The organism is Kribbella endophytica (genome assembly GCF_054781295.1).
The window spans coordinates 980,104-1,092,758 of sequence record NZ_BAAGUR010000002.1; the positions used below are offsets into that span (position 1 = coordinate 980,104).

Consider the following 112,655-nt stretch of genomic DNA (forward strand, 5'->3'; position numbering starts at 1 on the left):
GCTGCAGCGGGTCGAGGACTACCAGGCGCCTCGGTGGCCGGATCCTTCGTATCCGTCGCAGCTGCACCTCGATGTGTTCTCCGACGATCGGGTGGAGCGGGAGCAGTTGGCCTTGCGGTTGGGCGCTTCCAAGGTGCCGCCGCAGGGCGGTGGCTGTCCGGTGTACGCCGATCCGGCGGGGCATCCGTTCTGCCTGTGCATGACGGGGGAGTAGTTCTGTCGGTGGTGGGTTCTAGGGTCGGGGGATGGGAGCTGGTGAGCTACTGATCGGGCAGCTGGAGTTCTACTGGGACGTGCACCTGCGGCCTCGGCTCGAGGGTTTGAGCGACGAGGAGTACCTGTGGGAGCCGGCGCAGCCGAGCTGGTCTGTACGGCGTTCTGCTGATGGGCAGGTGGTCTTCGACATCGCAGACCCAGCTCCGGAGCCGCCGCCGGTGACGACGATCGCCTGGCGCTTGGTGCACGTCGCGGTCGGGTGCTTCGCGATCCGGGCGAACACGTTCTTCAACGACGGGACCACTCCGGCGGATGCGGACATGTTCGATCGTCGGCAGATGCCGGGTGAGTTGCCGTTGACTGCTGGTGAGGGGTTGGCGTTTCTCGATCACTGGTATGCGCGGTGGCACGACGGGATCCGCTCGTTGGACGAGGAAGGGCTTGCTCGGCCGCTCGGCGTCAAGGGCGGGCCGTACGCCGGGGACTCGATGCTCGGGCTGATCACGCACATCAACCGCGAGACGATCCACCACGGTGCTGAGATCTCGTTGCTCAGAGATCTTTATCGCGCTCGTTGAGTTCTTCGAAGATCGCGCGTTGTACGGCGTCCGAGGGGTCGTGTCCGCCGATGTACTCGTGTCCTTCTGCGCCGGGGATGTTGGTCAGCAGCCAGTTCGTGTGGTCGATGGAGCTGTTGTCGTCGTGCGATCCGTACCAGACCGACACCGGGGCTTGGATTGCGCGGACGTCGAAGCCCCAGGGGCGGATGAAGGCGAGGTAGTCGTCGATCCAGCCGTCGAGGCCGTCGACGAGGCTTGCGTGGAGGCGGATGCTTCGGCCGCCGTCGTCTGCTCCGGCGCCGGGGTCGCCCAGGGAGGCGAGGAGTTCGGTGCCTCGGTGGGTGAGGTGTTGGCGGAGGTGGTCCTCGCCTTGGCGGGCGTCTTCGGTCCAGTCCAGGTCGAGTCCGTCGAGTACGTCGAGTGGGCCGATGCCGGCGACGGTGCTGCATCGCGTCACCCGGTCGGGGAGCAACGCGGCGCAGGCCAGCGCGTGGGGAGCGCCGCCCGAGAAGCCGGTGACGGCGAACTTGGTCCAACCCTCGGCGTCGGCCAGTGCTCGTACGTCGTACGCGAGGTCGGCGACCGACCGCCCGGGCCGGCGCGTCGAGCCGTAGCCGGGGCGGCCGGGCAGGAGGACGCGCAGGCCCGCGGCGTTGATCGCGGCAACTACATCCGGTCGCTCCCAGCGGGTGCCTGGGGTGCCGTGCAGGGAGACGACCGGGGTGCCGTCGGGGTCGCCGTACAGGCAGTACTGGATGGTTCGGTTGTCGACGGTGAGTTCGTGGGTCTCCGGCGGGGTCCAGGTCACGGGTCCATTGTCAGGGCGGGGAGGTTCGTGGGGATCAGTTCGGGGCCACGGTCAGCACGATCTTGCCGGTGGCCTGGTTGGTCTCGCCTCGGCGATGGGCTTCAGCAGCCTCGGCGAGTGGGAAGACCGAGTCGAGCTCGACGCGGAGCTTGCCTTGGGCAACGAGATCGGTGATCGCCGTCAGTGCGAGCCGGTCGGGCTCGACCAGCGTGAACTCGGCACGGATCCCACGCCGCCGGCCCTCCTGCGCGGTCGCCTCGTCGACGGGCAGGATCGAGACGTACGATCCACCATCCTTCAGTACGTCGAGCGAACGCCGCCCGGTGTCACCCGCGATCGGATCGAACACCAGATCGACCGCGCCCGCCCGCGACGGCTCGCCTGCGCCGGCCCGCCCCGTCGCCCGCGACGGCTCGGTTGTGCCGGTCCGCCCTGTCGCCCGCGACAGCTCGCTTGCGCCGGTCCGCCCCGTCGCCCGCGACGGCTCGGTTGTGCCGGTCCGCCCCGTCGCGTCCAAGTAGTTGCCACCTGACTCGTTCGCCTGTCCGCGCAGTACTTCCACGAAATCCTCGGTGCGGTAGTCGATCACGTCGTCGGCCCCGAGTGACCGGACGAACTCGTGCTTGGCCGCACTCGCCGTACCGATGACGTACGCACCGAAGCTCTTCGCGATCTGCACCGCCAGATGCCCCACCCCGCCCGCCGCCGCATGGATCAGCACCCGCTGCCCCGACTGCAGACCCCCGGTCTCCACCAACCCCTGCCAAGCGGTCAGCGCCGCGAGCGGCAGACCCGCGGCCTGCTCGAAGCTCAGCGCCTCGGGCTTGCGAACGAACTGCCGCGACGGGGCAACGACGTACTCGGCGTACGCCCCCGGCAGCACCGGGAACTTCGGCATCCCCAGCACCTCGTCGCCGACCCGCAACCAGGTCACACCGAAGCCGACCTCCTCGACCACGCCGGCGACGTCGTACCCCAGAATCACCGGCGCGTCCCCGTGCCCACCCTCGGCGCGGCCCTTCCAGTCCGTCGGGTTGATCCCAGCCGCGTGCACCCGGACCAGGATCTCGGTCAGCCCTGGGGTCGGCCGCCGGACGTCCTCCAGTTGCAGCACCTCAGGTCCACCGGCGCTCTTCGCGACCACAGCCCGCATCGTCTTCTCGTTCGTCATGTGCCGAGTCTTTCCCGGCGTCGCTCGCGTGCCCACTGGCCTGATGGACATCATGTGAAACTATCGGGCCATGTCTGTCCGACACCGCGTCGCCGTTCTCGCACTGCCCGGCATCGTCCCGTTCGAGCTCGCCATCCCGGCGCGCATCTTCGGCGGCGCCTTCGTGGGGGAGGAGCCTCTTTACGAGGTGCTCACCTGCACGGTCGACGGAGCTCCGGTCGAGACGTCGGACGGCTACGCGATCACCGTCCAGTACGACGCTTCGGTGCTCGCCACCGCCGACTCCGTCGTGATCCCGCCCTCGCACCAGCTCCAGGAGATCCTCGACTCCGCCGGCCAGCTCGACGACGCCGTACGACGTGCGCTCGGGCAGATCCGGCCCGGGACCCGATTGCTGGCGATCTGCACGGGAGCGTTCGTCCTCGCCGCCGCGGGCCTCCTCGACGGGCGACCCGCTGCGACTCACTGGGCGGAGGCCGAGCAGCTGCAGCAACTGTTCCCCGCGGTCGCGGTTGATCCTTTGGTGCTCTACATCGACGACGGCGACGTCCTGACCTCCGCCGGCGCGGCTGCCGGGATCGACCTGTGCCTCCATGTCGTCCGCCGCGACCACGGCAGCGCCGTCGCGAGCGCGGTCGCCCGGGCGTGCGTCGTACCGCCTCGTCGTGATGGTGGCCAGGCGCAGTACGTTCGCCGCCCGATCCCACCCGCCCGAGACGGCGGTACGGCGAACACCCGCGCGTGGGCGGTCGAGCAGCTCGGTCGGCCGCTCAGCCTGGTCGAGCTTGCCGCGCACGCGCGGATGAGTGTGCGCACGTTCACCCGTCGGTTTCGCGCTGAGACCGGGGTGAGCCCTGGCAACTGGCTGGCCATGCAGCGGCTCGACTATGCCCGCCAGTTGTTGGAGGACACCGAGCTGACCGTCGACCAGATCGCTCACCGCGCCGGGCTGGGCACGGGGACCAACCTGCGCCAGCAGCTTCGCGAGACCGCTGGTGTCTCGCCGACGACGTACCGGCGGATGTTCCGCAGCGAAGCCGATCGCGGGCTGGCGGGAGCGAGCGGCTCGACGTACAGCCCCGTTGTTTCTACGTGAGTGGGATTCCCGTGTGCGTCTGGATGTGCTCGGGGATCGGCTCGTGGCGGTCGCCGGTGGTCGGAATGCCTGCCGGCTCGATCACCACGATTGACGCGCCGCCGTCCGAGAACGGGCGGTGCTCGACGCCCCGCGGGACGACGAAGACCGAGCCGGGCGAGAGCGTTACGGACCGCTCGTCGGGATCGCGGATCGCGATCCCGAGCTCGCCGTCGAGGACCAGGAACAGCTCGTCGGTGGTCTCGTGCAGGTGCCAGATGTAGGAGCCGGCCACCTTCGTCACCCGAACGTCGTAGTCGTTCAGCCGGGCCGCGATCCGCGGGCTCCAGAGTTCGTCGAAGGTCTTCAGGACGGCGTGCAGATCGACAGGTTCGTTCATGTCTTCAGCTTCATCGGTGCGATGGCTGCCCGGTGAGTGCTAGAAATGGCATGTGCCGAAAGAATCCTCGCAAGGCCACCGGGTCGTGGTGATCGTCGACGCGGGATCCAATCCGTTCGAGCTTGGAGTGGCGACCGAGTTGTTCGGGCTGCGACGGCCTGAGCTCGACGTTCCGTGGTACGAACTGGCGCTCTGCACGCCGGCGCCTGAGGTGCCGATGCATCTGGGGTTCTTCACGTTGAGCGGTGTTGGCGATCTGAGCGAGGTCGACACCGCCGACACAGTGATCGTCCCGAACCGTCCGGACCCCGAGGAACCTGTCTCGCCTGCAGTGATCGACGCCGTACGACGTGCTGCCGCGCGCGGCGCTCGGCTGGTCAGCTTCTGCACCGGGGCGTTCACGCTGGCGGCGGCGGGCGTACTGGACGGTCGGCGGGCGACGACGCACTGGCGGTGGGCGGCGTCGTTCGAGCGGATGTTTCCTGCCGTCGATCTCCAGCCCGACGTGCTCTTCGTTGCCGACAGCAACGTCTACACGGCGGCCGGTAGCGCGGCGGCGCTCGACCTCGGGCTGCACCTGATCCGCACCGATCACGGCGCCGAGATCGCGAACGCCGTCAGTCGGCGCCTCGTCTTCACCGCCCACCGCGACGGCGGCCAGCGCCAGTTCATCGACCAGCCCGTCCCCGCGGTCGCCGACACGTCCTTGGCGCCGCTGCTCGCCTGGGCTCGGTCACACCTCGCGGATCCCCTGACCGTCACCGACCTGGCCGATCAAGCGGCAGTAAGCCCCGCCACCCTCCACCGCCGCTTCCAGTCCGAACTGGGCACCACCCCACTCGCCTGGCTCACCACCGAACGAGTAGCCCTGGCCTGCCGCCTCCTCGAACGCGGCGAACCAGGCCTGGCCCGCATCGCCCGTCACTCGGGCCTGGGCACGGCCACCAACCTCCGCCTTCAGCTCAAACGCACCACAGGCCTGACCCCCACGACGTACAGACGCCGCTTCACTCTCGCTTGATTTCCAGTGGGCGGGCCTGGCTTTGGGGCAGGTCAGTCGTCGGTGCCGGGGGCGGCGTGGAGGCGGATCTGCTTGATGCGGACCGAGGCGTCGCCGTACAGGTCGAGTTCGCGGTGGGCGCCGTCGGGGGCCCAGCCGGACTCGGTGTAGAAGGCGCGGAGGACGTCGTCGGTGGCGTTGACCCAGACGGTGACGCGGGTGAAGCCGTCGGCTTGGGCGGTGTCGACGACCGCGTTGAGCAGGCGGGAGCCGTGGCCGGCGCGGGTGGCTTCGGGGTTCACCGCTAGTTCGGCGATCAGGGCGTCGTGGCGGACGTCGCCGTCGGGGTCGTCGGAGGGCGTGATCGCGGCGAAGCCGACGAGGTCGCGGCCGTCGAGGGCGACCAGCACTCGGTTGCGGGCCTCTCCTGGGGAGAGGAGGGCAGCGCGCCATTGGGCGGCGAACTGGGCTGGGTTGAGGTCCAGCAGTACGTCGGGCGGCAGGAGGCCGTCGTACGCGCGACGCCAGGCTGCTACCTGGACCTCGCCGATCGCGTTGGCCTCGGCGGGGAGGGCGAGTCGCACGCTGGTCTCCGCGATCGGCGAATCTCCGTGCATTGCTGCCAGGCTCTCAGGCTCCGGTACGCCGAACTCGCTGCTCATCTCTCTATCCTCCCAAAGCACTTTTGGAGGAGAAGAGGGGAGGTGCCCCTGGAGGTTGGTGGGAGGGCATGGCGAACGCCCGCCGGCGGAGGGGCCGGCGGGCGTTGGTCGGATGGGAGGCGGTGGATCGTCCGGTTGGTTGAGGGCTAGCGGCCGTAGACCAGGCGGCGGAGGAGGGTTTCGGCGGGGCCTCGGTAGGAGCGTTGCTTCATGAGGTAGGCGGCGATGACCGAGATGGTCCAGACGACGAGTGCGGAGGCGGCGGCGGTGAAGGCGGGGTTGCCGAAGCGTTCGCCGAGGTGCAGGCCGTACGGCGCCAGCAGGATCGTCCAGCAGATCGACTGGAAGAGGTAGCCGCTCATCGAGCGCTGGCCGAGGGCGGAGATCGCGGTGAGCGGGGTGCCGAGCTGGTCGGCGCGGCGGGTCTTCAGGAGCTTGGCGACGATCAGGCCGAACAGGGCGACGTACCCAGGTCCACCGAACTGCCCGCTGATCTGGGCCAGGAACTCGAAGCTGCTCAGGGCGTCGTGGTCGACGTGCAGCCAGCCGGCGCCGACCAGGCCGAGCGGCAGGCCGCCGAGGACCGTGATGCTGAGGCAAACGGCGGCGACGCGGGTCAGCAGGGTCTTGTGGGCTTCCGGGTGCTCCAGGATCTGGCGGCGAGCGGCCCACATGCCCAGCCAGACGACGACGATCAGGCCGGTGACGAAGGCGGTGTGCGCCGGGTACTCGTGCAGCCGGTCGACCAGGGCCGAGCCCCAGCTGTCAGCGGCCAGCGACGGGTTCGGGCTGTTGGTGATCGTCACGGCCGGTCCGGTGGAGTTCAACGCGGCCATCAGAGCCAGTACGCCGACAACCACGGCGTACACCAGCTGCAGCGCCCAGACGCCCAGGATGATCCGGTGGAACTTGTCGCCGCGGTTGAGCAGCAGCAGGGTGCAGGCGATGCCGATGATGCCGTACGCGCCGAGGAAGTCGCCGAAGTACAGCAAGGTCGCATGGACCACACCGAAGACGATCATCCACAGGTGCCGCTTCAGCAGGATCGAACGCACGACGCCCACCGAAGCGCCGGAGTTCCGCTGCCGCCGGGCGAGCTGGACCAGCCCGTACCCGAACATCACGCCGAAGACCGGGTAGGCCCGGGCGTCGACGAGCGTCAGCTTGAGAAGGTTGAGGATCCGCTCGAGACCGTGCGGGGTGCCGTTCACGCCAGGCGCTCCGGCGAAGCCGAAGTTGGCGGCGTTGGCCAGGGCGATCAGCAGCAGCATCGCGCCACGGATCAGGTCGGGGGCGAGAGCGCGTTCCCGCCCGGTGACGGGGCCGCGGTGATCGACGGCCGGGGGAGTCGCTGTGTGTGCCACGGCGGAACGTCCTTCCATAAGTATTCAAGCGGGAAACTGTGCAGGCTTTGAACTGTTACCTGAATCCTGCCGCCGCCGACCGGCCGCTCCCAGCGGCCTGAGCCCCCTGTTGAGGTGGTGCTACCACCACCTCGTCCGCTCTTGTGACACTTTCCGTCCAGAATGGCCATGAAGTGTCACAACTGGGCTATGCTGACGAGCATGGACAGCTTCCAGGCCACCATCGACGCCGACGGCCGGATCGAGCCGCGGGACGCGATGCCGGAGGGGTACCGCAAGACCCTGATCCGGCAGATCGCCCAGCACGCGCACTCCGAGATCATCGGCATGCAGCCGGAGGGCAACTGGATCAGCCGCGCGCCCTCGCTGCGCCGCAAGGCGATCCTGATGGCCAAGGTCCAGGACGAGGCCGGCCACGGGCTCTACCTGTACGCCGCCGCCGAGACTCTCGGCGTTGACCGGGCCGACCTGCTCGACCTGCTGCACAGCGGCAAGCAGAAGTACTCCAGCATCTTCAACTACCCGACGCTGACCTGGGCCGACATCGGCGCGATCGGCTGGCTGGTCGACGGCGCCGCGATCGTCAACCAGGTCCCGCTGTGCCGCTGCTCGTACGGGCCGTACGCGCGGGCGATGGTCCGGGTCTGCAAGGAGGAGTCGTTCCACCAGCGGCAGGGCTTCGAGATCCTGCACACGCTGTGCAACGGCACGCCGGGCCAGAAGGCGATGGCCCAGGACGCGCTGGACCGCTGGTGGTGGCCGAGCCTGATGATGTTCGGCCCGCCGGACGCCAGCTCGACGCACTCGGAGCAGTCGATGGCCTGGGGGATCAAGCGGCACAGCAACGACGAGCTGCGGCAGCGGTTCGTCGACATGACCGTTCCGCAGGCCGACGTACTGGGGCTGCGCGTGCCGGACGACGGGCTGACCCTCGATGAGGAGACCGGCCACTACAGCTTCACCGAGCCGGACTTCGCCGAGCTCTACGAGGTGGTCAAGGGCAACGGTCCCTGCAACAAGGAACGCCAGGCTCACCGGGTCAAGGCGCACGAGGACGGTGCCTGGGTCCGCGAGGCTGCAGCGGCGTACGCGGAAAAGAAAGCACAGAAGGAGAACGCCGCATGATCGAGCCGCTCTGGGAGGTCTTCGTCCGGTCGCGCCGCGGCCTGTCGCACACGCACGTCGGCAGCCTGCACGCGCCCGACGCGACGATGGCCCTGCGCAACGCGCGCGACGTCTACACCCGCCGGCAGGAGGGTGTCTCGATCTGGGTCGTGCCTGCCGCCGACATCACCGCTTCCAGCCCGGACGAGAAGGACGAGTTCTTCGACCCGGCAGGTGACAAGGTCTATCGGCACCCGACGTTCTACACCGTCCCGGAAGGCGTCGATCACCTGTGAGCGACCTCTTCAGCTATGCGCTGAGGCTCGGCGACGACGCGCTGATCGCGGCGCAGCGCACCGCCGAGTGGATCGCGGCCGCGCCGCAGCTCGAGGAAGACGTTGCCCTTGGCAACATCGGGCTCGACCAGCTCGGCCAGGCCCGCTCGCTGCTCCAGTACGCCGGGCAGGTGGAGGGCGCGGGCCGGAGCGAGGACGACCTCGCCTACTTCCGTGACGAGCGCGACTTCCTCAACCTGCAGCTCTGCGAGCTCCCGAACGGCGACTTCGGGCACGCGATGGCGCGGCTGCTGTACTTCGCGACGTACCAGCACCTCCTGTACTCAAAGCTGGTCGAGTCGACCGACGAGACGCTCGCCGGCGTCGCAGGCAAGGCGGTCAAGGAGGTCGCGTACCACGTCGACCACGCGACCCAGTGGGTTCTGCGGCTCGGCGACGGGACCGAGGAGAGCCACCGCCGGATGCAGGCCGGGCTCGACGCACTCTGGCCCTACACGGCCGAGCTGTTCGAGACCGACGACCTCGTACGGCGGCTGCCGGGCGTGGCCGTCGACGCGTCGGCGCTCGAGGAGGAGTGGGTACGCCGGGTCAACGCCGTCATCGACGAGTCGACCTGCGAGCGGCCGACCTCGTCGTACCAGCACTCCGGTGGTCGCGACGGCAAGCACACCGAGCACCTGGGCTACCTGCTCGCCGAGCTGCAGCACGTCGCGCGTTCGCACCCGGGGGCGACATGGTGACCGACACCGCGATCTGGGACGCCGTCGGCGAGGTCGCCGATCCGGAGGTGCCGGTGCTGACGATCGCCGACCTCGGCGTACTGCGTGACGTCCGGCACGACGGCGACGAGGTCGTGGTGACCATCACCCCGACGTACTCGGGCTGTCCGGCGATGGACCTGATCCGGCACGAGGTCGAGCTGACGCTGGACTCGCTGCACCTCAAGGGCCGGGTCGAGACCGTGCTGTCGCCGGCCTGGACGACGGACTGGATGAGCGAGTCGGGCAAGGCGAAGCTGACCGAGTACGGGATCGCGCCGCCGACCGGGACCCGTGCGGTCGGCGGTCCGGTCAGCGTGTCCCTGACGATTCGTTGCCCGTTGTGCGGCTCGCCGGACACGTCCGAGCTGAGCCGCTTCGGGTCCACGTCCTGCAAGTCGCTGTGGCGGTGCAACTCCTGCCGCGAGCCCTTCGATCACTTCAAGGCGATCTAGATGAGCACTGTGCAGCCCCGTCGCCGCGCGACCTTCCACCCGCTGACCGTCAAGGCGATCGACGCGATCACCGACGACTCGGTCGCGATCACCTTCGACGTCCCGGCCGCGCTGGCGAACGAGTACGAGTTCACCGCCGGCCAGCACCTGACGGTACGGCGTACTGGCGAGGACGTCCGGCGCAGCTACTCGATCTGCTCGCCGGCCGGCTCCGGCGTGCTGCGGATCGGCGTCAAGAAGATCCCGGGCGGCGACTTCTCGTCGTACGCCGCGAACGATCTCAAGCCCGGCGACACCATCGACGTGATGACGCCGCTCGGCCGGTTCGGGACGACGCTCGACGCGGTGCACGACAAGCACTACGCGTTCGTCGCCGCGGGCAGCGGGATCACGCCGGTGCTGTCTCTGGTGGCGACGATCCTGCAGGTCGAGCCGCTGAGCCGCGTCACCCTGCTGTACGGCAACCGCACCGCAGGCTCGGTGATGTTCGCCGACGAGCTCGCCGACCTCAAGGACCGGTACGCCGAACGCCTGCATCTCGTGCACGTCCTGTCGCGCGAGTCGACCGAGGTCGAGCTGTTCAGCGGCCGGATCGACAGCGACCGGTTGCGCCGGATGCTCGACACGATTCTCCCGGCGAAGACCGTCGACGAGTGGTTCCTCTGCGGGCCGTACGCGATGGTCGTCGGCGCGCAGGAACTGCTGCTGGAGCAGGGCGTCGCGCGCGAGCAGGTGCACGCCGAGCTGTTCCACGTCGGCGACGAGGCGCCGGTCGCGCGGGTGGAAGAGACCCTGGTCGACGAGGACGCTGCCGAGGTGACGGTCATCCTCGACGGACGACGGTCGACGTTCCCGCTGGGTGAGCACGCGAAGGCGGTGCTCGACGCGACGCTCGCCGTACGGTCGGACGCGCCGTTCGCCTGCAAGGGCGGTGTCTGCGGGACGTGTCGCGCGAAGGTTGTCGACGGCACCGTGCGGATGGACACGAACTGGGCGCTCGAGCCGGACGAGATCCGGGCCGGGTACGTGCTCACCTGTCAGTCGCACCCGACGTCGGCGAAGGTCACACTCGACTTCGACGCCTGAGCGTTGCGATCCGCCGTTCTGTCGGTGGCCGCTGAAAGAATCGGCGGCTCACGACAGATGGGGGTGGGGCGCCGTGATGGGGCGTTCGCATGCGTTGTCCGGCTGGTGCGCGGGGCTGGCCGTCGCGCCGTTGGTGGGACTGACGTCCGTGGCCGAGGTGGTGCCGTTCGCCGCCGCGACCGCGGGGTACGCGCTGCTGCCTGACCTCGACCACCCGGGCGCGAGCGCGTCGCGGTTGCTCGGTCCGTTGACGGGCTTCGTGTCGAGCGTGATCCGGGCCTTCTCGGCGTTGCTGTACTCGCTGACCAAGGGACCGCGCGACGAGGACAGCACCGGTCAGCACCGGCACTTCAGCCACACGGTCGTCGCGGCCGTCCTGCTCGGCTTCGCCACGTCGAGCGCAGGTGCGGCCGGTGGATGGCGCACGGTTCTCGCGATCGCGTTGCTCGGGCTGATCCTCGCAGCCGACGTACTGGGGGACTGGGTCCTGCTGGTCGTGATCGCGGCCGGCGGCTGGACGATCATCGGCGGCTGGCTGCCTGGTACGTCGGCGGTCGAGGCGCTGCGCGGTGGGTTGGACGGGATCGGCAGCTGGATCGGCGTGGCCGTTGCCCTCGGCATGTTCGTGCACTGCCTCGGCGACAGCCTGACGCGCTCGGGTTGTCCTTGGCTGTGGCCGCTGCCGATCCGCGGCGAGACCTGGTACGAGATCCGCCTGCCGAAGTTGCTGCGCTTCCGTACGAACGGCCCGGTCGAGAACCTGCTGATCGCCCCTGCGCTCATCGTCGGCAGCGTGCTGCTCCTGCCCGGTGCTCTCGCGATCGCCGCGGATCTCGCCGCGAGGATCTGGTCCACCACCTCGGTCTGGATCGCCGGCGGATGAACCGCACGATCAACCTCGGCGGTCAGGCGTTGACCGAGGTGCCGCCGCTTCAGGAACACACCGGCCTGCGCGAGCTGTACCTCCACGACAACAAGCTGACCGCGTTGCCGGACTGGCTCGGGTCCTTTGCTGAACTGCGGATCCTCGACCTGAGCCATCAGCCGCTCGCCGCACTGCCGGACTCACTGGGCCGGCTGGGCAGTCTCGAGTTCCTCTACGTCAGCGACCTCGCCGTACAGGAGCTGCCCGAGTCGCTGGGAGAGTTGAGTTCGCTGCGCTACCTCGGGGCGACCGATAACGGCCTGGCTGTGCTGCCAGAGTCTCTCGGGCGGTTGCGAGAGCTGGTGGAGCTGCGCTTGTACGGCAACCAGCTGACCTCACTGCCGGAGTCGCTCGGCGAGCTGACCGCGCTGCGGGAGCTGCACCTTGATGGCAACCCGCTGACGGGAGTGCCAGGGACTTTCGACCAGCTGGTCGAGCTACGGGTGGTGAGTCTGCGCGGTGCAGCGCTGACGGAGTTCCCCGTGGCCTTCAGCCGGCTGCCGCGACTGCGGCACCTGGATCTGCGGGCCAACCGGATCACCTGGCTGCCTGACCTCGGGCCGGACACGTTCCCGGCGCTGGAGAAGCTCGACCTGCGGTGGCTGGACCTTCCGGTGGTGCCGGAGTGGGTGCACGCGTTGGAGCGACGCGGCTGCCTGGTCTACCGGACTGCTGCTTAGGGCCTGTCCTGCGGACGAGGGCTGAGGTCCTGCGGGCGGCCGAGCAGGTACGACGGTACGCCGCGCGCTTCGAGGGACGCCGCGAAACGCTGCTGGTTGCGCTGGCCGGGCAGGACCTCGTACGCGACCAGCGGGATGGCCAGGACCGCGCCGATCAGGACGACCCAGAAGCTGTCGACGATGAACGCCACGGGGATCGACACCAGGAAGACGGCCTCGCAGATCGCGAAGCGGAGGAACGTCGACGAGGTGAACCGGCGCCACGACTCGGCCTGGACGTCTGCCGGTTGCCCGCCGTGCTCGAGCGGCACAGTGCGGAAGCCGATCAGCTCCGCCAGTGAGTAGGCCGCAACCGCGGCGGCGACCAGCACCAGCGGTGCCCAGACCGCGGGGAAGGGTCCCACGCCGTCCGTCACCAACGCGAAGTACAGCGCCAGCGTGATCAGCGGGATCGCCATCAGCATCGTGCGGACGACCATCGTCAGCGAGGCTGCCGCGGGAGGGGGAGTTGCGTTCAGCGGGTTGGACACGGGAGAACGCTAGCGGCTCGACGGGTTCCGGCCGGGGAGAACACGTACCGGCAGATGGCGGCGTAGCCGAGCTGGGCAGCTCGGTGGGGGAGAACACTGGCGGCTCGTGGTGCGTCCTTGGGGTGACGCACCACGAGCCGGTGTGCTCGCGGGTGGCCGTCGCGGGAAAGGGGCCGGCCACCGGCGAGGGTCAGGCCGCGGCGGGCAGCGCCGGGGCGTCGGGCGCGACGAGCGTCGGCAGAGCGAGGTCGAAGCGGGTGATGAAGTTCGCGCTCGGGATGATGCGCCGATGGTTGCGGGCGTCGGTGGCGAGGTCGGCACCCCACTCGCTGGAGTGCAGGCGCTGGTTCGGCGTGCCGTGGTGCCCGGCGGACTCGAAGCCGCAGTCCCCGATGTTGTACGACATCTGGCCGAACTGGCGGATCTCCCTGCGGTTGAGGTTCGCGCCCTTCGCGTGGGCCAGGTAGTACCCGCTGAACGCGTCGGCCTGCAGCTCGACCCGCCGGGTCAGTTCCGCGGTGGTGAGCGTCGAGTAGTCGAGGCCGTTGCCGAACTGGACCTGGTGGCCGTACTCGTGCGCGAGCACCGCCTGCGGCGCCACCTTGCCGAGCTGCAGGAAGTCGAAGCCCTGCAGTACGCCGTCGCCCATCACGATCGTCGGCGGCAGCGCCTTGAGTGCCGGGTCGGTCTCACTGGCGGGGCTGAACGCGAAGGCGTTCGCGCTGATCACCGGCAGGCTCGGGCCGAACCGCGTGACCAGGCTCCGGTACCAGTCGACGTACTGCTGCGACAGCCGGTCCGCCGTGGCCGCGTCGACGCCGTACAGCTGCTGGTACGTCTTCACCAGCGCCGCCTTGTTGCCCATGACCGAGCTGTGCATCGGCACCATCTTGATCTTGCGGGAGTCGATGTCCCAGAAGCCCTGCAGGTCCTTGAAGGTCTTGGTCAGCTTCTGGGTGTACTCGCCGCGCACCCCGTACGTCGGGTGCCGGTCGGGCGCGACCATGCTGGCGTACCCGGCGATGTTGGTGAGGATCGAGGCGAGCAGCGGCAGCAGGTCGTCGAAGGTCCAGCCGGTCAGCTGCGCGCTGAGCCAGTTGCTGAACGGCGTCGGACCGCACTGGTACTCGGCAGGGTTGATCGCCCCCAGGATCGCGGCCTGGACCGGCGACAGTTCGATGCCGAGCTGGTCGGCCCTCGCCTCGGCCGCGTCCATCACCTGCGGCGTCACGTACGCCCGCACCGCCTCGATCGTCAGACCGGCGGCCGGTTGCGGGGCGGCGACCGGCGCGGCCTGGGCCGCGGGCACCGACAGCATCGCGGCGGTCAGGCTGACGGTCGCGACCAGCGCGGGCCAGATCAGGAACTTCTTCATGACACTCCTCGGGAAGTCGCCGGGCGGACCGGCTCCAGGGGGACTGGCCACAGCGTCGCACCGGCCGGGCCGTGCGTCGCCGGATCGGCCCTGGCGGAATCCGGCATGGCAGAAAACTGACGCTGACATGCCTGTGCCGCCGAAAACCCCTGCTCCGTAGACGGAAAGTAGTCATTCCGTGACACCGAGTACCGGCAGAAACTTTTTCTGATTTTTTGCCCGGAAGCTGTAACGACTACTGGGCCGGGCCCGATAGGACGAGTGAGCCTGGTGGCTGCCCGGACCCCCGAGCGGACAGCCACCAGGCCTACTCATTTCCTGAGGCGCTCGGAGCGGTAATCTGACCCCCATGTCCTCAGCAGCAACGTCGCCGCCCTTCGGCCGGCTGACCACCGCGATGATCACTCCGTTCCGGCCGGACGGTTCGCTCGATTTCGACGCTGCGCAGAAGGTCGCCGGGTACCTGGTCGACCAGGGCAACGACGCACTGATCATCAACGGCACCACCGGTGAAGCGCCGACCACCTCCGACGCGGAGAAGGACCAGCTGGTCCGCGCTGTGCTCGAGGCCGTCGGCGACCGCGCCCAGGTCATCGCGGGGGTCGGGACCAACGACACCGCGCACACAATCGAACTGGCCAAGGCCGCCGAAGCGGCCGGTGCGCACGGCCTGCTCGTCGTCACGCCGTACTACAACAAGCCCCCGCAGGAAGGCCTGAAGGCCCACTTCACCGCCGTCGCCGACGCGACCGGCCTGCCGAACCTGCTGTACGACATTCCCGGCCGGGCCGGTGTCGAGGTGAAGACCGAGACGCTGATCGCGCTCGCCGACCACCCGCGGATCGTCGCGGTCAAGGACGCCAAGGGCGACGCCGCCGCGGCCACCAAGGTGCTCGCGAACACCGGCCTCGCCTATTACTGCGGCGCCGACGAGCTCAACCTCGCCTGGCTGGCGATCGGCGCGGTCGGCATCGCCAGTGTCGTCGCGCACGCCGCCAGCCCGCAGTACCGGCAGCTGATCGACGCTGTCGTCGCGCAGGACCTGGTCACCGCTCGCGAGATCGACCGACGGCTCATCCCCGCGGTCGAGGCGATCATGACCCGGACCCAGGGCGCGATCATGGTGAAGGCCGCGCTCAAGCTGCTCGGTGTGATCGAGCACGCCGCCGTACGGCTTCCGCTGATCGAAGCGACTCCCGCGCAGACCGATGCGCTGACCACAGATCTCAAGACGTCAGGACTGGTTGCATGAGCCATCCCCACCCCGACCTGTCCGCCCCGGCACCACTGGCCCCCGGCGCCCTGCGGGTGATCCCGCTCGGCGGCCTCGGCGAGGTCGGTCGCAACATGACCGTCTTCGAGTACGACGGCAAGCTGCTGATCGTGGACTGCGGCGTGCTCTTCCCGGACGAGAACCAGCCCGGTGTCGACCTGATCCTCCCGGACTTCCAGCCGATCCGGGAGCGTTTGGACGACATCGTGGCGGTCGTCCTGACGCACGGCCACGAGGACCACATCGGCGGCCTGCCGTACCTGCTCCGCGAGCGCGGCGACATCCCGGTGCTCGGCTCGCAGCTGACGCTGGCGCTGCTGGACGGCAAGCTCAAGGAGCACCGGCACCGCAACGTGCCGCAGCAGACCGTCGCCGAGGGCGAGACGGTCCGGCTCGGGCCGTTCGAGTGCGAGTTCGTCGCGGTCAACCACTCCATCCCGGACGCGCTCGCGGTGGCGATCCGGACGCCGGCCGGCCTGGTGCTGCACACCGGCGACTTCAAGATGGACCAGCTGCCGCTGGACAACCGGATCACGGACCTGAACGCGTTCGCCCGGCTCGGTGACGAGGGCGTCGACCTGTTCTGCGTCGACTCGACCAACTCCGAGGTGCCCGGGTTCACCACCCACGAGCGCGACATCGCGCCGGTGCTCGACCGGGTCTTCACCAACGCCAAGAACCAGCGCATCATCGTCGCCTGCTTCGCCAGCCACGTGCACCGCGTCCAGCAGGTGATGGACGCGGCGGTCAAGCACCGCCGGAAGGTCGCGTACGTCGGCCGCTCGATGGTCCGCAACATGGCGGTCGCCCGGGACCTGGGCTTCCTGAAGGTGCCCGGCGACACCCTGATCGACATGCGCGAGCTCGACGACTACCCGCCGGAGCAGGTCGTGCTGGTCTCGACCGGTTCGCAGGGTGAGCCGATGTCGGCGCTGTCGCGGATCGCGGCCAACGACCACCACGTCGTGCACATCCAGCCCGGCGACACCGTCGTACTGGCCTCGTCGCTGATCCCCGGCAACGAGAACTCGGTCTACCGGGTGATCAACGGCCTGACCCGGCACGGCGCGAACGTCATCCACAAGGGCAACGCGCTGGTGCACGTGTCCGGTCACGCGTCGGCCGGTGAGCTGCTCTACTGCTACAACATCGTCAAGCCGCGCAACGTGATGCCGGTGCACGGCGAGATCCGGCACCTGCACGCGAACGCGGAGCTGGCGCGGCAGACCGGCGTACCGGCCGAGAACGTCGTGGTCGTCGAGGACGGCGTGGTCGTCGACCTGGTCGAGGGCCGGGCGGTCGTCGCGGGCAAGGTGGAGTGCGGGTACGTGTTCGTCGACGGGTCGACCGTCGGCGACATCACCGAGACCTCGCTGAAGGACCGGCGGATCCTCGGGGACGAGGGTTTCATCTCGGTGATCGCCGTGATGGACTCCGTGACCGGCAAACTGACCGCGGGACCCGAGATCCAGGCGCGTGGGTTCGCCGAGGACGACACCGTCTTCGACGATCTGAAGCCGAAGATCGAGGCGGAGATCGAGAAGGCGATCGGGAGCGGGGTGGACGACATGTACCAGTTGCAGCAGGTCATCCGCCGCGTGGTCGGCAAGTGGGTCAGCGACACGCACCGTCGCCGCCCGATGATCATCCCGGTTGTCGTGGAAAGCTAAGGCTTCTAGGGGAGGGGTGGGCCTGTGAGCATTACTGGCGTCAACGGAGCGGGGCAGCGCCGGCCCACCATGAAGGAGGTCGCGGCTCGAGCCGGGGTCGCGCTGAAGACCGTCTCGCGGGTGGTGAACGAGGAGCCGAACGTCAGCCCCGAGCTGACCGCGAAGGTCCAGGCCGCGATCAAGGACCTGAACTACACGCCGAACGAGTCGGCGCGGATGCTGCGTCGCGGCCGGACCGGCACGATCGCCGTGGTGATCCGCGACATCGGTGACCCGTTCTTCGCCTCGCTCGGCCGCGCGGTCGAGCTGTGGGCCCGGGGCAGCGGCTCGGTCGTGATGATCGGTCTGACCGACGAGGACCCCGAACGTGAGCGGGACGTCTGCCTGGAGTTCGTCGCGAGGCGCCCGGACGCGCTGATCATGGCGCCGATCGGGGAGACCCAGGAGTACCTGGCGCCGCACGTCGACGCCGGGATGGCGGTCGTCACGATCGACCGGCCGGCGCACGGTATAGAGGCGGACGCCGTACTGGCGGACAACGCCGGGGGCATCGACCAGGCGATCGACCACCTGGTTCGCCAGGGCCACCGCCGGATCGCGTACCTCGGCGACGACGAGCGGATCTTCACGGCGCGCGAGCGCGTCGTGGCCTACCGCGCGGCGATGGCCCGGCACCGGATCGAGGTCGACGAGGACCTGGTTCACCTGTCCGAGCCGACCACCGAGGGCATCGGGATCACGCTGTCCGCCGTACTGGATCGTCCGGAGCCGGCGACCGCGTTGCTCTCGGCCAACAACATGACCACCGCGGAGGTCCTCCGCGGCATGGCCGGCCGCCGCGACCGCGTTGCCCTGGTGTCGTTCGACGACCTGGCTTTGGGCGACCTGTTGAGTCCTGGGCTCACCGCTGTCGCTCAGTCCGCCGATGTGATGGCCCGGACCGCGATCCAGCTCATGACGGAGCGTCTCCCCGAGCCGCACCGTCCCGGCCGGACTGTTCGGGTCCCGGTGAAGCTGACGATTCGTGGGTCGGGGGAGATCCCGCCCGCCAGCTGAGCGCGGTCAGCGCGCCGGCCGCGCAGAGGGCCGCTGTCCAGCCCAGGGCGGCCGAGGGACCGAGGCGGTCGGACAACCATCCTGCCGGCCACGGACCGACGGTCTGCCCAGCGGCGAAGAGCACGGTGAGCGCACCGATCACCGCGGTCCAGTGCGGTTGCGGGACAGTACGCCGTACCAGCGCCGCGACCGAAGCGGGAACGTTGAGGAAGGTCAGCCCCAGGACCGCCGCCGAGATCAGCACGGTCGTCCTGCTGTGGTGCAGCAACGGAAGCAGAGCGGCGATCACCTGCAGCGCGAGCAACGTGGCCATCGCCCGCGCGTCACGCCACCTCGCCAGCGGCCGGTTCCACAGGATCGGTGCGACGATCGCCGCGACTCCGATCAGGGTCCAGGTCGCCGCGATCTCGTGGGCGCCGCTGTGTTCGGCCCGCAGGTACGTGGTCAGAAAGGTGATGTAGACGATGTAGCCGGCGCCGAACAGGACGTAGGCGATCCCGACCGGCCAGAGCCGACCGAGTCGCGCTGTGGTGTCCGGCGCCGAGGGGACCGCGCTGACCGCCGACCACGAGATCACTGTCGCCACGAGTGAGCCGCCGGCCAGGAAGAGCCAGGCCAGGGGCCAGCGGCCCGAGTCGCCGTCGAGCAGGAGCGGCAGCACGGAACCGCTGAGCGCTACGCCCAGCCCGGCGCCCCCGAAGTACACGGTGACGGCCGAGCGATCGGTCGCCGCGAGGCGTGCGGCGACCACGGTGCCGGCCACGAAGACGAGCGCGCCGGCCGTCCCTGCTGTTGCCCTCAGCAACAACTGGGCGAGCTGCGAGGACGTGCCCGCGGTCGCGGCCAGTGCGAGGGTCGTGACGACCATGCCGAGCTGGAACGTGCGCGCGCTGCCCAGCCGGCGGACCACCATCGCGACGACGACCGCGCCGACCAGGTAACCGACTCCGTTCGCGGTGGTCTGGAGTCCAGCGTCGGCCAATGACCAGCCAAGCCGATCGCGCATGGCCGGTACGACGAGCCCGTAGGCGAACCGTGCGAAGCCGAGAGCGACCGCTGACCCCAGGGCGAGCCGGTACTTCACAGGTGCCGCCGCACGAAGTCGAGCAGAGTGGTCGCGAGCTCCTCCCGGTGGTCGGAGAGTGAGTGATCGGTCGGGAACAGGTGGTGCTCGGCCTGGGGGTAGGCCTCGACGAGCGGCAGATGATGCTGCTCGTACGGCGCGGCCACGTCGCGGCTCGCGCCGATCAGCAGCACCGGCCGGCCCGCCAGCCGCGGTGCGAGGTCTGCCAGCCGCCATTCGGGGCCGTGGGCCACCAGTTCGTCGACGAGCGCGCGACCGCTGGTGCCGTGCAGGGGGAGGAGTTCCGCGTCGAACGGCTCGACGTACTGGTCGGGATCCGGCGCCGTACCGGCGTCGCCGAGGTCGAAGGCGGTGATCGAAGCGACCACCGGGATGGTGGGGTCGGCCGCGGCGGTGTGCAGTGCGGTGAACCCGCCGAGGCTGTGCCCGACGACGGCGAGTCGGTCCGGATCCAGCTCGGGAGCCGACCTCAGAGCGGCGACCGCCGCACGGGCGTCCTCGAGCACGTTGCTCCACGACCACGAGCCGGCCGCGCCCCAGGATCCGCGGTAGTGGAAGACCAATGTGGCGAACCCTGCTCGACGGAGGACCTGGGCCAGGTCGAAGTTGCGTTCGTTGCCGGGAAAGCCGTGCAGCAGCAGGACCGTCGGATGCGGTCCCGGACCGGCCGGGAGATGCAGTACTCCGGGGAGGTCGACGCCGGCGCTGCGGACGGCGAAGGCGGGCGTGCTCGCGTACATGGGCACCTCGTCATGATCGAACCGATCGGTACCATCGACACGCTAGCAGGACATCGATCCGATCGGTACCATCTGACTGTGCCGGTGGCCAAAGGAAGTTCCCTCGATCCCTCGCGAACCCGCGCGGGCATGCTCGAGGCTGCGAGCCTGGTCTTCTACCAGCGCGGGCTGGACGGCGTCGGGATCGCCGAGCTGTGTGCCTCGGTGGGTGCGTCGAAGGAGACGCTCTACCGGCACTTCGGTTCCAAGGACGGCCTGATCGAGGCGGTCCTGCAGCTGCGCAGCGACCGGATCGAGGCCTGGATGCGGGGCGCGGCGGACGCTGCCGGTGACGACCCGGCCGCCAGGCTCACCGCGGTCTTCCGGGTGCTGGGGGACTGGTACGACGAACCGGACTTCCGCGGTTGCGCGATCGTGAACGCGGCGGCGCAACGGCACGTCGAGCCTGCCCGGACCATCGTCGCCCGGCACCTGGATCGCTACCTGGCCCTGTTCACCGAGATCGCGACGGCGGCGGAGGTCGCCCGCCCCGACCGGGCCGGCCGTCAGTTGCTGATGCTGCTCGAAGGCGCGACCGTGCTCGCCGACCACCACGGCACGGGAAGAGCCGCGGCCGATGACGCACTGGCCGCGGCTCTGCTGTTGCTGAATTCCTAGCGGATCCCGCCTAGCTGGTGGCGGGTGCGCGCATGGCCGCCGACAGCGGGCACTGGAACGGGTCCCGGGCGCGCAGGCCGACGTTGTTCAGGTAGTCGATCACGATGCCGTAGGACTCGAAGAAACCGACCTCGGTGTACTTCACCTTGTGCTTGGCGCAGTACTCGATCACGATCGGCCGGACGTGCCGCAGGGTCGGCCGCGGCATGCTCGGGAACAGGTGGTGCTCGATCTGGTAGTTCAGGCCACCCATCAGGAAGTCGACGACGACCCCGCCGCGGATGTTGCGCGACATCAGCACCTGGCGGCGCAGGAAGTCGAGCTTCATGGTGGCCGGGACCAGCGGCATGCCCTTGTGGTTCGGGGCGAAGGACGCGCCGAGCATGACGCCGAACAGGGCCAGCTGCAGGCCGAGGAACGCCGCGGCCTTGCCGGGCGGCAGGAGCAGGAACAAGACGGTGACGTAGCCGGCCAGGCGGGTCACCACGAGCCCGGCCTCGATCCGCTGGAGCTTGGTCGCGTCACGCCGGATCAGGTGCTGGAGGCCGGCGACGTGCAGGCTCAGACCTTCCAGGGTCAGCAGCGGGAAGAAGAACCAGCCCTGCCGGTCGCCCAGCCACTTGACCAGACCGGTCCGGCTCGCGACGTGGTCGGGGGTGAAGGCGACCACGCCGATGCCGATGTCGGGGTCCTTGCTGATCTGGTTCGGTGCGTTGTGGTGCTTGCTGTGCTTGCCGCGCCACCAGTCGATGCTCATCCCGGCCAGGCCACCGGCCAGGATCCGGGCGGTCCAGTCGTTCCAGGCGGCGGAGTCGAAGATCTGCCGGTGCGCGCTGTCGTGACTGAGGAAGGCGACCTGGGTCAGCACCATGGCCAGCGCGCCGGCCATCAGGAGCTGGAACCAGGAGTCACCGAGCAGGATGAATCCGGTGATGATCCCGCCCAGGGAGAGCAGCACGAGTCCGATCCGGGTCCAGTAGTAGCCGTACCGTCGCTTCAGCAGTCCGAGGTCGCGGACCGTGTGGGACAGGTCGGTGTACAGACTGGTGAACCGCTGCTGCGGCCTCGAATCGTCAGTGACGGTCTGCGACAAAGAAAACGCCTCGTTCCCTTGGAGTGCATCAGTCGATGCGCTACCGGGTCCGGGGCAGCGCCACGAGTAAGTGGCTGTGTGGCTCAACGGAACCACGCCCCGAGGCGACACGCAACTAGCGAGCCAGCAGCGTGGACGTTCTGAGTGATCCTTCCAACACTCCCTGTGCGACCGTCGTCAGACCCTGACCGGTGCCGCGGGCGTAGGAGCGCATCGCGGTGAAGGCGGCGGACAGCGTCACGCCGGCCCGTTCGGCGAGCATTCCCTTGGCCTGCTCGATCTGGACGCGGCTGTCCAGGGCGTGCTGGAGCTGGCTGGTCAGCTCGACGTACCCGCGCATCTCACGCTCGTGCAGCAGGCCGATGGTGGCCATGTCGGCGAGCGCCTGACCGAGCGCCGCGTCCTCCTGGCCGAGCGGCGCGGGGTCGCAGCGGTAGAGATTCATCACACCGATCACCTGGCCGCGCAGGCGCAGCGGCAGGGCATGGGCCGACAGGTAGCCGCCGGAGCTCGCGAGCTCCGGCCAGCGGCTGATGTCGGCGTCGATCACCGCCTGCCCGGTCCTGAAGCACTCCAGGCAGGGCCCTTCCTCGTGCTGCTGCTCGACCAGTTCGAGGATCTCGGCCTGGTCGTCCGACGACGCCATCACGTGCAGTACGCCGTGGTCGTCGGCCAGCATCAGGCCGGCCGCGTCGACCGCGAGCAGCTCGACGCTGACCTCGGCGAGCACGCCCAGGAAGTCGACCAGATCGAACTCGTCGACCAGGGTGTCGGCGAGGAGGACGAAGACCTGCGCGAGGCGGCGTTCCCTGCTCATGCGCTGATCGTCCCTTCTCCGGTCGGTGTCTCCATCATCGGCCCTGCCACAAGGCCCGGACCAGCGTCGCTGAGTTGTCAGTCAGTTCGCCTCCGCGTCACGCGGCAGTCACCCGCGAGGAGCACCTTCGGACCCATGAACCTGAGCCGCCGCCAGCTCTTGGCCGTTTCCTCCGTGGCGGGCGCTTCGCTCGCCGTACCGGGTGTCGCTTCCGCCGCCGTACCGTCCGTCGTACGCCGGGACCGCCCGGCCCTGCCGTCGGGCCTGATGAGCGGGGACGTCACCGCGAACTCCGCCGTCGTGTGGTCGCGCACCGACCGCCGCTCCCGCCTCGTCGTCGACCTGACCGGCAACGGCCGCTTCGACCGGGCGATCCGGCTCCGCGGCCCGGTCACCGGGCCGGACGACGACTTCACCGCCCAGTTGCCGCTGAAGGGCCTGCGGCCGGGCCAGCGCTACGACTACCGGGTGTCCTTCGAGGACGCCTACGGTCGCCGCGGCGAGAGCCTCGAGGGATCGTTCAGTACGCCGGGCCGCAACCGCGGCGTCAGCTTCGTCTGGACCGGCGACACGGTCGGCCAGGGCTGGGGCATCAACGAGGACTTCGGCGGCATGCTCGCCTACCGCGCGATGCACCGCACGCGCCCGGACTTCTTCCTGCACTCCGGCGACAACATCTACGCCGACGGCCCGATCGAGGCGTCGGTGAACGTTGCCGACGGCACGGTGTGGAAGAACGTGGTGACCGAGGAGGTCTCCAAGGTCGCCGAGACGCTGGCCGAGTACCGCGGCCGGTACAAGTACAACCTGCTCGACCACAACCTGCGGGACCTGTACGCCGACGTACCGATCGTCAGCCAGTGGGACGACCACGAGACGCTGAACAACTGGTACCCGGGCGAGATCCTGACCGACGACCGGTACACCGAGAAGCGCGTGAACGTGCTCGCCCAGCGGGCGAAGAAGGCGTTCCTGGAGTACCTGCCGATCGCGCACCAGGGCGGCAAGGAGCGGATCTACCGCAAGGTCAGCTACGGCCCGCTGCTCGACGTGTTCTGCCTGGACATGCGGACCTACCGCGGCGCGAACCCCGCGCCGGGTGTCGCGGGCCCGGTTGCGATGCTGGGCGCCGAGCAGGCCGCCTGGCTGGTCCGCGAGGTCGCGTCGTCGAAGGCGGCGTGGAAGGTGATCGCGAGCGACATGCCGCTCGGCGTACTGGTTCCGGACGGCGATCTGATCGAGGCCGTCGCGAACGGCGTCGCCGGTGCGCCCGGTGGCCGCGAGCACGAGATCGGGTGGGTGCTCAGCCAGTTCAAGCGCCGCAAGGTGAAGAACACGGTCTGGCTGACCGCGGACGTGCACTACTGCGCCGCGCACCGCTACGACCCGGCGAAGGCCACGTTCACCGACTTCGACCCGTTCTGGGAGATCGTCGCCGGGCCGGTCAACGCCGGCACCTTCGGGCCGAACGCGCTCGACCCGACGTTCGGGCCGCAGCTGGAGTTCGTCAAGGCGGCCGACTTCCCGAACCAGCCGCCGAGCGGGGGCAACCAGTTCTTCGGGCACGTCGAGATCGACCCGCGCAGCGAGGTGTTCACGGTGTCGCTGCGGGACCTGTACGGCACGGTGCTCTGGCGCAAGGACCTCCCGCCGGCGGGCCATCGCTAGGGAAAACCGTCGGCTCTGCGGGCCGGTGCCTCGGTAGGTTGGAGCCCATGAGCGCCGAGTACCCGCAGAGCCGCCGCGACGACGTCGTCGACACCTTGCACGGCCGGGAGATCGCCGATCCGTACCGCTGGCTGGAGGATCCGGACTCCGCCGAGACCAAGGAGTGGGTGACGCGGCAGAACGCGTTCACCGAGGCCGAGCTGTCGTCGTACGGCGAACGGCCGTGGTTCCAGCAGACGATGAGCAAGATCCTGGCGCGGCCGCGCGCGGGTGTCCCTGTGCGCAAGGCCGGCTGGTACTTCGTCGGTCGCAACGACGGCACCCAGGCCCAGGACGTCGTGTACGTCGCAGAGTCGCTCGACGAGCTGCTCGCCGGCGGTCGTGTGCTGATCGACCCGAACACGCTGTCCGACGACGGCACCGACTCGCTCGGCACCTTCACGGTCAGCCCGGACGGCAAGTACTTCGCGTACGGCATCAACGAGAGCGGGAGCGACTGGATCACGTTCCGGCTGCTCGACATCGCCACCGGCTCGCCGGTCGACGACGTGGTCGGCGAGGCCAAGTTCAGCGAGGCGACCTGGCTGCCGGACTCCTCGGCGTACCTGTACGTGCACTACCCGTCGGGCGGACGCAGCGAGGGGACCGAGACGCGTGCACTCGGCGCCGGCGAGCTCAAGCTGCACCGGGTCGGCACGCCGCAGAGCGAGGACGAGCTGGTCCTGCGGCTGCCGAACGAGCGGCTCTACTTCGACGTCGACGTGACCGAGGACGACCGGTACGTCGTACTGCACATCTTCGAGGGCACCGACCCGCGGACCCGGCTGTGGCTCTACCCGCTGGTGGACGGCGGTCTCGGTGAGCCGGTGAAAGTGATCGACGAGTTCGCCTACGAGGCGTTGTTCGTGCGGATGTCCGGCGACCGGCTGATCCTGCGGACCGATCGGGACGCGCCGCGTGGGCGGGTGGTCTCGAGCGACTTGTCCGGATCGTTCGAGGACGTGATTCCGGAGAGTGCGGCGACGCTGATCGAGGTGCGGGGGACCGCGGCCGGGCTGGTCACGGTGTCGCTGGTGGACGCGCAGCCGGTGGTCACGCTGTACGACGTCTCAGGCGGCAACGCGCGGGTCGTCGAGGTCGGTGCTGGTGGACTGGTCGGGCTGAATGCTTCGGTGAAGTCTGACGAGGTGTTCGTCGGCTTCTCCACCTCTGTCGAGCCGACTGTTGCCTACGTGGTGGTCGACGGGGCTGTGCGAGCACTGCCCGAGCTGGTGCCGGCGGGTGCGTCGTACACGCCGCCCTCTGTTGTGGTTGAGCGGCGGGTTGAGCCCAGCCGTTCGGTGCCTTACTACGTGATCAGTCGCAGCGACCTGGCTCTGGACGTGCCGCGGCCGACGCTGCAGTGGGGGTACGGCGGCTTCCGCATCCCGGTGTTTCCCGATTACCGGCCGGGCTGGGCGGCCTGGCTGGCTGCTGGGGGAGTGCTGGTCGTCACCAACCTGCGGGGCGGTGGTGAGTTCGGCAGCGAGTGGCACGAGGCAGGGCGGCTGGCGAACAAGCAGAACGTGTTCGACGACTTCATCGCGGTCGCTGAGCACTTGGTGGCTGATGGGGTGACCACACCGGCGCAGCTGGCGATGCACGGCCGCAGCAACGGCGGCCTGCTGGTCGGAGCGGTGATGGCGCAGCGGCCGGACCTCTTCGCCGTCGCACTGCCTGGCGTCGGCGTACTGGACATGCTGCGCTTCCATCTGTTCACAGTGGGAGCGGGCTGGGGGTCGGACTACGGTCTGCCCGACGACCCGGCCCAGTTCGAGGACCTGCTGGCCTACTCACCACTGCACAACCTGCACGACGGTACGGCGTACCCGGCCACGCTCGTGGTCACCGGTGACCACGACGACCGGGTGGTGCCGCTGCACAGCCACAAGTTCATCGCCGCGCTGCAGCACGCGCAGGCGGGGGACGCTCCGGTGCTGAGCAGGATCGAGGTCGACACCGGCCACGGATTCGGGAAACCCGCTGCCATGGTCGCCTCGGAGTGGGCCGACCTGCTGGCGTTCGCCGCTCACCACACAGGTCTTTCACCGGAGTAGAGCTGACTCCCCGAGCGGTGGGGAGGTCGTTTCAGCGCGTCGGTCAGTGGCGGGGGTTCACCAGATCTGGGGAGCCACGAGGTCGCGCGGGTCGTCGGCCGGCTGGCAGCCGTGCGCGGACTCCTCGTAGTCCCGGGTCAGGCCCTTGGTCGCCAGCGTGCGAACCGCGGTGACCAGGCGGTCCACGTGCTCGCGGCTCGTGCCGAGGCCGAGGCTCGCGCGGACCGCCGTGGCGTGCTCGGGGGAGTCCTGCAGCAGGTGGCCGACCAGCGGGTGCGCACAGAACTTGCCGTCGCGGACGCCGATGCCGTACTCGGCCGACAGCGCCGCGGACACCAGCGTCGAGCTGATGCCCTCGATGGTGAAGCAGACGGTGCCGACCCGGTCGGCGTCGGCGCCGAACACGTCGTACGTCGTGACGCCGGCGATCTGGGCCAGGCCGGTGCGGAGCCGGGCGAGCAGGCTGCGCTCGTGCTGCTCGATCGCCTCGCGGTGCTGGCTGATCGCGGCGCACGCGGCGGCCAGGGCGATCGCGCCGATGACGTTCGGCGAGCCGCCCTCGTGGCGGGACGGGCCCTCGTTCCAGACCGTCGCGTCGGCGGTGACGGAGGCGGTCGCGCCGCCGCCGTACAGGTAGGGGTCGGCCGCGTTGAGCCAGTCGGCCCGGCCGATCAGCGCGCCGGCACCGTACGGGGCGTAGAGCTTGTGACCCGACAGGCCGACCCAGTCGACGTCCAGCTCGGCGATGTCGACCTCGCGGTGCGGAGCGAGCTGGGCGGCGTCCAGGCAGATGCGGGCGCCGTGGGCCCGGGCGACAGCGGCCAGCTCGGCGATCGGGAAGATCTCGCCGGTCACGTTGCTCGCACCGGTCACGACGACCAGCCGCGGGCCCTCCGGCGCTTGGCGCAGTGCGTCGGCGACAGCGGTGACGGCACCGGCAGTGGTGGACGGAGCCGCGAGCCGGACGGTCCGCTCGGCCGGCCAGGGCAGGAGGGCCGCGTGGTGCTCGGACTCGAAGACGATCACGGTCGCGTCGGCGGGCAGTGCCTTGGCGAGCAGGTTGAGCGCGTCGGTGGTCTGCCGGGTGAAGATCACCTGGTCGTCCTCGCGGGCACCGACGAACGAGTGCACCTCGGCGCGGGCCCGCTCGTACCACTGGGTGGTGATCCGGGAGGCGTAGCCGTTGCCGCGGTGCACCGACGCGTACGACGGCAGCGCCGCCTCGACCGCACGGCGTACCGACTCCAGACACGGCGCGCTGGCGCCGTGGTCGAAGTTGGCGTAGTCGGTGACCCGGCCGTCGGCCAGCGGGACCAGAAGGTCGGCGCCGACGGTGGCGGGGATGCTGCCGGTGGTGAGCCGGGTGACGGCCTGACGCGTCGCCGTGGCGTTGGCCGGCTCGAGGATGGAGAGGATCGACATGCTGCTGCTCCCGGTGGTCCGCACTTGCCGAACGGGGTGTCCGCACGGCCTGGTCCTCACCCGGGGCACCCCACCGCGGTGGAGGGTTGCCGTCCAGCTAGCCGGGGCTTGTCGCTGGCTCTCATGACCTGCCCAAGACGATAAGCAACGGACCGGTGGATGCGCTAGCAGCTATCTCGCTTTCTGAGATTTCCCGCCACATCGTGAGATGGGCTTATTGGGATGCGGTCCGGGCGGGCGATCGGAGAGGATGCGCGGATGACTTGGACCGCCCCTGCCGTCGAACGGCCGACCGGATCGCTCGTGGCTCCTGAGCGCGAGCTGCTGGCCGGCTACCTGGACTTCTACCGACACACCCTGCTCTACAAGTGCGCGGGCCTGAGTCCTGAGCAGCTCGCCCGGCGCAGCGCTCCGCCGTCGACGCTGTCGCTGCTGGGCCTGATCAGGCATGCGCGGAAGGTCGAGCGGATCTGGTTCCGGATCCACTTCGCCGACGTACCGGCCGAGCCGGTCTTCGATCCGGCGCTCGGCAAGGACGCGGACTTCGAGCAGATCGACGCGGCCGAGGCGCAGGCGTCGTACGAGGCTCTGGTCGAGGAGTGGAAGCTCTCCGACGAGGCGGCCGCGGGGCGGTCGCTGGACGATCGGTTCACGTTCTCGGGCGAGGAATCGTCGCTGCGGATGATCTACATCCATCTGATCGGGGAGTACGCGCGGCACTGCGGGCATGCCGACCTGCTGCGCGAGCATCTGGATGGTGTGACCGGGGCTTGATCGGTCGGCCCCGACGGTTGCTTTGAGCCCCTAAGCGCCTACGCTGCGGCCGTGCCTTTCCCGCTGGCCCACCCGGCCGCCGTCCTCCCGCTGCTGCGGCACCCGTTCGTGCCGGCGGCGCTGGTGGCCGGCGCGCTCGCGCCCGACCTGCTCTACATCGGGCCGCTCTACACGTTCGCGACCCGCTACATCCACGGGAACTTCACGCTGACCCTCACGCACGAGTTCACCTCGGCGTTCTGGCTGGACCCGCTGCTGGCGCTGCTCGCTCTGCTGGTCTACCAGCTGATCCTCCGGCGTCCGCTGATCGCGCTGGCTCCGCCGTCGCTGGCCGGTCGGCTCGCTGCTCCTCAGCGGCTGAGTGTGCTCTGGACTGTCGTCTCGGTGTTCGTCGGCGGCCTGACCCACGTGGTGTGGGACTCCTTCACCCACGGCGACGGCTACTTCGTCCAGCACTGGTCGTTCCTCAGTACGTCGATCACACCGACCTGGGACGTCAACCGAGTCCTCCAGTACGTCAGCAGCATCGGCGGCGTACTAGCTGTCGCCATCTACCTGGTGATCTGGTGGCGCCGCACCACCGCTCGGCCGGTCGGGAACGGCCTCGCGCCTGCTGCCCGGTACGGCGTACTGGCTGCTGCCTGCGTCCTGGCGCTCGCCTTCGCCGTCGTCGCCGTACGCCGTGCTTCTGCTGACTCGGACGACGCTCTGGTCGGCGAGGCCGTCGTACGGTTCACACTCACCGGCCTGGCTTCCGGTGCCGTCGCGGCCCTGGTCCTCTACGTGCTGGTCTGGCAGGCGCTCCGGCTTCGCCGTACCTGATCAGATCCGGGCGCCGAGCAGCTGCACGTTGTTCCGGCCGTAGCGGTCTCTGGGCAGTGCTACCTCGCACTTCCCGGTCCCGATGCTGCACCGGATGATGCCGACCGGAGTGTCCTCCCCGGTATCGACCACCATCAGCAGGTGGTCGTCGTCCTCGGCCACCGCCATCACGAACTGGACGCCCACCCACTGCCGCCGTACGTGGCCAGAGTTCGCGTCCAGCGCCGCGGTGAACTCCTCGGCCCCGCTGCCACGAAAGTCCTCGCTCGCCACAACGGTCCGGTCGTCAGGCGTGAACCCGTCCAGCGAGTAGTCACAGGTCCGGAACCGCCGCTTGCCGGTCTCGAGCTCGGTGACCGCGCTGCAGAAGGTCTGGGCCGCACCGCTGATGAAGTCGGCCGCTGCGGTGCCTGCCGTGTTGAGCCCCTCGAGCCCGTGGACGGTCTTGATCGCCGTCACCTTCCCGGACTTGGAGTCCCACCGGTAGTACGTCTCCGGCGCCGGGTATCCCTTGCCCTCGGCACTGAAGTAGACGAGATCACCGCGTACGGCGAGCACCTGCGTGCGCCCGTACTCCGGCCGCTTCAACGACCGCTGGACCAGCTCGGAGTCCCGCGAGTCGACCCAGTAGATCGCGCTCTGGCCGGCCACGGCGTACGCGGCGAGGTCCTCCTCGGCCGACGCCACCAGGCTGCTCACATTGGCGACCCGACCGGGACTGAACGCCTCGGAGTACGGCTCGACCCGCCGGAGCTCGGTCGTCACGTCGCCGGTCTCGAGGATCGCGAGCAGACCGCCGCCGAAGCGCACGACCTGCTGGATCGGCTCCTTGCCTGGCACAGTCGCGACCGGGCCGGTGCCGCCGCGTACGACGCGGTCGACCAGAAAAGCCATCTGCGGCAGCTGGCCAAGGGGGAGCTTGGCGAGGTCGACCTTCACGTCGGTGGGCGTCGACGCTGAGGCCGACGGCGTCCCGCTGAGCGGACCGGCGGCACTGACACTGTCGTGCGGAACCCTCCGGACCGCCAGCGTGGCACCCGCGGTCACCGCCGCCACCGTCAGTCCGGCCACCAGCATGATCAGCCGAACTCGTACGTTCTTCACCTCGGTACGCCCACCTTCGTCTCGACCCCCGCCAGGTCGGATGCCCGCCACGCCCATTTGGTTCGCCCGCGACCAGCTTTTGCCTGCGAACCGCCCCGCCGAACGACGCTACACGGACGGCCTTCCGCCCTGCCTGACCCTGCTGGGGTGAGCCTTCGGCCTCGGCCCTCTCTCCCTCCGCCTCCGCCTCCGCCTCCGCCTCCGCCCTCCGCCTCCGCCCTCCGCCCCCGCCTCCGGACCGCGGCCCCCGGCCCTCGCCTCCTGGCCCCCGGCTCCGGCTCCAGCCTCCCGGCTCCGGCCCCGCCCCCGGCCTCCACCCTCCTCCCTCCTCCCTCCTCCCTCCTCCCTCTCTTCCTCATTTCTTCCTGCTTCCCTCCTCCCCACCGGTGGGAGAGCTGCGCTGTGACGCGACGGATGGGGCAGCGTGACCGGCGTGTGACACGTGTGACTCGAGTGGTCCTCGGGGTAGCCTGCTAGACATGGCGACCCGCACGTCTTCCCCGGCGCGGGCGCAGAAGTCGGCAGCCAAGCGCCCGAGTACGGCGCGTTCGGCAGCCGGTGGACGCTCCCGTCCGTCAGGCGCCCAGAAGCGTGGGCAGAGCGCGAAGCGCGGTGGTAGCACCGCCGCGCGGACCAGCACGCCCAAATCCGGCGGGGGAGCAGGCCCGTTCGCGGCCGCGATGATCGCCATCGGCCGCGGGCTGGTGAAGCTGTGGCTCGGCTTCGCCCACCTGCTCGGCAGCATCGTGCGCGGCGTCGGCAACGGCGCCCGCGACCTCGATCCCGCGCACCGCCGCGACGGCGCCGGCCTCGGCCTGATCGGGCTGGCCGTGATCGTCGCGGCCGCGATCTGGTGGACCCTGCCCGGCGCGGTCGGCAACGCGATCCGCACGGTCGTCAGCGGCAGCGTCGGCATGCTCGGCTGGGCCGTGCCGCTGATGCTCCTGTTCATCGCGCTGCGCACCCTGCGTCACCCGGACCGCAACGGCCCGGCGGGACGCCAGGTGATCGGCTGGACGGCGATCTCACTCGGCATCCTCGGCCTGGTCCACATCGCCCACGGCATCCCGCGCCCGAGCCAGGACGGCGACATGCCGCTCCAAGAGGCCGGCGGTGCGATCGGATACGTCGTCTCGTCGCTGCTGTCCGACCTGCTGACGTCGTACGTCGCCTCACCGCTGCTGGTGCTGCTGTCGGTCTTCGGCGCGCTGGTCGTCACCGGGACGCCGATCTACGCCATCCCGCTCCGCGTCCGCGCTGCGTTCGACGTACTGCTCGGCAGGACCGAGATCCCCGCCGACGCGCCGTCCGCGCAGCCGAGCACCGACGACACCGTCCGGCTGACCCGCAAGGAGCGCAGGTCGAAGGCCGCGCTCGACGACGGCGACCCGACGATCAAGCCGTACGACTCGCCGGTGCTGGAGGGTCGCGAGCTCTCCAAGCGCGGCCGCAAGGCCAAGCCGCCGGTCGAGGAGGACGACCCGTACGACGTCGACGGCGACGCCGCGGACCCGATCGCCGCCTCGGCCGCCGCGGCTGCCGCCCCGGCGAAGTCGGGCAAGGGCGACTCCGCGCCCGAACCGCCGCCGCACACACCGCTGCCGCAACGCGTCGAGCAGCTCAGCCTGTCCGGCGACATCACCTACACGTTGCCCGACGGCAACATGCTGAAGCCGGGTTCGGTGCACAAGGCCCGGACCAAGGCGTCCGACGCGGTGGTCGACCGGCTGACCGAGGTGTTCGACCAGTTCGGCATCGACGCCCAGGTCACCGGGTACACCCGCGGCCCGACCGTCACCCGGTACGAGGTCGAGCTCGGCTCCGCGGTGAAGGTCGAGAAGGTCACCGCGCTGTCGAAGAACATCGCGTACGCCGTGGCCTCGGCCGACGTACGGATCCTGTCCCCGATCCCCGGCAAGTCCGCGATCGGTATCGAGATCCCGAACACCGACAAGGAGATCGTCAGCCTCGGCGACGTGATCCGCTCGGCGAACGCGCGCAACGACCACCACCCGATGGTGGCCGGCCTGGGCAAGGACGTCGAGGGCGGCTTCGTGGTCGCGAACATGGCGAAGATGCCGCACCTGCTGGTCGCGGGTGCGACCGGTTCGGGCAAGTCGGTGTTCGTGAACTCGCTGATCACCTCGGTCCTGATGCGGTCCACGCCCGACGAGGTACGGATGATCCTGGTCGACCCCAAACGGGTCGAGCTGAACAGCTACGAGGGCATCCCGCACCTGATCACGCCGATCATCACCAACGCCAAGAAGGCGGCCGAGGCGCTGCAGTGGGTCGTCCGCGAGATGGACATGCGGTACGACGACCTCGCGGCCTTCGGCTACCGGCACGTCGACGACTTCAACAAGGCCGTCCGCGCCGGCAAGGTGAAGCCGCCGCCGGGCAGCGAGCGCGTCCTCACGCCGTACCCGTACCTGCTGGTGATCGTCGACGAGCTCGCCGACCTGATGATGGTCGCCCCGCGCGACGTCGAGGACTCGATCGTCCGGATCACCCAGCTGGCCCGTGCGGCCGGTATCCACCTGGTGCTCGCCACCCAGCGGCCGTCGGTGGACGTCGTGACCGGTCTGATCAAGGCCAACGTTCCGTCCCGGCTGGCGTTCGCGACCTCGTCGCTGGCCGACAGCCGGGTCATCCTGGACCAGCCCGGCGCGGAGAAGCTGGTCGGCCAGGGTGACGGTCTGTTCCTGCCGATGGGCGCGAGCAAGCCGATGCGTATCCAGGGCGCCTGGGTCACCGAGCACGAGATCCAGGCCGTCGTCGAGCACTGCAAGGAGCAGCTGCAGCCGACGTACCGCGAGGACGTCACGGCCGTGGCCGGTCCGAGCAAGGACCTCGACGACGAGATCGGCGACGACCTCGACCTGGTCGTCCAGGCCGCCGAGCTCATCGTCTCCACCCAGTTCGGTTCCACGTCGATGCTGCAGCGCAAGCTCCGGGTCGGTTTCGCCAAGGCGGGCCGCCTGATGGACATCCTGGAGAGCCGGGGAGTGGTCGGGCCGAGCGAGGGCTCCAAGGCCCGAGACGTCCTGGTCAAACCCGATGACCTAGAGGACTTCGTCGCCACCCTGCGAGGAGAGTGACCGTGCCGGCCCCAACCACCATCCCCCGTGAGCCGTCCGACCCCACCACCCCCGCCGCCCCCGAACTCCACCCCCACGGCCGCAGCGCCCAGCCCATCCCAGCAGCCCCCAAGCGCAGCACCACCCCGGCGCCCTCGGCCCACACCCCGACAGAAGCGCCGTCATCCCGCCGCGCAGTCCGCGAGGGCCCCTCGAACCGAGGGACCCAGCAGGTATCCGCTGGTCGCGGCACCGACACATCGCCTGCCGGCCGGAATGCCCAGCAGAGTTCCCCGAACCCTCAGGTCATCCCCACCTCGGAGACCGCCCCTCCCGCCGGGCCTGCCGGCGTTGCCGATCCCCAAACTGCCTCTGACCCCGTGTCAGCAGGCGTCTCGGATCCCCAGGTCGCCTTCAACCCCGTACCTGCGGGCGTCCCCGGCTCGCCAACTGCGCTGAGGCCGGTCCCCGTCGAGGCAAACCTTTCACCATCCCGACGCAGCTCACGCCGAGGCTCCCCGGCCCGCGCAGCCCAGGCGCCAGCACCCGTGAACGTCGCTGACTCCCAGGCACCGAGTGGCACCAAGCCGGACTCGCACGCCTCCCGGGCTCGGCCCGATACCCAGGCCTCCCGCACCCGGCCGGACTCCCAGCGCCCCCAGACCCGGCCGAGTGCCCCGATTGCTGAAGCCCCCGTCGGCTTCGCGGTTGGTGAGGCTCCGAGCCTGACCCTGGTTGGCGCGCAGGCGTCGAGTGGGTCGCGAGGAGGCCCAGTGCGAGTCCGCAACGAGACCCCTGTCGAGGCCCGAGAGGCAGCGCCGGTGCACGACGAGCAGTTGGAAGCCCCGGGCGACGTCCCGGCGTACGAGGGTGAGGCATCGGTGCACGACACGCAGTTCGAGGTCGAGGAGTTCGACGTCGAACCCGAGGAACTGCTGCAGGAGTTCACCGTCCGCTCCTCGCAGAAAGTCCACGGCGGTATCGCGATTGGCGCCGCCCTGGTGGCGATCGGCTTCGCGACCTCCGCGTCGACCTCGCCGACCGGCGTCCTGCGCTGGTTCGCCGCGGCTGCGTTCGCCGCGCTCGCCGTGGTCTGTGCCCGCGCTCTGACCGTCGGGGACATGCTCGTCGCCGACCGCGTCGGGATCCGCCTGCGGATCGGCGACGAGTGGATCGGCACCCGCTGGGAAGAGATCGAAGAGGTGACCGTCCTGCGTCGCAGGCACCCCCTCGACGACGGCCGGATCGCCGTCCACCTGCTCGACCCCGGACCGATGCTCGCGGCGATGCCGGCCGCGACGCGCAGGACCACCGATGCCAACCGTCGCCTCACCGGGACCTCTCTCGCGGTACCGTTCGGGTTGACGGCACGGCCGTCGAACGGGGAAGTGGTACAGGCTCTGCACATGCTGGCGGACGCGAGATGTCCGGTCAGGGAACAAATCTGACTCTGCCGTGACCCCGTCGGGCCAAGGCCGTTGACTTGATGTCGGCGGATCGGTAAGCACACGGGCGGTGGAGAGGCGGTGGGAACGTGACCATCGGCAGTGAACTCACGGCGGCCCGCGAACGGGCGGACCTGACCATCGAGCAGCTGAGTGCTGCCACCCGGATCAGAACAGGTCTGCTGGTCGCGATGGAGGCCGACGACTTCGCCCGCTGCGGTGGAAACTTCTACGCCCGCGGCCACATCCGCTCGATCGCCCGCGTGGTCAAGGCCGACCCGGCGCCGCTGCTGGCGGCGTTCGACGAGGCCTACCCACCCAAGGAGCCCGACCGCGCCCGCCGCGACGAACGCATCGAGCCCCGCAAACCCCGCCTGCACCCGGTCCGCCCCCGCTGGGCGGTCGTCGTCGGCGCGATCCTGGTCGGCCTGATGGGTTGGGGAATGGTCCGCCTGTTCACCCTGCCCAGCGACGTCGAGGCCAACGCCTCCCGCAGCGCGAGCCCGACGCCGGCAGTCACCACCCCCGCCCCCAAACCCACCGCGACGAAGCCGCCGCCCGCGAAGCCCACGACCCCGGCGAAGCCCAAGCCCGCCACGAAGGTCGTAGTAGTCCTCAAGTCCACCGGCGAAGGAACCTACGTAACCCTCCGCAACTACTACGGCGAAGTCCTCTTCCAGGGCCTCCTCGGCACCGGCTCGACACAAACCGTCACCTACCCCGGCTCCATCCGAGTCTCGGCAGGCGCTCTCAAGAACCTCACGATCACCATCAACGGCAAAAAAGCCGTCCCCACCACCAAACGCTTCACCATCACCCCCACCGGCACCATCCAAAAACCCGCCTGACCTCCACCCGCAGCGCGAGAACCAGCGGCCGACCGGACCGACAAGCGGCGTCCAGGATCGGGGCCATCCCCGCCCCGCCGCCCGAGGAACACCAGCCGGGCGCCGGGGTTGTCGCGCACCTCCGCGATCACGCGGATCCCGCAGCCGGCGATCGTGCTGCTACCCGCCCGCCGAGTAGCCGCCCCGTGCCACGCCTAAGCCGAACGCTCACCGGCCCGCACGGGCACCACGGTCTCCGTCGGCGTCGCGAACACCGCGTCTGGCCATGCAGGGTCAGTTCCGCCGCGATGGTCGCGCGGCCGCCGGCCGCCGGTCGCGGTCAGCGGGTACTTGCCCTCCGGCTTCCAGCACTGCGCTCCCCGGACCCGCGCGTGCCCTGAGCAGGTTGGCAATATTGCGCAGCTGGTCCAACGCAACAGACTCGACGCCCGTTCCTCCAGCGGCCCGCACCCATGCCAACGCGTGGGAACCCGAGCCCCCGGCGGCGCGCATGACCCGAGCCCACGTCAACGCGAGCGAGAGGGCTCACGTCAACGCGTGCGACCCGGACCCAACGCCAACGCGTGGGAACCCGAGCCCCCGGCGGCGCGCATGACCCGAGCCCACGTCAACGCGAGCGAGAAGGCTCACGTCAACGCATGCGACCCGGACCCAACGCCAACGCATGCAAGCCGAGCACCTCAGCGCGTAGCCCGGCACCACGGCAACGCTGACTGATGTGGCTGTGTTCGCTCCGCGGGAGCACGACCTCTGGATCGCGGCGGAAACTCGACAGCTGGATGACTACCTCGCCGAGTACCGCGCCGAGGACCTGAGCCTCGTCCATCTCGACTATGCGCTCCTCTCGCGTGCTCTCTGGGACCTGGCTGCTCGCGTGCTGGGCGTGGTCGACCGCCCAGGCGTGCAGACCTGGGGCTTCGACCGCCTGGCCCGGCTCGACGATGACCCAGCCCGGTTTCGCGCGTCTGCATCGACGCCTGAACGGCTGACTACCACCTGGTTCGGGTGGTGGGTGAGGTGGTTGGTTATGGGCGTTGGGGTGGCAGCAGTCATACTCGGGGTGATGACTACGAACCCCACGACTGTCGCCCTGGTCACGCTGGGCTGTGCTCGTAATGATGTGGACTCCGAAGAACTGGCCGGACGGTTGGAAGCCGGCGGGTTCCGGCTGGTGGAGGACGCGTCCGAGGCGGACACCGTGGTGGTGAACACCTGCGGATTCGTCGAGGCCGCCAAGAAGGACTCGGTCGACACGTTGCTGGCCGCCTCCGACTACAAGGACTCGGGCCGGACGCAGGCTGTCGTCGCGGTCGGGTGCCTGGCTGAGCGGTACGGCGAGCAGTTGGCCGAGGCGCTGCCGGAGACGGACGCGGTGCTCGGCTTCGACGACTACGCGGACATCTCCGACAAGCTGCGCTCGATCCTGTCCGGGACCAAGCACCAGTCCCACGTCCCGCGGGACCGTCGCAAGCTGCTTCCGCTTGCTCCGGCCGACCGCGCCGGCGCCCACGGTGTCGCAGTCCCTGGCCACGGCGACTCGGCGTCTGACAATGGTGGCGCGGTCTCCGCGCACGTTGCGGCAGGTGCACACGGCTCTCACATCCCTGCCGCGTTGAAGCCCGCGAACGGCGATGTCGACGCGTTGGCGGCCGGCGCGACGGCCGAGCTGAAGGGACGTGCGGTCAAGCCGTCCGAGCCCTCTGAGCTAACCATCGACGCGCCAGACCTCATGAGCGCGCCGGCCAGCGGCCCGCGTGTAATGCGACGGCGGCTGGACGGCGGTCCGATGGCGCCGCTGAAGCTGGCGTCGGGTTGCGACCGGCGTTGTGCCTTCTGTGCGATCCCGGCGTTCCGTGGAGCGTTCGTGTCACGCCGGCCGACCGAGGTCCTCGGCGAAGCCCACTGGCTCGCCGAGAACGGCGTGCGTGAGGTCTTCCTCGTCTCCGAGAACTCGACCTCGTACGGCAAGGACCTGGGCGATCTGCGCCTGCTCGAGACGCTCGTCGGCGAGATCGCAGCTGTGCCGGGGCTGACGCGAGTCCGCGTTTCGTACCTGCAGCCGGCCGAGATGCGCCCGACGCTGATCAGCGCGATGACCTCGACCCCTGGTGTCGTGCCGTACTTCGACCTGTCGTTCCAGCACGCGTCCGGCCCGTTGCTGCGCCGGATGCGCCGGTTCGGTGACTCGGAGCGCTTCCTCGAGCTGATCGAGCAGGTCCGCGCGCAGGCGCCCACTGCGGGCATCCGGAGCAACGTGATTGTCGGGTTCCCGGGGGAGACCGAGGAGGACGTGGACATTCTCTGCGACTTCCTTTCCCGCGCCGGGCTCGACGCGATCGGGGTGTTCGGGTACTCCGACGAGGACGGCACCGAGGCCGAGACCTACGACGGCAAGCTGGACGAGGACACGATCGCGGCCCGCCTCGACCGCGTCACCCGGCTGGCCGAGGACCTGACCTCGGCCCGCGCCGAGGCGCGGGTCGGAGAGACGCTCGAGGTCCTGGTCGAGTCCCTGGACGGCGACACCGCTGAAGGCCGCGCCGCCCACCAGGGCCCCGAGGTCGATGGCTCCACCACGCTGACTGGTCTGCCCGACGGTCTCGCCCTCGGAGATCTCGTCGTCGCCACCGTGGTGGCGAGCGAAGGAGTCGACCTCGTCGCGGAGTACGCCGCGCACGTGCAGCCCCAGGAAGTCGTCCAGGCAGCTAACCTGACCGCGTGACGAACCCGCCGACGAATCCGGTGCCGCACGCGGCCACCGGTCCGATCAGCGCGCCGAGCGCCTGGAACGTGGCGAACGGGCTGACCGTGCTGCGGCTCGTCCTGGTGCCGTTGTTCGTCTGGTTGCTGCTGCGTGACAGTGGGGTCGACGACGGGAACCGGTTGCTGGCGACAGCCGCCTTCGTGGTCGCGATCGTCACCGACCGGTTCGACGGTGACATCGCGCGCCGCTGGAACATGGTCACGAACTTCGGCAAGATCGCCGACCCGATCGCGGACAAGGCGCTCACCGGTGCCGCGTTCATTGGCTTGTCCCTGCTCGGTGATCTGCCGTGGTGGGTCACCATCGTGGTGATGGTCCGCGAGTGGGGGGTGACCGCGCTCCGGTTCTGGGTGATTCGGCACGGCGTGATGCCGGCCAGCCGTGGCGGCAAGCTGAAAACGGTCCTGCAGGCGATCGCACTCGGTCTCTACCTCCTTCCCTGGCACTCGGTGGCGGTCCTGCACTGGACCGCCGTGGCGTTCATGGCCGCGGCCGTGATCGTCACGATCGCGACCGGCCTCGATTACGTGGGTCGCGCGGTCCGCCTCCGCGCCGCCGCCAAACGTCCGCTGCCATGACGGCCGACACGCCCGGCGCAGAAGGTGGCACAAACCCGCCGCCGTCCAGCGCGAGCGACAGCGCGACGTCTCTTGGCAGGCACACCGCTGCCAGTGAGCCCAGCAGTCTGGACACGGCACTCGCCCAGTTCGTGGAGCTCCTCAAGGAGCGCGAAGCCACCGTCGCTACCGCGGAGTCCCTCACCGGCGGGCTGGTCGGCGCCACGCTGACCGACGTACCGGGAATCTCTGCCGTCTACCGCGGCGGCGTGATCGTCTACGCCACCGACCTGAAGGCGACGCTCGCGGGCGTTCCCGAGGACCTGCTGGCCGCTGTCGGGCCCGTGCACGCCGATACGGCCCACGCGCTGGCGGCGGGCGTCCGGGAGCGGCTGGGGGCCACCTACGGCCTCGCCACGACGGGTGTGGCCGGACCGGATCCGCAGGCCGGGATCGAAGCCGGCACGGTGTACGTCGCGGCGGCCGGGCCGCGCAAGGTCGAGGTCCGGAAGCTGTCACTGAGCGGAGATCGGGCCGCTGTTCGCTGGGGGAGTGTCGAGGCGGTCCTGAAGCTCGGCGCCGAGTTGATGACGGAAGATCCTGGCTGATCGGGGTGTTGAGACCAGCATGGGCAGAGGTAGGGCAGACTGGAGCGGCGCACCGAAGCTGGACGTTGCGAACAGTAGTGACCCGGCAACGGGTACCGTTGGTTCCCACGGTCGAGCTACGGTGCGAGTAGATTCGGTCCGACAGGCGGAAGGGAGAAACCTCATGGTGCTGGTTCGTGGCCTGCTGGGCGACGTACTGCGGCGTAAGCGGCTGCGCCAGGGGCGCACTCTGCGCGAGGTGTCCGCCGAGGCCCGGGTGAGCCTGGGCTACCTCTCCGAGGTGGAGCGCGGTCAGAAGGAAGCCTCGAGCGAGTTGCTGGCAGCAATCTGCACGGCCCTCGACGTACCGCTCTCGATGATCTTCGCCGAGGTGAGCGAGGACCTGGCCCGCGAAGAGGCTCTGGTGCTGGCGCACACGACGATCGAGCCCGAGGTCGTCGCGGCCTGATCCGGTCGTCATGACTCGCCACCCGCCTTGGCGGCGTGGCGAGTGTTGTAGTGGCTGTAGCAGATCTCCGTCATCATCTTCTCCTCTCCGAATCGAACACATGTTCGATTGCGTCTCGTCAGAGAAGGTATCCGGTTCCGGTTCGGTCGGCGGGGTTGTCCACAGGTCAGTTCTCCGGCTGGCAGCGCGGGCACCAGTAGCTGACCCGCGCCCGCGGCGGTTCGCCGATCGGAGCCGTCTGAATGAGCGTGCGACATCGTCGGCACGGCTTCCCCGGTCGCTCGAAGACCCAGCTGCGTTGTCCCGGCCGGTCCACGCCGGTGGTGACCTGCGCCGCGTGAACGAGGTTCGCCTTCATCAGCCGCCGGCTCAGGTCAACCGCGGCCCCGAGATCGACCGTCGACACCGGGCGCCAAGGATGCAGCCCGAGGAGGAAGCAGACCTCGGTCCGGTAGAAGTTCCCGATGCCGGCCAGGTTCCGCTGGTCGAGCAACGCCTCACTGATCGTCCGCTCGGGATCGGTCGACAAGTTGGCCAGGGCAACTGCCCGGTCGAAGGACGGCGACAACAGGTCAGGCCCGAGATGCCCGACCACAGTGTCCTCGGCGGAGGTTGCCACCAACTCCAGGACCGGCAGCCGATAGCCCACCGCAGTCCATGACTCGGTCTCCAGCACTGCCCGAACCTGATAGTCGGGCCCGCCCTTCCACCGCTCGCCAGGCCGGTAAAGATGCCAGCTCCCGTCCATCCGGAAATGGCTGTGGATCGTCGTCTCGCCGGAAAGACGCATCAGCAGATGCTTGCCCCGAGGCACAACCTCAACGACGGTCCGGCCGCTCAGGTCGGTCGTCGCCAACGTCGGCACGCGGAAGTCGGTCTTGATCAGCACCTTCCCGGCCAGTGCTTGGTCGAGCCGCTTGGTCGCGCGCCAGACGGTGTCTCCTTCGGGCATGCCAGCAGCCTCAGACGCGCAGCCGCAGCCCGCGCGGCGTCGCGTGGAAGCCTGCCTTCGCCAAGGCGTCTCCGAAGGCCGTGTGCCGCACCTGTTCGCCGTCCGCGGTCTCGACGCTCAGCTTGCCCAGATGCCCGTCCCTGATCGCCAGGGCCAGCGCATCGACAGCCGGCTGCAGCAGCTCCGGATCCTCGGTGAAGCTCAGCACCGTCCGCCCGCCGCGCTCGACGTACACGATCAGCTTCCCGTCGACGAGCATGACCAGCGCACCGGCCTTTCGGCCCGGCCGATGTCCGCCGGCGTTCTCTCGCTCCGGCCACGGCAGCGCAGCGCCGTACGGGTTCGCAGGATCCGAAGCAGCCAGTACGACGGCACGCGCCGCAGAATCCTCCCGCCCGCCACCAGGCGCGCCGTCCGCCAAAGCCCGCAGTCGATCGACCGCGCCAGGAAGCGCGAACTGCGCCGCCCCCAGCCCCGCCACGAAGTACCCGCGCCGGCAACGCCCTGACTCCTCGAAGGCGCTCAGAACCTTGTACACGGCCGCGAATCCACCAGGCGTCCGCTCGGTGATCACCGAGCCGCGCGTGACGATCCCGTAGCGATCGAGGAGCGTCTCCGCCGCAGCATGCGCCCGACGTGTCGGGTCCTCATTCCGCTCCGGCAGCAACGACCACCGCCCGCCGGCCGTCGGCGGACCACTACGGGCAGGCATCGTCGGCCGCCCAGGTCGTGGCGCCCGGCCGGGCCGCGCACGCGGCGTCGCCCGTCGAGTCCGATGACTTCCGCGACCACCGCTCACCAACGACCGCACCGGAGCCAAGGTGTCATTGGTCAGATACCCAGCCCAGACGAGATCCCAAAGGACCCCGACCATCGTCTCGTCGTCGACCACACCGCTGGCTGCGCCGACCGCATCGCTGAGCTGGCGGAAGAAGAACGCACCGCCGCCAGCCAGCGCATCCAGCACCGCCTGATGCGTCTCGCCGACCTCGAGCGTGGCGTCCGGATCCGGCAAGGTCAGATCGCAGTTGTCCGCCAGATGCAGCGAAACCCAGCCATCCGTCCCCGGCAACGAACCGGACCCCGCCCAGATCACCTCACCGGTCGCGGTCAACTCATCCAGCATCGACGGCTGGTACCCAGGCACTCGCGCTGGCAACACGATCGACTCCAGCGCCGACCCAGGCACGGCACATCCCGCCAGCTGCTCGATCGCACCCAGTAGTACGTCGTACCCGCGCCCGCGGCTGCTCGTGATTCCCTGCCAGGCAGGCAGGAACCGCGCCAACGCAGCGGGCTCGACCGGCTCGACCTCTTTACGCAGCGCGGCCAAAGATCGACGCCGCAGCAGCCGGAGGATCTCGCTGTCGCACCACTCCATCGCGATGCCGCCAGGCAGGAACTCGCCCTCGACCACCCGCCCCGCGGCACCGAGCCGCCGCAGCGTATCCGTCACGACCGCGACGCCGGTCCCAAGATGCGTCGCCAGATCCACGGCCCGGAACGGCCCGTGCGTCCGGGCGTACCGCGAGACGAGATCGCCCAGCGGATCCGCGACCGATTCGGCATGCGCCTCGGCCACCCCAGGCGGCACCGGCACGCCGAGCGCATCCCGCAGCCGAGCAACGTCCTCGACCACAGCCCAGCGATGTTCGCCCGCGATCCGAACCCGAACCACTCGCCGAGCCGCCGCCAGATCCGTCAGCCACGCCTCGGCATCAGCGCCGTCGACACAACGCTGCCCAGCCTCGTGAACCGACAGCGGCCCAACCAACCGCAGTACGTCGAACAGCCCCTCCGCATCACGCGCTCGGCGATCCTCCGCCAGCCGCTGCAGCTCGGCCTCGGTCCGCAGCACGACCTCGGCATCGAGCAGCTCGCGCAGCTCGGTCCGGCCGAGCAACTCGGACAGCAGACTCTGATCGAGCGCGAGTGCCGCCGCGCGCTTCTCCGCCAGCGGCGCGTCGCCCTCGTACATGAAGGCGCCTACGTACCCGAACAGCAGCGACTTCGCGAACGGCGACGCCTCCTGGGTCTCCACCTCGACCACGGAGATCCGCCGCTCACCGATCCCGGTCAGCAGATCCTTCAACGCGTCCAGGTCGTAGACGTCCTGCAGCACCTCGCGCAGCGTCTCCAGCACGATCGGGAACGACCCGTACTTGCTGGCCACGCTGAGCAGCTGAGCCGACTTCTGCCTTTGCTGCCACAAGGGCGATCGCTTCCCCGGATTACGCCGCGGCAGCAGAAGAGCCCGCGCAGCGCACTCGCGGAAGCGGGCCGCGAACAGCGCAGACCCACCGACCTCCGCGGTCACCAAGTCCTCGATCTCGGCCGGGTCGAACAGCACCAGCTCCGCACCCGGCGGCGGCTCGTCGGTCTCTGGAAGCCGCAGCACGATCCCGTCGTCACCCGAGACCGACTGGGCGTCCATCCCGTACCGCTCGCGCAGCCGCGCGGCGATCGCCAACGCCCACGGCCCATGCACCTGCCCGCCGTACGGCGAATGAATGCAGACCCGCCAGTCGCCCAGCTCGTCGCGGAACCGCTCGACCAGGATCGTCACGTCGTCCGGCACCCGGCTGGTCGCTTCGCGTTGCTCGCCGAGATACGCGACCAGGTTGTTCGCCGCGTACTCGTCCAGGCCCGCGTCGCGGGCTCGTTTGATCGCCTTGGCCGGCGACAGCGCCGCCATCGTCCGCACGAACGCGCCGGTGGCCGCTCCGAGCTCGGCCGGTCGCCCGACCGCGTCGCCCTTCCAGAAGGGCAGCCGCCCGGGCTGACCCGGCGCCGGCGAGACCAACACCCGGTCGTGCGTGATGTCCTCGATCCGCCAGCTGGACGCGCCGAGCGTGAACACGTCACCCACGCGTGACTCGTAGACCATTTCCTCGTCCAGCTCACCGACCCGGTGGTTGGTCGACTCACCGACCAGGAAGACGCCGAACAGCCCGCGGTCCGGGATCGTGCCGCCGCTGGTCACCGCGAGCCGTTGCGCACCCGGCCGGCCGGAGATCTCCCCGCTGACCCGGTCGAACACAATCCGCGGCCGAAGCTCGGCGAACTCGTCCGACGGGTACCGCCCGGACAGCATGTCCAGCACCCCGTCGTACGCCGAGCGCGGCAAGGTCGCGAACGGCGCGCACCGCCGTACCAGCGTGAAGAGCTCGTCGACGTCGATGGTGTCGAGCGCGACGATGGAGACGATCTGCTGGGCCAGCACGTCGAGCGGGTTCGCAGGGATGTGCAGGCTCTCGATCAGCCCGTCGCGCATCCGCTGCACCACAACGGCCGTGTCGACCAGGTCGCCGCGGAACTTCGGGAACAGCACGCCACGCGACGTCGCGCCGACCTGGTGACCGGCCCGCCCGACCCGCTGCAGGCCACTCGCGACCGACGGCGGCGCCTCGACCTGGATCACCAGATCGACCGCGCCCATGTCGATACCCAGCTCCAGACTGCTCGTCGCGACCACGCAGGGCAGCCGCCCGGACTTGAGATCCTCCTCGATCAGCCCGCGTTGCTCCTTGCTCACCGAGCCGTGGTGCGCCCGCGCGATCAACGGCGGCGCGGCCAGGGACGCCCCGGACTGAGCCATCACCTGCGCGGGCGAACCGGCGTCTGCCAGCTCCAGCTCGGCCCGCTCGGCGGCGATCTCGTTGAGCCGGGCAGTGAGGCGCTCGGCCAGGCGGCGCGAGTTCGAGAAGACGATCGTGGAGCGGTGTGAGGAGATCAGGTCGAAGACGTGCTCCTCGACGTGCGGCCAGATCGACGCGTGCTGGGGCGGACCGGCGGCCGACCCCGACGTCTCGATCTCGGTGCTCGCCAGCTCGGCCATGTCCTCGACCGGTACGACGACGCTCAGGTCCCACTGCTTGGTGAACTTGGGCTGGACCACGGTCACCGGCCGCTCGCCGCCGAGGAACCGGGCGACCTCCTCGACCGGCCGGACCGTCGCCGACAGCCCGATCCGCTGAGCCGGCTTGGGCAGCAGCGCGTCCAGCCGCTCGAGCGTGAGCGCCAGGTGCGCGCCGCGTTTCGTCCCCGCGACCGCGTGCACCTCGTCGACGATCACGGTCTCGATGCCGCGCAACGATTCGCGCGCCTGCGACGTGAGCAGCAGGAACAACGACTCCGGAGTGGTGATCAGGACGTCGGCAGGCTTGGTCGCGAACTTGCGTCGCTCGCTCGCCGGGGTGTCGCCGGAGCGGACCGCGACGTCGACCTCGATCGGCGCCTCACCGAGCCGGCGAGCGGTCTCCCGGATGCCGATCAGCGGTGCGCGCAGATTGCGCTCGACGTCGACGGCGAGCGCCTTCATCGGCGAGACGTAGAGCACTCGGCAGCGCAACTTGGGGTCGTCCGGCGGGGGAGTGGTGGCCAACCGATCCAGGGCCCAGAGGAAGGCGGCCAGCGTCTTGCCCGAACCGGTGGGCGCGACGACCAGCGCGTCCCGGCCCGCGGTGATCGCGTCCCACGCCTCGAGCTGGGCCGGGGTGGCCGCTTCGAAGACGTCGCCGAACCACGCCCGGGTCGCGGGCGAGAATCGGCTCAACGCGGTGGACTTCTGCACGTTCCCCATCTTGCCGGGTCCCTCCGACAGTTTCCGGTCCGGCGCCTCAAGTACCCGCCCGGACACGTTCTGTCCCCCTGGTCTGGAATGATCTGCGTCATGAAGAACCGCTTGCGCATGGCGCTCGTTGCCGGGGCGTGCCTGATCGGCCTGACCGGGTGCGTGAACCTCGATGCCGACCTGAAGGTGAACTCCGACGAGACGGTCTCGGGGACCATGAAGATCGGCGTCGACAAGCAGCTGGTCGAGTCCAGCGGCCAGTCGCTCGACGCGATCCGCAAGCAGGTCGAGGGCGAGATCAAGAAGAGCGAGACCGCGGGCGTCAGCTGCAAGCCGTACGAGGACGACAAGTACGTCGGCTCGGACTGCAGCTTCGACAACGTCCCGTTCAGCGACATGGGCACGTCGACCGCCGGCGGGGTCGGCTTCCGCAAGGACGGCGACAAGTTCGTCGTCAGCGTGAAGGACACCAACCTGGGCAACCAGATCCCGGACAGCGTTCAGCCGGTGATCAAGTTCAAGATCACCATGCCGGGCAAGATCCTCGAGCACGACGACGGCGCGCAGATCAGCGGCCGGACGGCGACGTACGACAGCCTGGACAAGCTCGGCAAGGTCTCGCTGACCTCCGAGGCCGGCAGCTCGTTCCCGGTCTGGGCGATCATCCTGATCGTCGTGCTGGTGCTCCTGGCCGCGGCCGCGGTGGTGTTCTTCATCCTGCGCGGACGCAAGAAGCAGCAGCAGTTCCCAGGCGGCGGCCAGTACGGGCAGTATCCGGGCCAGCCGCAGCAGTGGGGCCCGCAGGGGCAGCAGTACGGCGGTCAGCAGGGTCCTGGTGGTCAGTACGGTCAGCCCGGCCTGCAGTACGGGCCTCCCGGTCAGCAGTACCCGGGCCAGCCGCAGTACCCAGGTCAGCCGCAGCAGGGCCAGCCTGGCCAGTGGGGTGGCGGCCAGCAGCCTCCGCCGCAGCAGGGTGGGCAGGGCTGGGGTCAGCCGCCGAACCAGCAGCAGCCTCCGCAGCAGGGCGGCTGGAACCAGCCCCCGCAGCAGGGCCAGCAGCCGCCCCAACAGGGCCAGCAGCCGCCTCAGCAGGGCGAGCCGCCCCAGCAAGGGCAGCCGCCTCAGCAGGGCCAGCAGCCGCCGCAGCAGGGTGGTTGGGGTCGGCCGCCGCAGGACGACGGGCGGGCATGAGGCTCACAGAGTTCTGGGATCGGATGGACCACGCGCTCGGCGCGTCGTACTCGAGGACCTGGGCCGAGACGCAGGTGATCAGCGGCCTCAACGGGCGCACGGTCGCCGAGGCACTCGCCCAGGGTGAGCACGCCAAGACCGTCTGGCGGGCCGTCTGGGCGCACCTCCAGCTACCACCCAGCGAACGCTGACACCTCTGGCGAGCAGCAGACCTAGCTGCTCGCCAGAGTCGTTTCCGGCTCGGGCACCGACGTCTCCGGCTCGGGATCACGCCGCTGGGCGAGCTTGCTCGGCCACCACAGGTGCCGGCCGATGTCGAGGTTGAGCGCGGTCACCAGCACCGACCGGACCACGATCGTGTCCAGCAGAACGCCGAGCGCCACCGCGATACCGATCTCTGCGAAAGCGACCAGCGGCAGCGTCGCCAGTACGGCGAACGTCCCCGCCAGCACCAGCCCGGCCGACGTGATCACCCCACCGGTCGCGGCAACGCCGATCAGCGCGCCGCGCCGGGTCCCGTGCTGCTTGGCCTCCTCGTGCACCCGGGTCATCAGGAAGATGTTGTAGTCGATGCCCAGCGCCACCAGGAAGACGAACACGAACAGCGGCAGCGACGTGTCCGCCCCCTGGAACCCGAGCACGTTGTGGAAGACCAGCGAGCTGATCCCGAGTGCGGCCCCGAACGACAGCACCACGGTCGCCACGAGCAGTACGGGGGCCAGCAGCGACCGCAGGAGCAGCGCCAGGATCAGCAGCACCACAGCCAGTACGACGGGGATGATCACCTTGTTGTCATGGGCAGCAGCGCGCTGGGTGTCCAGCAGGATCGCCGTACCGCCACCTACGAGCGCATCCGCGTCCGGCACCGCGTGTACGGCGGCTCGCGCGCGGTCGACGGCGTCCTTCGCGGCCTGGCTGTCTGCTGGGTCCTGCAGAGTCCCCTCGATGTAGGCCAGCCCGCCCGCCGACTGCGGCTCGGCCACGGCCGCGACACCAGGCGTCGACTCCAGGGCAGCACTGACCGCAGCAGCCTGATCGGCGTTGCTGACAACGACGAGCGGGTTGCCGGCGCCAGCAGGGAAGTGCGCTGCGACGATGCGCTCGCCGATCACCGAGTCCGGCGTACCGGTGAACGACTCCTCGTTCGAGAGCCCGTCCGGGTTCAGCGACAGGATGCCGAGCGCTGCGGCGGCCAGAAGGACGGTGGTGGTCACCCACGTCAGCCGAGGCCTCACGGCGATCCGGCGACCGATCCGGCCCCAGACGCTGTTCTCGGTGTGGTCGTCGGAGCCGTACGTCGGCCGCAGCGGCCAGAAGACCCAGCGACCGCAGATGACGAGCAGAGCGGGCAGCAGGGTCAGCATGGCGAGCAGTGCGACGACGATGCCGACTGCGGCGACCGGACCGAGTCCGCTGGTCGAGTTCATCGATGCCAGCAGCAAGCAGAGCATGCCGGCGACCACAGTGGAGCCGGAGGCAACGATCGCCGGGCCGGAGCGGTGCAGGGCGTACGCCATCGCCTCGTGACGGTCTTGATGGCGGCGGAGCTCTTCCCTGTATCGCGCCACCAGCAGCAGGGCGTAGTCCGTACCGGCGCCGAACACCAGCACAGTAAGGATTCCTGCGCTCTGTGCGTTCACCGTCAGGTCGGCTCTGGTCGCCAGGAGGTAGACCACGGCCTGTGCGGCGAACAGAGCGGTCCCTGCCGAGAGCACTGGAAGCAGCCAGAGCACCGGGCTGCGGTAGGTCAGCAGGAGGATCACGATGACCACTGCGCCCGCCGAGTAGAGCAGCTTGCCGTCAATCCCCTCGAACGCCTCCTGCGAGTCGGCAGCAGTCCCACCTGGCCCGGTGATGTGGAAGCTCAGCCCATCAGGCCGGTCGGCTGCGATCTGGCGGAGGTCAGCTGCGCGCGCACCGATGACCTCCCAGCCGCCGGAGCCCGCGTTGATCGGCACAATCACCTGCAGCGCTTGGCCGTCCTCGGACGGGATCGGACCGACCACCTCCCGGTCGACGCCCTCAAGTTCGCCGTACGCCGTGACGTCGGCCGCGACGGCCTGCTGATCAGCAGGGGTCAGCCCGGACGAGCGCTCGTAGACCAGCACGGCCGGGATCTCGTCCGGCGAGGAGAACCGGGCAGTTGCCTGCAGCACCTCGGTGGACTCAGCGTTGCCCGGCAGCCAGGAGACGGCGTCGTTGTCCTGAGCGCCCGTCAGCTTGCCGGCCGGGCCGAACGACACCGCGATCGCGGCGATCCACAGCACCAGCACGACCCACTTGGACACCTTGCCGCACGGCAACGCCGCGAGCCGGCCGATTCCGCTCATCCGCGATCACGCCCCCAGGGGGAACCGTCCGCCCGCCGTACGCCGGGTCAACGACGACAGCACCCCCGGAATCAGCGTCCTCGCTGCCGCAGAGGGCGTCAACGAGCCCGGAGTAGTACTGCGATCACGCTACGGCTTCCAGCCGGTCCGGGCCGCCCACTCCTCGGCCGGGAGGTAGATCAGGTCGCAGACGGGATCCTTGAGGTCCGCGTAGTCGCCCACGTTGTCGAACGGGAGCGCCGCGGCTCGCCGCTTGAAGTCGCCGTACGCCGCGGCTGTGTCCGGGTGAGCCCGCAGATAGTCGCGGAAGAGCAGCGCGTACCGCTGGTTGGCGTGGCCCTCGACACGGATGTGCAGGTTGACCCGGCGCCGGTACATCGGCTCGACGACCAGCCGCTTGACCCACTGCAGCTCCTCGGGCGGCAGGCCCGGTACCGGGTGGTCGCGGCGCGGCGGCCTCAGCTCCCAGTCGGCGCCGACCAGGAGCTGGGCGGCGTCGTCCAGGTGCGGCTCACCCGCGACCGTCGCCTGGATGTCGAGCACGTCCTTGGAGGCCAGACCGGGCACAGCCGTCGAGCCGATGTGATCGATGCGGACCACGGTGTCGCCGACGATCCGGCGTACGGCCTCGGCCGTCTTCTCGAACTGCGCGGCCCAGGTGGGATCCGGGCGGACGATGCTGATCGACGAGCTCATGTCCCGATCATTCCAGTGCGGGCGCTGCTCGCACAGGTCAGACCGGCTTGACCCGGAACGAGCTGTCGGTGAGCAGCTCCGCGGCGGCGTACGCGGCTTTCTTGATGCCCTTGCGCTCGTCGAAGAAGCCGCCCACCACACCGACCGCAGGGAGTTTGCCGATCGCCCGTGCCCCGAGGCTGCCGCGCGGACGGTCCTCGAAGACCTCGCCGAGTCCACCGAACAGCTTGGAGATCCGCCACACGAGCCGGACTCCCTGGCGAAGGCCGCCCTCCTCCGACTCGTCGCCGAGACCCAGCTGCTTGGCCACGTCCTGGCCGGCCTCGGTGGGGTCGTCGTACCGGAGTACGTCGTCCGGCGTGATCGGCCGCTTGGTCAGGACGCGGGCGATCACTGCCGTGCGATCCGCGTGTGCCTCCACGCCGTACTCGCGACAGACTGCACCGATCACCATGGCCTGTACGGCGGCGCCGAGGGTGTCCTTGATCGGGAGGGCGTCGGCGGCCGCACCGCTGAGCCGGGGGAGTCCCGCGACGACGGCGGCGAACCCGCCGAGCCGGTCGACCCACCAGTCGCAGCGCGTGGCCAGCGGGAGCGTCGGCCACTCGGCGTGGCCGGGGACCTTCATCTTGAGCAGCCGGTCGACGGCCAGGATGAGCGCCTTCTCGGCCAGGTTGGGTTGCTCCTGGGACGAGTAGTCGGTCAGGATGCTGCGGATGCCGAAGGGGTCCTGGGTGCGCAGCGCGTCGAGCACCGAGTCGATGCCGAACTCGACCCGGCTGAGCGCGAGGACGACGGCGGAGTCGGGGATGTCGGGACGGTCGTTCACGCTCGCCAGGGTAGGCGCCGGCGGGTTCTCGGGAGTTGTCGGCGTGTCAGTTGTGGTTCGAACACCTGTTCGGGTTATTTTGTGCCGTACGGGATTCGCCGGACGAGGCCCGGGTTGTCCACAGATCCAGGACTGCTCCGGAAATTGTCGGTGCGAACCCATACCTTCTCTGACGACAACGAAATTCCTCCGGGCGGCTGCGACAGCGGCCCGAAACGACTAGATGGGTCAGGTGGCAGTCAGATGGCTGGTGCAGCAGCGAGTGCGGAGCGGGCCGCGGCGGATCGCGAGAAGGCGCTGGCGACCGCGCTGACGCAGATCGAGCGGCAGTGCGGCAAGGGTTCCGTGATGCGGCTGGGTGAGCAGGGCAAGGCGCCGATCGAGGTCATCCCGACCGGGTCGATCGCGCTCGACGTAGCGCTCGGGATCGGTGGTCTGCCGCGCGGTCGCGTGGTGGAGATCTACGGTCCGGAGTCGTCGGGTAAGACGACCGTCGCGCTGCACGCCGTCGCCAACGCCCAGAAGGCCGGCGGGATCGCCGCCTTCATCGACGCGGAGCACGCGCTCGACCCCGACTACGCGGCCAAGCTCGGCGTGGACACCGACGCCCTGCTGGTCTCGCAGCCGGACTCCGGTGAGCAGGCCCTGGAGATCGCCGACATGCTGATCCGCTCCGGCGCGATCGACATCGTCGTGATCGACTCGGTGGCCGCGCTGGTGCCGCGGGCCGAGATCGAGGGCGAGATGGGTGACAGCCACGTCGGTCTGCAGGCCCGGCTGATGAGCCAGGCGCTGCGGAAGATGACCGGTGCGGTCAGCGGGACCAACACCACCGCGATCTTCATCAACCAGCTGCGCGAGAAGATCGGCGTGATGTTCGGCTCCCCGGAGACCACGACCGGTGGTAAGGCGCTGAAGTTCTACGCTTCGGTCCGGCTGGACGTCCGGCGGATCGAGTCGCTGAAGGACGGTACCGACTTCGTCGGCAACCGGACCCGGGTCAAGGTCGTGAAGAACAAGGTGGCCCCGCCGTTCAAGCAGGCCGAGTTCGACATCATCTACGGCCAGGGCATCAGCCGCGAGGGCAGCCTGCTGGACCTCGGTGTCGAGCAGGGCTTCGTCCGCAAGGCCGGCGCCTGGTTCACCTACGAGAGCGACCAGCTCGGTCAGGGCCGGGAGAACGCGCGCAACTTCCTGCGCGACAACCCCGATCTGGCGAACGAGCTGGAGAAGAAGATCAAGGAGAAGATGGGCATCGGCCAGGACAAGGTCGCGGCCGACGCGACTCCGCCGGTCGAGGTCGATGTCGACTTCTGATCCCCAGCCCGCCACCGGCCTGACTCAGGCCGAGCGACTGGCGTTGGCCCGCCGGCTCCTCGCCGACGGGCCAACCGGTTCCACCCTCTGGACCCCCGACGGTGCCGACAGCACCGCGGGGGAGTCCAGCTCTCCTGCGCCGGCGTCGACTGATGCCTCTGGGGCAGGGATCTCCGCTCCGGCCGCTGGCGGTGCAGGAGCTGCGGCGCCCGCAGCAACCACGGCGTCGGAACATCCGGCGGTGTCGTCGGAGTCGTCGGACAACCCGGTGGAGTCGTCGAGCGGGGGCAGGGGACGTTCGTCCTCGCGCTCTGCCGCAGGGGCGAACCATCGCTCGTCCGGCAGGTCGGCTGCCGTACGGCGAACGACCGACGAAGACGACCACTCGTGGGCGTCGGACGAGGGCCGCTCCGGCGCCGTGTCCGGTATCCGCGCGAGTGCGCCTGAGCTCCCTGATCCGTGGGACACCCTCGAGGACGAAGCCCGCCGCAAGAAGTCACGCCGCGACGCCGCGCCCGAAGAGGCGGACCCGTGGGACTCACTGAACACCGGTACGACGTCCGGCCGTGAGGCGACGTCCGACGAGCCGGATCCGTGGGATGCGCTGGACACTAGTTCCAGCAAGCCCTCGAAGATCGCCGACGAGGCCGACCCTTGGGACAAGCTCGAAGCCAAGAGCCCTGCCAAGCCCAGCAGCCGCCGACGTACGCCCGCGCGGGACGACGCCGCGGCCGACACGGCTCGCGACGGAAGTCCCGCCGCTGCGGGTGACCACGGGCGATCGAAAGCCGGCCCGCGCAAGAAGCGGCCGGCAGCCGACTCAGGCTCGAGCGTTTCCTCGGACGCGCCGAGGACGCGTGGTTCTGCTGGCGACCCCGGCGTCGATGGTTCCGCCGCAGTATCGACGACGCGGAGTTCCGCGGCCGGGTCGAGGTCGCGTGGTTCTGTTGACGATTCCAGCGCGGATGGTTCCGCGGCCGCGCCGAGCACACGTGGCTACGCTGACGATTCCGGTGCGGATGGTTCCGCCGTCGTATCGAGCACGGGGAGTTCCGCGGCCGGGTCGAGGTCGCGTGGTTCTGCTGGCGATCCCGGTGCGGATGGTTCCGCCGTTGTGTCGAGCGCGCGGAGTTCTGCCGCTGCGCCGAGCACGCGTGGCTCCGCTGACGACCCCGGCGTGGGAGAGCCTGCGGCCAACCCGAGTGCGAGTGCTTGGGCCGCCCGACGTGAGCGGGCTGCTGGCGGACGGTCGGGCGTCGACGCCGGGGGTGACGAAGACAAGGGCCAGTCTGCGGACGAACTGTCGACGGGACGTGGGGCCAGTTCGTCGCGCTCGAGGTCGAACTCGGCGACGACGGCCGCCGGTCGCGATTCCGGCGAGCGTTCGGGCGGGCGTTCGACAGGCGGTGGACGTACTGGGCGGAGGCCGACTCGGGGGTTCGGGGGACGGCCGCGACGTGGTGGGCGTGATGGTGAAGAGCAAGGGGCGCCGGCCGACCCTGCGATGGATCGCAATGCCGATCCGCATCAGGTGGCCCGGACGATCCTGCTCGACAAGCTCTCGGGACAGCCGCGGACGCGGGCCGAGCTGGCCGACGTACTGGCTGATCGGGAGATCGCGGACGAGGTGGCCGATGAGGTGCTCGATCGATTCACCGAGGTCGGGCTGATCAACGATGCTGCGTTCGCCACTGCCTGGGTTGAGTCCAGGCATCGAGGGCGCGGACTCGGCAAGCGAGCGTTGGCTCAGGAGCTCCGTCGTCGAGGTGTTGATGACGAGTTGGCTCGCGACGCCTTGGAAGAGCTCGACTCAACGCAGGAAGAAGAAACCGCGCGAGAGTTGGTGCGCAAGAAGCTCCGCTCGATGCGTTCCCTCGACCGGCAGGTCGCCATGCGCCGCCTCGTCGGCATGCTCGCCCGCAAGGGGTACCCCGGCGGCCTGGCGATGACCGTGGTCAAACAAGAGCTTGCTGCGTCCGACGAAGAACTCCCTCTCCTCAACGACTCAGGCCTCGAAGCCGAGTAGTGCAAGAACCGAGGACGGCCTCATCGGCCGCGCCAATATCCAGCCCAGCAAGCGATCGAGCTGCGCGACCTTGCTCGCGGCCCCCGATTGCCACGCGCAGATCGGCACAGCTGACCTCGTTAGCCAGGTCCGCGTCGTCTGTGCTGGAGTCGGCCGCGCCCGTGTCAGGCCTCGAAGCCGAGTAGTCCAACCAGCCCGGTAGGCGATCGCAGTGCGCTTGCCCTGCTCGCGTACCCCGGTCGCCGGGCGCCGAATGTGGTCGCTGAGTCAGCCGGGTTGGCATCGTGCTGGTGGTGGTGCTCGGTTCGACTTCGTTCGCACGTCGGCGTTGGTTGCTGGTGCCGCCTGTGCTTTCGGCGGCGGACCTATCGACGTCACGTCCCCCGGCGGCCACTGCTCACGGCACAGTCGTGACCAGAGGGCCAGCTGAGTTGCCATGCCAGGCCGTGCGAGGACACCTTCAGTTGTCTGCGGCACGGCCGGCGCCGAGTTTGGATGCGGACTTTCCGGATGTGTGATCTCGGTTGTTCGGCGGTGGCCGGATCGAGGTGGCGGTTGTAGGTAGCGGTCGCCTTGCGCGGGGCAGTGGGGGAGAGCGACCGCAGCGCACTGGCGGAGGTCGTCGCGCGGCTCGGCGTATGTGTAGGTGCGTTTGGTGTCGGCGATCGGGGGCCGGTCTGCTGGTCAGTGACGGCGGTTGATGGTCTGTCGGTCCGTTGGCCAGGTGGTCGGGCGGTCGGTGGTGGGGCGCGTTGCGTGTTGGTGCGGTCGCCTGCGGCAACAGTTGGACGCCGGGAATCGCCGAGGGCCGAGGGGACGCCGAGGCCGACGAGGGAGGCCGGTTGGGTTGGTGGCTTGTGGCAAGGGGTGGGTGTTGTGGGGAGCGCGTTGGTGGGGCCTTTGGCAACGGGGTGAGCGTTCGCGCTGGGTGATGGGGCTGGTGCGCGTCCGATGGCTTGCCCCGGTGTGACTTGGCTGGCGGGAGCTGTGGGACGGCTGGGACGTGTTGGTGGGGTCTGTGGGATGGGACAGCTGAGGCGGGGCCGGGGGTGTGGAGTCAGGTGGAGTGGCTGCGCCGGGGTTCGGTGAGTGAGGCCCTGCAGACTGGGGGGATGGGATATGTGGGGTCTTATACGTGGCGGTTGCGGGAGCGGGTGGGGAGTGAGCTGCTGTTGATGCCGGGGGCTCAGGTGGTGGTGGTTGGGGAGGGGGAGCGGGTTCTGTTTCAGCGGCGGCGGGATTCGGGGTTGTGGGAGATTCCGGCGGGGGCGGCGGAGCCGGGGTCGAGTTTTCGGGGGACTGCGGCGCGGGAGTTGTTCGAGGAGGCGGGGTTGCGGGTGCGGGAGGAGGATTTGGTGCCGTTCGCATCGTTGTCCGAGCCGGAGGTGCATGAGATCACGTATCCGAACGGAGACCGGATGCACTGTTTTGCGTTGTGTTTCGAGGCTCGGGTGTGGGAGGGGGAGCTGCGGGTGGAGCCGGAGGAGGTGATTGAGGCTGGGTTCTGGGCGGTGGATGAGGCGCCGGGGGAGTTGCAGCCGCAGACCGAGGTGGTGCTCGGGCTCTATCGGGCTTATCTGGAGAGTGGGCAGTTTCAGGGGCGGTGAGTGAGCGGTTGCTGAGGTCAACGGTGGATGGGCCGACCATCGGGCTGTCGCCTGGTCTGGAGGGGGCAACTTCGGGTTGGGTGGGGCGGGTTTTTGGCGGATTCGTGCGGAAAATCGGGGGTTGAGGGGTGAGACGGGGGCGGGTTGCAATGCGGGGGGTGGACGGCGAGGGATGTTGACGGGTGTCGGCGACGGGTGTGTCATCCGAAGGAGAGACCGGCTTGGCGCCGGTCGTAGGCTGGGATTTTTCGTTGAGATCCGCCCCTGACACCTCTTTGGAGGGTGCAATGAACGATTTCCAGGAACAGGCGAAGAACTGGCTCCGGAACGTCGTCAAGCAGAACCCGGACAAGATCAAGGCAGGTGTGGAGAAGGCCGGCGACCTGATCGACAAGCAGACCGGCGGGAAGTACGCGGAGAAGGTCGACTCGGTGCAGCAGAAGGTCGGCGGCTACGTCGACTCGCAGGCGGGCGACCAGACAGCTGGTACGCCGCCGACCGGGCCGGACGACGGTGCGCCGGATGCGCCGACTCAGGCGCCGGACGCGCAGGTGCCTGATTCCAGCGCGGGTGGGACGGGCGCCGCGGACCCCAGCGCAGCCGACTCTGCTTCGGGTGATGCCGGTGCGGCTGACTCCAGCGCCGCTGACTCCGCTTCGGGCGACGCGGAGGCTGACTCCAGCGCGAGTGACGCCAACGGCGGAGTTGTCGGTGGGCAGACGCCTGATGTGAGTGAAAACGACGCCAGCTCGGCCGGTTCGCGGACCGAGGGTGCTGAGACCGGTGGGACAGCAACCGGTACGTCGGACGGCGGCCTGCCCGGGCCGAGATAGCCGACGGCCAGCACGCCCGCGGGTGCGTCGTACCCGGCGGGTCAGTGACTCCGCACCCCGGTCCACGGACGGCGTACGCGCCTCCGGGCCGGGGTGCCGGCGTTCGGGGCCCCAAGCCGGGACGGCGATCAGGTCGTGGTGGGAGTGTGTCCGTCTTGACCCTGTGGATAGGCGCGCTTAGCCTCGGAATCAGTAAGGGGACTGTCCACCCGGACGGTTGATGACATAGCAGAGGTCGGCCGGTTGGCCGAGGGCCGGGACGCGCGCAGGCGTGGCCCGGGGACACGAGACCAGAGCTCTGACGAGCTTGCCGGCGATGGGCGCACAGCCTGCCGCCGCATAGGAAGGACCCGGCGCTCACCGGGGAGGAACGCCATCGGTGCACCCGGCCGTCGGCGGAATCCCGGTTGGCGCGTTCCGGCGTACCGTCTTCTGGCTTTCGGGCCGCTGTGTGGTGATCCCTTCGACAAGAGCTGGTCGCGCCCGAGGCGTGACTCGATGAGGGGAGACGCCGATGCCGCAGCTTTCGGCCGGGCCGTACGCCGTGATCTCGTACGCCGCGACGTTGACGGCGACGTCCGTCGGTCTGGTGGTCGTCGGCCTCCTCGTGGTCGGGTTGCTCGCCTGGATCGGGTTGACGCTGACCCGCCGTAAGGGCGCCGAGGTCGCTGCCGCGGAGGCGAACGCGAAGCTCGAGGCCGCGACCGCCGTCGCCGAGGCGAAGTCGGTCGGCGACAGGATCCGGCGCGAGGCCGAGGACGAGGCCGCGGTGATCAAGGCCCGCGCGAAGGAGTCGGAGCAGCGGACCGAGGAAGCACGCCGGCAGGCCGAGGAGCTGCGTCGCCAGTCGGAGGCGCGGGCGAAGGAGATCGAGCAGCGCGCCGACGAGGTGCGTCGCCAGTCCGAGGACCGCGCGTCGGAGATCCGCCGGGAGGCCGAGCAGCGGGCGTCCGTCGTACGGCGTGATGCCGAGACCGAGGCGCAGTCGATTCGCGACGACCTTCGGGAGCAGCGGCTCGAGATGGAACGGCGCGAGCACCGGCTGACCGAGCGGGAAGAGCGGCTCGACGAGCAGCTGCGCGGGATCGAGGAACGGCAGAACGAGCTCACCGGCCAGCTCGCCGAGCTCGACCGGCAGCGCGCCGAGATCCGCGACCTGGAGGACGAGCGCCGGCGGATCCTCGAAGGCGTCGCGAACCTGACCAGCGAGCAGGCCAAGACCGAGCTGGTCGCCGCGCTCGAGGCCGAGGCGAAGCGGCACGCGCACACGATCGTGCGCGACATCGAGCGCCAGGCCCAGGACGAGGGCGAGATCAAGGCCCGCAAGATCATCACCGGCGCGGTCCAGCGGCTCGCGTCGGAGCAGACCAGCGAGTCGGTCGTCTCGGTCGTGCACCTGCCCAGCGACGACATGAAGGGCCGGATCATCGGCCGCGAGGGCCGCAACATCCGGTCGTTCGAGCAGACCACCGGCGTCAACCTGATCATCGACGACACCCCCGAAGCGGTGCTGCTGTCCTGTTTCGACCCGGTACGGCGGGAGACCGCGCGGCTGACGCTGGACTCGCTGGTGCTGGACGGCCGGATCCACCCGAGCCGGATCGAGGAGATCTACGAGCGCAGCAAGGGTGAGGTCGCCGAGCTGTGCATGCGCGCGGCCGAGGACGCGATGGCCGAGGTCGGGATCACCGACCTGCACCCGGAGCTGGTCCGGACGATGGGGCTGCTGCGCTACCGCACGTCGTACGGGCAGAACGTGCTCAAGCACCTGATCGAGTCGGCGCACCTCGCGTCGATGATGGCGTCCGAACTTGGGCTGGATCCGCAGCTGTGCAAGCGCGGCGCGTTCCTGCACGACGTCGGCAAGGCGCTGACGCACGAGTCGGAGGGTAGCCACGCGATCGTCGGTGCCGACCTGGCCCGCAAGTACGGCGAGAACGACGACGTCGTGCACTGCATCGAGGCGCACCACAACGAGGTCGAGGTCCGTACCGTCGAGGCCGTGCTGACCCAGGCGGCGGACGCGGTCAGCGGTGGGCGGCCGGGTGCGCGGCGCGAGTCGCTCGAGGCGTACGTGCAGCGGCTCGAACGGCTGGAGGAGATCGCGATGCACCACGACGGGGTCGAGAAGGTGTTCGCGATGCAGGCCGGCCGCGAGATCCGCGTGATGGTGCTGCCGGACGCGGTCGACGACATCGCCGCCCAGGTGATGGCGCGCGACATCGCCAAGCAGGTCGAGGAGGAGCTCACCTACCCTGGCCAGATCCGGGTGACCGTCGTCCGCGAGTCCCGGGCGACGGAGGTCGCCAAGTAATCGGGCTGCGGCCGCAGGTCGAGTTGGCTACGGTCGTAGCGTGCTCGACATCAGATCCGCAACGCGTCAGGACGTCGACCGGCTGCTCGACATCGCCCGGTCGCCTGCTCGGCGGGCGCATTTGGAGAGTCGGTGGGAGGAGCAGGAGCGCGACGAGGCCGCGTTTCTGCTGGCTCACGACGAGAGCGGGATCATCGGTCAGACCAGCTTGCTGCGGACGTCGAAGTACGCCGAGGTCGCGGCGGCTCATGATCCGGCGGAGATCAACGGGCTGCACGCGTACGTTCAGGGCGCCGGCGTCGGGTCGGCGCTGATCGCGGCGGCCGAGGACCTCGCCGTCAGCTGGCAACGAGGCGCGATCGGTCTTGGGGTCGGGCTCGACAACCCGGACGCGACGCGGCTGTACGCGCGGCTCGGGTATCGGCCTACGCAGCTTCGGGTGATCGACGAGTGGACCGAGGTCGATGCCGACGGCATCGTTCTCACCACTCACCGGGATCCCTGTGACTACTTGCTGAAACCGTTGCCTCGATAACTTCTCTTCCGCCGCGTTCCCGCGCATGCTGAGGCCAACGGGAAGGGGTGGTCGCGATGACCGATCGCAATCGCGAGGTGCTGGAGGGGTTGTGGCCGATGGACGGCGTACTGGTGCTGTCGGCCGAGGACGAGCACGCGCTGCGGGCCGAGGACTACGTGCTGGAGATGCCGCAGTCGGGTGAGCGCCTGGTCGGGCGGGACACGATGCGGGCGTTGCAGTCGGAGTACCCGAACCCGCCGTCGATCGAGATCCAGCGGATCGTCGGCGAGGGCGACCACTTCGTGGTGCTCGGGCGCTCGGACTACGGCGGCGACATCTTCTACGTGGCGAACGTCGTGGAGTTCCGCGACGGGCTGATCGCGCGGGAGACCCGGATCTACGGTTCGCCGTTCGAGCCGCCGGCCTGGCGGGCGCCGTACACGAACTGAGCCGGACGGCGTCGGTACGCCGGGTCGCTGCGGGACCAGCTCAGCGGTGCTCGCTCGGGCGCTCCTTGTGCTCGGTCGGGGTCACGTCGATCTCGTGCTGGAGCGGGTACGCGTGGGGCTCGGTGCTGTACTGCTCCTCGACGCGGGGTTTGATGATCGCCGCGTCGTCGTGCTCGGGGTGGTTGCGGTTCGCGACCCGGTACGACAGCCACATGCCGGCGAGTCCGGCCAGCATGATGACGACGCCGACGACGGTGAAGTCGATCGGGCCCGAGGTGTCGCGGACGGCGAACGCGATGATCGCGCCTGCGGCGACCAGTGAGATTCCGACGCCGATACGCATCCTGTGCCTCCGTCTCCTGGCCGCACGCGGCCAATCGCTTGGGCGGGGGATGGGTGACGTTGCGTTGTTCTTGCTCACTCCCAGTACCCATCTAGTCCAGTTGCCATGCACAACCGGCCGGGAGGCTGCTGTCATCAACCCTAGCGCTCGACGACCGATGTGGTCCGGCGCGGTGAGTCTGTCTCACTCCGCTTCCAACTGACGGGCGATGGCTGCCGGAACGCGCAGACCGGTCGCCTTCGCGTTCGCGACGAACCGCGCTACCAGGACGTCAGCCCTCCCGGTCGTCAACGCGACGACGTCCCGCGACTGCGGCGGATCAAGCCGGTGCACAGTCCCCGCGAACCCGGCCGGGACACTGCTCACCGGTACGACGGCCGCTCCGAGCCCTGCTGCTGCCAGCGCCGGTGCCGAGGTGATCTGCCGGGTGCGGATGACGACCTCGGGGAGTACTTGGTGCTCGGTGAGGAGTCCGTCGAGCCATCCGGCGAGGCCGTGCGGACCGGCGTACTGGATCAGTGGGTAGCCGTGCAGTGCGCTGATCGGGACAGGTCCCGGCCTGCTGCCGAGTGGGTCGCCGGTGGGGAAGACGATGACGAGCTCTTCGCTCGCGAGCAGTTCGACGGCGCCGTCCCAGCGGGTCGGGCGGGGGCTGATCGCCACGTCGATCTCGTCGTCGGTGATCATCGCGGCGAGCGCGTCGGCGCTGTTCTGCTCCTGCAGGACCAGTCGCACGCGCGGATGCCGCCGTCGCCAGGCGCGCAGCAGCGGTGCCAGCAGACTGGCGGTCATCGAGCCCGCGCAGCCGATCCGTAGCTGCCCTTCGTCCAGGGCGCCGACCGCACGGCCGGCCCGTACCACGCGGGCGGCCGCATCCAGCGCGTCCTGCGCGTGCCGCAACGCCTCCCTCCCGGCCGAGGTCGGGCGGATGCCGCGGGGGAGTCGTTCGAGCAGCGGGGAGCCCAGTTCGTGCTCCAGGACTGCGATCTGGTGGGAGAGCGCGGGTTGCGACAGGTGGAGCCGCGCCGCCGCGCTGGTGATCGATCCGGCCTCCACGGTGGCGACGAAGCACTCCAGGGCGCGCAGGGTAGGCATAAAGGAAGTCTATGGGAGAGATCGAGAACTAGTCTTTGTGTGGATGGCTTGAGGTAGCCAGGCTGGGGGCATGACAACAGCAGAGCTCAACGGCAAGCACGTGGTGATCGTGGCGGGCGGTTCCGGAATCGGCCGGCAGTTGGCCCAGGATGCCGTCGACCAGGGCGCACTGGTGACGATCACCGGGCGTAGCGCCGACGCGGTCCAGGCGGTGGCGGACTCGATCGAGGGCTCGGTGGCGACAGCGGTCGTTGATCTGGGCAACGAAGAGTCGATCGCCGAGCTGGCAAGCGAACTCCTGCGGCGCGACGTGGTGGTCGATCACCTGATCTCCCTGGCCAATGCGCCGGCGAAGGGGCCGGTGGAGAAGTTGGAGCGGGAGGCGATCATCCGCGCGTTCGACGCGAAGGTGATCGGTGCGCTGCTGCTGGTCAAGCACCTGCGGCCGGTGGGCTCGGTGACGCTCTTCTCCGGCGTCGTCGGCTGGCGGCCGAAGCCGGGGATGGCGGTGACGACGACAACGAACGGCGCGGTCGCCTTCTTGGCGCAGGCGCTGGCCGTCGAGCTGGCTCCGGTCCGGGTCAACGCCGTCTCCCCGGGCATCGTCGACTCCGGAGCCTGGGACGGGATGGGCGCGGACCGCGAAACGTTCTACGCCGGTGTGGCCGCGAAGAATCCGGCCCGGCGCATCGGCAGTACGCAGGACATCTCGCAGGCCGTCCTGAGTGCGATCACCAACCCGTTCCTGACCGGCACGGTCCTGCACCTCGACGGCGGCGCGCGCCTGGTCTGACACCCGCCGGGCGGCTCCCGGCCCCGCGATCGACGGGGCCGGGCGCCGCGTCCTGACGGCTCAGCGGCCCTGCGACTGACGGCTCCGCGGCGCCGCCTGCCGGCTCAGCGGAAGGCGGACTGCCCGGTCAGCGCCTGGCCGATCACCAGCTGGTGCACCTCGGACGTGCCCTCGTAGGTGAGCACGGACTCGAGGTTGTTGGCGTGCCGGAGCACCGGGTACTCCCCGCTGATCCCGTTCGCGGCCAGGATCGTGCGGCACTCGCGGGCGATCGCGATCGCCTCGCGGACGTTGTTGAGCTTGCCGACGCTGACCTGCTCGGGCCGCAACGTGCCCTTCTCCTTCAGCCGGCCGAGGTGGACCGCGAGCAGGACGCCCTTGTTCAGCTCGACGGCCATGTCGGCCAGCTTGGCCTGCGTCAGCTGGTACGCCGACAGCGGCTTGTCGAACACCTGCCGCTCACCGGCGTACGAGATGGCCGTCTCGAGGCAGTCCCGGGCCGCGCCCATCGCACCGAAGATGATCCCGAACCGCGCCTCGTTCAGGCAGCCGAGCGGACCCGACAGCCCGCGCGCCTCGGGCAGCATCGCGGACGCCGGCAGCCGGACGTCGGTCAGGATCAGCTCGGACGTCACCGACGCCCTCAACGACAGCTTGCGCGTGATCTCCGGTGCCGAGAACCCCGGAGTGTCAGTCGGTACGGCGAAGCCGCGCACGCCGTCGTCGGTGCGCGCCCAGACCACCGCGACGTCGGCCACCGAACCGTTGGTGATCCACATCTTCGACCCGTTCAGGATCCAGTCGTCGCCGTCACGCCGCGCGTTGGTCCGCATCCCGCCGGGGTTGGAGCCGAAGTCCGGCTCGGTCAGCCCGAAGCAGCCGATCGCCTCACCGGCCGCCATCCGCGGCAGCCACTCGGTCTTCTGCTCCTCGCTGCCGTACTTCCAGATCGAGTACATCGCGAGGGAGCCCTGCACCGACACCAGCGAGCGCATGCCCGAGTCGGCCGCCTCGATCTCCAGACAGGCCAGCCCGTACGCGACCGGTCCCAGCCCGGCGCAGCCGTACCCGGTCAGGTGCATGCCGAGCAGCCCGAGCGCGCCGAGCTCCTTGGCCAGGTCACGCGCGGGGATCGTCGCCGACTCGAACCACTCGGGCAGCGACGGGCGCAGGCGCTCGTCGGCGAAGCGGCGAGTGGTCGCCCGGATGGCGAGCTCTTCCTCGGTGAGCAGCGAGTCGACGTCGACGAGGTCCAGGGAAACGGTCATGCCGTCAAACTATCCGGAACCCGAGCCGGTCGTCCCTGGGGAAAACCCCACAGCTGGTTGTGGATTGCCTCACCTCGAGGGTGCGGAAATCCTCACTTGCTGTAGAACGGCCACCACCAACGCCGCTTGCGCGGGTGCCGGACGGTGACCGAGCTCCACTTCGCCGAACCGGTGACGACCAGCCGGACGCCGTCGCGTGTGGCCGGGCCGGTCTTGTTGTTGGCGGAGCTGCCGACGACGTCGATGTCGTCGAGGTTCACCACCCAGCCGGCCGGCACGATGATGGTCATCGAGCTGTGCTTGAGCTCGGTCGCCACATGCACCTCAGGACGCCGTACGACGGCATCGGTGAAGTCGAGCTTCATGCTGGAGTGCTCGGCGAGCGTGACCACCCGCTCGGGGACCTGCCAGGCACCTTCCCGCTTCTGCGCACTGTGCTTCGCCCGGATCGTCAGCTCGGCCGCACCGGCGGGCTCGACCGGGACGAGATCGGCGGTCGCCGCACGCAGTTCGATCTCGGTCTTGGCGGCGTAGATCTGGGTCAGCCGGTCGTCCAGCTCCTGGAAGTCGAGCCGGCCGTCGCCGTGCGCTTCCTGCACCACCGAGGCGGCCTGCTCCCGGTCCCGATCGGACGCACGGCGGGCAGGCGGCGGCTGTTCCAGACTCATAAGGCCAAAGGTATCGCCGTGAGCGGTCCGCCGCGCCGGGAATCAGCCCCGCCGCCGACCCCAGGATCGAGCGTGCCGGACGATGATCCGGCTGTGGATGGCCCGACCGGTCACACGCAGCAGGACCGGCGCTCCCGCCGTACCGGGTGAGCGGGTCCGGTTGCGGACCGTTCCGTGCTTGACCTGGACGTCCTCGATGTCGACCAGCCAGCCCTCCGGGACGATCAGCACCACCGTGCCGTGCCGGGCGGTCGCGTCGACCTGGATCTCGGCGGTCTCCACGAGCGCCGCGGTGAAGTCGAACCTGATCCGGCAGTGCACGGCCTCGGCGATGATCTGCGGAGGGACTCGCCAGGCGCCGTCACGGACCTGTGTGCGGTGCTCGGAGCGGACAGTCAGGACCTGTCGAGCAGGGCCTTGTACGACGGGCAGCGGCACGAGGTCGGACGTGATCGCCTTGAGCTCGAGTTGGGTCTTGGCCGAGTAGACGCGGGTGATCCGTTCGTCCAGTTCCTCGACGTCGAGGCGCCCGTCCCCGTGGGCCTCCTGGACGATCGAGGCCGCTCGGTCCCGGTCCTGGTCGGTGGCGCGCAGACCGGGTTGGGGGTGCTCGAGACTCATGCCCAGCACGGTAGTCGCGAGGTGGGGCCACGGCGCGTGACGAGTTGTCCACAGGACGTCGTACGGCGAATCGCTGGGGAGGGGGCGGACCTGAAACAATGGCGTTGTGAATCCGCGTACCGTCGTCATTCTCGGCTCGACCGGCTCCATCGGCACTCAGGCCCTGGAGCTGATCGGGCGTAACCGCGACCGGTTCCGGGTGAGCGCGCTGTCGGCGGGTGGCGGCAACGTCGACCTGTTGGCTCGGCAGGCGCTGGAGTTCGAGGTCGACGTGGTGGCGGTCGCCAAGGCGACGGTGGCGCAGGACCTGCAGCTCGCGTTCTACGCCGAGGCGCAGCGGCGGGGGTACGCGCAGGGCCAATTCCGGATCCCGAAGATCCTGACCGGGCCGGACGCGTCCAGCGAGCTCGCGGCGTTGCCGTGCGACGTCGTACTGAACGGCATCACCGGCTCGCTCGGGCTGCGGCCGACGCTGTCCGCGCTCGACGCGGGCAACACGTTGGCCCTGGCCAACAAGGAGTCCCTGGTCATCGGTGGGCCGCTGGTCACGCGCCGGGTCAAGCCGGGGCAGATCGTGCCGGTCGACTCCGAGCACAGCGCGATCGCCCAGTGCCTGCGCGGCGGCAGCGGTGACGAGGTACGCCGGTTGGTGCTGACCGCGAGCGGTGGGCCGTTCCTCGGCCGGGCCCGGTCCGAGCTGGCCGAGGTGACGGTCGAGCAGGCGCTGGCGCACCCGAACTTCGCGATGGGCCCGGTCGTCACGATCAACTCGGCCACCCTGGTCAACAAGGGCCTCGAGCTGATCGAGGCGCACCTGCTGTTCGGCGTACCGATCGACCGCGTCGACGTCGTCGTGCACCCGCAGCAGGCGGTGCACTCGATGGTCGAGTTCTACGACGGCGCCACGATCGCGCAGGTCGGCCTGCCGACGATGACGCTGCCGATCGCGCTCGGCCTCGGCTGGCCCGACCGGATACCGGACGCGTCACCGCCTTGGAACTTCGCCGAGGCGAGCCGCTGGGAGTTCCTGCCGCTCGACGGCGAGGCGTTCCCCTCGGTCCAGCTGGCGCGCGAGGCCGGGACCAGGGGCGGCACCGCCCCGGCGGTGTTCAACGCGGCGAACGAGGTCTGCGTGCAGGCGTTCCGGGACGGCCGGCTGCCGTTCCTGGCGATCGTCGACACCGTCGCCCGGGTGGTGACCGAGCACGACGTACCCTCGTACGAGGAACTGTCCATCGACGACGTGCTCGCCGCGGACGCCTGGGCACGCACCCGGGCCCGTGAGCTGACCGGCGCCGGCAACGACAACGGCCAGGAGACCACACAGGCATGACCGCTCTACTGACCCTCATCGGCGTGGTTCTGTTCGTCGTGGGCATTCTCGTCTCGGTCGGCCTGCATGAGGTCGGTCACATGGTCCCGGCCAAGTTGTTCGGGATGAAGGTGACGCAGTTCTTCGTCGGCTTCGGCCGAACGATCTGGTCGGTCAAGCGTGGCGAGACCGAGTACGGGATCAAGGCGATCCCGGCCGGCGGGTTCGTCCGGATCATCGGCATGATGCCGCCGGCCAAGGGCCAGGACCCGACCAAGGTCCGCAAGGCCAACACCGGGCCGATCCAGTCGATGGTCGAGAACGCCCGCAGCGCCGAGTACGAGACGATCGAGGCCAGTGACGACGGCCGGCTGTTCTACCAGAAGGTGTGGTGGAAGAAGCTGATCGTGATGGCGTCCGGGCCGCTGGTCAACGTGGTGATCGCGTTCGTCCTGTTCGGCGGCCTGTTCATGCTGTACGGCGCGAACGTCGCCCAGACCACCGTCGCGACCGTGACCGACTGCGTCGTCCCGGCCTCGCAGGCCTCGGCCGACCGCAAGTGCCAGACCGGTGACCAGGTGTCGCCGGCCAAGCAGGCGGGCTTCCAGGTCGGCGACAAGATCGTCTCCTTCAACGGCACGACGATCGACAGCTGGGACCAGCTGACCCCGCTGATCCGCGCCAACACCGACAAGCCGGCCACGATCGTCGTCGAGCGCAACGGTCAGCCGACCACGCTGCAGACCTCGACCATCGTCAACCAGGTCCGCGACGACGCGAACTCCGACAAGTTCGTCCAGGTCGGCTTCCTCGGCGTCTCGCCGGAGCAGAAGGTCGAGCGGCAGGACTTCGGCTTCGTGGTCGACAAGATGGGTGAGCTGACGGTCGCCACCGTCAAGGCCCTCGGCAACTTCCCCGAGAAGCTGGTCGGGGTGGCCAAGTCGATCGTCGGCGGCGACCGCGACCAGGACAGCCCGATGAGCGTCGTCGGCGCCAGCCGGGTGGCCGGCGAGGTCGCGTCGAACCAGGACCTGACCGGCGGTGCGCGGATCGCGTTCCTGGTCTCGCTGCTCGCCTCGCTGAACCTGTTCCTTGCCCTGTTCAACTTCATCCCGCTGCTGCCGCTGGACGGCGGGCACATGCTCGGCGCGATCTGGGAAGGCATCAAGCGCGGCTTCGCCAAGCTGCTCGGCCGGCCCGACCCGGGCTACGTCGACGTGGCCAAGCTGCTGCCGATCGCGTACGTCGCGGCCAGTGTGATCGTGGTGATGGGCGTGCTGCTCGTCATCGCCGACATCGTCAACCCGATCCGGCTCTTCAACGGATGACCCTCACCCCCTCACGGACAAAGGACCAATGAGCATCTCCCTGGGCATGCCCGCGCTGCCTCCGCCGACCCTCGCCCCGCGCCGCAAGACCCGCCAGATCAAGGTGGGCAAGGTGCTGGTCGGTGGCGACGCACCGGTGTCGGTGCAGTCGATGACGACGACGCTGACCTCCGACGTCAACACCACGCTGCAGCAGATCGCGGAACTGACCGCGGCCGGCTGCGACATCGTCCGGGTCGCCTGCCCGTCGCAGGACGACGCCGAGGCGCTGCCGGAGATCGCCAGGCACTCGCAGATCCCGGTGATCGCCGACATCCACTTCCAGCCCAAGTACGTGTTCGCGGCGATCGAGGCCGGCTGTGCGGCGGTCCGGGTCAACCCGGGCAACATCCGCAAGTTCGACGACCAGGTCAAGGAGATCGCCAAGGCCGCCAAGGATCACGGCACCTCGATCCGGATCGGCGTGAACGCCGGCTCACTCGACCCGCGGTTGCTGGAGAAGTACGGCAAGGCGACTCCTGAGGCGTTGGTCGAGTCCGCGGTCTGGGAGGCGTCGCTGTTCGAGGAGCACGACTTCCACGACTTCAAGATCTCGGTCAAGCACAACGACCCGGTCGTGATGGTCAAGGCGTACGAGATGCTGTCCGAGCGTGGCGACTGGCCGCTGCACCTCGGTGTGACCGAGGCGGGCCCGGCGTTCCAGGGCACGATCAAGTCGTCGGTCGCGTTCGGCGCGCTGCTGTCGAAGGGCATCGGTGACACGATCCGCGTCTCGCTGTCCGCGCCGCCGGTCGAGGAGGTCAAGGTCGGCCTGCAGATCCTGCAGTCGCTGAACCTGCGCGAGCGCAAGCTCGAGATCGTCTCCTGCCCGTCCTGCGGGCGCGCCCAGGTCGACGTGTACACGCTGGCCGAGCAGGTCACCGCCGGGCTCGAGGGCATGGAGGTGCCGCTGCGCGTCGCCGTGATGGGTTGCGTGGTGAACGGTCCGGGTGAGGCGCGCGAGGCCGACCTGGGTGTTGCCTCCGGCAACGGCAAGGGCCAGATCTTCGTCAAGGGCGAGGTGATCAAGACGGTGCCGGAGTCGCAGATCGTCGAGACCCTGATCGAGGAAGCGATGCGGATCGCCGAGGAGATGGGCGAGAGCGTCGACGGCGGCGAGCCGACGGTCACCGTCGGCTAGTCCGTACCCCGGAAAGCTCGGAAACAGTTGTCGTGAAGGTGCCACGGTCTTTGGCCGGGGCACCTTTGCGTTGCTCGGCGCCGGTACGCTTCGGGGCGTGACTCGGTATCTGGTGGTCAGCGCGGTGGCGGGCGAGGCGAAGTACGTTCCCGATGCTGTGCCGGTGGTGCTGACCGGGGTGGGCAAGACCGCGGCGGCCGTGGCTACCGCGAAGGCGTTGGCGGGGATGGATACGTCGGACCTGGTGGTGCTCAACGTCGGGACGACCGGGGCGCTCAGGGATGGGCTGGCTGGGCTGTATCTGCCGAGTCAGGTGCTCAACCACGATGTGAATGCCGATGCCCTGCGCGGGCTCGGGCTGCCGATGGCGGACATTCTGCCGATCGACGGTGGTGACGGGACGGTGCTGGCGTCCGGGGATGTGTTCGTCGCCGATCCGGTGCTGCGTGATCGGCTGGCGGAGCGGGCGGATCTGGTCGACATGGAGGCGTACGGCGTTGCGTACGCGTGCCGGGAGTTCGGCGTACCGGTGCGGTTGGTGAAGTACGTGTCGGACTCCGCTGATGACACCGCGCTGGATTGGCCGGCGCAGGTTGATGCTGCGGGGAAGGTGCTCGCGGAGTGGGTGCGGCAGGAGACTGGGATCAGCTAGTTCGGCTGGCCAGTGGTGATGTCTCGGCCGGTGGTGGTTTGCCAGTAGAGGACCTGGCGGCCGGAGCGGCGGCGGTGGAGCAGGCCTGCGTCGGAGAGGACGCGGAGGTGGTCGGCGACGCTGGCGAGCGAGAGGCCTGTGGTTGCGACCAGGGATGTCGTGCTGACTGGGGTGGCTGCTTCGACGAGGATTCGGGCGCGGTTGCGGCCGAGCAGGCGGACGAGTGGTTCGGCGAGCGGCTGGACGGCGGCGAAGATGCCGCTGACCGGGTAGTTGATCGCGAACTGGTCGGGCAGGCGCCAGGTCACGCTGGAGCGCAGGGCATGGGTCGCGATGAACATCAGGTCGTGCCCGCGGACGTCGGTCGGCGGGAAGTTCGTGCGGTTGACCTGAAGACGGCCGTCGCCGAGCCAACGGATGTCAGGGCCGAGGCCTTCCAGTACGCCGGACCAGCCGCGGGCGCTGAGGCTCGAGGTGCGGGAGACGATGTCGGCTTGCAGGACGCGGTAGCGGCGGGGCCAGTCGGGTTCGATGGTTGTGGTCCAGATCCAGCGCAGCAGTCCGGCCACTTCGGCGGCGAGATGGTCGCCCTCGGCAACCAATCGGGGGAGCAGACTTGGGTCCTGGGACGCGGGAACGTCCCGGGCTGATCGGCTCGGGTCGGTGGAGCCCGAACCTGCCGCCGGGCGCGCGCCGGCATCAGGCGGGGAGTCGCGGGTGGCGCTGGATTCGGCAGGTACGCGCGCGTTCCGGATGGTGCCGGCGAAGGAGGATTCGTCGGGGGAGCGGGTGACGAGCAGGTCGGCGCGGATGTGGTCGTCGGGGAGGGCGGCCAGTGGGGCGATTTCCTCCTCGAAGGTGAGGTCGGGGGCCAGTGGCGGGACCGTGAGGAAGTCGGCGGTCCAGCGGGGGCCGAATGCCGCGTCGAGGACGGCGGCTCCCAGGGGGTGGGCGGCGAGTTCGGCCTGCCAGCCGGGGAGGTGGAGGTCGCGCCAGGCTCGGTACCAGGGTTGGGAAGGTTGTCGGAGCATCTTGAGAGCTGACACCGTCTCGGTCAGCTGGGAGGTGCCGAAGCGTGCGTTGACCAGTACGTCGGCGTCGACCAGGAACTCGGACAAGGGACACCTCCGATGCAGTGACGTTTCGGCTCCAGGCGAAACTGTAGGCGGGCGGCCGGCGTACGGCGAGGGTTTGAGCATGAGCACTTACCGCGAGATCTTCCGCCGCTCCGAGTTCCGTAGCTTGTGGCTCAGTAGTGCGCTGGGCAACGCGTCGTCGACGATGACGAGCCTCACCCTCGCCATCGTGGTGAACAACCAGACGGGCTCGGCGCTGCTGACGGCGTTCGTCATGTTCGGCCCGTCGCTGGCGCAGGTGGTCGGCGCGTCGACGCTGATGTCCGCTGCCGACACCGCCCGCCCGCGGCGGATCCTCGTCCTGCTCGCCGCCCTCTCGACAGGTGCCGTCGCGGCCCAGGCGGCGTTCGAGCTCTCGTCGGCCGCGCGCGTGGTGCTCACCCTGGCCGTGGCCTACGGCCTGAGTATCGGCGCCGGCGTCCGCTGGGGTCTGCTGAACGAGGTGGTCGCGCCGGACCAGTTCGTGCTCGGCCGTTCGGCGATGAACCTCTCCGTCGGCGCCATGCAGATCGCCGGCTTCGGCGCGGCCGGACTGCTGCTCCAGTTCCTCAACCCGAACCAGGTCTTCTGGCTGGCGACCGTCTTCGCCGCACTGGCGATCCCGGTCCTCCGCTACGGCCTGCAGGACCGTGCCCCGCGCAGGATGGCCCGGACGAGTCTCCGCGAGACCTGGCGCGGCAATCGCGCCCTGCTGCAGCGGCCGAGTACCCGCCCGCTCCTGCTCGCCCTGTGCATTCCCAACGGGCTGATCGTCGGCTGCGAGGCCCTCTTCGTCCCGTACGCCGGTGCGGGTGCCGGGCTGCTCCTGGCGGCAGGTGCCGCCGGCATGATGACCGGCGACCTGGTGATCGGCCGATTCCTCGGCCGGACCTCACGCCGGAAGGTCAGCGCGTACCTGCGGTTCCTGCTCGCCGTACCGTTCCTGGGCTTCGCCTTCCACCTGCCGCTCGGCGTACTGGCTGCGCTCGTTGCTGTGGCCTGCACCGGGTACGGCGCCTCGCTGGCTCAGCAGGAGCTGCTCACCGACGCCACTCCGATAGAGCTGCGCGGGCAGGTGCTGGGTCTCGAGTCCGCGTTGCGCATGACGACCTTCGGCGTCACCGCAGTGATCGCCGGTGCGAGCGCCGATCTGGTCGGCCCGACCACAGCGATCACCGGCCTCGCCGTACTGTCCCTGCTCGCCTCGGCCGTGCTCACGCGCCCGCTGGCGAAGGTGGCGCGACAGTCAGCAGATGCTCGAGCACCTTTGTCTCCCGCACCAGCCACCGCATGACGCCGACGCCCCGCTCCTGCACGGCCCGGTTGGCCTGCAGGGCGTCGGCGACGGTGATCCAGCGGGGGACCAGCTCGAGCTCGGCCTCGTAGCCCTCCAGGAACTGCTCGCCGAAACCCTCGGTCAAGGATGAGCAGTAGAAGTAGTGCGACGTCATCTTGAAGACGCGGTACTCCGGTTCAAGTGATCGCAGGTACTCGATCGTGCTGCCGAACGACAGTCCGACCTCGACGCCGGCCAGGCCGCACTCCTCGATGTACTCGCGCTGCAACGCCGCCGACTGATCCTCACCGGCCTCGACCCCACCACCGGGGAACCTGTAGTCACCGTGCCGCGACCCGAGCATCAGCAGCTCGTCCCCACGAAACAGCGCACCCCGTACGGCGGTGCGCTGCAGGGTCCGCCCGGTCAGGTCCAGGTCCGGATCGTGCCGAAAGCTCCCGAGCATCATGCGCACCATTCTGGGGGGAGTGGCAAACGTAGGCTTGACCTTGACCCCAGGGGCAGGGTTTAGCGTCGGTGACGAGGAGGCGGGATGCAGATCGGGGATCTGGCGGCCGAGGCCGGTGTGACGGTCAAGGCGGTGCGGTACTACGAGTCGCAAGGGCTGCTGAAGCCCGAGCGGGAGCCGAACGGCTACCGCCGGTACAGCGCGGAGGACGTCGTGATCGTCCGCGAGGTGAAGGCGTTGCTGAGTCTCGGGCTGACCGCGGAGCAGACCTACCCGTTCATCGAGTGCCTGCGGGCCGGCAACGACCGGGCCGACGTGTGCCCGGCGTCGCTGTCGGCGTACCGGCTGCGGATCGCGGAGGTGGATCGGCGGATCGCCGAGCTGTCCGACCTGCGCGGCAAGCTCACCGGCCTCCTCGCCGATGCCGAGAACTGGAGAAGGAGACCGCATGACCCTGCAGGTTGTTGACCAAGGCAACTTCGACGAGGTCGTCCTCGACGCCGACAGGCCCGTCCTGGTGGACTTCTGGGCGCAGTGGTGCCCGCCGTGCCACCAGATCGTGCCGGTGCTGGAGCAGATCGCCGTCGAGCGCGCCGACCGGCTGAGCGTGGTCAAGCTCAACGCCGACGAGAACCCGGAGATCCCCGCCCGCTACCGGGTGATGGCGCTCCCGACGCTGATGCTGTTCCACCACGGCGAGCTGATCTGGTCTGTCGTCGGCGCGCGCCCGAAGGCCTGGCTCCTGAAGAACCTCGACGACGCACTGCTCACCGCCGCCGTCTGACCCGCCGAGAGCCGTGGTCGTCCACCGGACGGCCACGGCTCTCGCCTCGAGCGATACCTAGATCTGTAGCTTAGTAGCGTGCTAGCATTCTATCCATGCCCGAAGAGACCAAGAAGGCGCAGTTCAACGTCTACCTGCCACCCGAGCTGATTCGCCGGGTGAAGCACAAGGCGATCGACGAGGAAGCGAGCCTGTCGGCGCTGGTCGAGCAGGCGCTGGCGGAGTACCTGGACAAGCACGGGGAGGCCCGAGGATGAACGACATGGTGATCCGGCCGTTGCGGTTCACGGCGGACGTGCAGGCGATGCGGCGGTTCCTGGAGACGCTCGGCCTGGCGCCGCGCGTCGAGGGGGAGCAGGGTAGCTGGGTGGACATGGTGGCCGGCGACGGTTTGGTCGCGCTGCACGACGCGGAGTCGTCGTCGACCGGCGGCAAGCACGGTGACACCCGGCTGTCGTTCGAGACCGACGACATCGATCAGCTCAAGGACCGATTGATTGCCGCAGGCCACGAGGATGCGACGACCTGGGACGAGGCGTACGGCCGGGTCCTGTCGGTCACCGCGCCCGGCGGGCTGGTGATCTGGATCGACGAGCGCTCCGAGGACCTGTACGGGTACAAGCTCCATCAGACGCCGCCGGATCCCCGGCTGACGGTCAGTCCGCATCTCTCCGGCGCGACGCAGGAGTGGGTCCCGTTCCTGGAGTTCCTCGGAGTCCGGCAGCCGGTCACCTTCGACCAGGCCGGCGACTTCGCCGTACGGCTCGACCTCCGTACCACCGAGCCGCTGCCTGATGTGACCAACCGGCTGCAGGCCGCCGGGTACAGCGCAGAACTCAACGACCGAACGATCGAGATCACCGACCCCGACGGCCAGCCGGTCCGGGTGCACGGATGATCGCCGTCCGCCCGGCGACCCTTGACGACGTCGAGGCGGTCCGCGAGATCGGGCTGAGGACCTGGCCGGTCGCGTACGACGGCCTCGCGTCGCCCGAGTTCATCGCCGAGGGCCTGGCCGCGTGGTGGTCCCCGGCCGCGGTCGAGCGCGGGATCACGCGCGGGGTCACACTGGTCGCAGCAGGTCCCGCGGGGGAGATCGTCGGGATGACCGGGCTCGGCCAGGAGGAGGGGTTCTGGGTGATGTGGAAGCTCTACGTGCTGCCCGATCACCAGGGCAGCGGCGTCGGCAAGGCGCTGCTCGACGCCGCGATCGCCGCGCTGCCGTCAGGGACGACCGAGTTGCTGCTGGACGTCGTCGTCGGCAACGAGAAGGCGATCGGCTTCTACCGGCGCAACGGCTTCGGCCCGGCGGCGCGGACGCCGTCCCGGGATCTCGGCGAAGAGTTGATGTGGATGAGTCGTGCCCTCTGACGACACGGTGACGCCCGCGGCCCAGGTGCGGCTGCGGGACGATCCGGACTTCCGGCGGTACTGGCTCGGCCGGGTCCTGTCGACGGCCGGATCGATGGTGACGGCGATCGCGCTGCCGGTGCTCGTCTACCGGTTGAGCGGATCGCCGTTGCTGACCGCCCTGGTCACCGCGCTCGAAGCGGCGCCGTACTTGCTGGCGGGGTTGTTCGCGGGCGCTTTGGCAGATCGCTGGAATCGCCAACGAGTGATGGTCGCGGCGGACCTGGTCAACGCCGGGCTGATCAGTTCCGTGCCGATCGCTTACTGGCTTGGCGGATTGACGGTCGCGCAGGTCCTGGTCGTCGCGTTCCTGGTCCAGGGCGTCGCGACGTTCTTCGACGGCGCCAACTTCGGCGCGCTGCCGGTACTGGTCGGACGCGCTCAAGTCGCGCAGGCGAACGCGGTCGTGTGGTCGGCGTCCAGCCTGGTCGAGCTGCTTGTCCCGGCCTTGGCCGGCCTCGCGCTCGCGGTCATGAACCCCGCGACCCTGCTCGCGCTCGACGCGTTGAGTTTCGCCGCGTCCGCGTTGGCGATCCGCGGCATCATCCGTGCGATGTCGGAGCAGCGGGCCGGTCGGGCACCGCTGCGGCCGCGCGTGGTCTTCGCCGACATCGCCGAAGGCGTGCGCTTCCTGGTCCGCCATCCCGGCGTCCGCACGATGACGATCGTCGGCAGCATCCAGTCCTTCGCCGGCGGCGGCTTCATGGCGTTGATGGTGGTCTGGACCGATCGCGTCCTGCACATCGGTACGTCGGGTCTGCGCTTCGGCCTTGTGTACGGCGCGTGGGGGATCGGCGCGCTCGCGGCCGCATCCGGTCTGCCGCGGCTGCTGCGCCGGATGCAGCCCGCCGGGATTACGTTGTACGCACTGTCGGCGTCGGCCGCGCTCGGGGTGGTGACGCCGCTGATGCCGACCTGGCCGCTGGCCGCGATCGCCTTGCTGGTCTGGGGTTCGGCGTACGTGCTGGTGATCGTCAACTCGATCTCGTACCGCCAGCAGGTCACCCCCGAACACCTGCTCGGCCGGGTCAACACCGCGGGCCGGATGCTGTCGTGGGGAGTCGGCTGGACGCTCGGCTCGGTCACCGGTGGTGTGCTCGGCAGTCACCTCGGTGTGCGCACCGGGATGCTGGTGCTCGGCGTCTTCGCGTTCACCGGTGTACTGGTCGCGTGGACCTCGCCCCTGCGTCGCCTGGCATCCGAAGGCGACCCGGTGCAAGCCTGACTCGACGCGGTGGAAGCCGGAACCGACCCGCTACGCGCCAGAACGGCCACAATCAGCTAGGTTCTCCGCGTGGGCGTACGGGTTCTGGGTCCTCGCGACCTCTCAGCGGCGAGGGCCGTCATCGCTCGCGACCCTGTCGTGAACGTGTTCGTGGACAGCCTCGTGCAGGCGTCCGGGCTGGATCCGCGCCGCGGCGCCGAGGTCTGGGGGTACGTCGAGAAGGGCGTGCTCGAGTCGTTGTGCCATGCCGGCGGCAACATGGTTCCGGTCGGCGCGGGCGAGGCCGCGTTGCGCGCCTTCGCGGCGTACGCGCTGCGTCGTGGACGCACGTGTTTCCAGATCCTCGGACCTGCCGTCGCCGTCGACCAGCTGTGGACCGCACTCGAACCGCACTGGGGTCCGGCGCGTGAGATCCGTGGCGAGCAGCCGTTCATGGTGATCGACGGACCGCCCGAGGTCGAGCCCGATCCGCTGGTCCGCGCGGTCGAACCGGTTGACCTGGGCATCCTCTACCCGGCGTGCGTCGCGATGTACACCGAAGAGGTCGGCGTCCCGCCGCAGACCGGACCCGACGGCACCTTCTACCGGTCACGCGTCGCCGAGCTGATCCGTGCCGGGCGCGCGTTCGCGCGGATCGAGGACGGCAAGGTCGTGTTCAAGGCCGAGGTCGGATCGGTCGGGACCGGCGTCTGCCAGATCCAGGGCGTCTGGGTCGATCCGGAGCGTCGTGGTCAGGGACTGGCCGCGCCCGGCATGGCCGCTGTGGTCGAGCTGGCCCGCCAGATCGCGCCGGTGGTGACGCTGTACGTGAACGCGTTCAACACGCCCGCGCGGGCGGCGTACGAGCGCGTCGGCTTCCGGACCGTCGAGACCTTCGCGACCATCCTGTTCTGAGGCTGAGCGCTCGCTGTGATGGTACGGCGACCGCGGGTGAGGTTTGCTGTTCCGAACCGCCCCGCCCCGCGGAAGGAAACCCATGCGGAAAATCGCTGTCCCCCTGGCCTGCCTGGCCCTCGCTGCCGCCGCTGTCGTCGTCGCCCCCTCGGGGAGTGCGGCACCTCCGGTGGCCGCTCCTGAACCGGCGTACTACTCGCTCAAGCTCCCGGCCGGTACGACGGTCGCCGGGCTGATTCGCGACGGCTACGACATCAGCCACGGCCACGGCTCCCGCCCGGTCGTCGTCGCGACGCCCGACGAGGTCGCACGGCTGCGTGACCGCGGCGTCGAGCTCGGTAAGGTCGGTGACGTCTACCAGCCGCTCCCGCGCGGTGCCGCTGCCGCCGGCACCTACTACGGCGGCTACCACACGTCGACCGGGCACGAGGAGCACAATGCGGCCGTCGCCTCGGCGCACCCGGACCTGGTCAAGCTGTACGACATCGGCGACTCGTGGAAGAAGACGAAGGGCCAGGGCGGTCACGACATCCAGGCCCTGTGCATCACCAAGCTCGCGGCGGGCGACTGCACGCTGAGCAGCACCGGGAAGAAGCCGAAGTTCGTGCTGCACGCGCAGATCCACGCGCGGGAGCTGTCGACCGGCGAGCTGGCGTACAAGTGGATCGACCTGCTGGTGTCGTCGTACGGCAAGGACGCGGAGATCACTTCGTTGATGGACACGCGTGAGCTGTGGGTGGTGCCGATGGCCAACCCGGACGGCGTCGACGTCGTTGCCTCCTCGCCGAACCGGCCGGTGATGCAGCGCAAGAACGTGAACAACACTGTGGGTGGTTGCCCGGCCGCGTCGGCCGGGATCGACCTGAACCGGAACTCGAGCTTCCAGTGGGACCCGCAGGAAGGCGGTCCGTGCGACGAGACGTACCCGGGGACGGAGGCGGAGTCCGAGCCGGAGACGGCCGCGATCCAGGGGCTGCTGGACCGGCTGTTCCGCGACACCAAGGGTGACGTGGGCTCGCCGGCCGGCTCGGACACCACTGGGGTGTTCCTGACGTTGCACAGTTACGGCAACGACATCCTCGCGCCGTACGGGTACACCAACACGGCCGCGCCGAACCGGGCCGCGCTGGTTGCCCTGGGCAAGAAGATGGGCGCGTTCAACGGGTACCCGGTGTCGACCGGGGACGGCGGGGTCGGGTACTTCGCGCCGGGCGCGACCGACGACTGGCTGTACGGGACGCGCGGCGTGCCGTCGTACACGTTCGAGGTCGGGGCCGGGTCGGGAGCCTGCAGCGGGTTCATGCCGGCGTACGCGTGCATGGACTCGACGTTCTGGCCGAAGAACAAGGGCGCCTTCCTGTACGCCGCGAAGGCGGCGGCCACGCCGTACGGGACGCTGCCCTAGTTTTACTGGCAGGTAATAAGGTGGTGCCCATGAGTCGTCGGAGCAGGAGCACCACGGGGCTGGCGGGCATGTTCGCGGTGATGGGCGTGCTGCACTTCGTCAAGCCGAAACCGTTCGAACGGATCGTCCCGAAGGCGTTACCGGCCAAGAAGGAGCTGGTCTACGCCTCCGGGGTGGCCGAACTGGCCTGCGCCGCGGGGTTGCTCCACCCGCGGACGCGGCGGGCGGCCGGGCTGGCCAGCGTGGCGCTGCTGGCCGCGGTGTTCCCGGCCAACGTGCAGATGGCGCTCGACGTGAACCGGAAGGGATCCGGGCGCGCCAAGGCGATCGCTTTCGGGCGGTTGCCGCTGCAGGTTCCGCTGATCCGGGCGGCGCTGAAGGCGTCGCGCGAGGTCTAGGCAGAGGGGGCTGGGGATAACTGGTCGGACGGAATGCGCCGGACGGATATCCTCCTTGGTGTCCGAAGTTTCTGTCCTACTGGTCATTGCCTGGAGATTCCCGTGATTCTGCGTATGTCGTCGTTGTTCCTCCGCACCCTTCGCGAGGACCCGGCGGACGCGGAGGTCCCGAGCCACAAGCTGCTCGTCCGCGCCGGCTACATCCGCCGTACCGCGCCCGGGATGTACACCTGGCTGCCGCTGGGCCTGCGGGTGCTGCGCAACGTCGAGAAGATCGTCCGCGACGAGATGAACGCGATCGGCGCGCAGGAACTGGTCTTCCCGTCGCTGCTGCCGCGCGAGCCCTACGAGGCGACCGGCCGCTGGACCGAGTACGGGCCGAACCTGTTCCGGCTGAAGGACCGCAAGGGCGCCGACATGCTGCTCGGGCCGACGCACGAGGAGATGTTCACCCTGGTGGTGAAGGACCTCTACTCGTCGTACAAGGACCTGCCGCTGTCGATCTACCAGATCCAGAACAAGTATCGCGACGAGGCGCGGCCGCGGGCCGGCGTCCTGCGTGGGCGTGAGTTCGTGATGAAGGACTCCTACTCCTTCGACATCGACCAGGCCGGGCTGCAGACGTCGTACGACCTGCATCGCAAGGCGTACATCGCGATCTTCGACCGGCTCGGGTTCGACTACGTGATCGTGCAGGCGATGTCCGGCGCGATGGGCGGGTCGGCCTCGGAGGAGTTCCTGGCGATCGCGGAGAACGGCGAGGACACCTTCGTCCGCTCCCCGGGTGGGTACGCGGCCAACGTCGAGGCTGTCGTTGTGCCGCAGACCGCCGCGGTGGACTTCGCTGACGTGCCGGCGGCCGAGGTCGTCGACACCCCGGACACGCCGACCATCGACACGCTGGTCGACGCGCTGAACGCGAAGCACGCGCGCACCGACGGCCGGGAGTGGACGGCCGCCGACACGTTGAAGAACGTGCTGGTCATGCTGGTGCACCCGGACGGGACCCGCGAGCCGCTGGCGATCGGCGTACCGGGTGACCGGGCGATCGACGAGAAGCGCCTCGGCGCGCAGGTCGAGCCGGCCGAGGTCGCCGCGTTCGAGGACGGCGACTTCGCGAAGAACCCGGCGCTGGCCAAGGGGTACATCGGTCCGGGCGTGCTCGGCAAGGAGAACAGCTCCGGCATTCGGTACCTGCTCGACCCGCGCGTCGGCGAGGGCTCGGCGTGGGTGACGGGCGCGGACAAGGCCGGGTACCACGTGATCAACCTGGTGCACGGCCGCGACTTCACCGCCGACGGCACGATCCAGGCCGCCGAGGTGCGCGACGGTGACGACGCGCCGGACGGCTCGGGTCCGCTGTCGGCCGCGCGGGGCATCGAGATGGGACACATCTTCCAGCTCGGCCAGAAGTACGCCGACGCGCTCGACCTCAAGGTGCTCGACCAGAACGGCAAGCTCGTCACGGTCACGATGGGCTCGTACGGCGTCGGCGTGACGCGCGCCGTCGCCGCGATCGCCGAGGGCAACCACGACGAGATCGGCCTGATCTGGCCGCGCGAGATCGCGCCGGCCGACGTCCACCTGGTCGCCACCGGCAAGGACGCCGAGGTCTTCACCAAGGCAGCCGAGATCGCCGCCGCGCTGGAGTCCCATGGCCTCACGGTCCTGTACGACGACCGCGAGAAGGTCTCGCCGGGCGTGAAGTTCAAGGACGCCGAGCTGCTCGGTGTCCCGACCATCGCCGTGGTCGGCAAGGGCCTCGCCGACGGCACCATCGAGGTCAAGGACCGCCGCTCCGGCGAGCGCTCCGACGTACCGGTCGACCAGGTCGTCGCCCATTTGGTCGAGGTCGTCCGCAGCTAGTAGCTCCACCCGTCAGAAGCCCCTCGTCGAAGTTGACGAGGGGCTTCCGCGCTTCCAGGACAGGAGACCGATGGATGACCAGGCGACAGACGATGCCTGCACCTTCTGCGCCATCGTCGCGGGACGCCTGCCGGCGCGGGTGCTGTACGAGGATGATTCGGCGGTCGCGTTCCTGGACATCCGCCCATTGCGCCGGGGGCACACGCTCGTTGTGCCACGGCTTCACGTCGTCGATCTGACTGCCGAGGGCGCTGTTGAGGCTGTGGCTGCCGTCGGTCCCGCCCTGCAGCAGACGACCCGGCTCCTGCTCGCTCGCCTCCCAGCCGAGGGAGTCAGCCTCCTCCAAGCCAACGGTCCCGCGGCCGGCCAGGAGGTCTTCCACCTCCACTTCCACCTGGTCCCGCGCTGGACGGGTGATCGTCCTCTGACCGACTGGACCCCAGACGCAGGAGCCGGCGCATCGCTGGACGAGTTGCACAAGCAGCTCGCCGGCCGGCTTCCTGATCGGCCTCCTGTCGAGCGAGGGCGTCGAGCAGATAGCGGGCAACGCGCACGTGGCCGTCCCGGAATGCCTCGTGCGAGAAGCTCATCGGAGGTGACGCGGGCCGTGTCGATCGCCAGCAGCACCCGCCCGTTCACGGCTGGCCTGGCACCTAGTTGCGTCCGACGACGCTTGCCTGCGACCAGGCGATTTCGCAGTCTTGCTGTCAGCTGGTGGTTCATCGGACTCAAGTGCGGGGCTCGCCAGCGACGCGGGGACGTCGCCAGACGGCCTCCGCGACGGCCGCCGGCCGAGACGGGCTCGCTGCTCGACGTGCACCACTTGTCAGGTGGGTGACTGGGCCGGGTGAACGCTATCGCGCGGTGTATCGGGTGGTTGGTGGGTGCTGCGCGTCGGTGGGCAGGCGAATGTGGGGCAGTCGGTGGCGGTGGGGATGAAGGTGGGGATGGCGGTGACAGGTGGTCGGGCTGGCGCGGGCCTGGGCGTCAGTCGGGTGGTGCAGGTTCGCGTGGCGGGATGGTGGACGGGTGGGTCAGGGGCGGACCCAGACTGTCCAGCGTTCCAGGCGGTGGTAGGTGAGGCGTTGGTAGACGGGTTGGCCGGCGTCGCTGGCGATGAGGGTGGCGGGTTGGGTGGGGTGGTGGGTGGTGGCGGCCCAGGTGATGGCGGCGCCGGCGCCTTGGCCTCGGGCCTGGGGGAGGACGGCGACGTTCTCGACGACGGTGAGGCCGTGGGCGGTGTGGGCTACTGAGGTGGCGAGGGGTGTGCTGCCGTCGTACGCGACCCAGGCGGCGGTGTCGTCGGCGAGGAACGTGGGGGAGTAGAGAGAGCCGGGCTGGTACGGCTGGAGTTCGGGGAGCGGGTAGCCCTCGATGAGGACCCGTTCGGCGTCGGCGAGGCCGGGTTCGTCGGTGACCTGGCGGATTTCGAGGTCCGTGGTCGGCGGCGTGATCGGCGTACTGGGGAACCGCATCATCAGCGGGGGATGGCCTGCCAGGGCCAGGCCGTACGGCGTGAGGTCGTGCGTTGGCCAGGCGCTGACGAAGAGGTAAGGGACGTCGCGGGGGAGTTCGCGGGCGACGGACGCGATCACCTCGGCGGGGTCGACCGGTTGTTTCGGGACGATCCAGTTGGTGATCGGGCCGCGGTCGCCGAGGATGCCGCCGGCCCAGGTGTCGCCGTCGTACCAGGGGCGATCGGCGCGGCGAGCTGCTGCGACCGCCCAGGACGCGTGGGCGAGGACTGCCTGGCGGACGAGTGAGTCGGCGGCGGGGACGTCCGGCTCCCAGCCGGTGGTCAGGTGTTCGTCCTCCGGCGGCAGGATCGATGAGGTCATCCGGATCAGCTCCTCGACAGACGTCGATTCACTGTCGCACAAAGGCCGCGCGCGTTCCGATCGGCAGCGGTCGGCAGCGTCCGGGGGATCGGCAGCTCGAGAAAGTTTCTGAGATTTCTCGGCGATTGATGTCGAGGATCGTTGGGTCGCTGCGATCAGGGGGTGTGGCGCCTATCAAGGGGTGCCCGGTGATTGGAATGGGTGGGACTCCATGACGGGAAGTTCGGTTGCGCGGTCCGGGATCGATGGGCTGAGGGCGGCGGTGAAGGGTGAGGTGCTCACCGACGTCGACGCGACGTACGAGGTGGCGAGCAAGACGTTCAACGTGCAGGGGTATCCGGCGGTGGTGGTGCGGTGTGCCGGGGCCGAGGATATTGCGACGGCGCTGCGGTACGCCGGGGAGCATCAGCTTCCGGTGGCAGTGCGGAGTGGCGGGCATCATCCGGCTGGGTTCGGGACGAATGACGGGGGAGTGGTGATCGACGTCGGGCTGTTGGACGAGGTGACTGTTCTGCCGGATCGTCGGACGGTTCGGATTGGGACTGGGGCGACGTGGGGGCGGGTTGCCAAGGAGCTGGGTGGTGCGGGGCTGGCGATTTCGTCGGGGGATACGGCTGCGGTGGGGGTCGGTGGGTTGCTGGGTGGCGGTGGGATCGGGTGGATGGTGCGTCGGCTCGGGCTGGCGCTCGACAGTGTGGTGGCGGCCGAGGTGGTGACCGCCGACGGTGTTGCTCGTCGGGTGGATGCGGCGAACGAGCCGGAGCTGTTCTGGGGTGTTCGCGGGGCCGCTGGGAGCCTGGGCGTTGTGACGTCGTACGACGTAGTGGCGGATCACCAGCCGACGGTGCTGTTCGGGAATCTGTTGTTCCCGTGGACGCAGCTCGAGCAGGTGGTGAGCGGTTGGGCGGCGTACATGGTGGATGCGCCCGTCGAGCTGTCGTCGTCGGTGCAGTTGCCGCCGACGATGGTCGCGGATCGACAGGCGCCGGTCGCGGTCATGGTCTGCATCTCGGGTGATCAAGCGGATGCCGAGCGGCTGCTCGCGCCGCTGCGGGCGCTCGGCACGGTGATCACCGACACCGTGGCGGAGATCCCGTACGGCGACATCCTGACGACCGAGCAGATGCCGCCGGGGTGGACGCCGCGGATGCGGAACGGGATGTTCGAGCAGTTGACCCCGGCGCTGGTCGAGCGGTTGGCCGACGCGCGGCGGCGGATGCCGGCGATGGCGGTGGACATCCGGGCGCTTGGTGGCGCGTACGGCGCGGTCGGCGCGGATGCGACGGCGTTCGCTCACCGCGACGCGCGGTTCCTGGTGAACGGGGTGCTGCTGGGGTCGACCGACATGTACGGCGGTCAGATCGAGGAGTTCGAGGAGCTCTGGGCGGAGTTGGCGCCGGAGCGGGCGTACGGGAACTTCCTGTCGCACCCGACCGACGCCGATGTCGATCGGTGCTTCCCGAAGTCGCACCGGGACCGCCTGGCAGCGTTGAAGCGCGCGGTGGATCCGGATTGCGTGTTCAGTACGGCGCTGACGGTGCCGCCGATCGGGCGCACCGCCTGACTGGCTCGTTGTTTCACCACTGACGCGGTGTACCGGGCCAGTCGTCGAAGTACGGACCAGTCGTCGAGCAACGCGTCAGTCGGCAGTCCGCAGAGGGCGCGGAGGGGCCAGGGCAGCCGTGGGTCAGCTGGGTAGCCGGGTGAGGCGGTCGCGGAGGTAGTTCTGTTCGGCGGTGTTGCGGGTGCGGTCGAGGGCGGCCTCGTACTGGGCGCGGGCGGCGTCGTACCGGCCGGCGAGTTCGTGGAGGTGGGCGAGGACCGACAGGCGGCGGTGGTGGTCGCCGAGGTGGCGGTCGTCGGCGAGGGCGTCGACGATCGCGATCCCGGCGTCCGGGCCGTCGGTCATCGCGACCGCCACGGCTTGGCCGAGGCGGACCATCGGGCCTGGGTCGATCTCGGCGAGGATGCGGTAGAGGCCGGCGATCTGTTGCCAGTCGGTCGATTCGACGGAGTCTGCTTCGCTGTGGACCGCGGCGATGGCGGCTTCCAGTTGGTACGGGCCGACGCGGCCGGACTGCAGCGCTGACTCGATGAGGGTGGTGCCTTCGGCGATCTCGGAGGTGTACCAGCGGGTGCGGTCCTGGCGGTCGGCCGGTACGAGGTCGCCTCCGAGACCTGTGCGGGCGTCGCGGCGGGCGTGGGTGAGGATCATCAGCGCGAGCAACCCGGCGACCTCACCGGTCGGCGGGGCCGGAGCCGGAGCAGGGGCCGGAGTTGCATCGGCGGAGTGAGGCAGAGGGCGGCGAGGCGTGAGCGAGTCGTGCAGCATGCGGGTGATACGCAGGGCCTCGACGGCCAGGTCCAGACGTTGGAGATCGTCGCCGGAGCTCGCGGTGTGGCCTTCGTTGAAGATCAGGTAGAGCACCTGCAGTACGGCGCGCAGGCGCTCGTCGTACTGCTCGCCAGTGGGGAGTTCGAAGCGGGCGCCGGCGTCTTTGATCAGGCGCTTGGCGCGGCTGATGCGCTGGGCGACCGTCGACTCGGGGACGAGGAGAGCCGCTGCGACCTCGGCGGTGGTCAGGCCGCCCACCGAGCGGAGGGTCAGGGCGATCTGTGAGGCCGCGCTGAGGGTCGGGTGGCAGCAGAGGATCAGCAGGCGCAGCGTGTCGTCGGTGTCCTCGAGCTCGTCCACGACCGGAGTGCGCAGGTAGTCCGTGAGCTCGCGCTGCCTGCGCGCGTTGTCGCGCCGCCAGCCGTCCATCAGGCGACGGGTGGCGACGCTGATCAACCAACCAACCGGTTGTTCGGGTACGCCGTGCGCGCGCCACTGGGTGGAGGCCGCGAGCAGCGCCTCCTGGACGGCGTCCTCGCACTGGTCGAACACCCCGTACCGCCGAACGAGCGTCGCCAACGCCTTGGGAGCCCCGGCCCGAATCGCAGCTTCGAGTTCTCCGTCGGAAGTCACAGCCGCGAGATCACTCGCCCGGGTCCAGTTGGGCGAGGCCTGCCTCGTCCAAATCACGCACCGGTCTGACCTCGATGCGTTGGACGGCGGCGTACGGGACCTCGGCGGCGATCTCCAGGGCACGCTCGATCGACGGGACGTCCACCACCAGCGCGCCGGCCAGGAACTCCTTCGTCTCCAGGAACGGGCGGTCCGAGATCACCGGCGTACCGGCGACCGTCTGCACGGTCTTCGACGACGACGGCAGCTCCAGGGCGAGGATCTGCACCAGCTCGCCCGAGGCTCGCAGGCGGCCGATGCGGTCGACCAGGTCGTCCCCACCGATCAGCGCGCGGCGCTGCTCGGCGGTCAGGCCCTCCAGGGCTTCGGGATTGTTGTGGATCAGCAGCAAGAACTTCACCACCCCATTGTCGCGACCCACGCGGTTCACGTCCGCTGGTTTCTGTGGAGCCGGTCACGTCGACCCCTGTAAGGGTTCACTCGTACTACGGCCTTACCTGATGATGGACGGGTGAGTGCATCCCGGGGGCGTTGTGCCTGATATCTCCTTGTGGACCGTCGTGTTCCTGGTGGTCGCCGCCTTCGCGGCCGGCTGGATCGACGCGGTGGTCGGCGGTGGCGGCCTGATCCAGCTCCCCGCGATGCTGCTCGGGCTGCCGAACGCGTCGCCGGCGCAGATCCTGTCGACCAACAAGATCTCCTCGCTGTGCGGTACGGCGACCAGTGCGGTCACGTTCGGCGTCAAGGTCCGCCCGGACCGCCGGACAGTGATCCCGTTGACGATCCTGGCCGGGATCGGCGCGGCCGCCGGCGCGTTGGTGGCGACGAAGATCCCGATGAGCTGGTTCAAGCCGATCGTGCTCGTCCTGCTGATCGGCGTCGCGATCTACACCGCCCTGAAGCCGTCTCTCGGCGCCCGGACCGCGCTCAGGTGGGACGGCCGCAACCACTACGTCGCCGCCGGCGCGGTCGGCCTGCTGATCGGCTTCTACGACGGCGCGGTCGGGCCCGGGACCGGTTCGTTCCTGATCTTCGCGCTGGTCGGCCTGCTCGGCTACAACTTCCTCCGCGCCAGCGCGAAGGCGAAGATCGCGAACGTCGCCACGAACCTCGGCGCGATCGCCGTCTTCGCCGCGCACGGCGCCCCGCTGTGGGGGCTCGGCCTGACGATGGGCGCCGCCAACATGGTCGGCGGCCTGCTCGGAGCCCGTACGGCGGTCGCCCGCGGCAGCAAGTTCGTCCGGATCATCTTCCTGGTCGTGGTCAGCGCGCTGATCCTCCGCCTCGGCTACGACGTCTTTGCCTGAGGCAACCAAAGCCACGTCCTGCAATGCGTTTGCCCAAGGCCCCCGCCTGCCCCCACACTGAGCTGGAACCGCCGGATCAGCAGCGGAACCGGAGATCTCCGGAGCCGTCCTGCGCGTTGTACCCCGGCAGCCGCTTTGCATCGGACAAAGAGATCTGTCCCGGGGGCACGCTGTCCCGGCCCAACGCTCTGCAGGCCCGGCTGCTCGTCACGAGCCGGGACCTCCGCCGCGGTCCGGGGTGACCCCGGGCCAGATCGTCCATCGCAACGGCCCACCCAGACGACCGGCGAGAGGAAGTGGACGATGGCGAAGATCACCGTGCAGACGCACGAGCAGGTCCTGGTGTACCGGGACGGCGTCTTCGAGTCCCAGCTCGAGCCCGGCCGGCACACCGTCCGCCAGGTCCGCCGGACCCGGCAGGAGCGCATCGACCGGCGCATCCGGCAGCTGTCGGTCTCCGGGCAGGAGATCTTCACCGCGGACGGCGTGACCGTGCGCGTCACCGCGATCGCTCGCTGGAAGGTGATCGACGCGCGCGCCTTCGTCGAGCGCGCCGAGAACCCCGAGGACCTGCTGCACGTCGCACTGCAACTGGAGATCCGGGACGCCGTCGGGCGCCACGAGCTGGACGAGTTGCTCCGCCCCGAAGGCCGCGCCGCCGTCACCTCCGCACTTGCAGGTACGGATCAGTCCGTCGAAGAGGAGCAGCAGCACGCGCCCGGCAGCCTTCGGGCGACGGCTGCCGAGTTCGGGATCGCCATCCTCGACGTCGCCGTCCGCGACCTCGGTGTCATCGGCGAGCTGCGCACGGCTCTCGCCGAGACCGCGATCGAACGCCAGCGCGGTCGCGCGGCCCTCGAGCGTGCCCGCGGCGAGGCGGCGGCACTGCGCTCACTGGCGAACTCGGCCAAGCTGCTCGACGACCACCCGGCCCTCGCGACGCTGCGCCTGGTCCAGGCCGCGGCCGAGTCCGGCGCCACCGTCGTACTGACTCCGGATGGACTACCGTCTCGGGCATGAAGGTCCTGTACGACGGCCCGGTGCACGTCTCCTACTTCCAGATCTACGTGATGTCCGGCGGGACGTTCGCGAGCGATCCGGCGGAGTCGAACCAGGGCCAGGCCAACGGACTGTGCGGGGCCGCGTTGCCGGGAACCCTGTTCCTGACCACCGGCCTGCACACCGGACAGACCCACTTCACCGTCGAGCTGTACGCCGATCAACCGCCCGTCGACGACACCTGGGAAGAGGTCGTCGAGGCCTCCTTCCGCCCGGCCGAGCAGGAGATCGCGCTGGTCGAGTGGGCCGGCGAGGCGATCCACCACCTCGACCTGCCGATCGACGACTACCGCGTCCGCTACTGCGCGACCGGGATGGACGCCGCCGCCGAGGCCGACACGGTCAAGGACGACGAGCCGCCGATCGACCGGTACCTGCTCCAGTTCTGGCCGGCCCCGCCGCAGCCCGACGCGATCCTCAAGCAGACCGCCGAAGTCGCCGAGTACTGGCACCACGCCTGGAAGGACTAGCCATGGTCGACTACGACGACCGCCTGCACAGCGTCTACGCCGCCGGCCGCGCGGTTGACCAGGAAACGATCGACGCCTGGATGCGCGCGTACGCCGAGGTCGCACCGCCCGAGCGCCCGTTGACGGTCCTCGATCTCGGCTCGGGGACCGGCCGCTTCACCGGCGCGCTGGCCGAGACGTTCGGCGGTCCGGCGTACGGCGTGGAGCCTTCGGCGCGGATGCGCGAGCAGGCGCCGGCCCATCCCGGCGTCACCTACCTCGAAGGAACCGCCGAGGCGATCCCGCTGCCGGACGCGTCGGTCGACGTGGCGTTGCTGTACTTGTCCTTCCACCACTTCACCGACCAGCAGCAGGCGCTCCACGAACTGCATCGCGTGCTCAGGCCCGGGGGAGTCGTGCTGCTGCGCAGCCAGTTCGCGGACCGGATGCCGGACCTGCCCTGGTACAAGTACTTCCCGTCGGCTCCGGCGGTCGATGCCGCGATGTACCGGACGGTCGAGGAGACCGAGCGGATGGCCCGGGCCGCGAACCTCGTCCCGGACGCGGAGGTGCGCGTGGTCGAGGCCGAACGGCACCGCACCCTCACGACGCTGTACGAGCGGGTGAGCACGAAAGCGCTGTCGACGTTCGAGCACCTGCCGGCCGACGAGATCGAGGCCGGCTTCGAACAGTTCCGCCGCGACGCCGAGGCGGATCCGGACCGGCCGACCCCGGTGATCCCGGCAACCGTCATGGTGCTCAGGCGTTAGCCAGGTTCTGCCCGTTCGTGCAGATCCTCTGCTCCGGGTCGGTTCGCCGACCTAGGGTCGCGACATGACGACGATCTTCGACGGGCGGATGGGCCTGACCTTCGGCCAGATCTACCTGATGACCGGTGGGGTGGACTGGCCTGATTTCGACGACGCCCGGCGCGGTCAGGTCAACGGCCTCTGCGGTGGCGCCCAGTCCGGACGGCTGCTGCTGATCACGGGCCTGCACAGCGGCGAGGTCGGGCTCCGGGTCGAGCGGCTCGACGCCGAGCCGGCGCTGGACGACACCTGGGAGGAGATCGTCGAGGTCTCCTTCGAGCCGGTCGGTCCCGAGCTGGTGCTGCACGGGCTGGACGCCGGGATGTACGTGTCGACCGAGCTGCCGGTCGTCAGCTACCGGGCCCGCTACTGCGCCGCCGACATGGACAAGGGCAAGGAGGTCGACGTGGTCAGTGCCGACGAGCCGGTCGTCGACCGCTACCTGCTCCAGCTCTGGCCCGCCGAGCCGGCGCCGGACGTGATCCGCAAGCAGACCTCAGCTACGGCGTCGTACTGGCACCAAGAGCACTAAAGGTCCCAGTGCACTTTCGCCGCTGAAGGCTTCCGGAAGACCAGCCCGCGCGGGGGAGGAGACGACGGGGCGAGCCGCAACCCAGGCAACGCCAGAGCAGCCCGCAGAGCGGTGAGAGCTTCGAGCCGCGCCAGGTGCATGCCGAGACAGATGTGCGGTCCGCTGGCCCAGGCCAGATGCCGCCGGGCGTTCGTACGCCGTACGTCGAAGTCGTCCGGCGAAGCGAAGATCGAAGGATCGCGACCGGCGCCCGCCAGCGAGACGGTGACGAGATCGCCACGACGGATCGAGCAGCCGGCCAGCTCGACGTCCTCAGTCGCGTACCGATCGACCACAGCGGCCGCGGGCTCGAGCCGCAGCGACTCCTCCAGCGCGTTCGGCAGCAACGACGGATCGGCCAGCACCGAGTCGAGCTGCGCGGGATGCGTGAGCAGGTGCCACAGGCAGTTGGTGATCATGCCCTCGGTGGTCTCGATCCCGCCGAACATCAGCACCGCCGCGTTCGCCACCACCTCGTCCACGCCCAGGCCCGCGTGCGCCGCCTCGGCGACCAGCGAGTCCGACGACTCGATGCCTGAGGCAACATGCGCGTGCAGCCGCCCGAACGCCTCGGCCCCGGCCGCGGTCACCCGCCGCCCGGCCGCGACACCGGTCACCGAGTCCGAGATCGCCTCGTACCACCCGAGCACGGTGTCGGACGAGGCCGGCGGCAACCCGAGCGAGTAGGCCACCACGGCCACGGACAACGGACCGGCGAGCGCACGGCGTAAATCCGCCGAGCCGTCCGCGGCAAAGGCCGCCACCAAGGAAGAAACGGTCTCCGAGACCGGCCCGGTGAACCGCGCCCGCGTCTCCGCCAGCCCGAAGGCGTGCTCGAACGGCGCCCGGTGCGCCGAGTGCGCCGTACCGTCCAGCGACAACATCGACGGCCCGACGACCTGGGCGGTGGAGAAGCGCGGATCGTCGACGGTGAACGTCACCGGATCCCGCATCACCCGCACCGCGAGCTCGCGCCCACTCACCACCCACGCGTCGAGCGCGTCCACCCAACCGACCGGCCGCACGGCCGCGAGCGCCGCGTGCGGCGACTCCTCGAGCTCCGCCAAAGTCACCATCACCAAGAGCGTAGCGGGGCAGACCACAACCCTCACTGGTATTGCTGAGACAGATCGGATCTCAACGACTCAGCGGGGCAGTGGGTTACGAAACCAGAACCTTGGGCATCTAGGGTGTGGGCCATGTCTGAGAACCTGGTGCTGCTGCCTGCCGTCGATGTGGCGGACGGGCAGGCGGTTCGGCTGGTGCAGGGTGCGGCCGGCAGCGAGACCTCGTACGGCGACCCGCTGGCCGCCGCGATGGCGTGGCAGGAAGCCGGCGCCGACTGGATCCACCTGGTCGACCTCGACGCCGCGTTCGGCCGGGGCAGCAACCGTGAACTGCTCGCCGACGTCACCGGCAAGCTCGACGTCCAGGTGGAGCTGTCCGGCGGGATCCGCGACGACGCGTCGCTGGAGGCCGCCCTCGCGACCGGCGCCCGCCGGGTCAACATCGGCACCGCCGCGCTGGAGGACCCGGAGTGGTGCGACCGGATCATCGCGCAGTACGGCGACCGGGTCGCGATCGGCCTGGACGTCCGCGGCCGGACGCTGGCCGCGCGCGGGTGGACCAAGGAGGGCGGCGACCTCTACGAGGTGCTCGACCGTCTGGAGAAGGCCGGCTGCGAGCGGTACGTCGTCACCGACGTGACCAAGGACGGCATGCTCCAGGGCCCGAACCTGGACCTCTACCGCGACCTGTGCGCGCGCACCGCCAAGCCGATCGTCGCCTCCGGCGGCGTCTCGAGCCTTGACGACCTGACAGCACTGAGCACGCTCGTGAAGGACGGCGTCGAGGGCGTCATCGTCGGCAAGGCCCTGTACGCCGGCGCGTTCACCCTGACCGAGGCACTCGAACTCACCCGTGGAGGCGACAAGTGAGGCTTGCCGACAAGCTGGACGGCAAGAAGGTCCTGGTCACCGGTGTGACCGGGTTCGTCGGTGAGGCACTGCTGCACCGCATGATCGGTGAGCTGCCGGGCACGACGGTGGTCGCGATCATCCGGCCGAAGGGCTCGCTCAAGGGCACCGACCGGATGGCCCAGCTGCTGAAGAAGGACATCTTCAAGCCGTTCTACGGCGAGGGCACCCCGTACGCCGACGCCGAGGCGCTGTCCGCGGCCCGGGTCCAGGTCGTCGAGGGCGACCTGTCCGACGTACCGGAGCTGCCGACCGATCTCGACATCGTCGTGCACTGCGCCGGCGACGTCAGCTTCGACCCGCCGATCCACGAGGCGTTCACCACCAACGTGCTCGGCACCAAGAGCCTGCTCGAGCGGATCGACCAGAGCCGGGCCGTCGACGGCCACTCGATCCACTACGTGCACATCTCCACGGCGTACACCGCCGGACGTCGTCGCGGCGCGATCCCGGAGGCCCCGGTCGAGCACACCGTCGACTGGCGCAGCGAGGCCGCGGCCGGGATGGAGATGAAGTCCCGGATCGAGGGCATGTCGCGCTCGGCCGCGATGCTGACCAAGTTCCGCAAGGACTCCGAGAAGCTGCACCGCCGCGCCGGTCACCTGACCGCCGCCGCCGACACCGAGCGCCGCCGCACCGAGTGGGTGGCCAAGAAGCTGGTCGAGACCGGCACCGAGCGGGCCCGCAGCCTCGGCTGGACCGACTGCTACACCTTCACCAAGGCGCTCGGCGAGCGCGTGGTCGAGGAGTTCGCGGCCAAGTTCCCGACCTCGATCGTCCGGCCGGCCATCATCGAGTCCGCGGTGCAGAGCCCGCACCCGGGCTGGATCGAGGGCTTCAAGATGGCCGAGCCGCTGATCCTGGCCTACGGCCGCGGCGAGCTGCCGGAGTTCCCGGCCAGCCCCGACTCCGTCGTCGAGATCATCCCGGTCGACCACGTGGTCGGCGCGATCTGCGCGGTGATGGCGACCGAGCCCGAGCTGAGCAAGCCGGAGTACTACCACGTCAGCTCCGGCGCCCGGAACCCGCTGACCTTCGAGCAGCTGTACGCCGGCGTGCGCGCCTACTTCTCCAAGCACCCGTTCGACCTGGGCGAGCGTGGCGCGGTCCGGCTGCCGGTCTGGAAGTTCCCCGGCGGCGACTCGGTCGAGAGCATGCTGCGGTACGGCGAGAAGGCGCACAAGATCGCCGACCGGATCATCACCACGGTTCCGCGCAGCGAGCGGGTCCGCAAGTACGCGCGCGAGCTCGACGTGCAGAAGCGCCGGCTCGACTTCCTGCGCCGCTACATGGACCTGTACTCCGAGTACGCGCAGGCCGAGCTGCAGTTCATCGACGACAACGTGCTCGCCCTGCACAACGCCCTCGAGGGTGACGACCAGGAGAAGTTCGCCTGCGACACCTCGGTCGTCGACTGGCAGTACTACCTGCAGGAGCTGCACTGCCCGAGCGTCACGGAGTCGATGCGCCGGCTGGACGTCGTACGGAAGAAGCGCAACAAGTCCCTGGCCGAGAACGCCGGCGTCCTGAAGAAGGTCCAGCCGTCGGAGGACGCCGAGATCATCGCGGCCTTCGACATGGACGGCACGCTGCTGTCGTCGAACGTGATCGAGACCTACCTGTGGATGCGGCTGCCCGAGCTGGACAGCCACCAGCGGGTCGGTGAGCTCGGCGCGATGCTGCGCAAGCTGCCGAAGCTGATCTCGGCCGAGCGCAAGGACCGCGGCACGTTCCTGCGGACCATCTACCGCCGGTACGAGGGCGCCGACCTGGAAGAGCTGAACCGGATCGTCGACGAGGTCCTGGCCGAGCACGTGCTGGAGCGACTCAGCGGTGACGCCGTACGGCGGATCCGTGAGCACCGCGCGGCCGGCCACAAGACGATCCTGATCACCGGCGCGGTCCGGCCGCTGACCCGGCCGCTGGAGCCGCTGTTCGACGAGATCGTCGCGGCCGAGCTGGCCGTCGACGACCGCGGCCGCTGCACCGGCTACCTGTCCGGCCCGCCGCTGGTCGGCGAGTCCCGGGCGGCCTGGATCAAGCACCGCGCCCGCGGCACGAACATCGACCTGTCCAGGTCGTACGCCTACGCCGACAGCCACTCGGACCTGCCGATGCTGGCCGCCGTCGGCAACCCGGTCGCCGTCTCGCCGGACGTCTCGCTGTTCCGGGCCGCCCGGGCCGCGCGCTGGCAGATCGTGGACTGGAAGACGCCCACCACATCCTCACGTCTGGAGATCCCCGGGGTGAACGCCCGATGATGCTCGCCCTGGAGATGTACCGCTCTCCGGCCAAGTACCTGGCCGCGAAGGCGGTCGGCAGCCGGATCCCGGGTGTGCTCACCGGCCCGGCGGCACCGCTGCGACTCGTCACGATCAGCGAGCCGAAGTCCGACCGCGAGGGCTGGGCCCGGATCCGGCCGATCCTGTCCGGCATCTGCGGCTCCGACCTCGGCATGGTCACGGGCCACACCAAGCTGTACTTCTCGGCGCTGGTGTCGATGCCGTTCGTGCCCGGTCACGAGATCGTCGGCGAACTGCTGGAGGACTGCGAGGACCTGCCCAAGGGCACCCGCGTGGTGATGGACTCGGTCCTGACCTGTGCCGCGCGCGGTGTCGAGCCGTGCGAGAGCTGTGCGACCGGCCGCACCAACCGCTGCGACCGGATCACCGTCGGCCACGTCGCGCCGGGTCTGCAGACCGGCTTCTGTCAGGACACCGGTGGCGGTTGGGGCAACGTGATGGTTGCCCACCGCAGCCAGCTGTACGCCGTACCGGAGGGTCTTTCGGACGAGCGCGCCGTACTGGTCGAGCCCCTGGCGGGTGCGGTCCACACCGCGCTGCGCGTCAAGGTCCAGCCGGGCCAGTCGGTCCTGGTCAGCGGAGCCGGAGCGGTCGGGCTGTTCGCGACCCTCGCGCTGCGCGAGCTGACGCAGGCCGGCCGGATCACGGTCGTCGCCAAGCACCCCAAGCAGCGTGAGCTGGCCAAGGCCTTCGGTGCCAGCGATGTGGTCGCTCCCGACGAGGTCTTCCGCGGAGTACGCCGGGCGACCGGCGCCTTCCGGCTCAAGCCGGAGCTGAACGCCAAGGAGTTCCTGCTCGGCGGCGTCGACATCGCCGTCGACGCGGTCGGCAGCAAGGACTCGATCGACACCGTGCTGCGGGTCACCAAGGCCGGTGGCCGGGTGGTCCTGGCCGGGATGCCGTCGACGGGTGCGGACCTGTCGCCGGTGTGGTTCCGCGAGCTGGAGCTGACCGGAACGTACGCGTCCTCGCGGGAGGAGCCGAACGACCGGCCCGCCTTCGAGACCGCGCTGGAGATCGCCGCGAAGGCGCCGCTGGACGGCGTGGTCGGCGCGCGGTACCCGCTCTACCGGTGGCGTGAGGCGTTGGACCACGCCCAGTCCGCCGGCCGCCTGGGCACCGTGAAGGTGGCCTTCGATGTGAGGGCCTCATGACGGCTCCGCTGCTGAACGTACGACGAGAGAGGTTCTGACATGTCTCGGCCAGGGTTTGTGCTTGAGGTGGACGACCGGACGCCGCCGCTGCTCGTGCACAACGGTGAGGGCTTCCTGCTGGAGCGGTTCCCGCTCGGTACGCGGGTCGTGTACCCGCCGGAGGCGCTGCCGCCGGTGCGCGACGTCGAGGAAGCGATCCAGAACGCGCTGCTCCACCCGCTGGAGTCCGAGCCGCTGCCGGAGCTGCTGCGGCCGGGGATGCGGCTGACGATCGCGTTCGACGACATCTCGCTGCCGCTGCCGCCGATGAAGAAGCCCGACATCCGCCAGCGGATCATCGAGGCCGTCCTGACGATGGCCGCCGACGCCGGCGTCGACGACGTCGAGCTGATCTCGGCCAACGCGCTGCACCGCCGGCTCACCCCGAACGAGCTGCGCGACATCGTCGGCGAGCGGGTCTTCCGGTCGTTCTTCCCCGACGGCAAGCTGTACAACTTCGACGCCGAGGACACCGAGAACCTGACCCACCTGGGCCAGACCCGGCACGGCGAGGACGTCGAGATCTCCAAGCGGGCGGCCGAGTCCGACCTGCTGGTCTACGTGAACGTGAACCTGGTGGCGATGGACGGCGGCCACAAGTCGACGTCGATCGGGCTGGCGTCGTACAAGTCGCTGAAGCACCACCACAACAGCCACACGATGATCCACTCGCGGTCCTTCATGGACCACAAGGCCTCGAAGATGCACCACTCGGCCTGGCGGATGGGCGAGATCCTCACCGAGCACGTCAAGGTCTTCCAGATCGAGACCACGCTGAACAACGACATCTTCGGCGGGCCGCTGGAGTTCCTGCAGAAGCGCGAGTGGGAGTGGTCGATCAAGGACCAGGCCGCGATGCTCGGCGCCAAGCGCGGTCTCGCGCTGGCCCCGTCCAAGGCCCGGCGCAAGATCTTCCAGGACGTCCGCGCGAACTACGGGCTGACCGGGATCCACGCCGGCAAGATCGAGCCGGTGCACGACAAGACCATCGAGAACGTGCACAAGCAGCACCTGGTCGAGGTGCAGGGCCAGTCCGACGTCGCGATCATGGGCGTGCCGTTCGTCGGCCCGTACAACGTGAACTCGGTGATGAACCCGATCCTGGCCGCCTGCATGGGGCTCGGCTACTACTTCAACTCCTACCGGGGCAACCCGATCGTCCGCAAGGACGGCGCGGTGATCCTGTACCACCCGGTCGACTACGAGTTCAGCCAGCTGCACCACCCGTCGTACGTGGACTTCTTCGAGGAGGTGCTGTCGGAGTCGACCGACCCGGCCACCATCGAGGCGAAGTTCGAGAAGCAGTACGCCGAGGACCCGTGGTACATCCACCTGTACCGGACGTCGTACGCCTACCACGGCGTGCACCCGTTCTACATGTGGTACTGGATCAGCCACGCCCTGGACCACTGCGGCGACATCGTCTGGGTCGGCGCGAACCGCAAGACCGTCGAGCGGATGGGCTTCCGGTCCGCCTCGACGCTGCAGGACGCGCTGGAGATGGTCAGCCACTCGGTCGGCCGGTCGCCGTCGATCACCTACCTGCACAACCCGCCGCACCTGCTCGCGGACGTTCGCTGATGGGGACGAACCTGGTGAAGTTCGGGCGGGACACCGCCCGCGACGTCAAGCAGGTCGCGCGCGGCTGGCGGTGGGGCCGGCGGACGCAGGTCCCGCGCTCGGCCGAGCCGTACGTGATCCCGAAGGAGTCCTCGGTCTTCCCGACCCGGTGGGCCCGGACTCCGGCCGCGATCGCGGTCCGTGAGGTGCTGCAGAAGGGCGCGCTCAACTCGGTCCTGCGGTTCGAGGTGAACCCGCAGGTCAGCGGCCTGGACTCGCTGCTCAAGCTGGACGGCCCGGCGCTGATCGTGGCCAACCACTCGTCGCACCTGGACACCCCGCTGGTGCTCTGCACGCTGCCGGACGCGATGCGCCGCAAGACCGCCGTCGCGGCGGCCGCGGACTACTTCTTCGACACCTGGTGGCGGGCGACCGCGTCGGCGATCGTGTTCAACACGTTCCCGATCGAGCGCCGCGGCGGCAAGCTCAGCGCGACGCCGGGCGACCTGCTCGCCGACGGGTGGAACGTGGTGGTCTTCCCCGAGGGCACCCGCTCGCCCGACGGCTGGATGGAACGCTTCCGGATGGGCGCGGCGTACCTTGCCGTCGAGCACAACGTGCCGATCATCCCGGTCGGCATCAAGGGCTCGTTCGCCGCGATGCCGCGCGGCCGCGGCTGGCCGGTTCCGGGGCGCCCGACGGTCGCCGTCCGGTACGGCGACCCGCTGCACGCCGCCGAGGGAGAGAGCGCCCGCGAGTTCGCGCCGCGCATCTCCGCCGCGGTGTCGGCGCTGCTCGATGAGGAGTCGACCACCTGGTACGAGGCCCGTCGCCGCGTCGCGACGGGCGCTTCGCCGTCACAGTCGGGTCCGGATGCCGCTCGCTGGCGCCGGGTGTGGGAGTCGACCACCCCGATCAAGGGCTCGACGAGCAAGCGCAGGGCCTGGAAGTAGGACCTGCACCACTCACCGACCGAGCGCGGAGCACCTGCTGACAGGTGCTCCGCGCTCGTCGTGTGCCGGGGTCAGATGCGGTGACTGCTGGACCTGCTCGCTAGCCTTGTCCCCGTGACTCTCGCCGTGCGTGTGATTCCCTGCTTGGACGTCGATGCCGGGCGGGTGGTCAAGGGTGTCAACTTCGTCAACCTGCGCGACGCCGGCGACCCGGTCGAGATGGCCAAGCTGTACGACGGTGAGGGCGCCGACGAGCTGACCTTCCTCGACATCACCGCGTCGTCCGGATCGCGCGAGACGACGTACGACGTGGTCGGGCGGACCGCCGAGCAGGTCTTCATCCCGCTCACCGTCGGTGGTGGCGTGCGCGAGGCCGCGGACGTGGACCGGCTGCTGCGCGCGGGCGCGGACAAGGTGGGGATCAACACCGGCGCGATCCACCGGCCCGCGGTGATCGAGGAGATCGCGCACCGCTTCGGCAACCAGGTGCTCGTGCTGTCGCTCGACGTACGGCGGTCGGCCGAGCAGCCGAGCGGGTTCGAGGTGACGACGCACGGCGGGCGGAAGTCGGCCGGGCTGGACGCGATCGAGTGGGCCCGCAAGGGCGCCGAGCTCGGCGCGGGCGAGATCCTGCTGAACTCGATGGATGCCGACGGCACCAAAAAGGGCTTCGACCTGGAACTGATCCGCGCGGTCCGCGCGGTGGTCGACGTCCCGCTGATCGCCAGCGGGGGAGCGGGCGCGCCCGAGCACTTCCCGCCCGCGGTCGAGGCCGGCGCCGACGCGCTGCTCGCCGCGAGCGTCTTCCACTTCGGCGACCTGCGGATCGCCGACGTGAAGAAGGCCCTCCGCGACGCCGGCATCGTGGTCCGGTGAACGAAATGGTTGCCCAGCGCCCCGATTCCGCGTCCGGTACGACGGCCGCTGTCGCCACCGCGGCTGCTGCCGACGCGGGATCTGGCGCGCGGACGCCGTCCACCGGCGCTCCGGCCGCCGGGCGGCCCGCGGGCGCCGGTCCCACCACCGGCCGGTCGACCGGGCGTCCGCCGGAGCTGATCGCCGACGTCGAGCAGGAGTTGTCGATCCTGCTTCGCCGGGCGCGCTCCGCGCAGATGCTGTTGGCTCGGCGGGTGCACCCGGAGATGGATGCTGCCGGGTATGCCTTGATCTCGCAGATCGACCTCGGGACGGCGGGCGGTGGCGCCGGCGTACGGGCTTCCGATGTCGCCCAGGCGCTCGGCCTCGACAAGTCGACGGTCAGCCGCGGGCTGTCCCAGCTCGAGACCCTCGGTCTGATCGAACGCGTCGGCGACCCCGACGACGGCCGCGCCCGCCTGCTGCGGATGACGACGGCCGGCGCCGACGGGTACGACGCAATGCGCGCCCAGCGCCAGGCCGAGTTCCGCGCCATCCTCGACCGCTGGGACAGCGCCGACCTGACCGACCTGGCCCGCCTCCTCAGCCGCCTCAACACCGACCTGAGCTGACCGGGGGAGACGGCGAACAAAGCCGCCGCCTCCCGCACGACCAGGCCGGCGTCGTACTCAGGTCTCGCCGTGTTGCCAGCCGCCGCAGTTGACGACGTGGGAGCTGCCGTCGGTGACACAGACGCGGACTCTGATGTTCCGGTTCTCCGGCAGGTTCTCGCGCTGGAACGTCTGCTCGTCACCCCACCCGGTGGTCAGGGTGAACCTCCAGTCGGTCCCGCCGAGCGGCGACATGTCGACCTGCAGCTGGGCCGAGTGACCGTCGTTGCAGGTGTCGCGAATCGTGAACCAGTCGCCCTTGGCGTTGAAGAGCCCCTCCGCGCCGCGATGGGTCTCGTCCTTGCAGCTCTTGTGCGTCACGGTCGCCATGCCGGTGTCCTGACTGGCCGTCGCCGTGGCCGGGGTCAGGGCGGCGGCGGTGACCGCGGTGAGTCCGGTGGCGACCGCCAGCCCGAGGGTGCGTCGTCCGTTGCTCATGGTGAAGAACTCCAGTGGTTCGGCGGACCGCCGGTTGCCGTCCGCTGTCGATCCCGACCCTGCCGAGAACGGAACGATCCCGAGTCCCCCGCGCGGGGGAGATCGGGTCCGTCGGACGACGGATTTCTCAACAGCTCATCACACACGGTGACTCTCATGTCGCTGCGTGAATAATGGTTGTGGAAACCAACTAATCAGGTATATAGTTGGGTTATGCAACTAGCCCAGCAAGCCTCTGTCCCGGGGGTTGAACGGGACGCGCCGGCGCAGGACGTTCTCGAGGGCGTCAGCTCTTTGATCCGCGCCGTGCGGTGTATCGAGCACCGGCACCTGTGGCCCGACTCCGGGTTGCGGCGGGCCGACGCGAGCGTGCTGAAGGTCCTGGCCAAGGACGGCGAGCAGCGCGGCGGAGAGATCGCGACCAAGCTCGGCGTCGACGCGTCCGTCGTGAGCCGTCAGCTGACCACGCTCGAAGCCGACGGCCTGGTGAGCCGTCGGCCCGATCCCGCCGACGCCAGGGTCTCTCTGGTCGCGCTCTCGCCGACCGGGCTGGAGCGCCTCGAGGCCCTGTACGCCAACTACACCCGGCAACTGCGCTCGGCCCTGGCCGACTGGAACGACGACGACATGGCAGCCGCCGCCGAGACCCTGCACAAGGTTGCCGGCGCAGTGACCGCGGCTGCCACGTCCGTGAGGCGTCCCACCACTTCGACTGGAGAAAGATGACTGTCACCGAGACCCGGCCGGCCCCTGCCGCGCCGGAACTCACCCACCGCGAGATCCTGGAGATCCTCGTCGGGCTGCTCGCCGCGCTGTTCACGGCGATGCTCAGCTCGACGATCGTCAGCAACGCCCTGCCGACGATCACCGCGGACCTCCAGGGCAGCCAGACGCAGTACACCTGGGTCCTGACCGCGAGCCTGCTCGCGACGACGGTGTCCACCCCGATCTGGGGCAAGCTGTCGGACCTGATGAGCAAGAAGCTGCTGGTGCAGCTGGCGATCTCGCTGTTCGTCGTCGGCTCCGCACTGGCCGGCATGGCGCACAGCATGTCGTTCCTGATCGGCGCGCGCGTCCTGCAGGGCCTGGCGATGGGTGGCCTGATGGCGCTCGCGCAGGCGATCATCGGCGCGGCGATCCCGCCCCGCAGCCGCGGCCGGTACTCCGGCTACATGGGTGCGGTGATGGCGGTCGCGACCGTCAGCGGTCCGCTCATCGGCGGTGTCATCGTCGACACCAGCTGGCTCGGGTGGCGCTGGTGCTTCTACGTCTGCGTCCCGCTCGCCGTCGTCAGCCTCGTCGTACTGCAGAAGTACCTGCACCTGCCGGTGATCAAGCGCCGCGTGCGGATGGACTACCTCGGCGCGATCATGATCAGCGCCGCCGCGAGCCTCCCGCTGATCTGGGTGACCTTCGCCGGTCACGACTTCGGCTGGATCTCCTGGCAGTCGGCGCTGTTCGTCGGCGGCACGATCCTGTTCGGCGTCCTCGCCGTGTTCGTGGAGACCCGGGCGGCCGAGCCGCTGGTCCCGCTGAAGGTCGTCCGTGAGCGGACCACCGCGCTGGCGATCGTGGCCAGCCTGTCGGTCGGTGTCGCGATGTTCGGCAGCGCGCTGTTCCTCGGCCAGTACTTCCAGATCGCCCGCGGGTACAGCCCGACCGAGGCCGGTCTGCTGACCATCCCGATGATGCTCGGGTCGTTCATCGGCTCGGTGGGTTCGGGCCAGATGATCACCCGGTACGGCAAGTGGAAGCGTTACCTGATCGCCGGCGGCGTGCTGCTGGTGGCGGGCCTGGTCGTGCTCGGCACGATCGACCACACCAGCCCGTACTGGTACGTCGGTCTCGGCATGCTGTCGATGGGCATCGGCATGGGCATGATGATGCAGAACCTGGTGCTCGCGGTGCAGAACACCGTCGACGTCAGCCAGATCGGTGCGTCCAGCGCGTCGGTCTCGTTCTTCCGCAGCCTCGGCGGTGCGGTCGGCGTCTCGGTCCTCGGCGCGGTCCTCGCGACCCGGGTCAAGGACCTGCTGATCGAGGGCGTCCTGCACGGTCCCGGTGGAGCTGCCGCAGCCGGCAAGCTCCAGGACGGTGGTGGCACCAGCCTCCTCGACGTCAACCACCTGCCGCCGCAGCTGGCCGAGCTCGTCCGCCAGTCGTACGGCGACGCCACCGGTCGCATCTTCCTGATCGCCGCCGCGTGCGCGGTGGTCAGCCTGATCGCGGTCTTCTTCATCAAGGAGGTCCCGCTGAGGACCACCGTCGCCAAGCTCGAAGAACCCATCGAACTGGATTAGTCCGAGAAGCAGCCCTCACCCGCGAACCTCTCAAGTACCGGCCCTCGATCGGTGGCTGGTACTTGAGAGGTGTAGGCCTGAGTCGAACAGGTACCGGCCCTCGATCGGTGGCTGGTACTTGAGAGGTGCAGGCCTGAGTCGAACAAGTACCAGCCCCTGATCGGGGGCTGGTACCTGAGAGGTGTGGGCCTGAGGCGAACAAGTACTGGCCACCGATTCGGTGGTCGGTACTTGTTGTGGTGGGGGTCTCAGACCTTGCTTGTGCTTGTGGGTTCGCTTGTCGCCAGGACGCCTTCTGGTGGCTGCAGGTTGTCGAGGGTCTTGGTGGTGATGATCGGCGACCGCAGCAACCAGAGCACCGACAATGCTCCTCCGGCAGCCGAGATCAGCAGCGTCTCCCGCACCCCGATCCACGTGCCCAGCGCACCACCGATCACCGCACCAAGCGGCCGTACGCCGTAGTTGATGCTGGCGAACGCCCCGACGACCCGGCTCCGCATGTGGTCGTGCATGACGGCGGCCTGCAGCGAGTTGAGCGGTACGTCGAAGCACATCACCGCGAACGACCCGACGAACTCGGCTGCCACCAGCGCACCGGCCCGGGCCCAGAGCGGACCGCTGCCCAGAGCGAGGATGCCGATCGAGGCCGGGAAGACCACTGCGGCGATCGCAATCAACCGTCCAGCACCCAGCAACCGCGTCAGGGGAGCGGCGGCAATAGCGCCGAGCAGGCCGCCAGAAGCACCGACGCCGAACGCCAGACCGATCGTCCCCGCGGACAGGTCGAGGTTCCGGCTCGCGAACAGCACCAGCAGCGCCATTCCGATCATGTTGAAGAAGTTCACCGTCGTCGCGCACGCCAGGCTGCTGCGCAGGTACGGGTGCCGCATCAGGTACCCCATGCCTTCACCCGCCCGCCGCCACAGCGACTCGGTCGTCTCGTCGGCAGCGCCTGGCTCGACCTTCAACCGCGAGACCTGGAACGCCGAGAACAGGAACGAGAACGCGTCCACCACGATCGCCACCGGCGCGGTCAGCCACTGCACGAGCACGCCGCCGACCGCCGGCCCGGCCATGAACGAGAACGACCGCGTCGCCGACAGCTTGCTGTTCGCCTCCAGGAACTGCGCCCGCGGGACGACGCGGACGAAGAACGCCGCGTTGGCGGTGTTGAACACGACGTGCGCCGTACCTGCCAGGATCGCGATCGCGTACAGCTGGCCGAGCGTCAGGACATCCAGCCAGTACGCCGCCGGCAGCGACAGCAGCACGACGGTCCGGCTCAGGTCGGCCGCGATCATCAGCGGCCGCTTGTCGCGGTGCTGGTCGACCCAGGTCCCGATGAACAGCGACAGCAGGTTGGGCAGCCAGACCGCGGCGGTCAGCAACCCGGTCTCGAAGGCGTTGGCGCCGAGCAGGGTCACGGCGATCAGCGGGAGCGCGAGCTCGCTGACCCGGTCGCCGAACTGCGAGACGGCGTCTGCCGACCACAACGTCCGGAACTGCCGGTCGCGCAGCAGGCTGCTGGCGGACAAGGACTTCATCGGGCCTCACTCGGTTCGGGTCAGCCGGGCAGGCTGAAGCAGGGCAGGGGACAGGGCAGGGTGAAAAAGGGCAGGGAGTAGCGCACAAGGGCGCAGCAGGCGGAGCGGGAAAGCTCAGCTATCGGTTGCTTCGGGCAACAACATGCGGAGGTGCCGGACCGGCCGGGCTTCGGTCGGCGCCCCTTGCGGACCACGCCGGACGTACGGCGCGAGCAGGTCCTCGATCGCGTTCTCCAGGCTTTCGAGCTCGTCCTGGGTGACGTGCAGCAGCGTGTTGGACCCGCCGCCGGCCCGGTTCCACTCGGGGTCGAGCCTGGGTTCGGTCTCGGCCAGCCAGTGCTGGGCAGCCTCGAGCGCCTGGTTCATCAACTCGGCGCGGAGCAGCCGTCCGGCCTCGGCGCCCTCGGGGGTCTCCGGCATCTCGTACCGGAACCCGCGCGCGACCGCCTGCCACCAGCGCTGCCGCCGGTCCCCGACGCCGTCCGGCGGTGGCCCGTCGGTGACCAGGCCGAAGCCGGCCAGGTGCCGCAGGTGCCAGCTCGTCACCGACGGCGAGGCGCCGACGTGCTCGGACAACTGGGTCGCGGTCGCCGGGCCGTTCTTCTGCAGGTAGCTCAGCGCCGCGAGGCGGACGGGATGCGCCAGCGCCCGCATGGCCTGCGGGTCGGTGACCTCGAAGTCGCCGTACGGATTTCTGAGAGACATGTTTCGAGAGTAATCTCTCACATCTCGTTGATGCAATAGCTCGGAAAAGGATGGAACCTGATCCGGTGGCAGCGCGTGTTAGCGGTGTGAGGCACAACGAGACCGATCCGAACGCGGAGGTCGCGGCGCTCTACGCCCGGACCTGGCCGCGGCTGATCGGGGTCCTGGTGTCGATCGGCGGGTCCCGCGCGGACGCGGAAGAGGTCGCGCAGGACGCCTACGTCAAGCTGCTCGGCCGCTGGGACAGCATCCGCCGGTACGACGACCCGGAGGCCTGGGTCCGCGCGGTCGCCGTACGGACGCTGATCAGCAGGCTCCGGCGGCAGCAGGTCGCGCAGAAAGCCTCTGCCAAGTTGCTCGGCAGAACAGGAGAGGTCCGTGAACCGGACGGGGACGCACTCGACGTGGCGGCGGCGCTGGCCAGGATCCCACCGGCCCAGCGGGCAGTGGTGGTGCTGCACCACGTGATGGATCTACCGGTCGACCAGATCGCCGACGAACTGCAAGTGCCGCCGGGCACCGTGAAGTCCCGGCTGGCCAGGGCGCGCCAGGCCCTGGCCCCGCTGCTCGCCGTCCAGGAGGAGGTGCCCCATGGCTGAGCTGAGGACCGACCTGCTCGTCGAGTACGTCGACGACCAGACCCCCGAGCAGGCCCCGCCCTTCACCGGCGTCGAGCGGGGAGCCCGCCGGCGCAAGCGGCAGCGCAACCTGCTGGCCGTCGCGACTGTGGTGGCAGTCGCGACGGTCGCCACGGTGGTCACCCAGGACGTCCAGCGCGGCGCCGAGCCGCCCGCTCCCGCCGGTACGCCGACACTCGGCGTACCGGACGACGGGCCGCCGCCGGCCCAGTTCAAGTTCGGTAGCACCTTGATGCTGCTGCAGAAGGAGATCCCGGTGACGGCTGTGCGGCCGGTGCCCGGTTCTCCTTCGGTACTGACGGTCGTGGCGCCCCGGTCCGGTGGGACCGGGGAGGGCTGCTACCCGCACACCATGGTCCGGATCCTCGATCAGGACACGACCATGGCCCGGATCGCGGCGTACCGCTACGTGGTGGCGCCGGACGAACCCGCGGGCGGGGAGTGCCTCAAGGCCCAGGCCGGCCCGGTCCAGGTCCAGCTCGACCTGCGGACCGTGATCGGCACCCGCCGCATCATCGCCGGCACCACCGGCGAGAGGGTGCTGCTGAACTGACGCCCTCGCCGGGACGGACCGCGACCGCCCCGGCGAGGCCGTCGATCTCTGCTGACCGCCCAACGCCTGCGATCAGCCGAGGTGGACCTGCTTCTCCCAGATGTCGGTGACGACGGTCGGGCGCATGCCGACGGACAGGTAGAGGCCGAGCGCGGGGGTGGGGTTGTTCGTGTCGACGTGCAGGGTCGTGCCGGTGCGACCGGCCGCTGCGTCGCGGGCGAACTGGTCGCGGAGCAGGAACTTGGCCAGCCCACGACCACGCGCCGACTCCAGTACGCCGAGGCGGCCGATGTAGTTGCAGTTGTCGCTCGACAGGAAATGGTCGCTGCACTCCCGGACGCCGACCGCCTCACCGTCCAGTTCGGCGACGGTCAGCTGCGACCAGTCGAACGCCGACCGGGACTCCCGTGACGCCACCCACTCGTCGTACGGGCGGGGGACCGCGCCGGGCTGGGTCGCGAAGGACTTGGCGATCACCCGGTGGGCCGCGCGTTTGGTCGCCTCGTCGGTTGCGCCGACCTGGAGCTTCACGCCCGCGGGTGGCTCCGGTGCGGTGGTCGGTGCCGTGTGGTCGATCCGCATCAGGTGGATCGACGTACTCCGGGTGAAGCCACCATCGGCGATCATCCGACCGGCCGTGGTGTCCTGCTGCAGCTGCCCGATGTGCAGCTTGACCTCCGGGACGCCCGCCGTACGCGCCATCTCGACAGCCCGCGCCGAGGCTGTCGCGAACAACCAGGCGGCAATCGCCGGATCCGCCGCGAACACATCCAGATCCACCTGCGGCCGAGCGCCGGTCAGCACCGCGGTCGCACTGCCGACGAGCTCGTCGCCGTCATGGACCAGCCAGCTCCCGGTCGCGAGATCGATCGCGGGATCCCGCAGGTAGTCGGCGACGTTCTCGTAGCTGTGCTTGGGGAATCCGAGCAGGGGAGTCGTGTACGCCGCCATCTGCGCGGCGATCGCTGCCGCGTCGGCAAGCTCGGCGGGACGGACGGTGAGACCCTCGGGGAGGGCGCTCATGCGGTCTTCAGGGTCAGGCGCCAGGCGTCGATGACGAGGACGGCTCGCATCCCGACCGCGATGTAGAGGCCGAGGGCAGGAGTCGGGTTGTTGGTGTCGACGTGCAGGATCGTGCCGGCGCGACCGGCGGCCGCGTCCTCGGCGAAGGCGTCGCGGAGGAGGAACTTGGCCAGGCCCCGGCCGCGGGCTTCGGGGAGTACGGCGAGGCGGCCGATGTAGTTGCAGTTCTCGTCGGGCACGAACTCGTCGGTGCACTCGCGGAACGCGACCGGTTCGCCGTCGAGCTCGAGGATCGTGAGCTGGGACCAGTCGAAGGTCGATCGCGACTCGTGCGCTGCCACCCACTCGTCGTACGGGCGCGGGACGAAACCGAACTGCCCGTCGAAGGCAGAGTTCAGTACGGCGTGTGCCGTCCGGCGGCTCGCATCGTCAGGCGCGCCCCGGCGGACGGTGACGCCGGGTGGGATCTCGGGGGTCTCAGGTGGCGCCGGGTGGTCGATGCGCATGCGGTGGAACGTCGTACCGGGACGGAAGCCGCGGTCGGCGAGCAGGGCGCGCTGTTCGTCGTCGGTGCGGTAGACGCCCGCGTCGACGGAGATCTCGCGGTGCCCGTGATCACGGCCGAACTCGGCGGCTCGGGGCAGTGCCTGGTCGAGCAGCCAGTCGGCGGCGGCACGCTCGGTGGAGATCACCTCGAGGTCGACGGCCCGGTGGTCGCCCTTGCCGAACACGGTCGCGTAGCCGATGAGCTGGTCGCCGTCGTGCACCAGCCACGCGTCGGTGTCGAGGTCGAACCCTGGTTCGGCCAGCTCGTCGACCATGTCGTCGAGCGTGTAGTCGGCGAAGCCGACCACCGCGGTGTTCCGTGCGGCGACGAGAGCGAAGATCTCCTCCGCGTCACCGGTGGTCGGGCGCCGAAAGGACAGCTGCTCGGGCAGCACAGCACTCATCCCCACATCGTCGGCATCCGCCGGGAGCCTGTCCAACCGATTACTCCTCCGCCCACGAAGGGGCGGAGGAGTAATCAGCTGCTACTTGGTCCACTCGGTGTCGGGTGTTTGCGCCGAGCGGTTGTTCGACAGGTTGACGGCCGCGGGCGGGTTGGTGTCGGACCAGGAAGCCAGCGTGATGCCTACGGCGTCCTCGACCGGGCGTGGGGTGGTCAGGTAGTTGTTGCTGATCATCGAGAAGACCAGCTTGCGGTGGTCGGCGGTGCTGACGTAGCCGGACAGCGCCGTGACGCCCGTGAGCGAGCCCGTTTTGCCGTGGAGGTTGTTGGCGGCGGGAGTTCCGGCCATCCGGGAACGCAGCGTGCCGCCGACGAAGCGGTCGGCGTTGCCGGCGATCGGCAGCGCGTCGTACCACTGCTGGAACCACGGCTCCTTCTGCGCGGCGATCAGCAGGTCGGTGACGCTGTCGGCGGTGACGTTGACCTTGCGGGACAGACCGGAGCCGTCCGACAAGCGGATCGCCGAGGTGTCCACGCCGACGCTGGACGCGTAGTCGGTGACGACACCGAGCCCGGCCGACCAGGTGCCGCTGGCCTCGGCCACGGCGCCCATCGCCTTGACCAGGGTCTCGGCGTGCATGTTGTTGGAGAGCTTGAGGAACGGGTTCATCAGCTCGCCGACCGTCATCGACTCGTCGCGTGCCAGCCGTCGGGCCTGCGCGGGGGAGGCGGCGACCTTGATCCGCCCGTCGACGCGGACGCCCTCAGCGGCGAGCGCGCGCTTGAACACATCGGCGGCGTACACCTCGGGCTCCCACACGGTCACCCACTCCTGGCCGACGGTCGCACCGAGCGGAGCCGATCCACTCACCCGTACGACGTTCGTCCCGTGGTCCCGCTCGATCGTCAGCGTGTTGGCCGACCCCGCGGCGCCGGTCGTCGCGGTGCTGACCAGCTTGATCACGCCGTTCGCCGGGACCAGCTTCAGCCCCACCGGCGCACCCGCCTTGCTGCCCGGCAGGCTCTCGACGATCGCCGTACCGGAGTCGTAGTCGGTGTTCGGCGCGAGCGTCAGCGCGGAGATCTGCGCGTTGTAGTAGAACGGCTCGTCGTCCCAGGCCCAGCTGTCGCCGAGACGGACGTGGTCGAAGTAGGTGTCGTCGGCGACCAGGTCACCGTCGATCCGCCGTACGCCGGACTTCGCGACCTGCTTGGCCAGTGCCTTGTAGTCGCCCTCGAGCGCGGTCGGGTCGCCGTACCCCTTCAGGTACAGGTCGCCGCGCAGCTTGCCGCCGCGCACGGGCGCGGTCGCCAGGACGTCGGTGTGGAACCGGTACGACGGCCCGAGCGTGTGCATCGCGGCCGTGGACGAGAACAGCTTCGTGTTGGACGCCGGTAGCAGGCGCGTCGAGCCGTTGCGGTCGTACAGCGTCTCGCCGGTGGTCGCGTCGCGCACCACCAGCCCGACCTGCGACCCCTGGAACCGCGCGTCGGCGAGCAACGTGTCCAACTGCTGCTGCAGCCCGGTCGCCTGCACCTGCGCCGGCCCGGCAACGGACTGGCCGACCAGCCCGGCGGTCGCGGCGACCGCGGCAGCGACAGCCACGAACCCCCGCGGCGACACCTTTGGTAAATACTTCACGAGAACTCCAACCCCTCAGGCGGAAACCAACACCCGGAGTCAACACCCCGTTGCGGCCGGGGTCCAGGGATCGCCGCAAACAAGCTCTCGCCAGCGAGGTGAATCGATGGAAAAGTGGGTCTCCACAGGTACCGCCCCACCTGAGGAGCTCCTACGATGCGCAGACGAGTTCTGGCCGCGCTGGTCGTCCTGACCGCGCTCGCCACCGCCATCAGTCCAGCGACAGCCGCCGAGCAGAAGACCACCGCGGCCGTCTTCCCCAGCGAAGTGATCGGCGAGGACTTCCCCGATCCGGACGTCATCCAGGTCAACGGCACCTGGTACGCCTACTCCACCAACAACGGCCGAGGCCACGTCCCGACCGCCTCCGCCCCGAGCGCGCAAGGCCCGTGGACGATCCGCGGCGACGCGATGCCCGGCGGCCCGTCCGCGGGCTGGGCGCAGTCCGGCCGGACCTGGGCGCCCGACGTACACCCGAATCCCGACGGCAGCTTCACCCTCACCTACACCGCCTGGCACAAGGCCTCCGGCCGCCAGTGCATCGGCGTCGCGACCGCGAGCTCACCGCTCGGCCCGTTCAACCCGGTCGGCAGCCAGCCGCTGATCTGCCCGCTGAATCTCGGCGGCGCGATCGACGCGAACACCTTCGTCGCGAACGACGGCACCCGCTACCTGCTGTGGAAGAACGACGGCAACGCGATCGGCGTCGACTCCACCCTCTGGCTCACCCGTACGACGAACAACGGCACCGCCCTCACCGGCGGCAACACCGCCCTGATCTCCTCCGGCGGCGTGATCGAAGCCCCCGACCTCGTGCAGCGCGGCAGCCAGTACGTGCTCTTCTACTCCGGCGGCAGCTACACCGGCTGCGAGTACCTCACCTCGTACGCCGTCGCGCCCAGCCTCAACGGCCCGTGGACCACGGCGTACCGCCCGCTGATGACCAGCGCCTCCCTCGACAACCACGTCTGCGGCCCCGGCGGCGCAGACTTCAGCGGCGACAAGGTGTTTCTGCACGGCTGGGTCAACGGCTCCAGGCATCTGTACGTCGCGGATCTCGGCTGGGCCGGCGACTTCCCGGTCGTCCGCGGCAGCCGGGTCCGGACCGAGGCCGAGCGCGGCACCCTCAACAACTGCCGGGTCCGGACCGGCGCCGCCGGTGCGTCCCAGGGCGCGGTCGCGGCGTACATCGACTTCGCGGACTCCTGGGTCGAGAACACCTTCTACGCCCCGCGCGCCGGCAGCTACACGCTGTGGGTCGGGTACGCGAACGGCACCGGCAGTACCGCCACCCACGGGGTGGTTGTCAACGGCAACAGCCAGGGCGCGGTCAGCTACCCGGTCACCGGCTGGGACAACTGGCGCCAGGCCTCGGTCAACGTGACGCTCAACGAGGGCTGGAACACGATCCGGCTGACCAAGGGCAACTCCTACGCCGAGGTCGACTACTTCGAGCTGCAGTAGGGGTTCACCCCGCCGGGAAGTCAGGGACGACCCGGGAAGCACCCGTCCGTTGCGTGGCGCAGTGGGCGGGTCCCCGGGTCGGCCTCGTAGTCTCGTTCCAGTAGTGCAAGCAGTGAACTACTCGAACGGGGAGTCCGAAGGTTGGCCAAACCACCTGAGCAGGTTTCCGGCGACCGGCGCCGGCGACCGATCTGGCTCGACGTCCGCCGGACCACCCGCGGCCTGCAGGCGATGCTGCTGGGCGGTCTGGCGTCGCTGGTCTCGCTCGTCATCACCTTCTGGACCCTCCCGCAGATCAGCAGCGACGGGCCGCTGCCGGTGTTCCGCCTGGTCGTGCTGCTGGCTGTGATCGGGCTGCTGATGCGCTGGCTGCTGGCCGGGCTGGCGATCCTGATCGGCTCGGTCGGTGTCCTGGTCGGCGGCCTGCTGTCCCAGTTCGGCGTGGTCTACCTCGGCGTCACCCTCGACCCGGGCGTCAACCTGCACGGCGGCGTCGAGGCGCCGGTCCTGGTCTCGATCGTGATGTCCTCGATCAGCGCCTTCGTCGGCTGGGTCGCGTACGCCGGAAGTGACGACGCCTACGTCGCCGAGGTCATGCGCGGCGTACGCCGCAAGGCCCGCCGGCTCCAGCCCGCGCCGAAGACCGGCATGCTGATCATCCAGATCGACGGCCTGGCCGCCCCGTTGCTGAACTGGATGGTCATGTCGGGCAACCTGCCGCACCTCGGCGGCTGGATCCGCGACGGCAGCCACTCGATGCTCGGCTGGCACACCGGCGTACCGGCGACCACCCCGGCCAGCCAGGCGGGCATCCTGCACGGCGGCTCCGGGCAGATCCCGGCGTTCCGCTGGTACGAGAAGGAGACCGGCCGGGTGATGGTCACCAACCGGTCCCGCGACGCCGCCGAGATCGAGGCGCGGATGTCGACCGGCCGCGGCCTGCTCGCCGACGGCGGGGTCAGCATCAGCAACAACTGGTCCGGCGACGCCCCGAACTCGGTGCTCGTGTTCAGCCGGGCCGCGCTGCCGCCGACCCGCAGTCGCGGCTACGTCCGGTTCTTCTCCAGCCCGCAGGGCGCCGCCCGCGGGCTGGTGCTGTGCGTCGGCGAGATGATCAAGGAGCTGCACCAGGCCCGGCGGCAGCGCCGGCGCAAGCTGGTCCCGCGGGTCAACCGCGGCGGCTCGTACATCTTCCTGCGCGCGATCTCCAACGTGCTGCTGCGCGACCTCAACGTCTCGCTGATCACCGACGAGCTGGTCAAGGGCACCCCGGTCATCTACTGCGACTTCGTCGACTACGACGAGGTCGCCCACCACGCCGGACCGACCCGGCCCGAGTCGCTGCAGACGCTCGAAGGCCTCGACCGGGTGCTCGGCGCGCTGCAGCGGATCATCGAGACGCTGCCGCACTCGTACGAGATCGTCGTGCTGTCCGACCACGGCCAGAGCCAGGGGTCGACGTTCCTCCAGCGGTACGGACGGACGCTCACCCAGGTGGTCGACGACCTGGTCGACACCACCAAGGAGCCGGTCGCGGCGACCGGCCGGTCCGAGGGCTGGGGCCCGGTCAACGCGTTCCTGACCGAGCTGAGCCTGCGCCGTAGCGTCGCCGGGTCGGTGACGCGGAAGGCGTTCCACGGCAAGGCCACCCGCGGCGAGGTCGAGCTCGGCCCGCGCGACTGCGAGCCGCCGGTCGCGGCCGACGAGCAGATGGTCGTCACCGCGTCGGGCAACCTCGCGCTGATCTACCTGGCGACCACGCCGGGCCGGGTCCCGCTGGAGGAGATCGAGCTGCTGCACCCGCGGCTCGTTCCCGGTCTGGCGACGCATCCCGGCGTCGGCTTCGTCGTGATCGACTCGCTCGCCGAAGGGCCGGTCGCGATCGGCCGGGCCGGTGTGCACGTGCTGCGGACCGGGCGGATCGAGGGCGAGGACCCGCTCGCGTCGTACGGGCCGCTGGCTGCCTCGTCGCTGCTGCGGCAGGCGGAGATGCCGCACAACGGGGACATCGTGGTGGTCAGCCGCCTGGACGAGTACACCCACGAGGTGGCCGCGTTCGAGGAGCTGGTCGGCTGCCACGGCGGGATCGGTGGCTGGCAGACCGAGGCCGTGCTGGTGCACCCGCGCCGCTGGGTCGTCGACGAGCCTCCCGTAGGCTCCGACGCGGTCCACGAGCTGCTGATCAGCTGGCTGGACCAGCTCGGTCAGCGCAAGCGGCCCGAGGTGGAGACCGTCGACGAGATCGAGCAGGACTCCGCGGGACTTGATTCTTCAGGGGCCCGCGTGGCCCCGACGGACGCGAGTGTGGAGGCCTGAGGCGTGCGGATCACCTGGTGGGGGCACGCCACCACCACGATCGAGGACCGGGGCACCAAGCTGCTCACCGATCCCGTGCTGACGGCCCGGATCGCGCACCTGCGTCGTCGGCGCGGGCCGTTGCCGTTGCCGGAGGCGGGGGAGTGCGACGCCGTACTGATCTCGCACCTGCACGCCGACCACCTGCACCTGACGTCGCTGCCGCTGGTCTCGCCCGACGCCGCACTGGTCGTGCCACGTGGTGCGGCCCGGCTGATCCACGCCGAGGCGGGCAAGGCCTACTCGGACCGCTGCATCGAGGTTGCCCCAGGCAACCAGGTGAAGATCGGCGGGCTGGAGATCAC

The 112,655-nt window shown here is 69.6% G+C and carries 107 protein-coding genes and 1 riboswitch (2 of these 108 only partly in view); of the genes, 72 read left to right on the forward strand and 35 right to left on the reverse strand.

Translation table 11 applies throughout. From position 1 onward, the window contains the following. Together ACYVIO_RS23025 and ACYVIO_RS23030 are read left to right on the forward strand one after the other, a co-directional pair. Positions 1-214 carry the 3' portion of a VOC family protein gene (locus ACYVIO_RS23025; RefSeq protein ID WP_460652926.1) on the forward strand. 758 nt of this gene lie to the left of the window's left edge, so the window shows 214 of its 972 coding nt (coding positions 759-972); its start codon lies beyond the left edge, outside the window; its stop codon occupies positions 212-214. A 31-nt stretch (positions 215-245) separates the two neighbouring features. Beyond that, a complete protein-coding gene (locus tag ACYVIO_RS23030; protein WP_460652927.1) occupies positions 246-794 on the forward strand; it encodes a DinB family protein in 549 nt (182 codons plus the stop codon). On the opposite strand, the gene ACYVIO_RS23035 is transcribed toward ACYVIO_RS23030, so the two are convergent. Both ACYVIO_RS23035 and ACYVIO_RS23040 read right to left on the reverse strand, forming a co-directional pair. After that, positions 769-1,584: an alpha/beta fold hydrolase gene (locus ACYVIO_RS23035; protein WP_460652928.1), complete on the reverse strand. Its 816-nt coding sequence runs from the start codon at positions 1,582-1,584 to the stop codon at positions 769-771. The two genes, ACYVIO_RS23030 and ACYVIO_RS23035, sit on opposite strands and share 26 nt — an antisense overlap. A gap of 34 nt (positions 1,585-1,618) precedes the next feature. Continuing rightward, complete coding sequence (locus ACYVIO_RS23040) at positions 1,619-2,755, reverse strand: NADP-dependent oxidoreductase (protein ID WP_460652929.1); 1,137 nt, start codon at positions 2,753-2,755, stop codon at positions 1,619-1,621. A gap of 70 nt (positions 2,756-2,825) precedes the next feature. Here ACYVIO_RS23040 and ACYVIO_RS23045 point away from each other — a divergent pair, with 70 nt between their 5' ends. Beyond that, positions 2,826-3,851, forward strand: coding sequence for a GlxA family transcriptional regulator (locus ACYVIO_RS23045; RefSeq protein ID WP_460652930.1), 1,026 nt, complete (start codon positions 2,826-2,828; stop codon positions 3,849-3,851). Here ACYVIO_RS23045 and ACYVIO_RS23050 read toward each other — a convergent pair. Then, positions 3,844-4,230, reverse strand: coding sequence for a cupin domain-containing protein (locus ACYVIO_RS23050; protein WP_460652931.1), 387 nt, complete (start codon positions 4,228-4,230; stop codon positions 3,844-3,846). The genes ACYVIO_RS23045 and ACYVIO_RS23050 overlap by 8 nt on opposite strands. A gap of 52 nt (positions 4,231-4,282) precedes the next feature. On the opposite strand from ACYVIO_RS23050, the gene ACYVIO_RS23055 reads away from it, so the two are divergent. Next, on the forward strand, positions 4,283-5,251 hold the full coding sequence (locus tag ACYVIO_RS23055) for a GlxA family transcriptional regulator (RefSeq protein ID WP_460652932.1): 969 nt from the start codon (positions 4,283-4,285) through the stop codon (positions 5,249-5,251). A 32-nt stretch (positions 5,252-5,283) separates the two neighbouring features. Here the strand turns inward: ACYVIO_RS23055 and ACYVIO_RS23060 are convergent, their stop codons facing one another. Both ACYVIO_RS23060 and ACYVIO_RS23065 read right to left on the reverse strand, forming a co-directional pair. Continuing rightward, the gene (locus ACYVIO_RS23060; RefSeq protein ID WP_460652933.1) at positions 5,284-5,892 is read right to left on the reverse strand and encodes a GNAT family N-acetyltransferase; all 609 of its coding nucleotides are present in this window, start codon (positions 5,890-5,892) and stop codon (positions 5,284-5,286) included. A gap of 146 nt (positions 5,893-6,038) precedes the next feature. Further along, on the reverse strand, positions 6,039-7,256 hold the full coding sequence (locus ACYVIO_RS23065) for a DUF418 domain-containing protein (RefSeq protein ID WP_460652934.1): 1,218 nt from the start codon (positions 7,254-7,256) through the stop codon (positions 6,039-6,041). A 201-nt stretch (positions 7,257-7,457) separates the two neighbouring features. On the opposite strand from ACYVIO_RS23065, the gene paaA reads away from it, so the two are divergent. From paaA to ACYVIO_RS23100, 7 genes are all read left to right on the forward strand, one after another. After that, entirely contained in the window at positions 7,458-8,381 is a 924-nt protein-coding gene (paaA, locus tag ACYVIO_RS23070; protein ID WP_460652935.1) for a 1,2-phenylacetyl-CoA epoxidase subunit PaaA, read from the forward strand. Continuing rightward, positions 8,378-8,656: a 1,2-phenylacetyl-CoA epoxidase subunit PaaB gene (gene paaB / locus ACYVIO_RS23075; RefSeq protein ID WP_184794187.1), complete on the forward strand. Its 279-nt coding sequence runs from the start codon at positions 8,378-8,380 to the stop codon at positions 8,654-8,656. Before paaA ends, paaB begins: the two co-directional genes overlap by 4 nt. After that, on the forward strand, positions 8,653-9,396 hold the full coding sequence (paaC, locus tag ACYVIO_RS23080) for a 1,2-phenylacetyl-CoA epoxidase subunit PaaC (RefSeq protein WP_460652936.1): 744 nt from the start codon (positions 8,653-8,655) through the stop codon (positions 9,394-9,396). The genes paaB and paaC overlap by 4 nt, the downstream gene beginning before the upstream one ends. Further along, positions 9,390-9,869, forward strand: a complete 480-nt coding sequence (gene paaD / locus ACYVIO_RS23085; RefSeq protein WP_460652937.1) for a 1,2-phenylacetyl-CoA epoxidase subunit PaaD — start codon at positions 9,390-9,392, stop codon at positions 9,867-9,869. Before paaC ends, paaD begins: the two co-directional genes overlap by 7 nt. Next, positions 9,870-10,955 (forward strand): 1,2-phenylacetyl-CoA epoxidase subunit PaaE, encoded by a 1,086-nt coding sequence (gene paaE / locus ACYVIO_RS23090; RefSeq protein ID WP_460652938.1) that lies wholly within the window; start codon positions 9,870-9,872, stop codon positions 10,953-10,955. 76 nt (positions 10,956-11,031) lie between these two features. Then, on the forward strand, positions 11,032-11,838 hold the full coding sequence (locus ACYVIO_RS23095) for a metal-dependent hydrolase (protein WP_460652939.1): 807 nt from the start codon (positions 11,032-11,034) through the stop codon (positions 11,836-11,838). Continuing rightward, positions 11,835-12,560 carry a leucine-rich repeat domain-containing protein gene (locus ACYVIO_RS23100; RefSeq protein WP_460652940.1) on the forward strand — a complete coding sequence of 242 codons (726 nt, stop codon included), beginning with the start codon at positions 11,835-11,837 and terminating at the stop codon, positions 12,558-12,560. The genes ACYVIO_RS23095 and ACYVIO_RS23100 overlap by 4 nt, the downstream gene beginning before the upstream one ends. Here the strand turns inward: ACYVIO_RS23100 and ACYVIO_RS23105 are convergent. Both ACYVIO_RS23105 and ACYVIO_RS23110 read right to left on the reverse strand, forming a co-directional pair. Then, positions 12,557-13,090: a hypothetical protein gene (locus ACYVIO_RS23105; RefSeq protein WP_460652941.1), complete on the reverse strand. Its 534-nt coding sequence runs from the start codon at positions 13,088-13,090 to the stop codon at positions 12,557-12,559. The genes ACYVIO_RS23100 and ACYVIO_RS23105 overlap by 4 nt on opposite strands. Positions 13,091-13,280: 190 nt before the next feature. Beyond that, complete coding sequence (locus tag ACYVIO_RS23110) at positions 13,281-14,465, reverse strand: hypothetical protein (RefSeq protein WP_460652942.1); 1,185 nt, start codon at positions 14,463-14,465, stop codon at positions 13,281-13,283. 349 nt (positions 14,466-14,814) lie between these two features. On the opposite strand from ACYVIO_RS23110, the gene dapA reads away from it, so the two are divergent. Genes dapA through ACYVIO_RS23125 form a run of 3 tightly spaced genes read left to right on the forward strand, consistent with a single transcriptional unit; the run spans position 14,815 to position 18,464 of the window. Then, positions 14,815-15,717, forward strand: a complete 903-nt coding sequence (dapA, locus tag ACYVIO_RS23115) for a 4-hydroxy-tetrahydrodipicolinate synthase (protein ID WP_460652943.1) — start codon at positions 14,815-14,817, stop codon at positions 15,715-15,717. Next, positions 15,714-17,408: a ribonuclease J gene (locus ACYVIO_RS23120; RefSeq protein ID WP_460652944.1), complete on the forward strand. Its 1,695-nt coding sequence runs from the start codon at positions 15,714-15,716 to the stop codon at positions 17,406-17,408. The genes dapA and ACYVIO_RS23120 overlap by 4 nt, the downstream gene beginning before the upstream one ends. Positions 17,409-17,432: 24 nt before the next feature. Continuing rightward, positions 17,433-18,464: a LacI family DNA-binding transcriptional regulator gene (locus ACYVIO_RS23125; protein ID WP_460652945.1), complete on the forward strand. Its 1,032-nt coding sequence runs from the start codon at positions 17,433-17,435 to the stop codon at positions 18,462-18,464. On the opposite strand, the gene ACYVIO_RS23130 is transcribed toward ACYVIO_RS23125, so the two are convergent. After that, entirely contained in the window at positions 18,361-19,548 is a 1,188-nt protein-coding gene (locus ACYVIO_RS23130; RefSeq protein WP_460652946.1) for a YbfB/YjiJ family MFS transporter, read from the reverse strand. The two genes, ACYVIO_RS23125 and ACYVIO_RS23130, sit on opposite strands and share 104 nt — an antisense overlap. Continuing rightward, positions 19,545-20,288 (reverse strand): alpha/beta hydrolase family protein, encoded by a 744-nt coding sequence (locus ACYVIO_RS23135; RefSeq protein WP_460652947.1) that lies wholly within the window; start codon positions 20,286-20,288, stop codon positions 19,545-19,547. The genes ACYVIO_RS23130 and ACYVIO_RS23135 overlap by 4 nt, the downstream gene beginning before the upstream one ends. An 84-nt stretch (positions 20,289-20,372) precedes the next feature. Here ACYVIO_RS23135 and ACYVIO_RS23140 point away from each other — a divergent pair, with 84 nt between their 5' ends. After that, positions 20,373-20,945 carry a TetR/AcrR family transcriptional regulator gene (locus ACYVIO_RS23140; RefSeq protein WP_460652948.1) on the forward strand — a complete coding sequence of 191 codons (573 nt, stop codon included), beginning with the start codon at positions 20,373-20,375 and terminating at the stop codon, positions 20,943-20,945. 10 nt (positions 20,946-20,955) lie between these two features. Here ACYVIO_RS23140 and ACYVIO_RS23145 read toward each other — a convergent pair whose 3' ends face one another. Next, positions 20,956-22,038 (reverse strand): fatty acid desaturase family protein, encoded by a 1,083-nt coding sequence (locus ACYVIO_RS23145; protein WP_460652949.1) that lies wholly within the window; start codon positions 22,036-22,038, stop codon positions 20,956-20,958. A 115-nt stretch (positions 22,039-22,153) separates the two neighbouring features. Beyond that, positions 22,154-22,855, reverse strand: coding sequence for a GAF domain-containing protein (locus ACYVIO_RS23150; protein WP_460652950.1), 702 nt, complete (start codon positions 22,853-22,855; stop codon positions 22,154-22,156). Between the two features lie 135 nt (positions 22,856-22,990). Between ACYVIO_RS23150 and ACYVIO_RS23155 the strand changes: the two genes are divergently transcribed. After that, positions 22,991-24,523 (forward strand): alkaline phosphatase D family protein, encoded by a 1,533-nt coding sequence (locus ACYVIO_RS23155; protein WP_460652951.1) that lies wholly within the window; start codon positions 22,991-22,993, stop codon positions 24,521-24,523. A gap of 47 nt (positions 24,524-24,570) precedes the next feature. Further along, positions 24,571-26,619, forward strand: a complete 2,049-nt coding sequence (locus ACYVIO_RS23160; protein WP_460652952.1) for a prolyl oligopeptidase family serine peptidase — start codon at positions 24,571-24,573, stop codon at positions 26,617-26,619. Between the two features lie 57 nt (positions 26,620-26,676). Here ACYVIO_RS23160 and ACYVIO_RS23165 read toward each other — a convergent pair whose 3' ends face one another. Then, the gene (locus tag ACYVIO_RS23165; RefSeq protein ID WP_460652953.1) at positions 26,677-28,041 is read right to left on the reverse strand and encodes an aminotransferase class V-fold PLP-dependent enzyme; all 1,365 of its coding nucleotides are present in this window, start codon (positions 28,039-28,041) and stop codon (positions 26,677-26,679) included. Between the two features lie 15 nt (positions 28,042-28,056). Further along, positions 28,057-28,170: riboswitch (SAM riboswitch) on the reverse strand. A 129-nt stretch (positions 28,171-28,299) separates the two neighbouring features. Between ACYVIO_RS23165 and ACYVIO_RS23170 the strand changes: the two genes are divergently transcribed. Together ACYVIO_RS23170 and ACYVIO_RS23175 are read left to right on the forward strand one after the other, a co-directional pair. Further along, positions 28,300-28,815, forward strand: coding sequence for a DinB family protein (locus tag ACYVIO_RS23170; protein ID WP_460652954.1), 516 nt, complete (start codon positions 28,300-28,302; stop codon positions 28,813-28,815). Between the two features lie 51 nt (positions 28,816-28,866). Continuing rightward, a complete protein-coding gene (locus ACYVIO_RS23175; RefSeq protein ID WP_460652955.1) occupies positions 28,867-29,637 on the forward strand; it encodes a DUF4184 family protein in 771 nt (256 codons plus the stop codon). Here the strand turns inward: ACYVIO_RS23175 and ACYVIO_RS23180 are convergent, their stop codons facing one another. After that, positions 29,638-30,741, reverse strand: coding sequence for a hypothetical protein (locus ACYVIO_RS23180; protein WP_460652956.1), 1,104 nt, complete (start codon positions 30,739-30,741; stop codon positions 29,638-29,640). A gap of 479 nt (positions 30,742-31,220) precedes the next feature. Here ACYVIO_RS23180 and ACYVIO_RS23185 point away from each other — a divergent pair, with 479 nt between their 5' ends. The 7 genes from ACYVIO_RS23185 (at position 31,221) to ACYVIO_RS23215 (ending at position 40,491) form a co-directional block, all read left to right on the forward strand. Beyond that, complete coding sequence (locus ACYVIO_RS23185) at positions 31,221-33,842, forward strand: FtsK/SpoIIIE family DNA translocase (protein ID WP_460652957.1); 2,622 nt, start codon at positions 31,221-31,223, stop codon at positions 33,840-33,842. A gap of 752 nt (positions 33,843-34,594) precedes the next feature. Next, positions 34,595-35,269 carry a hypothetical protein gene (locus ACYVIO_RS23190; RefSeq protein ID WP_460652958.1) on the forward strand — a complete coding sequence of 225 codons (675 nt, stop codon included), beginning with the start codon at positions 34,595-34,597 and terminating at the stop codon, positions 35,267-35,269. An 86-nt stretch (positions 35,270-35,355) separates the two neighbouring features. Continuing rightward, entirely contained in the window at positions 35,356-36,114 is a 759-nt protein-coding gene (locus tag ACYVIO_RS23195; protein WP_460652959.1) for a RodZ domain-containing protein, read from the forward strand. Positions 36,115-37,177: 1,063 nt separating this feature from the next. After that, complete coding sequence (gene rimO, locus ACYVIO_RS23200) at positions 37,178-38,836, forward strand: 30S ribosomal protein S12 methylthiotransferase RimO (RefSeq protein WP_460652960.1); 1,659 nt, start codon at positions 37,178-37,180, stop codon at positions 38,834-38,836. Continuing rightward, positions 38,833-39,456, forward strand: a complete 624-nt coding sequence (gene pgsA, locus ACYVIO_RS23205; RefSeq protein WP_460652961.1) for a CDP-diacylglycerol--glycerol-3-phosphate 3-phosphatidyltransferase — start codon at positions 38,833-38,835, stop codon at positions 39,454-39,456. The genes rimO and pgsA overlap by 4 nt, the downstream gene beginning before the upstream one ends. Then, a complete protein-coding gene (locus ACYVIO_RS23210; RefSeq protein WP_460652962.1) occupies positions 39,453-40,043 on the forward strand; it encodes a CinA family protein in 591 nt (196 codons plus the stop codon). The genes pgsA and ACYVIO_RS23210 overlap by 4 nt, the downstream gene beginning before the upstream one ends. Before the next feature lie 163 nt (positions 40,044-40,206). Further along, positions 40,207-40,491 carry a helix-turn-helix domain-containing protein gene (locus tag ACYVIO_RS23215; protein WP_184794210.1) on the forward strand — a complete coding sequence of 95 codons (285 nt, stop codon included), beginning with the start codon at positions 40,207-40,209 and terminating at the stop codon, positions 40,489-40,491. 166 nt (positions 40,492-40,657) lie between these two features. Here ACYVIO_RS23215 and ACYVIO_RS23220 read toward each other — a convergent pair whose 3' ends face one another. Further along, a complete protein-coding gene (locus ACYVIO_RS23220) occupies positions 40,658-41,443 on the reverse strand; it encodes a DNA-formamidopyrimidine glycosylase family protein (RefSeq protein WP_460652963.1) in 786 nt (261 codons plus the stop codon). A gap of 10 nt (positions 41,444-41,453) precedes the next feature. Next, positions 41,454-46,025, reverse strand: coding sequence for an ATP-dependent helicase (locus ACYVIO_RS23225; protein WP_460652964.1), 4,572 nt, complete (start codon positions 46,023-46,025; stop codon positions 41,454-41,456). Between the two features lie 90 nt (positions 46,026-46,115). On the opposite strand from ACYVIO_RS23225, the gene ACYVIO_RS23230 reads away from it, so the two are divergent. Further along, positions 46,116-47,207 carry an LppM family (lipo)protein gene (locus tag ACYVIO_RS23230; RefSeq protein ID WP_460652965.1) on the forward strand — a complete coding sequence of 364 codons (1,092 nt, stop codon included), beginning with the start codon at positions 46,116-46,118 and terminating at the stop codon, positions 47,205-47,207. After that, the gene (locus ACYVIO_RS23235; protein ID WP_460652966.1) at positions 47,204-47,398 is read left to right on the forward strand and encodes a DUF3046 domain-containing protein; all 195 of its coding nucleotides are present in this window, start codon (positions 47,204-47,206) and stop codon (positions 47,396-47,398) included. The genes ACYVIO_RS23230 and ACYVIO_RS23235 overlap by 4 nt, the downstream gene beginning before the upstream one ends. Before the next feature lie 21 nt (positions 47,399-47,419). On the opposite strand, the gene ACYVIO_RS23240 is transcribed toward ACYVIO_RS23235, so the two are convergent. The 3 genes from ACYVIO_RS23240 to ACYVIO_RS23250 form a co-directional block, all read right to left on the reverse strand. Then, positions 47,420-49,537 carry an MMPL family transporter gene (locus ACYVIO_RS23240; protein WP_460652967.1) on the reverse strand — a complete coding sequence of 706 codons (2,118 nt, stop codon included), beginning with the start codon at positions 49,535-49,537 and terminating at the stop codon, positions 47,420-47,422. 129 nt (positions 49,538-49,666) lie between these two features. Then, positions 49,667-50,233, reverse strand: coding sequence for a GrpB family protein (locus tag ACYVIO_RS23245; RefSeq protein WP_460652968.1), 567 nt, complete (start codon positions 50,231-50,233; stop codon positions 49,667-49,669). A 37-nt stretch (positions 50,234-50,270) separates the two neighbouring features. Next, on the reverse strand, positions 50,271-51,062 hold the full coding sequence (locus ACYVIO_RS23250; RefSeq protein WP_460652969.1) for a hypothetical protein: 792 nt from the start codon (positions 51,060-51,062) through the stop codon (positions 50,271-50,273). A gap of 243 nt (positions 51,063-51,305) precedes the next feature. Here ACYVIO_RS23250 and recA point away from each other — a divergent pair, with 243 nt between their 5' ends. The 7 genes from recA (at position 51,306) to ACYVIO_RS23285 (ending at position 60,125) form a co-directional block, all read left to right on the forward strand. Beyond that, a complete protein-coding gene (gene recA, locus ACYVIO_RS23255; protein WP_460652970.1) occupies positions 51,306-52,379 on the forward strand; it encodes a recombinase RecA in 1,074 nt (357 codons plus the stop codon). 1,504 nt (positions 52,380-53,883) lie between these two features. Continuing rightward, the gene (locus ACYVIO_RS23260) at positions 53,884-54,405 is read left to right on the forward strand and encodes a regulatory protein RecX (protein ID WP_460652971.1); all 522 of its coding nucleotides are present in this window, start codon (positions 53,884-53,886) and stop codon (positions 54,403-54,405) included. A gap of 1,112 nt (positions 54,406-55,517) precedes the next feature. Further along, entirely contained in the window at positions 55,518-56,012 is a 495-nt protein-coding gene (locus tag ACYVIO_RS23265; protein ID WP_460652972.1) for an NUDIX domain-containing protein, read from the forward strand. A 287-nt stretch (positions 56,013-56,299) separates the two neighbouring features. Next, on the forward strand, positions 56,300-56,845 hold the full coding sequence (locus tag ACYVIO_RS23270; protein WP_460652973.1) for an antitoxin: 546 nt from the start codon (positions 56,300-56,302) through the stop codon (positions 56,843-56,845). 514 nt (positions 56,846-57,359) lie between these two features. Continuing rightward, positions 57,360-59,159, forward strand: coding sequence for a ribonuclease Y (rny, locus tag ACYVIO_RS23275; protein WP_460652974.1), 1,800 nt, complete (start codon positions 57,360-57,362; stop codon positions 59,157-59,159). Positions 59,160-59,199: 40 nt separating this feature from the next. Continuing rightward, the gene (locus ACYVIO_RS23280; protein WP_460652975.1) at positions 59,200-59,694 is read left to right on the forward strand and encodes a GNAT family N-acetyltransferase; all 495 of its coding nucleotides are present in this window, start codon (positions 59,200-59,202) and stop codon (positions 59,692-59,694) included. A 56-nt stretch (positions 59,695-59,750) separates the two neighbouring features. Then, the gene (locus ACYVIO_RS23285; RefSeq protein WP_460652976.1) at positions 59,751-60,125 is read left to right on the forward strand and encodes a nuclear transport factor 2 family protein; all 375 of its coding nucleotides are present in this window, start codon (positions 59,751-59,753) and stop codon (positions 60,123-60,125) included. Positions 60,126-60,165: 40 nt separating this feature from the next. On the opposite strand, the gene ACYVIO_RS23290 is transcribed toward ACYVIO_RS23285, so the two are convergent. Further along, a complete protein-coding gene (locus ACYVIO_RS23290) occupies positions 60,166-60,468 on the reverse strand; it encodes a DUF6458 family protein (RefSeq protein ID WP_460652977.1) in 303 nt (100 codons plus the stop codon). A gap of 183 nt (positions 60,469-60,651) precedes the next feature. Then, entirely contained in the window at positions 60,652-61,563 is a 912-nt protein-coding gene (locus tag ACYVIO_RS23295; protein WP_460652978.1) for a LysR family transcriptional regulator, read from the reverse strand. A gap of 70 nt (positions 61,564-61,633) precedes the next feature. Between ACYVIO_RS23295 and ACYVIO_RS23300 the strand changes: the two genes are divergently transcribed. Continuing rightward, a complete protein-coding gene (locus ACYVIO_RS23300; RefSeq protein WP_460652979.1) occupies positions 61,634-62,356 on the forward strand; it encodes an SDR family oxidoreductase in 723 nt (240 codons plus the stop codon). A gap of 104 nt (positions 62,357-62,460) precedes the next feature. Here ACYVIO_RS23300 and ACYVIO_RS23305 read toward each other — a convergent pair whose 3' ends face one another. The 3 genes from ACYVIO_RS23305 to ACYVIO_RS23315 form a co-directional block, all read right to left on the reverse strand. Then, entirely contained in the window at positions 62,461-63,624 is a 1,164-nt protein-coding gene (locus ACYVIO_RS23305) for an acyl-CoA dehydrogenase family protein (RefSeq protein ID WP_460652980.1), read from the reverse strand. 92 nt (positions 63,625-63,716) lie between these two features. Further along, a complete protein-coding gene (locus ACYVIO_RS23310; protein WP_460652981.1) occupies positions 63,717-64,292 on the reverse strand; it encodes a DUF1707 SHOCT-like domain-containing protein in 576 nt (191 codons plus the stop codon). A 42-nt stretch (positions 64,293-64,334) separates the two neighbouring features. Beyond that, a complete protein-coding gene (locus ACYVIO_RS23315) occupies positions 64,335-64,913 on the reverse strand; it encodes a DUF1707 SHOCT-like domain-containing protein (protein ID WP_460652982.1) in 579 nt (192 codons plus the stop codon). Positions 64,914-65,019: 106 nt separating this feature from the next. Here ACYVIO_RS23315 and dxr point away from each other — a divergent pair, with 106 nt between their 5' ends. From dxr to ACYVIO_RS23335, 4 genes are all read left to right on the forward strand, one after another. Continuing rightward, positions 65,020-66,246: a 1-deoxy-D-xylulose-5-phosphate reductoisomerase gene (gene dxr, locus ACYVIO_RS23320; protein ID WP_460652983.1), complete on the forward strand. Its 1,227-nt coding sequence runs from the start codon at positions 65,020-65,022 to the stop codon at positions 66,244-66,246. Continuing rightward, a complete protein-coding gene (locus ACYVIO_RS23325) occupies positions 66,243-67,553 on the forward strand; it encodes a M50 family metallopeptidase (RefSeq protein ID WP_460652984.1) in 1,311 nt (436 codons plus the stop codon). The genes dxr and ACYVIO_RS23325 overlap by 4 nt, the downstream gene beginning before the upstream one ends. Positions 67,554-67,581: 28 nt before the next feature. Next, positions 67,582-68,733 carry a flavodoxin-dependent (E)-4-hydroxy-3-methylbut-2-enyl-diphosphate synthase gene (gene ispG / locus ACYVIO_RS23330; protein ID WP_460652985.1) on the forward strand — a complete coding sequence of 384 codons (1,152 nt, stop codon included), beginning with the start codon at positions 67,582-67,584 and terminating at the stop codon, positions 68,731-68,733. A 97-nt stretch (positions 68,734-68,830) separates the two neighbouring features. Beyond that, entirely contained in the window at positions 68,831-69,385 is a 555-nt protein-coding gene (locus ACYVIO_RS23335; protein ID WP_460652986.1) for a nucleosidase, read from the forward strand. Here ACYVIO_RS23335 and ACYVIO_RS23340 read toward each other — a convergent pair. Further along, entirely contained in the window at positions 69,382-70,503 is a 1,122-nt protein-coding gene (locus tag ACYVIO_RS23340; protein ID WP_460652987.1) for an ArsR/SmtB family transcription factor, read from the reverse strand. The two genes, ACYVIO_RS23335 and ACYVIO_RS23340, sit on opposite strands and share 4 nt — an antisense overlap. 79 nt (positions 70,504-70,582) lie before the next feature. Between ACYVIO_RS23340 and ACYVIO_RS23345 the strand changes: the two genes are divergently transcribed. Next, a complete protein-coding gene (locus ACYVIO_RS23345; protein WP_460652988.1) occupies positions 70,583-71,794 on the forward strand; it encodes an MFS transporter in 1,212 nt (403 codons plus the stop codon). Here the strand turns inward: ACYVIO_RS23345 and ACYVIO_RS23350 are convergent. Beyond that, a complete protein-coding gene (locus ACYVIO_RS23350; protein WP_460652989.1) occupies positions 71,715-72,245 on the reverse strand; it encodes an NUDIX domain-containing protein in 531 nt (176 codons plus the stop codon). The genes ACYVIO_RS23345 and ACYVIO_RS23350 overlap by 80 nt on opposite strands. An 84-nt stretch (positions 72,246-72,329) precedes the next feature. Here ACYVIO_RS23350 and ACYVIO_RS23355 point away from each other — a divergent pair, with 84 nt between their 5' ends. From ACYVIO_RS23355 to ACYVIO_RS23405, 11 genes are all read left to right on the forward strand, one after another. Continuing rightward, a complete protein-coding gene (locus ACYVIO_RS23355) occupies positions 72,330-72,713 on the forward strand; it encodes a MerR family transcriptional regulator (RefSeq protein WP_460652990.1) in 384 nt (127 codons plus the stop codon). Beyond that, on the forward strand, positions 72,694-73,029 hold the full coding sequence (gene trxA / locus ACYVIO_RS23360; protein ID WP_460652991.1) for a thioredoxin: 336 nt from the start codon (positions 72,694-72,696) through the stop codon (positions 73,027-73,029). Before ACYVIO_RS23355 ends, trxA begins: the two co-directional genes overlap by 20 nt. A gap of 95 nt (positions 73,030-73,124) precedes the next feature. Further along, positions 73,125-73,286: a ribbon-helix-helix protein, CopG family gene (locus ACYVIO_RS23365; RefSeq protein ID WP_460652992.1), complete on the forward strand. Its 162-nt coding sequence runs from the start codon at positions 73,125-73,127 to the stop codon at positions 73,284-73,286. After that, positions 73,283-73,927 carry a VOC family protein gene (locus ACYVIO_RS23370; RefSeq protein ID WP_460652993.1) on the forward strand — a complete coding sequence of 215 codons (645 nt, stop codon included), beginning with the start codon at positions 73,283-73,285 and terminating at the stop codon, positions 73,925-73,927. The genes ACYVIO_RS23365 and ACYVIO_RS23370 overlap by 4 nt, the downstream gene beginning before the upstream one ends. Next, positions 73,924-74,400 (forward strand): GNAT family N-acetyltransferase, encoded by a 477-nt coding sequence (locus tag ACYVIO_RS23375; RefSeq protein WP_460652994.1) that lies wholly within the window; start codon positions 73,924-73,926, stop codon positions 74,398-74,400. Before ACYVIO_RS23370 ends, ACYVIO_RS23375 begins: the two co-directional genes overlap by 4 nt. Beyond that, positions 74,390-75,664, forward strand: coding sequence for an MFS transporter (locus tag ACYVIO_RS23380; protein ID WP_460652995.1), 1,275 nt, complete (start codon positions 74,390-74,392; stop codon positions 75,662-75,664). Before ACYVIO_RS23375 ends, ACYVIO_RS23380 begins: the two co-directional genes overlap by 11 nt. Positions 75,665-75,733: 69 nt before the next feature. Continuing rightward, a complete protein-coding gene (locus ACYVIO_RS23385) occupies positions 75,734-76,558 on the forward strand; it encodes a GNAT family N-acetyltransferase (protein WP_460652996.1) in 825 nt (274 codons plus the stop codon). Between the two features lie 82 nt (positions 76,559-76,640). After that, complete coding sequence (locus ACYVIO_RS23390; protein WP_460652997.1) at positions 76,641-77,963, forward strand: M14 family zinc carboxypeptidase; 1,323 nt, start codon at positions 76,641-76,643, stop codon at positions 77,961-77,963. A 29-nt stretch (positions 77,964-77,992) separates the two neighbouring features. Beyond that, on the forward strand, positions 77,993-78,361 hold the full coding sequence (locus tag ACYVIO_RS23395; protein WP_460652998.1) for a DoxX family protein: 369 nt from the start codon (positions 77,993-77,995) through the stop codon (positions 78,359-78,361). Between the two features lie 102 nt (positions 78,362-78,463). Further along, entirely contained in the window at positions 78,464-80,227 is a 1,764-nt protein-coding gene (locus ACYVIO_RS23400) for a proline--tRNA ligase (protein ID WP_460652999.1), read from the forward strand. A 70-nt stretch (positions 80,228-80,297) separates the two neighbouring features. Next, positions 80,298-81,065 carry an HIT family protein gene (locus ACYVIO_RS23405; RefSeq protein ID WP_460653000.1) on the forward strand — a complete coding sequence of 256 codons (768 nt, stop codon included), beginning with the start codon at positions 80,298-80,300 and terminating at the stop codon, positions 81,063-81,065. A gap of 196 nt (positions 81,066-81,261) precedes the next feature. On the opposite strand, the gene ACYVIO_RS23410 is transcribed toward ACYVIO_RS23405, so the two are convergent. After that, positions 81,262-82,065, reverse strand: a complete 804-nt coding sequence (locus ACYVIO_RS23410; protein ID WP_460653001.1) for a hypothetical protein — start codon at positions 82,063-82,065, stop codon at positions 81,262-81,264. Between the two features lie 211 nt (positions 82,066-82,276). On the opposite strand from ACYVIO_RS23410, the gene ACYVIO_RS23415 reads away from it, so the two are divergent. Further along, complete coding sequence (locus ACYVIO_RS23415; protein ID WP_460653002.1) at positions 82,277-83,629, forward strand: FAD-binding oxidoreductase; 1,353 nt, start codon at positions 82,277-82,279, stop codon at positions 83,627-83,629. Between the two features lie 123 nt (positions 83,630-83,752). Here ACYVIO_RS23415 and ACYVIO_RS23420 read toward each other — a convergent pair whose 3' ends face one another. Both ACYVIO_RS23420 and ACYVIO_RS23425 read right to left on the reverse strand, forming a co-directional pair. Continuing rightward, the gene (locus ACYVIO_RS23420; RefSeq protein WP_460653003.1) at positions 83,753-85,033 is read right to left on the reverse strand and encodes an RNA polymerase sigma factor; all 1,281 of its coding nucleotides are present in this window, start codon (positions 85,031-85,033) and stop codon (positions 83,753-83,755) included. 10 nt (positions 85,034-85,043) lie between these two features. Then, positions 85,044-85,433, reverse strand: a complete 390-nt coding sequence (locus ACYVIO_RS23425; protein ID WP_460653004.1) for a YciI family protein — start codon at positions 85,431-85,433, stop codon at positions 85,044-85,046. Between the two features lie 133 nt (positions 85,434-85,566). Between ACYVIO_RS23425 and ACYVIO_RS23430 the strand changes: the two genes are divergently transcribed. The 5 genes from ACYVIO_RS23430 (at position 85,567) to ACYVIO_RS23450 (ending at position 89,189) form a co-directional block, all read left to right on the forward strand. Beyond that, positions 85,567-86,340 carry a sulfite exporter TauE/SafE family protein gene (locus tag ACYVIO_RS23430; protein WP_460653005.1) on the forward strand — a complete coding sequence of 258 codons (774 nt, stop codon included), beginning with the start codon at positions 85,567-85,569 and terminating at the stop codon, positions 86,338-86,340. Between the two features lie 303 nt (positions 86,341-86,643). Then, positions 86,644-87,360 carry a slipin family protein gene (locus ACYVIO_RS23435; protein WP_460653006.1) on the forward strand — a complete coding sequence of 239 codons (717 nt, stop codon included), beginning with the start codon at positions 86,644-86,646 and terminating at the stop codon, positions 87,358-87,360. Continuing rightward, the gene (locus ACYVIO_RS23440; protein ID WP_460653007.1) at positions 87,357-87,869 is read left to right on the forward strand and encodes a hypothetical protein; all 513 of its coding nucleotides are present in this window, start codon (positions 87,357-87,359) and stop codon (positions 87,867-87,869) included. Before ACYVIO_RS23435 ends, ACYVIO_RS23440 begins: the two co-directional genes overlap by 4 nt. 2 nt (positions 87,870-87,871) lie before the next feature. Next, on the forward strand, positions 87,872-88,618 hold the full coding sequence (locus ACYVIO_RS23445) for a class I SAM-dependent methyltransferase (RefSeq protein WP_460653008.1): 747 nt from the start codon (positions 87,872-87,874) through the stop codon (positions 88,616-88,618). Between the two features lie 64 nt (positions 88,619-88,682). Beyond that, complete coding sequence (locus tag ACYVIO_RS23450) at positions 88,683-89,189, forward strand: hypothetical protein (protein ID WP_460653009.1); 507 nt, start codon at positions 88,683-88,685, stop codon at positions 89,187-89,189. Here the strand turns inward: ACYVIO_RS23450 and ACYVIO_RS23455 are convergent. After that, positions 89,186-90,304: a cytochrome P450 gene (locus ACYVIO_RS23455; protein ID WP_460653010.1), complete on the reverse strand. Its 1,119-nt coding sequence runs from the start codon at positions 90,302-90,304 to the stop codon at positions 89,186-89,188. The genes ACYVIO_RS23450 and ACYVIO_RS23455 overlap by 4 nt on opposite strands. Positions 90,305-90,427: 123 nt before the next feature. Here ACYVIO_RS23455 and priA point away from each other — a divergent pair, with 123 nt between their 5' ends. From priA to ACYVIO_RS23490, 7 genes are all read left to right on the forward strand, one after another. Beyond that, positions 90,428-91,165, forward strand: a complete 738-nt coding sequence (gene priA / locus ACYVIO_RS23460) for a bifunctional 1-(5-phosphoribosyl)-5-((5-phosphoribosylamino)methylideneamino)imidazole-4-carboxamide isomerase/phosphoribosylanthranilate isomerase PriA (protein ID WP_460653011.1) — start codon at positions 90,428-90,430, stop codon at positions 91,163-91,165. Continuing rightward, on the forward strand, positions 91,162-93,465 hold the full coding sequence (locus ACYVIO_RS23465; protein ID WP_460653012.1) for an HAD-IB family hydrolase: 2,304 nt from the start codon (positions 91,162-91,164) through the stop codon (positions 93,463-93,465). Before priA ends, ACYVIO_RS23465 begins: the two co-directional genes overlap by 4 nt. Beyond that, complete coding sequence (locus ACYVIO_RS23470; RefSeq protein ID WP_460653013.1) at positions 93,462-94,661, forward strand: zinc-dependent alcohol dehydrogenase; 1,200 nt, start codon at positions 93,462-93,464, stop codon at positions 94,659-94,661. The genes ACYVIO_RS23465 and ACYVIO_RS23470 overlap by 4 nt, the downstream gene beginning before the upstream one ends. A 39-nt stretch (positions 94,662-94,700) precedes the next feature. Beyond that, positions 94,701-96,281, forward strand: a complete 1,581-nt coding sequence (gene larAH, locus ACYVIO_RS23475; RefSeq protein ID WP_460653014.1) for an NPN-dependent hydroxyacid isomerase, LarAH14/15/16 family — start codon at positions 94,701-94,703, stop codon at positions 96,279-96,281. Continuing rightward, positions 96,281-97,213: a lysophospholipid acyltransferase family protein gene (locus ACYVIO_RS23480; RefSeq protein ID WP_460653015.1), complete on the forward strand. Its 933-nt coding sequence runs from the start codon at positions 96,281-96,283 to the stop codon at positions 97,211-97,213. Before larAH ends, ACYVIO_RS23480 begins: the two co-directional genes overlap by 1 nt. 114 nt (positions 97,214-97,327) lie before the next feature. Then, the gene (gene hisF / locus ACYVIO_RS23485; protein WP_460653016.1) at positions 97,328-98,089 is read left to right on the forward strand and encodes an imidazole glycerol phosphate synthase subunit HisF; all 762 of its coding nucleotides are present in this window, start codon (positions 97,328-97,330) and stop codon (positions 98,087-98,089) included. A 5-nt stretch (positions 98,090-98,094) separates the two neighbouring features. Further along, complete coding sequence (locus tag ACYVIO_RS23490; RefSeq protein ID WP_460653561.1) at positions 98,095-98,700, forward strand: MarR family winged helix-turn-helix transcriptional regulator; 606 nt, start codon at positions 98,095-98,097, stop codon at positions 98,698-98,700. 57 nt (positions 98,701-98,757) lie between these two features. On the opposite strand, the gene ACYVIO_RS23495 is transcribed toward ACYVIO_RS23490, so the two are convergent. Beyond that, positions 98,758-99,177: a hypothetical protein gene (locus ACYVIO_RS23495; RefSeq protein WP_460653017.1), complete on the reverse strand. Its 420-nt coding sequence runs from the start codon at positions 99,175-99,177 to the stop codon at positions 98,758-98,760. Between the two features lie 213 nt (positions 99,178-99,390). On the opposite strand from ACYVIO_RS23495, the gene ACYVIO_RS23500 reads away from it, so the two are divergent. Together ACYVIO_RS23500 and ACYVIO_RS23505 are read left to right on the forward strand one after the other, a co-directional pair. Next, entirely contained in the window at positions 99,391-99,903 is a 513-nt protein-coding gene (locus tag ACYVIO_RS23500) for a MarR family winged helix-turn-helix transcriptional regulator (protein WP_460653018.1), read from the forward strand. Then, the gene (locus ACYVIO_RS23505; protein WP_460653019.1) at positions 99,900-101,477 is read left to right on the forward strand and encodes an MFS transporter; all 1,578 of its coding nucleotides are present in this window, start codon (positions 99,900-99,902) and stop codon (positions 101,475-101,477) included. Before ACYVIO_RS23500 ends, ACYVIO_RS23505 begins: the two co-directional genes overlap by 4 nt. 248 nt (positions 101,478-101,725) lie before the next feature. Here ACYVIO_RS23505 and ACYVIO_RS23510 read toward each other — a convergent pair whose 3' ends face one another. Beyond that, complete coding sequence (locus ACYVIO_RS23510) at positions 101,726-103,021, reverse strand: MFS transporter (protein WP_460653020.1); 1,296 nt, start codon at positions 103,019-103,021, stop codon at positions 101,726-101,728. A 114-nt stretch (positions 103,022-103,135) separates the two neighbouring features. Beyond that, entirely contained in the window at positions 103,136-103,726 is a 591-nt protein-coding gene (locus ACYVIO_RS23515; protein WP_460653021.1) for an ArsR family transcriptional regulator, read from the reverse strand. A gap of 65 nt (positions 103,727-103,791) precedes the next feature. Between ACYVIO_RS23515 and ACYVIO_RS23520 the strand changes: the two genes are divergently transcribed. Both ACYVIO_RS23520 and ACYVIO_RS23525 read left to right on the forward strand, forming a co-directional pair. Further along, positions 103,792-104,325, forward strand: a complete 534-nt coding sequence (locus ACYVIO_RS23520; protein ID WP_460653022.1) for an RNA polymerase sigma factor — start codon at positions 103,792-103,794, stop codon at positions 104,323-104,325. Then, the gene (locus tag ACYVIO_RS23525; protein ID WP_460653023.1) at positions 104,318-104,917 is read left to right on the forward strand and encodes a hypothetical protein; all 600 of its coding nucleotides are present in this window, start codon (positions 104,318-104,320) and stop codon (positions 104,915-104,917) included. The genes ACYVIO_RS23520 and ACYVIO_RS23525 overlap by 8 nt, the downstream gene beginning before the upstream one ends. A 72-nt stretch (positions 104,918-104,989) precedes the next feature. Here ACYVIO_RS23525 and ACYVIO_RS23530 read toward each other — a convergent pair whose 3' ends face one another. From ACYVIO_RS23530 to dacB, 3 genes are all read right to left on the reverse strand, one after another. Further along, the gene (locus ACYVIO_RS23530; protein WP_460653024.1) at positions 104,990-105,940 is read right to left on the reverse strand and encodes a GNAT family N-acetyltransferase; all 951 of its coding nucleotides are present in this window, start codon (positions 105,938-105,940) and stop codon (positions 104,990-104,992) included. Continuing rightward, positions 105,937-106,890, reverse strand: a complete 954-nt coding sequence (locus ACYVIO_RS23535) for a GNAT family N-acetyltransferase (RefSeq protein WP_460653025.1) — start codon at positions 106,888-106,890, stop codon at positions 105,937-105,939. The genes ACYVIO_RS23530 and ACYVIO_RS23535 overlap by 4 nt, the downstream gene beginning before the upstream one ends. A gap of 81 nt (positions 106,891-106,971) precedes the next feature. Then, positions 106,972-108,531 (reverse strand): D-alanyl-D-alanine carboxypeptidase/D-alanyl-D-alanine endopeptidase, encoded by a 1,560-nt coding sequence (gene dacB / locus ACYVIO_RS23540; RefSeq protein ID WP_460653026.1) that lies wholly within the window; start codon positions 108,529-108,531, stop codon positions 106,972-106,974. A 156-nt stretch (positions 108,532-108,687) separates the two neighbouring features. Here dacB and ACYVIO_RS23545 point away from each other — a divergent pair, with 156 nt between their 5' ends. From ACYVIO_RS23545 to ACYVIO_RS23555, 3 genes are all read left to right on the forward strand, one after another. After that, a complete protein-coding gene (locus tag ACYVIO_RS23545) occupies positions 108,688-109,995 on the forward strand; it encodes a family 43 glycosylhydrolase (RefSeq protein WP_460653027.1) in 1,308 nt (435 codons plus the stop codon). Between the two features lie 141 nt (positions 109,996-110,136). Beyond that, the gene (locus ACYVIO_RS23550) at positions 110,137-112,311 is read left to right on the forward strand and encodes an alkaline phosphatase family protein (RefSeq protein WP_460653028.1); all 2,175 of its coding nucleotides are present in this window, start codon (positions 110,137-110,139) and stop codon (positions 112,309-112,311) included. Between the two features lie 3 nt (positions 112,312-112,314). Beyond that, on the forward strand, positions 112,315-112,655 hold the beginning of the coding sequence (locus ACYVIO_RS23555; RefSeq protein ID WP_460653029.1) for an MBL fold metallo-hydrolase. The gene runs 427 nt beyond the window's last position; 341 of the gene's 768 nt are visible here — the first part of the coding sequence; the start codon lies at positions 112,315-112,317; the stop codon falls past the right edge of the window.

Coding starts and splice junctions, on each gene's coding strand:
- ACYVIO_RS23505 (WP_460653019.1), top strand. CDS start 99,900: ATGACTGTCACCGAGACCCGGCCGGCCCCTGCCGCGCCGGAACTCACC.
- larAH (WP_460653014.1), top strand. CDS start 94,701: ATGTCTCGGCCAGGGTTTGTGCTTGAGGTGGACGACCGGACGCCGCCG.
- priA (WP_460653011.1), top strand. CDS start 90,428: ATGTCTGAGAACCTGGTGCTGCTGCCTGCCGTCGATGTGGCGGACGGG.
- ACYVIO_RS23260 (WP_460652971.1), top strand. CDS start 53,884: ATGGATCGCAATGCCGATCCGCATCAGGTGGCCCGGACGATCCTGCTC.
- ACYVIO_RS23315 (WP_460652982.1), bottom strand. CDS start 64,913: ATGAGTCTCGAGCACCCCCAACCCGGTCTGCGCGCCACCGACCAGGAC.
- paaD (WP_460652937.1), top strand. CDS start 9,390: ATGGTGACCGACACCGCGATCTGGGACGCCGTCGGCGAGGTCGCCGAT.
- ACYVIO_RS23410 (WP_460653001.1), bottom strand. CDS start 82,065: ATGACCTCATCGATCCTGCCGCCGGAGGACGAACACCTGACCACCGGC.
- ACYVIO_RS23095 (WP_460652939.1), top strand. CDS start 11,032: ATGGGGCGTTCGCATGCGTTGTCCGGCTGGTGCGCGGGGCTGGCCGTC.
- ACYVIO_RS23325 (WP_460652984.1), top strand. CDS start 66,243: ATGACCGCTCTACTGACCCTCATCGGCGTGGTTCTGTTCGTCGTGGGC.
- ACYVIO_RS23290 (WP_460652977.1), bottom strand. CDS start 60,468: ATGCGTATCGGCGTCGGAATCTCACTGGTCGCCGCAGGCGCGATCATC.
- ACYVIO_RS23545 (WP_460653027.1), top strand. CDS start 108,688: ATGCGCAGACGAGTTCTGGCCGCGCTGGTCGTCCTGACCGCGCTCGCC.
- ACYVIO_RS23155 (WP_460652951.1), top strand. CDS start 22,991: ATGAACCTGAGCCGCCGCCAGCTCTTGGCCGTTTCCTCCGTGGCGGGC.
- ACYVIO_RS23530 (WP_460653024.1), bottom strand. CDS start 105,940: ATGAGCGCCCTCCCCGAGGGTCTCACCGTCCGTCCCGCCGAGCTTGCC.
- ACYVIO_RS23375 (WP_460652994.1), top strand. CDS start 73,924: ATGATCGCCGTCCGCCCGGCGACCCTTGACGACGTCGAGGCGGTCCGC.
- ACYVIO_RS23535 (WP_460653025.1), bottom strand. CDS start 106,890: ATGAGTGCTGTGCTGCCCGAGCAGCTGTCCTTTCGGCGCCCGACCACC.
- paaB (WP_184794187.1), top strand. CDS start 8,378: ATGATCGAGCCGCTCTGGGAGGTCTTCGTCCGGTCGCGCCGCGGCCTG.
- ACYVIO_RS23220 (WP_460652963.1), bottom strand. CDS start 41,443: ATGCCCGAAGGAGACACCGTCTGGCGCGCGACCAAGCGGCTCGACCAA.
- ACYVIO_RS23120 (WP_460652944.1), top strand. CDS start 15,714: ATGAGCCATCCCCACCCCGACCTGTCCGCCCCGGCACCACTGGCCCCC.
- dapA (WP_460652943.1), top strand. CDS start 14,815: ATGTCCTCAGCAGCAACGTCGCCGCCCTTCGGCCGGCTGACCACCGCG.
- ACYVIO_RS23390 (WP_460652997.1), top strand. CDS start 76,641: ATGCGGAAAATCGCTGTCCCCCTGGCCTGCCTGGCCCTCGCTGCCGCC.
- ACYVIO_RS23210 (WP_460652962.1), top strand. CDS start 39,453: ATGACGGCCGACACGCCCGGCGCAGAAGGTGGCACAAACCCGCCGCCG.
- ACYVIO_RS23480 (WP_460653015.1), top strand. CDS start 96,281: ATGGGGACGAACCTGGTGAAGTTCGGGCGGGACACCGCCCGCGACGTC.
- ACYVIO_RS23455 (WP_460653010.1), bottom strand. CDS start 90,304: ATGGTGACTTTGGCGGAGCTCGAGGAGTCGCCGCACGCGGCGCTCGCG.
- ACYVIO_RS23285 (WP_460652976.1), top strand. CDS start 59,751: ATGACCGATCGCAATCGCGAGGTGCTGGAGGGGTTGTGGCCGATGGAC.
- ACYVIO_RS23490 (WP_460653561.1), top strand. CDS start 98,095: ATGGTTGCCCAGCGCCCCGATTCCGCGTCCGGTACGACGGCCGCTGTC.
- ACYVIO_RS23350 (WP_460652989.1), bottom strand. CDS start 72,245: ATGATGCTCGGGAGCTTTCGGCACGATCCGGACCTGGACCTGACCGGG.
- ACYVIO_RS23245 (WP_460652968.1), bottom strand. CDS start 50,233: ATGAGCTCGTCGATCAGCATCGTCCGCCCGGATCCCACCTGGGCCGCG.
- paaE (WP_460652938.1), top strand. CDS start 9,870: ATGAGCACTGTGCAGCCCCGTCGCCGCGCGACCTTCCACCCGCTGACC.
- ACYVIO_RS23415 (WP_460653002.1), top strand. CDS start 82,277: ATGACGGGAAGTTCGGTTGCGCGGTCCGGGATCGATGGGCTGAGGGCG.
- ACYVIO_RS23040 (WP_460652929.1), bottom strand. CDS start 2,755: ATGACGAACGAGAAGACGATGCGGGCTGTGGTCGCGAAGAGCGCCGGT.
- ACYVIO_RS23030 (WP_460652927.1), top strand. CDS start 246: ATGGGAGCTGGTGAGCTACTGATCGGGCAGCTGGAGTTCTACTGGGAC.
- ACYVIO_RS23500 (WP_460653018.1), top strand. CDS start 99,391: ATGCAACTAGCCCAGCAAGCCTCTGTCCCGGGGGTTGAACGGGACGCG.
- ACYVIO_RS23135 (WP_460652947.1), bottom strand. CDS start 20,288: ATGTACGCGAGCACGCCCGCCTTCGCCGTCCGCAGCGCCGGCGTCGAC.
- ACYVIO_RS23435 (WP_460653006.1), top strand. CDS start 86,644: ATGGCGAAGATCACCGTGCAGACGCACGAGCAGGTCCTGGTGTACCGG.
- ACYVIO_RS23445 (WP_460653008.1), top strand. CDS start 87,872: ATGGTCGACTACGACGACCGCCTGCACAGCGTCTACGCCGCCGGCCGC.
- ACYVIO_RS23370 (WP_460652993.1), top strand. CDS start 73,283: ATGAACGACATGGTGATCCGGCCGTTGCGGTTCACGGCGGACGTGCAG.
- ACYVIO_RS23300 (WP_460652979.1), top strand. CDS start 61,634: ATGACAACAGCAGAGCTCAACGGCAAGCACGTGGTGATCGTGGCGGGC.
- ACYVIO_RS23295 (WP_460652978.1), bottom strand. CDS start 61,563: ATGCCTACCCTGCGCGCCCTGGAGTGCTTCGTCGCCACCGTGGAGGCC.
- ACYVIO_RS23440 (WP_460653007.1), top strand. CDS start 87,357: ATGAAGGTCCTGTACGACGGCCCGGTGCACGTCTCCTACTTCCAGATC.
- ACYVIO_RS23525 (WP_460653023.1), top strand. CDS start 104,318: ATGGCTGAGCTGAGGACCGACCTGCTCGTCGAGTACGTCGACGACCAG.
- ACYVIO_RS23215 (WP_184794210.1), top strand. CDS start 40,207: ATGGTGCTGGTTCGTGGCCTGCTGGGCGACGTACTGCGGCGTAAGCGG.
- ACYVIO_RS23495 (WP_460653017.1), bottom strand. CDS start 99,177: ATGAGCAACGGACGACGCACCCTCGGGCTGGCGGTCGCCACCGGACTC.
- paaA (WP_460652935.1), top strand. CDS start 7,458: ATGGACAGCTTCCAGGCCACCATCGACGCCGACGGCCGGATCGAGCCG.
- ACYVIO_RS23235 (WP_460652966.1), top strand. CDS start 47,204: ATGAGGCTCACAGAGTTCTGGGATCGGATGGACCACGCGCTCGGCGCG.
- trxA (WP_460652991.1), top strand. CDS start 72,694: ATGACCCTGCAGGTTGTTGACCAAGGCAACTTCGACGAGGTCGTCCTC.
- ACYVIO_RS23160 (WP_460652952.1), top strand. CDS start 24,571: ATGAGCGCCGAGTACCCGCAGAGCCGCCGCGACGACGTCGTCGACACC.
- ACYVIO_RS23240 (WP_460652967.1), bottom strand. CDS start 49,537: ATGAGCGGAATCGGCCGGCTCGCGGCGTTGCCGTGCGGCAAGGTGTCC.
- ACYVIO_RS23150 (WP_460652950.1), bottom strand. CDS start 22,855: ATGAGCAGGGAACGCCGCCTCGCGCAGGTCTTCGTCCTCCTCGCCGAC.
- ACYVIO_RS23450 (WP_460653009.1), top strand. CDS start 88,683: ATGACGACGATCTTCGACGGGCGGATGGGCCTGACCTTCGGCCAGATC.
- ACYVIO_RS23305 (WP_460652980.1), bottom strand. CDS start 63,624: ATGACCGTTTCCCTGGACCTCGTCGACGTCGACTCGCTGCTCACCGAG.
- rimO (WP_460652960.1), top strand. CDS start 37,178: ATGACTACGAACCCCACGACTGTCGCCCTGGTCACGCTGGGCTGTGCT.
- ACYVIO_RS23470 (WP_460653013.1), top strand. CDS start 93,462: ATGATGCTCGCCCTGGAGATGTACCGCTCTCCGGCCAAGTACCTGGCC.
- ACYVIO_RS23225 (WP_460652964.1), bottom strand. CDS start 46,025: ATGGGGAACGTGCAGAAGTCCACCGCGTTGAGCCGATTCTCGCCCGCG.
- ACYVIO_RS23365 (WP_460652992.1), top strand. CDS start 73,125: ATGCCCGAAGAGACCAAGAAGGCGCAGTTCAACGTCTACCTGCCACCC.
- ACYVIO_RS23345 (WP_460652988.1), top strand. CDS start 70,583: ATGAGCACTTACCGCGAGATCTTCCGCCGCTCCGAGTTCCGTAGCTTG.
- ACYVIO_RS23510 (WP_460653020.1), bottom strand. CDS start 103,021: ATGAAGTCCTTGTCCGCCAGCAGCCTGCTGCGCGACCGGCAGTTCCGG.
- ACYVIO_RS23355 (WP_460652990.1), top strand. CDS start 72,330: ATGCAGATCGGGGATCTGGCGGCCGAGGCCGGTGTGACGGTCAAGGCG.
- ACYVIO_RS23100 (WP_460652940.1), top strand. CDS start 11,835: ATGAACCGCACGATCAACCTCGGCGGTCAGGCGTTGACCGAGGTGCCG.
- ACYVIO_RS23185 (WP_460652957.1), top strand. CDS start 31,221: ATGGCGACCCGCACGTCTTCCCCGGCGCGGGCGCAGAAGTCGGCAGCC.
- ACYVIO_RS23515 (WP_460653021.1), bottom strand. CDS start 103,726: ATGTCTCTCAGAAATCCGTACGGCGACTTCGAGGTCACCGACCCGCAG.
- ACYVIO_RS23310 (WP_460652981.1), bottom strand. CDS start 64,292: ATGAGTCTGGAACAGCCGCCGCCTGCCCGCCGTGCGTCCGATCGGGAC.
- ACYVIO_RS23265 (WP_460652972.1), top strand. CDS start 55,518: ATGGGATATGTGGGGTCTTATACGTGGCGGTTGCGGGAGCGGGTGGGG.
- ACYVIO_RS23165 (WP_460652953.1), bottom strand. CDS start 28,041: ATGTCGATCCTCTCCATCCTCGAGCCGGCCAACGCCACGGCGACGCGT.
- ACYVIO_RS23045 (WP_460652930.1), top strand. CDS start 2,826: ATGTCTGTCCGACACCGCGTCGCCGTTCTCGCACTGCCCGGCATCGTC.
- ACYVIO_RS23230 (WP_460652965.1), top strand. CDS start 46,116: ATGAAGAACCGCTTGCGCATGGCGCTCGTTGCCGGGGCGTGCCTGATC.
- ACYVIO_RS23405 (WP_460653000.1), top strand. CDS start 80,298: ATGGATGACCAGGCGACAGACGATGCCTGCACCTTCTGCGCCATCGTC.
- ACYVIO_RS23060 (WP_460652933.1), bottom strand. CDS start 5,892: ATGAGCAGCGAGTTCGGCGTACCGGAGCCTGAGAGCCTGGCAGCAATG.
- ACYVIO_RS23170 (WP_460652954.1), top strand. CDS start 28,300: ATGACTTGGACCGCCCCTGCCGTCGAACGGCCGACCGGATCGCTCGTG.
- ACYVIO_RS23395 (WP_460652998.1), top strand. CDS start 77,993: ATGAGTCGTCGGAGCAGGAGCACCACGGGGCTGGCGGGCATGTTCGCG.
- recA (WP_460652970.1), top strand. CDS start 51,306: ATGGCTGGTGCAGCAGCGAGTGCGGAGCGGGCCGCGGCGGATCGCGAG.
- ACYVIO_RS23270 (WP_460652973.1), top strand. CDS start 56,300: ATGAACGATTTCCAGGAACAGGCGAAGAACTGGCTCCGGAACGTCGTC.
- ispG (WP_460652985.1), top strand. CDS start 67,582: ATGAGCATCTCCCTGGGCATGCCCGCGCTGCCTCCGCCGACCCTCGCC.
- ACYVIO_RS23110 (WP_460652942.1), bottom strand. CDS start 14,465: ATGAAGAAGTTCCTGATCTGGCCCGCGCTGGTCGCGACCGTCAGCCTG.
- rny (WP_460652974.1), top strand. CDS start 57,360: ATGCCGCAGCTTTCGGCCGGGCCGTACGCCGTGATCTCGTACGCCGCG.
- ACYVIO_RS23050 (WP_460652931.1), bottom strand. CDS start 4,230: ATGAACGAACCTGTCGATCTGCACGCCGTCCTGAAGACCTTCGACGAA.